Below are 114,364 nucleotides of genomic sequence, written 5' to 3'. Positions count from 1 at the left end.
TGGCGATGATGACCGACATCGGTCTGTACCTGGATTTCATCATGGCGCTGTTTCTGGCGTTTGGGCTGGCCTTCGAGATCCCGGTGGCGACCTTCATCGTGGTCTGGGCGGGGCTGACCGATGTGGCGGCCCTGCGCAAGAGTCGGCCTTACGTGATCGTCGGTTGCTTTGTGGTGGGGATGATCCTGACGCCGCCGGATGTGTTTTCCCAGACGATGCTGGCAGTACCGATGTGGGTTCTGTTCGAGGTGGGGTTGCTGGCGTGCGGGATGTTACGCCGGCCTGGGGAAGGCCGAGAGGTTGTTGATGAATGAGCCGACGTCTTCGCGGGACAAGCCCGCTCCCACATGGACAAAGGTGATACATCACCCAGCCCGAAAGTGCGCCGCACTCCCTGTAGGAGCGGGCTTGTCCCGCGAAGAGGCCAGTAAAGGCTAGAACTGAGCGAGCTGCCAGACCTCATAGGCTGGCGTCTCGTACGGGTGGCTCTGCTTGAGCGCAGCGACGACCTGAGCGATCAGGTCGTCGGCCACCACCAGCTCCACCTTCCATTCGTCCACCATCTCGACCTGGCCAGCCTGCCCGAGAAACGGCTGGCTGCCGCCCAACGGGCGAAACTGGCCCTGGCCGAGGGTCTGCCAGGCGCAGTGGTCATAGCCGCCGATACGTCCGCCGCCAGCGGCGAACACAGCGGCCTTGACCACGTCGACATGGCTCGCCGGGACGAAGAAGGCGAGCTTGTACATCGCTTAGTTCACCCAGACCCGCGCATTGCGGAACATGCGCATCCAGGCTGCATCTTCCTGCCACTCATCCGGACGCCACGAGTTCTGCACGGCACGGAACACACGCTCCGGGTGCGGCATCATGATGGTCACGCGGCCGTCGCGGCTGGTCAGGCCGGTGATCCCGCGCGGCGAACCGTTAGGGTTGGCCGGGTAGGTTTCGGTGACCTTGCCGTGGTTGTCGACAAAGCGCAGCGCGACGCAGCCGGACAGGTCGGCTTCAAGCAGTGCCTCCTGGCTGGCGAACTCGGCATGGCCTTCACCGTGGGCAATGGCGATCGGCATGTGCGAACCGGCCATGCCCTGGAGGAAGATCGAGTTGGACTTCTGCACCTCGACCATCGCCACACGCGCCTCGAACTGCTCCGAGCGGTTACGCACGAAGTGCGGCCAGTACTCGGTGCCCGGGATCAGCTCGTGCAGGTTGGACATCATCTGGCAACCGTTGCACACACCCAGGGTGAAGCTGTCGGTACGCTCGAAGAAGGCCTGGAAGGCATCGCGGGCACGGCTGTTGAACAGCGCCGACTTGGCCCAGCCCTCACCGGCACCGAGCACGTCACCGTAGGAGAAGCCACCGCAGGCAACCAGGCCCTTGAAGGCTTCCAGATCGACGCGACCGGCGAGGATATCGCTCATGTGCACGTCGATGGCGTTGAAGCCGGCACGGTCGAACGCTGCCGCCATCTCGACCTGGCCATTGACGCCCTGCTCACGCAGAACGGCCACTTGCGGGCGCACGCCCTTCTTGATGTACGGCGCAGCGATGTCCTGGTTGACGTCGAAACCGAGCTTGACGCTCAGGCCCGGGTTGTCTTCCTCGAGCAGGCCGTCGTATTCCTGGTCGGCGCAGTCGACGTTGTCGCGCAGGCGCTGGATCTGGTAGCTGGTTTCTGCCCACTGGCGCTGCAGCAGGCGACGGTCGCCCTTGAACAGCACCTGGCCCGCCAGCTTGATCAGCACTTCACCGTTGTTGATTGGCTGACCGATCACTGCAACGCAGTCTTCGCCCAAGCCAGCCGCGCTGAACTGTGCCAGCACATCAGGCGTAGCGTCCTGACGCACCTGGATCACCGCACCCAGCTCTTCGTTGAAGAGGATGGCCGCGACTTTCTCTGGCTTGCCGGTCAGGGTGTCCAGCTCCAGGTCCAGGCCGCAGTGGCCGGCGAAGGCCATTTCCAGTGCGGTGGTCAGCAGGCCACCGTCGGAACGGTCGTGGTAGGCCAGCAGGTGACCGTCGGCGTTGAGGCCCTGGATCACGGCGAAGAACGCCTTGAGGTCTTCAGCGTCGTCGACGTCCGGCGCTTGCGCACCGAGCTTGCCGTGGGTCTGGGCCAGGATCGAGGCGCCCATGCGGTTTTTACCGCGGCCCAGGTCGATCAGGATCAGGTCGGTTTCGCCCTTGTCCATGCGCAGTTGCGGGGTCAGGGTCTTGCGGATATCAACCACCGGGGCGAAGCCGCTGACGATCAGCGACATCGGCGAAGTGACGCTCTTCTCCGCGCCCTCTTCGCTCCACTTGGTCTTCATCGACATGGAGTCCTTGCCCACCGGAATGGTCAGGCCCAGCTCAGGGCACAGTTCCATGCCGACGGCCTTGACCGTGTCGTACAGGCGGGCGTCTTCACCCGGGTGGCCGGCAGCCGACATCCAGTTGGCCGACAGTTTGATGTCGGACAGCTTGCCGATGTGCGCGGCAGCCAGGTTGGTCAGGGTCTCGCCGATGGCCATGCGGCCGGACGCCGGAGCGTCGAGCAGGGCCAGCGGGGTACGCTCGCCCATGGCCATGGCTTCACCGCTGTAGACGTCGAAGCTGGTCGCGGTGACGGCGCAGTCGGCCACCGGAACCTGCCACGGGCCGACCATCTGGTCGCGGGCAACCAGGCCGGTGATGGTGCGGTCGCCGATGGTGATCAGGAAGCTCTTGCTGGCAACAGCCGGGTGACGCAGGACGCGCTCGACCGAGTCGCTCAGTTGCAGTTCGCTCGGATCGAAATCGTCGCCAAGCTCCGCTTCACGGGTCACCGAACGGTGCATGCGCGGCGGCTTGCCGAGCAGCACGTCGAGCGGCATGTCGACCGGGGTGTTGCTGAAGTGGCTGTCGGTCACGGTCAGGTGCGGCTCTTCAGTCGCTTCGCCGACTACTGCGAACGGGCAGCGCTCGCGCTCGCAAATGGCCTTGAAGCGCTCGAAGTCGGCGGCATCGACCGCCATCACGTAACGCTCCTGCGACTCGTTGCTCCAGATTTCGTGCGGGGCCATGCCCGGCTCGTCGTTGGGCACGTTGCGCAGCTCGAAGCGGCCACCGCGGCCACCGTCGTTGACCAGCTCAGGGAAGGCGTTGGAAATACCGCCAGCGCCGACGTCATGAATAAAGGCGATCGGGTTCTGGTCGCCCAGCTGCCAGCAGCGGTCGATAACCTCTTGGCAGCGGCGTTCCATTTCCGGGTTTTCGCGCTGTACCGAGGCAAAGTCGAGGTCTGCCGAGCTGGCACCGGTGGCCACCGACGAAGCGGCGCCGCCGCCCAGGCCGATCAGCATGGCCGGGCCGCCGAGCACGATCAGCTTGGCGCCAACGGTGATCTCGGCTTTTTGCACGTGGTCTTCACGGATGTTACCCAGGCCACCGGCGAGCATGATCGGCTTGTGGTAGCCGCGCACTTCTTCGCCGTGCGGGGTGTTGATCGACTGCTCGAAGGTACGGAAGTAGCCGGTCAGGGCCGGGCGACCGAATTCGTTGTTGAACGCCGCGCCGCCCAACGGGCCATCGACCATGATGTCGAGGGCGGTGACGATCCGCTCAGGCTTGCCGTAGGGCTTTTCCCAAGGCTGTTCGAAGCCCGGAATACGCAGGTTGGACACGGTGAAGCCGGTCAGGCCAGCCTTGGGCTTGGCGCCACGACCGGTCGCGCCTTCGTCACGGATCTCGCCACCGGAACCGGTGGAGGCACCGGAGAACGGCGAAATGGCGGTCGGGTGGTTGTGCGTCTCGACCTTCATCAGGATGTGCACCGGCTCCTGCACCGCACCGTACTGGCGGGTCTCAGGGTTCGGGAAGAAGCGCCCAGCGACACTCCCGACGATCACCGAGGCGTTGTCCTTGTAAGCGGACAAGACGCCTTCGCTGTGCATCTGGTAGGTGTTCTTGATCATGCCGAACAGGCTTTTTTCCTGCGACTGACCGTCGATGTCCCAACTGGCGTTGAAGATCTTGTGACGGCAGTGCTCGGAGTTGGCCTGGGCGAACATCATCAGTTCGATGTCGTTCGGGTTGCGCTTGAGGCCCTGGAAGGCCGCCACCAGGTAGTCGATCTCGTCTTCGGCCAGGGCCAGGCCGAGGTCGATGTTGGCTTGCGCCAGCGCCTCACGGCCGCCCGCGAGGACGTCCACCGAGGTCATCGGCTTGGGCTGGGCGTGGCTGAACAGATCGCCCGCCTCTTCCAGACGGGCCAGCACGCGCTGGGTCATGCGGTCGTGCAGCTCGGCGGCGATCAGTGCGGCATCGGCATCGCTGAAGCTGCCGGCGACGTAGTAGGCGATACCACGTTCCAGGCGGTGGATGGTCTGCAGGCCGCAGTTGTGAGCAATGTCGCTGGCCTTGCTCGCCCAGGGCGAAATGGTGCCCAGACGCGGAACCACCAGGAACAGGCGGCCGTTTGGCTCCTGCACCGGTACGCTTGGTCCGTACTTGAGCAGACGAGCCAGCACCTGCTGCTGGTCAGCGGTCAGCTCACCGTCGACTTCGGCGAAGTGGGCGAATTCGGCATACAAGCCGGTAACAGCGGGGACTTTCTGGCTCAGTTGCTCAAGGAGCTTACCGTGGCGAAAGGCAGAAAGGGCAGGAGCGCCGCGCAGGATCAACATCGTCGGGACAGCCTCAGGAAGGGGTGTGCTTAGAGGCCGTGCATTCTAGCGTAATTTAAGCGGTTCCGGCACCCGCCCGACACCAATGCTGCCGGGCGGCGGAACCGGACTCCAAGGTCAAAAAAACAGTGGCAAGCGGCAAGGTGCAAGCGGCAAGAAAAAAGCGAATAGCGCACACCCCGCTTTTACTTGTAGCGTGCCGCTTGCAGCTCACAACTGAGGTTTGCTAGCAGACCTGCCTTTCATTGTCGAGATATGGCAGGCGCGGCCCTTTGCGTATACTGCAACCTATGTTCGCCCACACTGCTTTACGCCAGCGTTGCGCCAAGTGGCTCTTCGCAACCGGACTCTTCCTGATGCTCGGTGCCTGTGTTGAAAAACCCAGCACCCTCGAACGCGTCAAGGAGGACGGCGTGCTGCGCGTTGTTACCCGCAACAGCCCGGCCACCTATTTCCAGGATCGCAACGGCGATACCGGCTTCGAGTACGAGCTGGTCAAGCGTTTCGCCGATGATCTGGGGGTGAAGCTGGAGATCGAAACCGCCGACAACATCGACGAAATGTTCAATCAACTGGGCAAACCGTCCGGCCCGGTCCTGGCTGCGGCCGGCCTGGTCAGCAGCGAAAAGCGCACCACCCAGGCGAAATTCTCCCATCCTTACCTGGAAGTCACGCCGCAAGTCATCTACCGCAACGGCCGCTCACGGCCGACTCAGGCCAAGGGCTTGCTCGGCAAAAAGATCATGGTGCTCAAGGGCAGCAGCCACGCTGAACAGCTGGCGGCGCTGAAAAAGCAGTTTCCTACACTGGAATACGAAGAGTCTGACGCGGTCGAGGTGGTCGACCTGCTGCGCATGGTCGACGAGGGCCAGATCGACCTGACCCTGGTCGATTCCAACGAGCTGGCCATGAACCAGGTCTACTTCCCCAACGTGCGCGTGGCCTTCGACCTCGGCGAATCCCGTGACCAACGTTGGGCGGTGGCCGCTGGCGAAGACAACAGCCTGCTCAACGAGGTCAACGAATTCCTCGACAAGGCGCAGAAGAACGGCACCCTGCAGCGCCTCAAGGACCGTTACTACGGGCATGTCGACGTACTCGGCTATGTCGGCGCCTATACCTTTGCCCAGCACCTGCAGCAGCGCCTGCCCAAATACGAAAAGCATTTCAAGAACTCGGCCAAGGTCGAGGAAGTCGACTGGCGCCTGCTCGCGGCGATTGGCTACCAGGAGTCGCTGTGGCAGCCTGAAGTCACCTCCAAGACCGGCGTGCGCGGCCTGATGATGCTGACCCAGCGCACCGCCCAGGCCATGGGCGTGTCCAACCGGCTGGACGCCAAGCAGAGCATTACCGGCGGCGCCAAGTACTTCATGCTGGTCAAAGAGCAGCTCGACGACAGCATCAAGGAGCCAGACCGCACCTGGTTTGCCCTCGCCGCCTACAACGTCGGCAGTGGCCACCTGGAAGACGCCCGCACCCTCGCCAAGCGTGAGAAGCTCAACCCGAACAAATGGCTGGACGTGAAGAAGATGCTGCCGCGGCTGTCGCAGAAGCAGTGGTACAGCAAGACCAAGTACGGCTACGCCCGTGGCGGCGAGCCGGTGCATTTCGTGGCCAACATCCGGCGTTACTACGACATCCTGACCTGGGTGACCCAGCCGCAGCTCGAAGGCCAGGTCGCCGAGGGCAACCTGCACGTGCCTGGGGTCAACAAGGACAAGCCGGCGGAGCAGTCGCCGCCGATGTAGTGTCAGTGCGGGCCTCTTCGCGGGGCAAGCCCGCTCCTACAGGGCTCGAGGCGCCCACAAAACCTGTAGGAGCGGGCTTGCCCCGCGAAGAGGCCCGCACTGGCTCACCCCAAAACCTGCTACCCCTTCGCCCGCCGCGCCTTGAAGAAGTCACTGAGCATCTGCCCGCACTCCTCCGCCAGCACGCCACCCTCATACATCACCCGATGATTGAGAAAGCCCTGGGTAAAGAACTGCCCCTGGCTCTGCACGATCCCCGCCTTGGGCTCCAGCGCGCCATACACCACCCGCGCCACCCGTGAATGAACAATCAGGCCAGCACACATGCTGCACGGCTCCAGGGTCACGTACAGCGTGCTGCCCGGCAGACGGTAATTGCTCGCTGCCGTGGCCGCTGCGCGAATTGCGACCATTTCGGCATGTGCACTGGGGTCGCTGTCGACAATCGGTCGGTTGAAGCCACTGCCGATCACCTGCCCATGCTGCACCAGCACGGCGCCGACCGGCACTTCGCCCAGGGCCGCGCCTTCGCCGGCCAGCTGCAGGGCCAGACGCATGAATTCCTGATCACGGCTGCGATCGATGATTTGCGGGCGCATCAGACCACCGCAATCGCGGCCATCAGGCCGGTTTCCATGTGGTCGATGACATGGCAGTGGAACATCCAGGTGCCGGGATTATCCGCCACCAGCGCCACCTGGGCGCGTTCGTTCTTGCCCAGCAGGTAGGTATCGGTGAACCACGGCTCGACGATCTTGTGGCGATTGGAGCCGATGACCTTGAAACTCATGCCATGCAAGTGAATCGGGTGCTGGTACTGGGTCATATTTTTCAGTTCGAAGATGTAACTCTTGCCTTTCTGCAGCGTGGCGATCGGCCGGTCGGCGCAGGTCTTGTCGGTGATGTCCCAGGCCTTGCCATTGATCTGCCACAGGCTTGGTGGCCGGCCGCTGTCGGTGTCGACCGAGACCTTGCCCACCCACTCGAAATTGAAGTTGATCTTCTCGGCATTCTCCAGATCCGGCTCGGCAATCGGGTTGGCCGGCAGAGCCTTGGGCCAGTCGCCTGGCGCCTGTTGGGAAGCGACCGAACGCAAGGTGCCCAAGCGTACGAAGCCATCGCGCAGAGAGATTTCCTCACCCGCCTGGGGAATGCGGATAGCCAGGCAGATGCGCATGCCCGGCCCCAACCAATAGTCGTCGTCCAGTGGCCGCGGCGTGACCGGGTTGCCGTCTAGGGCATAGATCATCGCCTCGCAGTTACCACGCAGGTTGATCCGGTAGGTCCAGGTGTTGTCCAGATTGAGCAGACGCACCCGCACCACTTGGCCTGCCGGCAGCTCAGTGACCGACTCGGTCTGGCCATTGATGGTGATCAGCCGCCCGGCGGTGCCGTTGCGCGCGGCCTCGCGGGGGATGCTGAACGGCAGCCAGGCGCCCTGCTCGTCGACGTGCCAGTTTTTCAGGCTCAGCGCGCGCTCGTGCTGGAAACCGGTAGGCTCGCGCTCTTCAACGATCAGCGGGCCGACCAGACCGCGACCGAGCTCTTCGGAGCTGCTCACATGCGGGTGGTACCAGTAGCTGCCGGCATCCGGCACGCGGAACTTGTAGTCGAAGAATTCGCCCGGCTTGACCGGCAGCTGCGACACGTACGGCACACCGTCCATTTCCAGCGGCAGGCGGATACCGTGCCAGTGGATGGTGGTTTCAACCGGCAGGTGGTTGATGAAGCGCACCCGTAGCCAGGTGCCTTGGCGCACGCGCAATTCGGTGCCCGGCGCCGATGGACCGAAGGCCCAGGCTTCGGTCTTGAACCCCGGCACCAGCTCGACTTCCAGCGGTGCGGCGATCAGTTCGTAGTCATGCCCGGCATTCTCGTCCTCGACCTTGCCCAGCCAATAGCGCGCTGCGCCTCCAGCGCCCAGGCCAACCACGACCAAGCCAGTCAGGCCTTTGAGCATTTGTCGACGGGTAAAGGACATCGGTGCGGGTACCTCATTCAAGCGCGATCAGTCTGCCAGCAGGGGCTGGCGAGGAAGGGCGAATACGATACACCTGCAAGTGAGAAAGATTAAGTGAAGTGTTGGGACGGGTGTGAAGTGCGAGCCTTGGAAATGCTGATGGTGGTGGGATTGCCACGTGTTTCAGGCTTGAAATTGCCGGGGCTGCACACCTTCAAGCTGCCAGGACACCACCCGCAGATACAACAAGGGCGCCTCTCGGCGCCCTTGCGGTTCAGCTTATTCCCACTCGATGGTGGCAGGCGGCTTGCTCGACACGTCGTAGGTCACCCGCGAGATCCCTTCGATCTCGTTGATGATGCGGCCGCTGACAGTCTCCAGCAGCTCGTACGGCAGGTGTGCCCAGCGCGCGGTCATGAAGTCCACGGTCTCGACGGCACGCAGGGCAACGACCCAGGCGTAGCGACGGCCGTCGCCCACGACACCCACCGATTTCACCGGCTGGAACACCACGAAGGCCTGGCTGGTCTTGTGGTACCAGTCAGCCTTGCGCAGCTCTTCGATGAAGATGTGGTCGGCGCGACGCAGGATGTCGGCGTATTCCTTCTTCACTTCACCCAGGATACGCACACCCAGGCCCGGGCCCGGGAACGGGTGGCGGTAGACCATGTCGTACGGCAGGCCGAGTTCGAGGCCGATCTTGCGCACTTCGTCCTTGAACAGCTCACGCAGCGGCTCGACCAGCTTGAGGTTCATTTCCTCTGGCAGGCCACCGACGTTGTGATGCGACTTGATCACGTGGGCCTTGCCGCTCTTGGCGCCAGCCGACTCGATCACGTCCGGGTAGATGGTGCCCTGGGCGAGGAACTGGATGTTGTCCAGTTTGCTGGCTTCGGCATCGAATACGTCGATGAAAGTGCGGCCGATGATCTTGCGCTTCTTCTCCGGGTCGGCTTCGCCTTCCAGGTTACCCAGGAACTGGGCTTCAGCGTTGGCGCGGATCACCTTGACGCCCATGTTCTCGGCGAACATGGCCATCACCTGCTCGCCTTCGTGCAGGCGCAGCAGGCCGTTGTCGACGAACACGCAGGTCAGCTGGTCGCCAATGGCGCGGTGCAGCAGCGCAGCAACGACCGAAGAGTCGACACCGCCAGACAAGCCCAGCAGGACGTTGGCAGTACCAACTTGCTCACGTACCTGGGCGATGGCGTCTTCGACGATCTTCGAAGGGGTCCACAGCGCATCGCAGCCGCAGATATCGAGGATGAAGCGCGACAGGATGCGACCGCCCTGCTTGGTGTGGGTCACCTCAGGGTGGAACTGCACGCCATAGTAGCCACGCTTGTCGTCGAACATGCCGGCGATCGGGCAGCTTGGGGTGCTGGCCAGGACATGGAAGTCGGCTGGCATCTTGGTGACCTTGTCACCGTGGCTCATCCAGACGTCGAGGCCGAATACGCCGTCGTCGTCGATGTGGTCTTCGATGCCGTCGAGCAGGCGGCTCTTGCCGACTACGTCAACACGGGCATAACCGAATTCGCGCAGCTCGGAGCCTTCAACCTTGCCGCCCATCTGCTCGGCCATGGTCTGCATGCCGTAGCAGATGCCCAGCACCGGTACGTTCAGGTCGAATACGGCCTGCGGTGCGCGCGGGCTGTTGGCTTCGTGGACCGACTCGGGGCCGCCAGCGAGGATGATGCCGCGCGGGTTGAATTCGCGGATCGCTTCATCGTCCATGTCGAACGGGTGCAGTTCGCAGTAGACACCGATCTCGCGCACGCGGCGGGCGATCAGCTGGGTGTACTGGGAACCGAAATCGAGGATCAGGATGCGGTGAGCGTGAATGTCGAGGGCCATGACTCAATCTCGTCAGTGGAAATCGGAAACGACACGGGGCTGTCGTAACAGCCCCGCTTGCTAGTGATGCTGGAAGCCTCAACCTACGCGGTAGTTTGGCGCTTCCTTGGTGATCTGCACGTCATGCACGTGGGACTCGGCCATGCCGGCACCAGTGATGCGTACGAACTCCGGCTTGGTGCGCATCTCTTCGATGGTCGCGCTGCCGGTGTAGCCCATGGACGAACGCAGGCCGCCCATCAGCTGGTGGATGATCGCTGCCAGCGCGCCCTTGTACGGCACACGGCCTTCGATACCTTCCGGGACGAGCTTCTCGGCACCGGCCGAGGAATCCTGGAAGTAACGGTCCGAAGAACCTTGCGCCTGCGCCATGGCACCCAGCGAACCCATGCCGCGGTAAGCCTTGTACGAGCGACCCTGGAACAGCTCGACTTCGCCCGGGGCCTCTTCGGTACCGGCGAACATCGAACCCATCATGACGCACGAAGCGCCAGCGACGATGGCCTTGGACAGGTCACCCGAGAAACGGATACCGCCGTCGGCGATCAGCGGTACGCCGGTGCCTTCGAGGGCAGCGGCGACGTTGGCGATGGCGCTGATCTGTGGCACGCCGACACCGGCGACGATACGCGTGGTGCAGATCGAGCCAGGGCCGATACCGACCTTGACGGCGTCAGCGCCGGCGTCTGCCAGGGCCTTGGCCGCAGCACCGGTGGCAATGTTGCCGCCGATCACCTGCACTTGCGGGTAGGTTTCCTTGACCCAGCGCACGCGATCGATCACGCCTTTGGAGTGGCCATGAGCAGTGTCGACCACCACCACGTCAACGCCAGCGGCAACCAGCGCGGCTACGCGCTCGCCGGTGTCCTTGCCGGTACCGACGGCAGCGCCGACGCGCAGACGGCCTTGGTCGTCCTTGCTCGCCAGCGGGTAGGCCTTGGCTTTTTCGATGTCCTTGACGGTCATCATGCCCTTGAGGCTGAAGTTGCCATCGACGATCAGGACTTTTTCGAGGCGGTGCTTGTGCAGCAGCTCGCGCACTTCGTTCTTGTCGGCGCCTTCGCGCACGGTGACCAGACGCTCTTTAGGCGTCATCACGTCGCGCACCAAGGCATCCAGGCGGGTTTCGAAACGCACGTCACGCGAGGTGACGATACCGACCAGGTCGCCGTTCGCCAGCACTGGCACACCAGAGATGTTGTTCAGGCGGGTCAGGTCGAACAGGTCGCGCACGGTGGCGTCGGCTTCGATGGTGATCGGGTCCTTGACCACGCCAGCCTCGAACTTCTTGACCTTGCGAACTTCGCCGGCCTGCTGCTCGATGGTCATGTTCTTGTGGATGATGCCGATGCCGCCTTCCTGGGCCATTGCGATGGCCAGGCGTGCTTCGGTCACGGTATCCATGGCGGCGGAAACCAGCGGAATGTTCAGCTCGATGCCACGGGTCAAACGGGTCTTGAGACTGACTTCATTAGGCAGTACCTCAGAGTAACCAGGTACAAGGAGAATATCGTCGAAGGTCAGGGCTTCTTGGCTGATACGCAGCATCGCGGGGGCTCCCGGGCGGGAAAAATGGAAGCGCGCCATTATACTCATGCACGGCGCGCCGCTCAATGCAAAATAAGGGCCTTCGGTCAGGCCTATGGCAGTTTTACCTGCACAACCGTCACTTTCTGGTCGAGCCAGTCGGCAAAGGCGGCGAGAAAGGCCGGGGTAAAACCGGCCTCGCCCCAGTTGTTGAAGATGAACCCCAGGTTGGAAAAGGCACATGGCTGCAAAAACAGAAAGCCATTGATGTCGTCTTCGAAGGCGCACAGCGGGCAGGTGAAGTTGTCGCTGACCCCGGGCATCCACTCCTCCAGGCTCTCGAACAGCGGTTCGCCGACCTCGCGGCGGCACTCCGGACAGCCGGCTTCTTCGAGAAAACCTTCGGTGGGGGTATAGATGCAGCGCTTGAGCATCACTTCGAGGCCGTTGACCGGCTGGTCGAACGGCAGCTTTTCCGGGTGCAGGGCAATCTTGCGCGCCCCCGCAGCCAAGGCATAGCCCATACGGTTGCCGGTGCGACCACAGGTAGTCAGTTGCTCCTCGACGATCTTTTCCCGCACCAGCCAGCGCAGGATCGCCCGGGCACGGGCCTCATGCACCGGGACAGTGGACAGTTTGGGGACGATGATGCTCTGGGTGTTCATGAACAAGGCAGGCCTGGGGGCTTTGGTAATCTGCCAATTCTACCGCCTGCTCAGCCGCTCAGGTAGCGACCAATCAGCGCCAGCCCGCTGGCCAGTACCAGCCAGGTCACCAACCGCACGAAGGTTTCGCGCGACAGTTTCAAGGTCAGCCGCCGGCCTACCCAGAGGCCGATGAACATCACTGGCAACAGGCAAGCCGCCAGCAGTAACAAGCCGGTGTCGGCGTAGACACCGGCAATCAGGAACAGCGACAGGCGCACCACGGTACTGCAACTGATCAGCGCACTCTGGGTGGCCCGGACTTGTTCCTTGGCCTCCAGTCGCGCGTTCAGATAGATCGCGTAAAGAAAGCCGCCACTGCCAAACAACGCGCCAAAAAGCCCGCCTACCGTACCCATCGGGATGGCCCAGGCGCCGTGCAGCCGCGCGGGGCGAACCTTTACCGCCAGGCTGTAGAGCGCATAGCCAGTAACGAACAGGCCCATCAGCAACAGCAACAGATCCGACTTGAGCTGGAGCAGGAAGATCACCCCCAGCGTGCAACCCACCGCCATGAACGGCAGCAGGCGCAGCAACTCGTCACGCGCTACGGCCTTGCGCGCCGGCAGCCAATTGCCGAAGGCGGCGACGAAATCCAGCAACACCAGCAGCGGGATGATCTTCGCCAGCGGCATGAAGTGGATCAGCACCGGCCCGGCCACCAGCGCGGTGCCGAAGCCGGCGATGCCAAAGACGATATACGCCACGCCGACGCCGAGCAGGATGGGCAGCCAATCGAGCGTGGAAAACGACAGTTCAGCAAACATGCGCTGGATTCCAGAAGGGATCGGGGAAGGTTAGCCGACCGGCGGGGCCGCTTTGCAGCACTTTCACGACACAATGCCGCGCCCACAAGCACAACGCCAGTTTTGAGGCCTGCGCGCCCCCTGTGGGAGCGGCCTTGTGTCGCGAAATGAGGGCGTAGCCCTCACCCGGTGACTCACAACCACACACAATCCCGATGTGTGATGCCGGTGAGGGCTTCGCCCTCATTTCGCGACACAAGGCCGCTCCCACAGAGACCGCACCTGCTTGAGTTCGGTGCAAGGCACGGTGCATCCCTTCGCCGTGTCCTTTATGATGCCCAGCATGATCAAAGACCCTTTCGAACGACTCGGCCTCGACCGCGAGGTCCTCACCGTCAGCCAACTGAACGGCCGCGCCCGCGTGCTGCTCGAGGACGTGTTCCGTAATGTCTGGGTGGAGGGCGAGATCTCCAACCTGGCCCGTCCAGCCTCCGGGCACATCTACTTCACTCTCAAGGACAGCGGCGCCCAGGTGCGCTGTGCGCTGTTTCGGCAGAACGCCACACGCGTGCGCCAGGCCCTGCGCGACGGCCTTGCGGTGCGGGTGCGCGGCAAGGTCTCGTTGTTCGAGGGCCGCGGTGATTACCAACTGATCCTCGATACCGTCGAACCGGCCGGTGACGGCGCGCTGCGCCTGGCGTTCGAGGCGCTGAAGGAAAAGCTCGGCGCCGAGGGCCTGTTCAGTACCGAACGCAAGCAAGCGCTGCCCGCCCACCCGCAACGCATCGGCATCATTACCTCGCCCACCGGCGCGGTGATCCGCGACATCATCAGCGTGTTTCGCCGTCGCGCGCCGCAGGTCGAGCTGAACCTGATCCCCACCGCAGTCCAGGGTCGCGAAGCGATCAACCAGATCGTGCGTGCCCTGCGCCTGGCCGACAGCCGCGGTTACGACGCGCTGATCCTGGCCCGCGGCGGCGGCTCGCTGGAAGACCTCTGGTGCTTCAACGAAGAGGCCGTGGCCCGCGCCGTGGCCGCCTGCGTAACACCGATCGTCAGTGCCGTAGGCCATGAGACCGACGTGTCGATCAGCGATTTTGTTGCCGACGTGCGTGCGCCCACGCCGTCCGCCGCTGCCGAACTGCTGGCGCCGGACAGCAGCGGCCTGCAGTTGCGCCTTGAAGGCCTGCAGCGCCGGCTGTTGCTGCGCATGCAGAACCGCCTGAGCCATGACCGCCTGCGCGTCGAAGGCCTGGCCCGGCGCCTGCGCCATCCGGGCGAGCGGTTGCGCCAGCAAGCGCAGCGCCTGGACGACCTGGACATGCGCCTGCGCCGCGCCTTCATGCTCAACCTGAAGCAACGCCACCAAGGCCTGGAGCGACTCGACACACGGCTGGCGGCGCAGCACCCAGGGCGCACCCTGAAGCTGCTCGGGCAGCGCCTGGACAGCCTCGCCGAGCGTTTGCCACGGGCCATGCGCGAGGTGCTCAAAGACCGCCGCCAACGCTTCCAGGCCCAGTTGCAGACCTTGCAAGTGGTCAGCCCGCTGGCGACCCTGGCGCGCGGCTACAGCATCCTCCTCGATGACCGTGGCCAGGCCATCCGCAGCGCCGCCCAGACCCGCAACGGCCAACGCCTGACCGCTCGCCTCAACGAAGGCGAGCTGCAGGTGCGGGTCGAGGACAACCACCAGACTCCGGTCACCCTTTCGCTACTGGACTGACACATGCCGCGACTGCTCGCCCCTCTGCTTGCCCTCTCCCTGGTGCTGCTGGCCTCCGGCGCTCAGGCCAGCTACATCACCCGCACCCTCAACAAACCGGTACCGGGCGGCGTTGCCGTGGTCGACCTGGGGCCCGGCGCCACTGCGCCGGATGCCCGCTTCGACGGCAAGCCGGTGCTGGTGGTCAAGGAGCAGGATGCCTGGCTGGCCATCGTCGGCATCCCGCTGACGCAGAAACCGGGCACTGCGACGCTGACTCAAGGCGCTCGCAACCTGCCCTTCACAGTCACCAGCAAGAAGTACCCTGAGCAGCACATCACCCTAAAGAACAAGCGTCAGGTCAATCCGAACCCGGCTGACCTCAAGCGCATCGACCGCGAGCTTGCCGAGCAGATCAAGGCCTACCGCAGTTTCAGCCCCAACCTGCCGAGCAACCTGATCCTCGACAAACCAGTCAGTGGCCCGCTGTCGAGCAAGTTCGGCGTGCGGCGCTTCTTCAACGGTGAAGAGCGCAACCCCCACGCCGGGCTCGACTTTGCGGTACCAGCCGGCACCCCGATCAAGACCCCGGCCAACGGCAAGGTGATCCTCATCGGCGATTACTTCTTCAATGGCCAAACCGTATTCGTCGACCATGGCCAAGGGTTTATCAGCATGTTCTGCCATATGTCGAAGATCGACGTGAAACCCGGACAGCAACTGCGCCGAGGGGAAGTGGTGGGCCGGGTAGGCTCGACTGGCCGAGCGACCGGGCCGCACATGCACTGGAACGTCAGCCTGAACGATGCACGCGTAGACCCGGCGATCTTTATCGGCGCGTTCCAGCCCTGACCCCCGCCACGCTTTTTCGCGGCCCCCCCCTCCCACAGTGTCCAGCAGCGCCCTGCCTTTCGCGTCCGCCACAGGGGCAAACAGCGCCGCGGCCCCTGTAGGAGCGGGCTTGTCCCGCGAAGAGGCCAAACCTGCAGACCCCATGAGCCGACAGTTGCGCCATCCAAAACCACCACGCAACCCAAACAAACCCCCAATAAAAATATCGCGATAAAATCTCGCAAAACTGTTTTTTTTAAGCATTTATCTCAATTTTTTGAGAGCACTTGCCATCCCTCACCGCTCTGGTTAGGGTTGAACCCATGAAAACCTCCACCACCCTCATTCTGCTCCGTCAACACCGCAGCCTCTGCCTGGTCAGTGCACGACTACCAGGGTGAATCGCGTCGCCTCGCCTTTTCATCTCGTTATCGTTCGGCAGGCCCGATCTCGGCCGCACATCAAAGGACTACTTCCATGACCATGCTCAAAGACCCTTCGAAGAAATACCGCGCCTTCCCGACCATCGACCTGCCGGACCGCACCTGGCCGTCCAAGGCCATCACCGAAGCGCCGATCTGGTGCAGCTCGGACCTGCGTGATGGCAACCAGTCGCTGATCGAGCCGATGGACGCGGAGAAGAAGCTGCGGTTCTGGAAGACCCTGGTCCAGGTAGGCGTGAAGGAAATCGAAGCGTCGTTCCCGTCTGCCTCGCAGACCGATTTCGACTTCGTGCGTACCCTGATCGAAGACGGCCACATCCCGGACGACACCACCATCCAGGTGCTGACCCAGGCCCGCGAAGACCTGATCGCACGTACCTTCGAGTCGCTGCGCGGGGCCAAGAAGGCCATCGTTCACTTGTACAACGCCACCAGCCCGTCGTTCCGCCGCATCGTCTTCAACCAGGACAAGCAAGGCGTGAAGGACATCGCGGTGAACGCGGCCAAGCTGTTCGTCAAGTATGCCGCCCTGCAGCCAGAGACCCACTGGACCTTCCAGTACTCGCCAGAGACGTTCAGCGCCACTGAGCTGGAGTTTGCCAAGGAAGTCTGCGACGCCGTGATCGAGGTATGGAACCCGACGCCTGAGCACAAGATCATCCTCAACCTGCCAGCCACCGTTGAAGTGTCGACGCCGAACGTCTATGCCGACCAGATCGAATGGTTCTGCCGTAACGTCAACCGCCGCGACAGCGTGCTGATCAGCCTGCACACCCACAACGACCGTGGCACCGGCATCGCCGCCACCGAGCTGGGCCTGATGGCCGGTGCCGACCGCGCCGAAGGCTGCCTGTTCGGCAATGGCGAGCGGACCGGTAACGTCGACCTGGTGACCTTGGCGCTGAACCTCTACACCCAAGGTATCGACCCGAAACTGGACTTCTCCGACATCGACGGCGTGCGCAAGGTGGTCGAAGAGTGCAACCAGTTGCCGGTGCACCCGCGTCATCCGTATGTGGGCGACCTGGTCCACACCGCGTTCTCCGGCTCGCACCAGGACGCGATCCGCAAAGGCTTCGCCAAGGTCCAGGACACCGAGCTGTGGGAAGTGCCGTACTTGCCGATCGACCCGGCCGACATTGGCCGCAGCTACGAGGCGGTCATTCGCGTCAACAGCCAGTCGGGCAAGGGCGGCATCACCTACCTGCTCGAGCAGGAATACGGCATCAGCCTGCCGCGCCGCATGCAGATCGAGTTCAGCCAGGTGGTTCAGGGCGAGACCGACCGTCTCGGCCTGGAAATGACCGCCCAGCAGATCCATGGTCTGCTGCACAAAGAGTATCTGCAGGCCAACAGCCCGTATGCATTGGTCAGCCATCGCCTGCAGGAAGAGAACGGCAACAGCGCGGTGGAAGTGGAAGTCGCGGGTGAAGGCGAGACTACCCTGCACTGGCGTGGCAAGGGCAATGGCGCCCTGGAGGCCTTGGTTGCCGGCCTGCCGATTGCCGTTGAGATCATGGATTACAACGAGCACGCGATTGGTGCCGGTACCAATGCCAAGGCCGCGGCGTACATCGAGCTGCGTGTGGCTGGCGGGCGTCCGGTGCATGGTGTGGGCATCGATGAGAACATCACCACGGCGAGTTTCAAGGCGCTGTTCAGCGCACTGAATCGGTCGCTGAGCCAGCAGGAGGCGAAGGCGGCCTGATCGGCTGAACCTTTGTACAAAAAAGCCCGCATCGATTGATGCGGGCTTTTTTGTGGTTCTTTACGGATTTTTGGGGGGTAGGAATTGTGGGCTTATCCATTTGATGTGGTGGATTTTCTGGCCCCTTCCGCCCTTACGGCCATCCCTTTCAAGGTCTTTGCGTTAACTTCGGATTTCATCATGTAGGCCAGCAATGCCGGGGGCGCTGCGCACCCGGCTCACTCAAGCCAGACTAAATTTCAAAGACCTTGAAAGGGATGGCCATAAGAACGGAAAGGGCCAGAAAACCCACCACATCAAATGGATAACCCCCCACCCCCCATGCCCTACCCCATCATCCCCAGCAATCCCTGAAAAAAAAAGGGGCGCCGACCAAGCGCCCCATAAGCCGTAAAGCACACAACAAATTCAGATCAATCCAGCAGCGCCATCGCCTCCGCACTGCACTCGGTAATCCGCCCCCAATCACCGTTCTTGATCCAGCTACTATCAAGCATCCAGGTCCCCCCCACGCACATCACATTGGCCAGCGCCATGTAGTTACGCACGTTAGCCGGATTCACCCCGCCAGTCGGGCAGAAGCGAATATCCCCAAATGGCCCGCCAAAAGCCTTGATCGCCGCCACGCCACCACTGATCTCCGCCGGAAACAACTTGAACCGACGATAACCAAGCGCATAGCCCATCATGATTTCCGAAGGCGTGCTGATCCCCGGCAACAACGGAATATCGCTGTCGACACCCGCCTCGAGAATGTCCGGAGTAATCCCCGGGGTAACCACAAACTGCGCACCCGCCGCCTGCACTGCAGCAAACATGCCGCGATCAAGCACGGTGCCGGCACCGATGCACAACTCCGGACGCTGCTCACGCAGGACCTGGATAGCCTTCAGGCCATGCTCGGAGCGCAGGGTCACTTCCAACGTGCGGATACCGCCAGCGGCCAGGGCATCGGCCAGCGGCAAGATATCTTGCTCGCGGGCGATGGTGATCACCGGCAGGATGCGCGCCTGGCCACAGATCGCATCGATCCGGGCGGTTTTTTCGGCCATCGAGAGCAACGGCTGTGGGCGTTCTAGGGTGGTCATGACAGTGGATCCTTGGCTCATGGGCACCAGTAGATGTCCAGGGGGTCGTGAAGAAAGGCGCGAATCGGCATTTCGGTTGGGTCGTCGCCCTCCAGCGCGGCGCGCAGGGTAGCGAGTTTGCCCGTGCCTTGCACGGACAGGGCAATGAAGGCGGCGCTGGCAAGCAATGCGCGGGTCATCGACAAGCGTTGGTGCGGCACGCTGGGCGCCAGCATCGGCAGCACGCGGCGCTCAGAGACCTTGGCCAGACCCTGACGCAGCAGCGGACTGGCCGGGAACAGCGAGGCGGTATGGCCATCGTCACCCATGCCCAGCACCAGCACGTCGATCGGCGGCAGCTCGGCCAGGGCCTGATCAGCCAGTTCGGCAGCAGCGTCGAGGTTGGCGGCGTTCTGATAGATACCGACAAAGCGCGCCTTGGCCGCAGCCCCCTTGAGCAGATGACGGCCAAGCAGCCCGGCATTGCTGTCGGCATGCTCGACCGGCACCCAGCGTTCGTCGGCCAGGCTCACCGTCACCTTGGACCAGTCCAGTGGTTCGGCCGCAAGCTGTTCGAGGAACGGCACCGGGCTACGTCCACCGGACAGCACCACACAGGCCTGGCCCTTGGCCGCAATGGCCTGGCGCAGACGCTCGGCGACGTCGCGCGCAAGCGTTGTTGCCAGAGCATTGGAATCGGCCAGCCGATGGGTTTTCACAACGTCTGGCAGTTGCAGTTCAGATATCGCCATACCAAGACCTCCCGTCTCGTGTAATCAGTGCAATCGAGCTCATCGGCCCCCACGACCCAGCCGCGTACGGCTTGGGCGCTTCACCGGTGTTCTTCCAGCCGGCGATCAGCTGGTCGCACCATTTCCATGCATATTCGATCTCGTCCTTGCGCACGAACAGGTTCTGGTTGCCGCGCATCACTTCGAGCAGCAAGCGCTCGTAGGCATCCGGGATCCGCGCACTGCGCCAGGTATCGGAAAAATTCAGCTGCAGCGGGCCGCTGCGCAACTGCATGCCCTTGTCCAGGCCCTGCTCCTTGGTCATCACCCGCAACGAAATACCTTCGTCCGGTTGCAAGCGGATGATCAGCTTGTTACCGATCTGCAAACGCTGTTCCGGGGCAAAGATGTAGTGCGGGGTTTCCTTGAAGTGGATGACGATCTGCGACAGCTTGCCTGGCATGCGCTTGCCGGTACGCAGGTAGAACGGCACGCCCGACCAGCGCCAGTTGCGAATGTCGGCGCGCAGGGCGACAAAGGTCTCGGTATCGCTCTGCGCGTTGGCGTTGTCTTCTTCCAGGTAACCCGGCACCGGCTTGCCATCGCTGTAGCCAGCGATGTACTGACCACGCACCACAGCGGTGCTCAAGGCCTCGCCGGTAATCGGCGCCAGGGCCTTGAGCACCTTGACCTTCTCATCGCGAATACTGTCGGCAGAGAGGTCGCTGGGCGGGTCCATGGCAATCAGGCAGAGCAGCTGCAGCAGGTGATTCTGGATCATGTCGCGCAGCTGGCCGGCTTTGTCGAAATAGCCCCAACGGCCTTCGATGCCGACTTTTTCGGCGACGGTGATCTCCACATGGGAGATGGAATTCTGGTTCCACTGGGTTTCGAACAGGCTGTTGGCAAAGCGCAGGGCAATCAGGTTTTGCACGGTCTCCTTGCCCAGGTAATGGTCAATCCGATAGACCCGGCTTTCCGGGAAGAACCGCGCCACCGCGTCATTGACCCGCCGCGATGACTCAAGATCGTGACCAATAGGCTTTTCCAGCACCACACGGGTGCGCTCGACCAGGCCGGCCTTGTCGAGGTTTTCGCAGATTGCGCCGTAGACCGCCGCTGGCGTGGCGAAATAGGCGATCAGCGGCAGCCCGGGCGCAGCCTGTTCGGCCAGGGCCAGATAGCCCTCGGGCTGAAGGAAGTCCAGGTGCAGGTAGCTCAGCCGCGCCAGGAAACGCCCCAGTACAGCGCTTTCGAGGTCTGCATCCGGCACATAACGGCGCAACTGCGCCTCGATGTTGGCCAGGTGCTGCTCGCTGTCGCCGGCCTCGCGGGCCAGCGCCAGCAGGCGTGAATCGGCATGCAGCAGCCCGGCACGGTCGAGCTGGTAGAGCGCGGGGAACAACTTGCGCAGTGCCAGGTCGCCAAGGGCGCCAAACAGGGCAAAGGTGCAAGGTTCAACACTGATCGCAGCCATGATGTTGGTTCTTTCCTAAAGTTGGCCTAGGAATATCGCGTTCTAACGCGCTTTTCAAGTATCAATGTAGTAAAAACAACAACATTACCGACAAGTGTGACAGACAAGTGGTAGATCCACCCTGCCGACAGTACGATAGACAACCCTGCAAAAAGCCTGCTGCAACCCCAGCCGGCTGTCTTCTCGACCCAAGGACATACCATGGACCGCGTGCGCAACCTCCTGGAACAGATCCAGGGACGCCTCGACGAGCTGAACAAGGCCGAACGCAAAGTCGCCGAAGTCATCCTGCTCAACCCGCAACAAGCCACTCGCTTCAGCATCGCCGCCCTCGCCCAGGCGGCCAAGGTCAGTGAGCCGACGGTCAACCGCTTCTGCCGCTCGTTCGGTGTCAGCGGTTATCCCGAGCTCAAGCTGCAACTGGCGCAGAGCCTGGCCAGCGGCGCCGCCTATGTCAGCCGCGCGGTCGAAGCCGATGACGATCCAGCGGCCTACACCCAGAAGATCTTCGGCAGCGCCATCGCCTCGCTCGACAGTGCCTGCCAGCAGCTCGATCCGCAACAGATCAGCCGCGCCGTGGACATGATGATCCAGGCCCGGCAGATCCACTTCTTTGGCCTCGGCGCCTCGGCGCCGGTGGCGCTCGATGCCCAGCACAAATTCTTTCGCTTCAACCTGGCGGTGTCGGCCCACGCTGATGTGCTGATGCAGCGCATGCTCGCCTCGGTCGCCCACACCGGTGACCTGTTCGTAATCATTTCCTACACCGGGCGCACCCGTGAACTGGTCGAAGTCGCGCGCCTGGCCAGAGAAAACGGTGCCTCGGTGCTCGGCCTGACCGCCGCCGGCTCACCGCTGGCCAATGCCTGCAGCCTGAGCCTGCACATCCCGCTGCCCGAAGACACCGACATCTACATGCCGATGACCTCACGGATCATCCAGCTGACCGTGCTCGACGTGCTCGCTACCGGCATGACCCTGCGCCGCGGCGTGGACTTCCAGCCGCACCTGCGCAAGATCAAGGAGAGCCTCAACGCCAGCCGTTACCCGATCGAAGACGACGACCTCAATTGAGCCGGTGCGCCTGCAAGCTCAGGTGCGCGCGCTGCCCTGGCGCCAGGCTCAGGCCCTCGCCGCTGCCGCTGGCGGCTTCGACACAGACAAAGCCCTGACTTTCCCGCCCGCTGACGCCCATCAGCGGCCGATTGCCCGGATGCCAGACCACGGTGTCGTCACTGTCGCCGGTATCGATGCACAATTCGCGCTGCCAGGCCGGGTCGTGCAACTGCACCCGCGGGGTGCCGGGGTAGACCTTCTGGCAACTGCCCTTGAGCTTCAACGCACCATTTTCGCGACAGGCCTGGCGACTGAGACGGTCATAGCCATCGATGTCCTCCAACCCAGACAGCGCTATCTCCGACACGTCACTGATGCGCCAGTAGGCCAGCAGGGCATGGCTCAACTGGCAGGGCTCGCTGTCCTGGTGCTCGGTGCTCAGGCTCAGCTCCATGCGGCTGCCAAGCCGGGCATGCAGGTCGACCTGCCAGTCGCACAGGTCCAGCTGCCATTTCAGGCTGACGCCCTGTTCATCTTCGCAACTGTCGACCAGTTTCCAGTCCAGCAGCCGCGCCCAACCATGCGCTGGCCACAGGTCTTCACTGGGGTGGCGACCATACCAGGGCCAGCATACCGGCACGCCGCCGCGGATCGCACCGACCTGCGGCCACTGCTCGGCACACCACAGCCAAGGTCGTTCGCCCGCTGGCTGAAAGTGCAACAACTGGGCGCCTTGACGGCTGAATACCGCTTGGCAAAGGGGATGATCGATGATCAGCACATCGCGCTGCTGGTAACGCTCCCACTCGAACGTCGGCCTGGGCCGTTGCGCGCAAAAGAAGCGATGTAGCGGATGTTCAGGCATGGTTCCAAAGCTCTTGTTGTTTGAGATAGCGCTGTCTCGACCTGAACCTGACAACCACTGCGGACAGTGGTTGTCAGGAAGCCGGGAATGGATGGCGTAAATTTACAACAATTCGTCTCAGAATGACGACTGAATCTTCAGGCCTGCGACCAGCGCGTTATCCACCTCATCGACCCCACCCGGGCTTTTGATGTACTGCAGGTTGGGTCGCACGGTCAGCCAGTTGGTGACATGGAAGCCGTAATACAGCTCGGCGTTGTACTCGGTGCGCTGCAGTGGGACGAAGCCCGGGTTGTCGTAGTCGTTGATCCCGCTCATCGCGTTGAGCTGCTCGGCGCGCTTCTTCACATCGTCGTTGACGTGGATGCGGGCGATGCCGAAGCCGATGTCATCCTTGGGCCGGGCGTCGAACGCGCCTTTGTAGACCAGGCCGACCTGCTGGTAGTTGTCGACCACGTTGGTGGCCTTGTCGTGCACGGTAAAGTTGGCAAACAGGCTCAGGCCGCGGCTGGCATCGCTGCTGTGCGCGGTGACCTGCTGCTGCGCCACCACCCACCAGCCGTGCTTGCTCGAGTGCGACTTGAAGCCGGCACCGCTGATGCCCTGCGGGTTGCCGTTGACGTCGTCGTAGACGTCTTCGGCGTCGGCCGTGCTGTAGTAGTAACCCAGCCGGTACTCGCCCGGCAGGCCGTTGACCTTGGGTGACCAGACCATTTCCACCGGCAGGATCGCGCCCTTGGTGCCGCTACCGCTGAGTTTGAAGCCGTTGCCGGTCTCCAGGTTGGAGGGGTTCTGCTCGAACGCACCGGCCTGAACGAAGAACTCCGGGGTGATGTTGTACTTGACCCGCAGCGCCCATTGGCTGACCGGCCAGTTGTACCAGATGCCGCCCACCCAGTTACCGACCTGGGAGCCGCAGAACGCCAGGTTCTGGAAGTCGCAGGGGAAGCTGTTGAATTCCTCACCCGGCCCGAAGCGCCCGAATTTCACGTCGAGGGCGCCATCGAAGTACTTCTGCTTGATCCACATCTGGGTCAGCCGCCAGGTCTGGCCACGGCCCCAGACTTCCTGCACCGAGCTGAACTGCCCGGCGCGCGGATCGCTGATGCGGTCGTTGGACAGGTTGCGACCGCTGCGCTCGGTGATCGCCAGCTTGAACTCAGTATCGTGCCAGCCGAGGATCTTCTCCAGGTCCAGCGCCATGCCGAGCGCGAACTGGTCGCTGTAGCGTGCGGTCTTGTCGTCGTTGTAGCCGCCATTGAGATTGCCGGCGACCTCACCGACGTAGTCGAGGGTGAAGTCGTAGCCCTTGTCGAGCAGCTCGGTGCGCGTCCCGCCCCAGTCGCCGGTCATCCATTTCGACTCGCTGGAAAACGCCTCGGCGGCTTGCGCACCGCTGCTGCCGACCATCGCCAGCAACGCCAGCGAACCCCATGTTTTGATGCGATTGCGATGTTCCATCCCTTTGCGTCCTCTTTTCTTGTTATTGATCCAGACGTTTCAACGGCCCTTGAAGCGAGTCACGTTGTCCTTGAGCGGCCTGGCAACACTGGACAGGTCCAGGCGCTCGCCGCTGTGTGCATCAAACAGCAACACCCGCGCCGGATCGAACTGCAGGTTGAGGCTGTCACCGACCTGGCAGGCCACGTCCGGCGCCAGCCGGCAGCAGACCTTGGTCTGGTTGAGGGTGACGAACACCAGCAGGTCAGGCCCGGTGGGCTCGGTGACCTGGACCTCGGCGCGGATCGTCGGCAGGCCGTTGCCCTGCGCTGCGCCCAGGCTGATCTGTTCCGGACGGATGCCGAGGATCACCTCGCGGCCCTCCAGCGCTTCGCGGGTAGCCCCCAACGGCAGCTCACAATGCGCCTGGCCACTGTCGAGCAGTGCCAGCAAGCGCCCGTCCTGGCGGGTCAGGCGTACCGGAATGAAGTTCATCGGTGGCGAGCCAATGAAGCTGGCGACAAACTGGTTGGCCGGATCGTTGTAGATCTGCTGCGGCGTGCCGAACTGCTGGATGATGCCGTCCTTCATCACCGCCACCTTGTCACCCAGGGTCATCGCCTCGATCTGGTCGTGAGTGACATACACCGTGGTGGTCTTCAGGCGTTGATGCATCAATTTGATTTCGGTGCGCATCTCGACCCGCAGCTTGGCATCAAGGTTGGACAGTGGTTCGTCGAACAGATAGATCTTCGGCCGTCGCGCCAGTGCTCGACCCATCGCCACCCGCTGCTGCTGGCCACCGGAAAGCCGGCCCGGCTTGCGCGTGAGCAGGTGTTCGATCTGCAGCAGCTTAGCTACCCGTGCCACTTCTTCGTCAATCGCCGCCTGGGGCATCTTGCGGATCTTCAGGCCGAAGGCAATGTTGTCGCGCACGTTCATGGTCGGGTACAACGCGTACGACTGGAACACCATGGCGATGTCGCGATCCTTTGGGCTCATGCCGCTGACGTCCTGACCGTCGATCAGGATCGCCCCACCACTGATGCTCTCAAGGCCGGCGATGCAGTTCATCAAGGTCGACTTGCCACAGCCCGACGGGCCGACCAGGATCAGGAACTCACCGTCGTCGATTGCCAGCTGAATATCCTTGAGCGTGTCCGGCAGGCCCGCGCCGTAGGTCTTGTTTACATTGCGAAGTTCGAGTGTTGCCATGACTTACCCCTTGACTGCGCCAGCGGTCAGCCCGCGCACGAAATACTTGCCCGCCACTACGTAGACCAGCAGGGTTGGCAGACCGGCGATCATTGCCGCGGCCATGTCGACGTTGTATTCCTTGGCCCCGGTGCTGGTGTTGACCAGGTTGTTCAGGGCCACCGTGATCGGCTGCGAATCGCCGCTGGAGAACACCACGCCGAACAGAAAGTCGTTCCAGATCTGGGTGAACTGCCAGATCAGGCAGACCATGATGATCGGCGTCGACATCGGCAGGATGATTCGCCCGAAGATGGTGAAGAAACCCGCGCCGTCGAGCCTCGCCGCCTTTACCAGCGCATCGGGAATGGTCACGTAGTAGTTGCGAAAGAACAGCGTGGTGAAGGCCAGGCCGTACACCACATGGATCAGCACCAGGCCACTGGTGGTACTCGCCAGGCCGAGCTTGCCCAAGGTGAACGAGGCCGGCAGCAGCACGGTCTGGAACGGCAGGAAGCAGCCGAACAGCAGCAAGCCGAAGAACAGCTGCGACCCGCGAAAGCGCCACATCGACAGCACGTAGCCGTTGAGCGCGCCGATCGTGGTCGAGATCAGCACCGCGGGCACGGTGATCATGATCGAGTTCCAGAAGTAGCCACTCACGGTCGCCCAGGCCTTGGCCCAGCCGATCCCGGTGACCACCGTCGGCCAGCTCAGCAGGTTGCCGGCACCGATATCTTCCGGGGTCTTGAAGCTGGTCAGCAGCATTACCACCAGCGGCACCAGGTAGAGCAGCACGGCGAGCGCCAGCACGCTGTGGATGGCGATTCGGCCGAGGCCGATCGCGGGTTTGTCGAGGCGGTCAGTCATGGCGCTTGGTCCTCAGCTCGGAGTACAGGTAAGGCACGAGGATCGCCAGGATCGCCCCGAGCATGAGGATCGCACTGGCCGAGCCCATGCCCATCTGGCCGCGACTGAAGGTGAACGAGTACATGAACATCGCCGGCAGGTCGGAGGCGTAGCCCGGGCCGCCAGCGGTCATCGCCGCGACCAGGTCGAAGCTCTTGATGGCGATGTGCGAGAGGATCATCAGCGCACTGAAGAACACTGGGCGCAGGCTCGGCAGAACCACCTGCCAATAGATCCGCGGCAGGCTCGCGCCATCGATCTGAGCGGCGCGAATGATCGATTGATCGACCCCGCGCAGGCCGGCCAGAAACATCGCCATGATGAACCCCGAGGCCTGCCACACCGCGGCGATCACCAGGCAGTAGACGACCCGGTCGGGGTCGATCAGCCAGTCCAGCCTGAAGCCCTCCCAGCCCCAGTCACGCAGCAGCTTGTCGAGGCCCATGCCGGGGTTGAGCAGCCACTTCCAGGCGGTGCCGGTGACGATCATCGACAGCGCCATCGGGTACAGGTAGACGGTGCGGATGAAGCCTTCGCGGCGAATGCGCTGGTCGAGCAGCACCGCCAGCAGCACGCCGATGACCAGGCTGATGCCGATGAACAGGCCGCCGAACAACAGCAGGTTCTTGCTCGCCACCCACCAGCGGTCGTTGTCGAACAGCCGCTGGTACTGGGCCAGGCCGGCCCACTTGTAGGTGGGCAGGAAGGTCGAGGTGGTGAACGAGAGGACGAAGGTCCACAGGATGTAACCGTAGAACCCCACCAGGATGATGAACATGCTCGGCGCCAGGACCAGTTTCGGTAACCAGCGCTGCAAGGCGTCCAGGGGTGAGGCCCGCAGTTGGGCGGTCAAGGTATTCATGTGTGCGATACCTACAGTAATGAATGTCGCGCACTGGCGCCTTCAGGAGCGGGCTTGCCCGGCGAACAAGGGCGCAGCCCTTGCCATCCACAGAGGATGTCTGGGCGGGTCTCTTCGCGGGACAAGCCCGCTCCTACAGGGTCAGTGTGTGGTCGCGGGAGCGGCTTACTGAGCGGCCTTGATCGCCGCACCCAGCTTCTTCGCCGCATCGGCAGGATCCGCCTTGGGGTCGTTGATGTAGTTGGTCACCACATCGAAGAACGCCCCCTGCACGGCCAGATTGGTCGCCATGTTGTGCGCCATGCTCGGCTGCAGGCCGCCGCTCTGCGCATCGGCCAGGAAGTCCTTGGCCGAGGTCTGCGCGCAGGCATCGAAGCCCTGCCCGGCCATGTCGGCAAGCATGTCCTTGCGCACCGGGATCGAGCCCTTGTTGCTGCTGAACAGCTTCTGGAAATCTTTGCCCATGACTACCTTGGCGATGTCCTGCTGGCCTGCCGAGGTACCGGCATCCTTCTGCTTGAACACCACCAGGGAGTCGATGTTGTAGGTAAAGGCCTTGTCGGTCCCGGGGAATGGCACGCACTGGTAATCCTGGCCGGCGACTTTCTTGGCCAAGGTCCATTCGCTCTTCGCCCAGTCACCCATGACCTGCATGCCGGCCTTGCCGTTGATGACCTTGGCCGCTTCGAGGTTCCAGTCCTGACCCTTGCCATCGACGTCCATGTAGGTCGCAATCCTTTTCAGCTCGGTCAGCGCCTTGACCATCTGCGCGCCGGTCAGCGCCTGGTTGTCGAGGTCGACCATGGCTTTCTTGTAGCCCTCGGCGCCCATCACCGACAGCACCACCGCTTCGAAGACCGTGCTGTCCTGCCATGGCTGACCACCGTGGGCAAGCGCGATGAAACCGGCGGCTTTGAGTTTGTCAGCGGCCGCATAGAACTCTTCCAGCGTGGTCGGCGCCTTGTCGATGCCGGCCTTCTTGAACACTTCGGGGTTGATCCACAACCAGTTGACCCGATGGATGTTGACCGGCACGGCGACGTAATCGCCGTCGAACTTGACCGTGTCTGCGACTTTCTTCTCCAGCAGGTCATCCCAGTTCTCGGCTTTGGCGACATCCTTGAGCACGTCGCTGTCGAGCAGCCCGGTCGATGCCCATTCCTGGATATCCGGACCTTTGATCTGGGCGATGCCTGGCGGGTTGCCAGCGACTGCCCGGCTCTTCAGCACGGTCATCGCTGTTGCGCCACCGCCGCCTGCTACGGCGCCGTCTTTCCAGGTGAAGCCGTCTTTCTCGACCTGGGCCCGGAGCACATCGACAGCGGCTTTTTCACCGCCTGAGGTCCACCAGTGCACCACCTCCACAGTTCCTTTGGAGTCGGCGGCAAGGGCGCTCAGGGGCAAGAGCGAGGCAAGAGAGATGGCGGCGGTGAGGCGCAGAGTGGAATTCATCGAAGTACCTTTCTTGTTGTTATGCAGTGCAAGACTCTCGCTTGCGTTGCAGAGGAGTGTACTGACGCTGTGGGCAACGTCAGGTAACGAAGCGCTGTGCGAATGTCATCACTTGGTGACATTCGCCCGCGCCAGCCCGCTCGCCAGGCTTCGCGCCAGCGGCAAGTCGGGCAGGAGCAGCGCCTGGTAGGCGTGATAGAGGTCAGGCTTGCCCGACCAGATGGTCGTGCTGGGGTGGTTGCCTGGGTCGAGTTCGTGGTGCCAGCTGCCATCGTTACGATCGACCAGGTGCGTCTCGATGAATGCCCAGAAGCAGCGATACCACTGCTGGTACTGCGCTTCGCCAGTGCGCTGGAGCAAGGCTGCGGCTGCGGCGCTGGCCTCGGCGTGCGGCCAGTGCAGGCGCTGGCGGATCAGCGGGCGGTTGTCCCAGTCGAGGGTGTAGACAATGCCCGGAGCACCGTCGGCGTGCCAGGCGTGCGTGCAGGCACTGGCAAACAGGCCGCGGGCGGCAGGCAGGAGCCAATCGGGGCTGGCCAGACCTGCCAGCTCGCGGGCAGCCTCCAGATGCAACACCAGCCGAGCCCACTCGAAACTGTGCCCGGGGGTACTGCCATAGGGGCGAAAGCCGTCGGCCGGGTGATTGATGTTGTAGTCGAGGACGGGTTGCCAGTGCCGGTCGAAGTGTTCGATGACGACGAAGCCGTTGCGCCGGGCATGGCCATGAATGATCCGCTCGACGATACGCAGTGCGCGCTCAAGCCAGACACTATCGCCGGTGACATCGGCCAGGGCGAGAAACGCCTCGGTGGCGTGCATGTTGCTGTTGGCGCCGCGATAAGCCTCCTGATGCTGCCAGCCCTGGTCGAAGGCTTCGCGCACGGCGCCCTCCTCCTCGTCCCAGAAATGCCGTTCGATGATCTGCGTGGCGGCTTGCAACAGTCCGCCTGCGGCCGCGCAACCAGCGACGACCGCCGAGCTGGCGGCAAGCGCGACGAAGGCATGCAGGTAGGCTGCCTTGCCAGGGTCGCCGTGGCCATCGTGATAGGCATACCAGCCGTCGTGGCGGGCATCACGCAAGGGGTCGAGCAAGGCGGCGACGCCGTGCTCGACCAGCTCCAGGCAGCCAGGGCTGCCCTGGAGGTGGGCCATGGCGAAGCAATGGGTCATGCGTGCGGTGTTCAGCGTGTCGGCGCTGGCTGCAGCGGGCAAGCGCCCTTGGCCGTCGAGGCTACCGAAGCCTGCCGGCAGGCGTGAGGCCTTGGCGAATGTCAGCAGACGCTTGGCTTCAGCCTTGCGCCAGGCGGTCTGCCCGGAGGAGTCATCGTTGCGCATCGACCTGCGGCGTCCTTGTCGAGAACAGGCCGGGTGCCTGTCGCTGAAGCGAATTCTAGCCAGATGCCGGTGACCGCCATGTCACGAAGGCCTGTGCAAATGTCACCGAATGGTTACAGGCTGGCGTGTGTGCAGCGCTCACTCGGCCGTACGCGGCAGGCACAAGGTCACCCGCAACCCGCCCTCGCGCAGGTTCAACAGGCTCACCTCGCCGCCATGGCTATGGGCAATGTTGCGGGCGATCCCCAACCCCAAGCCATACCCCTGTTGCTGCCCGGCCAGGCGAAAATGCGGCTCGAACACCTGTTCCATGCGCTGCTGCGGCACCCCAGGCCCCTGGTCGTCGACCTGCAGCACGAACCCTGCGCCATCATCGATGATGCGCAGGTGAGCGCGCTGGCCATACTTGATGGCGTTGTCGACCAGGTTGCCGATGCACCGCCGCAGGGCCAAGGCCTTGCCTGGGTATGGTGCCAGCGCGCGACCTTCAAGGGTGATTCGGCCGTCACCCAGGTACGGCTCGGCGACAATCTCCAGCAACTGATTGAGGTCGACCGGCTCGATGTTCTCGTGGATATCTGTATCTTTCACGCACTGCAGCGCGCCTTTGACCAGCAGTTCAAGCTCGTCCAGGTCGCGGCTGAACTTGGCTTGCAAGTGCTCGTCATCAAGCAGCTCGACGCGCAGGCGCAGGCGGGTGATCGGCGTGCGCAAGTCATGCGAAATGGCGCTGAACAGCTGGCTGCGCTCGGTCAGGTAGCGGCTGATACGCTCGCGCATGCTATTGAAGGCACGCCCCACCTCCACCACTTCGCTGCCGCCGCCCTCGGTCACCGGCGCCACGTCGGCCCCCAGCGACATCTCGCGCGCCGCCCGCGCCAGACGCTTCAACGGCCGGCTCTGCCAGTGCACCAGCAAGCCGATGAACAGCAGCAACAGCGCCGTGGTCAGGGCAATGAAACCGATCTGCTGGCGCGGCAGCCGCTCGGTTTCGAGGCTGGTGTACGGCTCCGGCAGCAACGAGGCGATGTACAGCCACTCGCCCTCGGCCAGGCGGATCTGCGTCACCAGCACAGGCGGGTTGAGTGGTTCGAGGGTCAGCGAGTAGTGCGCCCAGGAGCGCGGCAACTCATCCAGTTTCAGGCCGCTGTTGAAAATGCGCAGTTCGTCCGGGCTGACGAACTCGACCGAAATCTCCAGCTGTTGACCCAGGCTCTGGTGCAGTACCTCCTCGAAAACGTCGATCACCGTCCGCTTGCGCGGGGTGATCGGCAACGTTGACATGTCCAGCGGCTTTTCGTTGAGCGAGACGAAGAAACGCGTGCCGCCCATGCTGCGCAACTGGTCGAGGACCATGGGTCGATAGCCTACCGGCAACGAGCGAAAGTAGCTGACGCTGGCACTCATCGAATGGGCCAGGCTGCGCGCGCTGGCCTGCAGGCCTTGAAGCTGGCTGGCGCGTAACTGAGCGACCCAGATCAGGCTCGACAGGCCTTGGGCGAGCAGTACCACCAGCAGGGTCAGCAGCAGCATGCGCCCGAGCAGCGAGCGCGGCAGCAGGCGCCAGCGGCGCTCAGTTGCCGGGGCAGACATGCGCCGCCAACAGGTAGCCACTGCCGCGTACAGTGCGAATCAGTCGCGGCGGTTTTTCAGTGTCACGCAGGCGTGAGCGCAGACGACTGACCGCCATGTCGACGATACGATCGAGCGGCATCGGCTCGCGGCCGCGCGTGGCGTTGCCAATGGTGTCACGGTCGAGAATCTGCTGCGGATAGTCGAGAAACAGCTTGAGCAAGGCGAAGTCGGCGCCGGAGAGAATCACCTCTTCGCCGTCGCGGTGGAACAGGCGATGGCTGATGGTATCCAGGCGCCAGTCGTCGAAGGCCAACACAGCGCTGGCCGGAGCCGCCTGGCCGAACTCGGCGCGGCGCAGCAGGGCCTTGATGCGTGCCTGCAGCTCGCGTGGGCTGAACGGCTTGCCCAGGTAGTCGTCGGCGCCCAACTCCAGGCCGATGACCCGGTCGGCCTCGTCGGAGCTTGCGGTCAGCATGATGATCGGCACCCGCGAAAGGCGCGGATGCTGGCGTACCCAGCGGCACAAGCTGAAGCCGTCCTCATCGGGCAGCATCACATCGAGGATCACCAGATCGCACGGCATGCTGTCCAGCGCCTGGCGAAAGCCCTGGCCGTCAGCCTCGGCGCGAACCTGAAAGCCCGCCCGGCTCAGGTAGATTTGCAGCAGTTCGCGGATGTCCTGGTCATCGTCGACCATCAGGATCGATCTGGCGGCAGTACTCACAAAAGTCCCTTCCCATGGTCGACGCGGGTCTGTCTGCCCGCTGTTATTTTTATTGGGTAACCGGTGCTGCTATCGCGGGGCAAGCACTCCCGCGCAATCAGTGCTCCAGCGTCTGCTGCAGCGCCACCCCGGCCCCCAGCAAGCCGGAAAACTCAGCCGTCACCAACCACACCGGGACCCCATCGAAGTACCCGCTCATGCAGCCCTTGTCGGCAAAGCTTGCGGCAAAACCACTGCGCAGGAACAACTCCGCAAACCGCGGGATCACACCGCCAACGATATACACCCCACCCCGCGCGCCGAGAGTAAGCACATTGTTGCCCGCCACCCGCCCAAAGAACCGACAGAACTGTTCGACCACCGCCAGTGCGCGCGGCTCGCCGCCTAGGGCGGCATCGGTAATTTCAGCCGGCGAGGTGTGCCGCTGGGTATCGCCATCCAGCGCGCACATGGCCTGATACAGCCGCACCAACCCGCCGCCACTGAGCACCGTCTCGGCACTCACATGACCGATCTGCCGGTGCATCTGTTGATGGATGGCCGCTTCGCGAGCGTTGCCCACCGGCAGGTCGACATGCCCGCCCTCGCCCGGCAACGCCAGCCAGCGTTGCTCGCCCAGGCGCAACAGACTGCCCACGCCAAGCCCGGTACCCGGGCCAATCACCAGGGCCGGACGCACCGGGTCAGCCTCGCCCGCGCACACCTGGTGAAACTCGCCATCGCGCAGACGGGTCATGCCCAGGGCCATCGCCGAGAAGTCGTTGATCATTTGCAGGTGTTCGACCTGCAAGGTCCGGCAGAAGGCCTTGCGGCTCAAGCGCCAGTGGTTGTTGGTAAAGCGAAACTCGTCGCCATCGACCGGCCCGGCAACCGCCAGGCATACCGCCGCCAAGCCACCACGGGCGATACCCTGCTCCCGCAGGTAGGCTTCGATCGCCTGTTCAGGGCTGGTGTAGTCCGCGGTGGCAAACACCTGGACAGCGTGTAGCTGGTTGTCGCGCCACAGGGCAAAACGTGCGTTGGTACCGCCAATGTCGCCAACCAGCAGGTCTTTCACGTGAGATTCTCCAGGCCAGAAGTAAAGGCGCTGGCGCCCTGCTCGGCCGAGCTGAACGCCACCCGCATGAAGCCGAACAGCTCGCGCCCGCAGCCCAGGTCGTTGCCCAGCGGCGCGGCGGGCAGGTCACGGCTGGCCAGTTCCTCGGCCGAGACCATCACCTGCAGCGTACCTTCGACACCATCGACCCGCACGATATCACCATCACGCACGCGTGCCAGCGGGCCACCGTCATAAGCCTCGGGACAGACGTGGATCGCCGCCGGAATCTTGCCCGATGCACCGGACATGCGTCCGTCGGTGACCAGCGCGACCTTGTAGCCGCGATCCTGCAGCACGCCGAGAAACGGCGTCAGCTTGTGCAGCTCTGGCATGCCATTGCAGCGCGGGCCCTGGAAGCGCACCACGGCCACGAAGTCGCGCTCCAGTTCGCCCGCCTTGAACGCATCGGCCAGCGACTGCTGATCATGGAATACCCGCGCCGGGGCTTCGACCACCTGGTGCTCCGGGGCCACCGCAGACACCTTCATCACTCCTCGGCCAAGATTGCCTTCCATGACGCGCAAGCCGCCTTCGGCCGAGAACGGCCGCGCGACCGGACGCAGGATGCTTTCGTCCAGGCTCTGCGCAGGCCCTTCGCGCCAGACCAGACGACCGTCCTCAAGAAACGGCTCCTGGGTGTAGCGGCGCAAGCCAGGGCCGGCGACCGTGTTGACGTCCTCGTGCAGCAGCCCGGCATCGAGCAGCTCGCGGATCAGGAACGACATGCCGCCTGCCGCCTGGAAGTGGTTGATGTCGGCCTTGCCGTTGGGGTAGACGTGGGACAGGGTCGGTACCACCTCGGACAGGTCGGCCATGTCTTGCCAGGTCAGCTTGATCCCTGCCGCCTGGGCGATGGCCGGCATGTGCAGGGTGTGGTTGGTCGAGCCGCCGGTGGCGTGCAGGGCAACGATCGAGTTGACCAGCGCCTTCTCGTCGACGATCTCGCCCAGCGGCATGAAGCTGCCACTGGCCTTGGTCATCCGCGTCACCTGCTGCGCCGCCTCGGCGGTGAGCGCATCACGCAACGGGGTGTACGGATTGACGAACGATGCGCCCGGCAGGTGCAGCCCCATCACTTCCATGACCAGCTGGTTGGTGTTGGCCGTGCCATAGAAGGTGCAGGTGCCGGGGCTGTGGTAGGAGTTCATCTCCGATTCGAGCAGCTCTTCACGGGTGGCCTTGCCCTCGGCATAGCGCTGGCGCACATCGGCTTTCTGCTTGTTGGAGATGCCCGAGAGCATCGGCCCGCCCGGGACGAACAGGGTCGGCAGGTGGCCGAAGCGCAACGCACCCATCATCAGGCCGGGGACGATCTTGTCGCAGATGCCGAGCATCAGCGCCGCATCGAACATGTTGTGCGACAGGGCAATGGCAGTCGACATCGCGATCACTTCGCGGCTGGCGATGGCCAGCTCCATGCCGGGTTCGCCCTGGGTCACGCCATCGCACATGGCCGGCACGCCCCCGGCAAACTGGCCGACCGAGCCAATGTCGCGCAGGGCCTGCTTGATCTGTTCGGGGAAGTGCTGGTACGGCTGGTGGGCCGAGAGCATGTCGTTGTAGGCCGAGACGATCGCCACGTTGGCCGCATTCATCATGCGCAGCGTGCCTTTGTCCTCGGCGCCGCAGCCAGCCACGCCATGGGCGAAGTTGGCACACTGCAGGGCCGCACGCATCGGCCCGTCGCTGGCCGCGCCACGTATCAGTTGCAGGTAGCGCTCACGGGTGGGACGGCTGCGTTCGGTCAGCCGTTGGGTGACCTCAAGGATGCGCGGGTGCATGTACTGGACTCCAGGCTGACGATAAGGGTGGTCTGAAGCGCAATTTCCCCTCCAAACGATTGCGACCTAGGCTCAAGGTAATGGTGCCTGGTGCATCGCGGAAGCAGCTCGCCCGACCACTCGTTGTATGTTTAAACAAAATACTGCCATCAAAAGGGCTTGTTTTCTATCCCATAACGAATAATCTTGTTATTCCAATAACAAAACCGTTTCAGCGAAGGCAGGTTTCTCGGTCACACACCTTGTGCCACAGCCTTCCAACGACTGCCAGAGGTATTGCCCATGACCCTTCGCATCGCCATCAATGGATTCGGCCGCATCGGACGCAACGTCCTGCGCGCACTGTATACCCAAGGCTACCGCCAGGACCTGCAGGTCGTCGCCATCAACGACCTGGGCGACAGCGCAATGAACGCCCACCTGCTCAAGTACGACAGCGTGCACGGCATCTTTGATGCAGAGGTAGCCGCCGATCACGAAAGCCTCACGGTCAATGGCGACCGGATTGCCGTCAGCGCCATTCGCAACCCGGCCGAACTGCCCTGGAAGGCCGAAGCGATCGACGTGGTGTTCGAATGCACCGGGCTGTTCACCGACCGCGCCAAGGCCGCCGCCCACCTGAGCGCAGGCGCAGGCAAGGTGATCATCTCGGCACCGGGCAAGGGCGTCGATGCGACAGTGGTGTACGGGGTCAACCATGACGTACTGCGGGCGTCGCACCAGATCATCTCCAGTGCCTCCTGCACCACCAACTGCCTGGCGCCTATCGCCCAGGTGCTGCACCGTGAATTCGGTATCGAACAGGGTCTGATGACCACCATTCATGCCTACACCAACGATCAGGTGCTGACCGACGTCTACCACAGCGACCCGTACCGCGCGCGCTCGGCGACCCAGTCGATGATCCCCAGCAAGACGGGCGCCGCCGAGGCGGTCGGCCTGGTGCTGCCGGAGCTCGCCGGCAAGCTCACCGGCATGGCGGTACGGGTCCCGGTGATCAACGTGTCGCTGGTCGACCTGACGGTGAACCTCAAGCGTGATGCCAGCGCCGACGAGGTCAACCAACTGTTCCTCGAAGCCAGCCGGCACTCGCGCGTGCTCGGTTACAACGCCCTGCCGTTGGTTTCATGCGACTTCAACCACAACCCGCTGTCGTCGATCTTCGACGCCAACCATACCCGCGCCAACGGCCGCATGCTCAAGGTGCTGGCCTGGTACGACAACGAGTGGGGGTTCTCCAACCGCATGCTGGATAACTGCCTGGCACTGTGTAGCGCACGCTGATCCAATTGCGCCTACCCTGTGGGATCGCCTTTCCCACAGGGGCCGCGCTGTGCGTTGATTTGCCGCCTGGAGATATCTCCTTACCAATTCTTTACCGCAGCAACACTTGACCAACCGCATAGATGATAAGCATTATCATTCACCCCGCACCGGTCAGGTTCTCTCGTGAGTCAGTCTCGCTTCAATACCGTCTTTCTTGCCCAGCGTCTCAGCCTGCTACGCACGCTGCAGGGCATGGTAGGCAATCCCAGCACGGCCGAAGACCTGCTGCAGGAAACCTACCTGCGCGTCACCCGCGCCTTGGGCGATCGGCCGATCGAGCACCTTGAGCCTTTTGTCTTCCAGACCGCACGCAACCTCGCGCTTGATCACCTGCGCGCGCGCCGGGTACAGGCCCGCACGCTGGTCGACGATATACCCGAAGAGATCCTGCACAATGTCGCCGCGCCCACCAGCAGCAGCGAGGACGCTGCCCATGCCGAGCAATTGCTCAAGCACTTGAGCGTCAGCCTCGGCCAGTTGAGTGCGCGCCAGCAGCGGATTTTCATCCTCAGCCGGTTGCACGGTGCCAGCTACCTGGAAATCGCCGAGCAATTGCAGGTCTCGGCGAGTACTGTGCAGAAGGAACTGAAACTGATCATGGCTATCTGCATGGGCGTGGCTGATCGCCTCAAGTGAGCCGACCGCTCGCCACTCGACCAAGGTAAACCCTTGCCTTGGCTCGTCGCAGCCTTGATTATTTGCAAAAAACGCTCATCGCAAGGATCCCCCGTGACTGACAGCCCCGTCCCCCGCCCATCACCCGCCGGGCCCGATGCCCGTGCTCGTGCCATGGACGAGGCACTGGACTGGCTGGTACGCCTGCAATGCGCCAGCGAGGACGATACCCGCGCCTTCGAGGCGTGGCTGAGCGCCGCTGCGCAGAACGCCGAGGCCTATGTCGAGGCCGAGGCCCTGTGGAATGGCACGCCCCTGCGCCAGGCCGCGCTACAGATTCACCAGACTCGGCGCAAAACCGTCGCGGCGCGCCTGCGCTCACACTGGAAGCCGCTGGCCACTGCCGCCGTGCTGCTGGTCGGGCTGTTCACCGTAGGCAACCTGCCCGTGCGCCTGCAGGCCGATCACCTGACCGTGGTAGGCGAACGCCAGCGCCTGCAACTGGGCGACGGTGCGAAAGTCCTGCTCAACACCAATTCAGCCTTCGCCAGCGACCAGCGCGACGGGCGCCAGGTGGCTCGGCTGCTGCAAGGTGAAGCGTACTTTCAGGTGAGCGGCACTGATCGGCTGCCGCTGGAAGTGCAAGCCGGCCCGCTGCGGGCGCAGGTGCGCGATACCGATTTTGCCGTGCGTTATCTGGACGGCGAAGCGCAGGTCCGCGTGCAGCGTGGCGATGTCGACCTGCAGGCTACCAGCGATCAGCGCATCCGCCTCAGCGCCGGCGACAGCATCAGCGTCGGCCCAAAGGGTTTCGGCGAGCGTCTGCGGCCCGACATGCACAAGGACCTGGCCTGGATCGACGGCCGCCTGGTGTTCGAGAACTGCCCGCTGAGCCAGGTCCTGGCTGAAGTACGCCGTTACTACCCCGGCTGGATCATCAGCCGCAACGCGCAGCTCGAGCAGGTTGCGGTAACCGGCAATTACCGCGTCGATCAACCGCTGGAGACCCTGCGCGCCCTGGCCCACATCACTTCGGCGAAACTGCACGAATACCCGGCGGTAGTCATTCTCAACTGACCGCGAATTTATTTTTACGCGATAGCGCCAGCCCAGTCGTCTCGTTATAGCCAATGCAACTGATTCTTGTTTTTAAGCAGGAACAGATCGCACCTATAACAGTCCGCGCGTCTGGGAGCGCTTTCGATGTCCACAGGTCAAACTCGCCCGTCTCCATCTTCCCGCCGTATGGGGCAATTGTCCCTGCTCAGCTTGGCGCTGCTCGCCAGCGGTGCCTGCAGCCTGCCAGCGCTGGCCGTAGAGCCGGCCCAGGCCAGCAGCCCGCGCATGGGTGACTATCGCTTCGCGATTGCCCAGCAGCCGCTGGTCTCGGCGATCAATGCTTTCAGTGAGGTGACAGGCTGGCAGGTCGGTTTCAACGCTGATGTTGCCAATGCGGTGTCGTCGCCCGGCGTGCAGGGTTCGCTGACGCCCGAGGCCGCGCTCAAGCGCTTGCTGCAGGGCACTGGCGTGGGCTACCGCAAGATCGGTAACGGCAATGTGGTGCTCGAGCGCCAGTCGGCCAGCAACGTGATCGCCCTGCAACAACTGACCGTCAGCGCCACGCGCAACGCCCAGGACGTCAGCCAGGTGCCGAGTACTGTCAGCGTGATGAGCCGCGAGCAGCTGGATCGGCAGAACGTCAATGACATCAAGGATCTGGTCCGCTACGAGCCGGGCGTTTCAGTGTCTGGCACCGGTCAGCGCAGTGGCCTCAACGGTTACAACATCCGCGGTATCGACGGTGACCGGATTCTCACCCAAGTCGACGGTGTATCAATCCCCGACAGCTTCTTCTACGGCCCCTACGCGCAGACCCAACGTAACTACGTCGATCCGGAAATCGTCAAGAGCGTCGAGATTCTGCGCGGCCCCGCTTCGGTCCTGTATGGCAGCAATGCGATTGGTGGCGCGGTCAGTTACTTCACCCTCGATCCAGAAGACATCATCAAGCCTGGCAAGGACGTCGGCGCGCGCCTGAAGACCGGCTACAGCTCGGCCGACGAGAGCTGGCTGACCTCGGCCACGGTTGCCGGACGCCAGGGTGAGTTCGACGGCCTGCTGCACCTGAGCCAACGCAACGGCCACGAAAAGGAATCCTACGGCGAAGACGGCGGCACCGGGCTGGACCGCACTGCAGCCAACCCTGAAGACGTACGCACAACCAATATTCTCGCCAAGGCCGGCTGGAACTACGCCGACGACGCGCGCCTGGGCTTCACCTACGAGCGTTACAAGGACGATCGTGATCAGAACATCCTCAGCGCCGTGGGCGGGCCTTTCATCCCCGGCATGGGCGCCTCGGGCATGTACCGCACACGAACCGGCAACGACACCGTCACCCGCGAGCGCTTCGGCATCAACCATGAGTTCGGCCTCGATAGCCTGGTGGCCGACCATGTCAAATGGAGCCTGAACTACCAGATCGCCAAGACCGATCAGAACACCGAAGAGCTCTACGTACCGATCGTCCGTCAGGTCCTGCGTACACGCAACACCACCTACAAGGACCGTCAGTGGGTGTTCGACGCGCAGGCTGACAAAGCCTTCAGCATCGGCGCAACCGAGCATCTGCTGACCTATGGCACTACCCTCAAGCACGAGAAGGTGACCGGCTCACGCAGCGGGGACGCGACCTGTGTAGCGGTCGGTTCCGGTTGTCCGTCGATCGGCGCCAGCTATGCCCCGAACGCCCAGGCGCTGGTCAGCGACTTCCCCGACCCGACCGTCAATACCTACAGCCTGTTTGCCCAGGATGAGATCCGCTGGAACCAGTGGACCTTCATGCCAGGTGTACGCTACGACTACACCCAGCTCAAACCGCACATGACCGATGCCTACCTGCGCGGCTTGCAGGGTTCGTCGACCACGCCTGCAGGCGACGTCGACGACGCGCAGAAAAAATGGCACCGCGTTTCGCCCAAATTCGGCGTGACCTATGCCTTCAACGACAACTACACCTGGTATGGCCAGTACGCCGAAGGCTTCCGTACGCCAAGCGCCAAATCGTTGTATGGCCGCTTTGAAAACCCCGGCCTGGGTTACGTGGTGCAACCGAACCCCGGACTCGAACCTGAAAAAAGCAAGAGTTATGAAACCGGGCTGCGCGGCAACTTCGATGCGGGCAACTTCGATGTGGCGGTGTTCTACAACAAGTACCGCGACTTCATCAACGAAGAGGCCGTACAGTCCGCCGACCTCAGCAACAGCTTCCAGGCCAGCAACATCAAGCATGCCACCATCAAGGGCACCGAGATCAAGGGCCGCCTGAACCTGGACCACTTCGGTGCACCTGAAGGCCTGTACTCGATCGGCTCGGTCGCCTATCTGTACGGCCGTAATGACGATGACGGCCAGCCGCTCAACAGCATTAACCCGCTGACCGGCGTGTTTGGCCTGGGTTACGAACAGGCTGACTACGGCACCCTGCTCAGTTGGACATTGGTGAAGCGCAAGAACCGCGTGGATGACACCCGATTCTTCGCGCCAGACGGCTCCAGCTCGCGCTTCCGTACCCCAGGTTACGGCGTGCTCGACCTGACCGGCTTCTACAAGATCACCGATGACCTGACCGTCAATGGCGGCCTGTACAACCTGACTGACAAGAAGTACTGGCAGTGGGATGACGTGCGCAAATACGCAAGCGTCGGCGCCAACGGCCAGAGCGAGGCAGCAGTCACCCAGCCGGCCAACCTCGACCGCCTGACTGCGCCAGGGCGTAACTTCGCTATCAACCTGATCTGGGATATCTGACCGGGCGCGGTGTTTCAGCACCGGCCTCTTCGCGGGGCAAGCCCGCTCCTACAGGTTCAGCACCAACCCTGTAGGAGCGGGCTTGTCCCGCGAAGAGGCCGCCACTGACACCGCTCAGGTGAGGTTTTTTTACTGTCGCGCGTCTTCTTGTTCGTCTTGTCTCTAGACACCTAATTTGCCAAGGACCACACCCATGACCGCCGCCACCGCCGAGCGCGCCAGCCTGCGCTCGCAACGCCTGAACCAGATCACCCACGCGCCCCACAGCGAACTGGACGCGCTGGTCAAAGCCCACGCCCCGTTCGACAGCCGCGAAAGCTTCGCCCGTTTCGTCGTCGCTCAGTACCTGTTCCAGTCAGAACTGCAGGCGCTCTACAACGACCCGCAACTGATCGCCATCGTCCCTGACCTGGCCCAGCGCTGCCGCGCCGAGCAAGCCCGCCTGGACCTTGCCGACCTCAACACCGCAGTCCCCGGACCTGTTGCCGGCGCGCTGCAAGCGCCGAGCCTGGGCGAGGCCATGGGCTGGATCTTCGTCTCCGAAGGCTCCAAACTGGGCGCCGCGTTCCTGATCAAGCGCGCTGTGGCCCTGGAGCTGTCGGACAGTTTCGGCGCCCGTCATCTCGGCGAGCCGGCCGGTGGCCGCGCCGAAGGCTGGAAGCAGTTCACCCGAATCCTCGATGGCCTGGAGCTGTCGGCCGAGGAAGAAGCCGCCGCCGAGCGCGGTGCCGTGGCCGCCTTCGAGCGCTTCACCACGTTGCTCAAGCATGCCTACGCTGCAGACGCCGCGCTAGCCTGATACGCTTTACCCAGCCACAGCACTTGTGGCCGGCCGTCCTTGCAGTGAGACCATGACCCGACTTGCCCGCTCGAAACTGTCCCGCCTGCTGTATGGCATCCTGGCCTATGTGAGCCTGGGCATCGGCCTGGTCGCCATCGTCATCCCTGGCCTGCCGACCACCGAGTTCATCCTCCTCGCTGCCTGGGCCGCGACCCGCAGCTCGCCGCGCCTCAGTGCTTGGCTGGAAAACCACCGGCTGTTCGGGCCGATCCTGTACAACTGGCGCAACGGCAAGGTCATCCAGCGCCGGGCCAAGGTCAGTGCCACCCTCAGCATGCTGTTCTGCGCAGGCCTGATGCTGATCTTTCTCGACCACCACTGGCCGGTGTTCCTGGCGATCGGCGGCATGAGCCTGGGCAACCTGTGGATCTGGTCGCGCCCAGAGCGGGCGACAGACACCACCGTATCAAGCGATACACACACCCATCAGCTCAAAGGCTCAGCACCCCTGAATACAACCCATACGCCGCCAATCCCGCGCCCACCAGCACCGCCGCAAAGATCAGCTTCTCCCAACGGGTAAACACCGCCTGCCCCTGCTCATGCTTGGCCCGGGCAAACAGAATCACCCCCGGCGCATACAGCAAAGCCGACAGCAGCAGGTACTTGAGCCCGCCGGCATACAGCAGCCAGACTGCGTAAATCAGCGCCAGGCCCGCCACCAGCAAATCCTTGCGCCGCACCCGTGGCTGGCCGTCATAGCCCTCCCCGCGCACCGCCAACAGCACCGCATAAGCCGCTGACCACAGATACGGCACCAGAATCATCGACGAGGCCAGGTAGATCAGGCTGGTATACGTCCCCGCCGACACCAGGGTGATCAACAAGAACCCTTGAATCATGCAGTTGGTCAGCCACAGCGCATTGGCTGGCACCTGGTTGGCATTCTCCCGCGTCAGAAAACGCGGCATGGTCCTGTCCTTGGCCGTGGCATAAAGGATCTCGGCACACAGCAGTGCCCAAGACAGCAATGCGCCAAGCAGCGACACCGCCAAGCCGATGCTGATCAGCAAGGCGCCCCACGGCCCAACGATGTGCTCGAGCACCGAGGCCAGCGATGGGTTCGGCAATCCGGCCAGTTCTGGCTGGGTCATCACCCCCAGCGACAGCACGTTGACCAGCACCAACAATGCCAGCACGCCCAGAAAACCGATCACTGTGGCCTTGCCGACGTCCGAACGCCGCTGCGCGCGCCCGGAATAGACGCTCGCCCCTTCGATACCGATAAACACGAACACCGTCACCAGCATCATGTTGCGCACCTGCTCCATGACGCTACCGAACTGCGGGTTGCCCAGCCCCCAGATATCGCGGGTGAAGATGTCGGCGCGAAAGGCAAACGCGGCAATGACGATGAACATCAGCAGCGGTAGCACCTTGGCCACCGTGGTCACCTGGTTGATGAAGGCGGCTTCCTTGATCCCGCGCAGCACCAAAAAGTGCACCGCCCACAGCAGCAACGAGGCGCAGCCGATGGCCACCGGTGTGTTGCCTTCGCCAAACACCGGGAAGTAAAAGCCAAGGGTGCTGAACAGCAGCACGAAGTAGCCGACATTGCCCAGCCAGGCGCTGATCCAGTAACCCCAGGCCGAAGAAAAGCCCATGTAGTCGCCGAAACCGGCCTTGGCGTAGGCGTACACCCCCGAATCCAATTCCGGCTTGCGATTGGCCAGGGTCTGGAACACGAACGCCAGGGCCAGCATGCCCACGGCGGTGATCCCCCAGCCAATCAGTACCGCGCCGACATCGGCGCGTGCGGCCATGTTCTGCGGCAGGGAGAAAATCCCGCCACCAATCATCGAGCCGACCACCAGCGCGATCAATGCGCCAAGGCGCAACTTCTGTCCCGGTTCGCTCATGCGCCCCCCAATGGTTTCATGTCATCCATCTGAAACACTTAAAAGGCTATATAAAGAGCCCACTTATATAAGACTAAGTGCTTAAACCTATAGCAGTCATCGCGCATTTGTCTATCGCCAGCACTTGGCAATTTTTTCAGATTTTCAGAGAACTATAGCCCCGTCTGATAATGCTACGAATTCTCAGGAAAAATTTGCGAAACCGGTAAAAGAGACTAGCTTGAGAATTCGCAGGCTTGAACAGAGCGTTTGCTCTAGAAGTACATGGAGGTGCCAGCGCATAAGGCCTGCAGCATAGCTGTCGGCACTCTCCAGGAGACACCGTGAAGGATTTTTCGTACTTCACGGCATCATGAACTGATCTAGGTCAGGGCATGACACCGGCGTCAGTTTTAACCTGATGTCAACTTTCTCCTGGCTCGGAGTTGTTAAATGTCTGATTCTCCCGAGAAACTAAAACTGGGTGCACTGGTTGCACTTGTCGTCGGCTCGATGATCGGTGGCGGGATATTTTCCTTGCCGCAAAACATGGCCGCCAGCGCGGGGGTCGGAGCCGTATTGATCGGCTGGGCGATCACCGCAGTGGGCATGCTGACCCTGGCCTTCGTGTTCCAGACCCTGGCCAACCGCAAACCAAACCTCGATGGCGGGGTGTATGCCTACGCCAAGGCCGGTTTCGGCGACTACATGGGCTTTTCCTCGGCCTGGGGTTACTGGATCAGCGCCTGGCTGGGCAACGTCGGTTACTTCGTCCTGCTGTTCAGCACCTTGGGCTACTTCTTCCCGATCTTTGGCGAGGGCAACACCCCGGCGGCCGTGATAGGCGCGTCGATCCTGCTCTGGGCCGTGCACTTTCTGGTGCTGCGCGGGATCAAGGAAGCGGCGTTCATCAACCTGGTCACCACCGTGGCCAAGGTCGTGCCGCTGGTGCTGTTCGCGCTGGTCTGCCTGTTCGCCTTCAAGCTCGATGTGTTCACCGCCGACATCTGGGGCCTGGGCTCGCCCGATCTGGGCAGTGTGATGAACCAGGTGCGCAACATGATGCTGGTCACCGTCTGGGTATTCATCGGCATCGAGGGCGCGAGCATCTTCTCCTCAAGAGCAGAAAAACGCTCCGACGTCGGCAAGGCGACGGTCATCGGTTTCATCACCGTGCTGCTGTTCCTGGTCCTGGTCAACGTGCTGTCGATGGGGGTCATGACTCAACCGGAACTGGCCAAGCTGCAGAATCCGTCGATGGCCGCGGTGCTCAAATATGTGGTCGGCGACTGGGGTGCCGTGCTGATCAGCATCGGCTTGATCATCTCGCTGCTCGGTGCCCTGCTGTCGTGGGTGCTGCTCTGCGCGGAGATCATGTTTGCCGCCGCCAAGGACCACACCATGCCGGAGTTCCTGCGCAAGGAGAACGCCAACCAAGTACCGGCCAACGCGCTCTGGCTGACCAACGCCATGGTGCAGATCTTCCTGGTCATCACGCTGTTCTCGGCCAGTACCTACCTGTCGCTGATCTACCTCGCCACCTCGATGATCCTGGTGCCCTACCTGTGGTCTGCGGCCTACGGCTTCCTCATGGCACTGCGTGGCGAAACCTACGAGCAAGCCCCGGGTGAACGCAGCAAAGACCTGATCATCGGCGCTATTGCCCTGCTCTACGCGATCTGGCTGCTGTACGCCGGCGGCATGAAGTACCTGTTGCTCTCGGCCCTGCTATACGCCCCTGGCGCGATCCTGTTCGCCAAAGCCAAGCGTGAATTGGGCCAACCGATCTTTACCAATGTGGAGAAGCTGATCTTCGCCGCCGTGGTTGCAGGCGCGCTGTTTGCCGCCTACGGCCTGTACGACGGTTTCCTGACTCTCTGACCACTGATTTGCACCATGGAGGTTTCAACCATGTCCACCGATAAAGTTAAGTACGGCGTCCATTCCGAAGCCGGCAAACTGCGCAAAGTGATGGTGTGTTCTCCAGGTCTGGCGCACCAGCGCCTGACGCCGAGCAACTGCGACGAGCTGCTGTTCGATGACGTGATCTGGGTCAACCAGGCCAAGCGTGACCATTTCGATTTCGTCACCAAGATGCGCGAGCGCGGCATTGAAGTGCTGGAGATGCACAACCTGCTCACCGAAACCATCCAGAATCCTGAAGCCCTGAAGTGGATTCTCGACCGCAAGATCACCCCAGACACCGTCGGCCTGGGCCTGACCAACGAAGTGCGCAGCTGGCTCGAAGGCCTCGAACCGCGCAAGCTGGCCGAGTTCCTCATCGGCGGCGTGGCCGGTGAAGACCTGCCCGACAGCGAAGGCGCCAGCGTGATCAAGATGTACCGCGATTACCTCGGCCACTCGAGCTTCCTCCTCGACCCACTGCCCAACACCCAGTTCACCCGTGACACCACCTGCTGGATCTATGGCGGGGTCACCCTCAACCCGATGTACTGGCCAGCGCGCCGCCAGGAAACCCTGTTGACCAGCGCGATCTACAAGTTCCACCCCGAGTTCACCAACGCCGAGTTTGAAATCTGGTACGGCGACCCGGACAAGGACCACGGCAAGGCCACCCTGGAAGGCGGCGACGTCATGCCGATCGGCAATGGCGTGGTGTTGATCGGCATGGGCGAGCGCACCTCGCGCCAGGCCATCGGCCAGCTGGCGCAGTCGTTGTTCGCCAAGGGCGCGGTGGAGAAAGTCGTGGTTGCCGGCCTGCCCAAGTCGCGCGCGGCAATGCACCTGGACACCGTGTTCAGCTTCTGCGACCGCGACCTGGTGACGATCTTCCCGGAAGTGGTCAAGGAGATCGTGCCGTTCGTCATCCGCCAGGACAGCAGCAAACCCTATGGGCTCGACGTGCGCCGCGAGAACAAGTCGTTCCTGGACGTGGTTGCCGAGTCGCTCAACCTCAAGCAACTGCGTGTGGTTGAAACCGGTGGCAACAGCTTCGCCGCCGAACGCGAGCAGTGGGACGACGGCAACAACGTGGTCGCCGTGGAGCCCGGCGTGGTCATCGGCTACGACCGCAACACCTATACCAACACCTTGCTGCGCAAGGCCGGCGTCGAGGTCATCACCATCAGTGCCGGCGAGCTCGGCCGCGGCCGTGGCGGCGGCCACTGCATGACCTGCCCGATCGTACGCGACCCTATCGATTACTAGACGACCTGCACCCCGGTCACGCCCACACGGCGCTGGCCGGGTACCTCACCGAATCCAAGGAGAACTGTCATGGCGTTCAACATCCATAACCGCAACCTGCTCAGCCTGGAACACCACACCACGCGTGAGTTGCGCTACCTCCTCGACCTGTCGCGCGACCTCAAGCGCGCCAAGTACACCGGCACCGAGCAGCAACACCTGAAGGGCAACAACATCGCCCTGATCTTCGAAAAGACCTCGACTCGCACCCGCTGCGCGTTCGAAGTGGCCGCCTACGACCAAGGCGCCAACGTCACCTACATCGACCCCAACTCGTCGCAGATCGGCCACAAGGAGAGCATGAAGGACACCGCGCGTGTCCTCGGCCGGATGTACGACGCCATCGAATACCGCGGTTTCAAGCAGGAGATCGTCGAAGAGCTGGCCAAGTTCGCCGGGGTGCCGGTGTTCAACGGCCTCACCGATGAGTATCACCCGACCCAGATGATCGCCGACGTGCTGACCATGCGTGAGAACAGCGACAAGCCGATCCACGACATCAGCTACGCCTACCTGGGTGATGCCCGCAACAACATGGGCAACTCGCTGCTGCTGATCGGCGCCAAGCTCGGCATGGACGTGCGCATCGCCGCGCCAAAGGCGCTGTGGCCACTCGACGACCTGGTTGCGCGGTGCCACAAGTACGCCGAAGAAAGCGGCGCACGGATCACCCTCACTGAAGATCCGAAAGCAGCGGTCAAGGGCGTCGACTTCGTGCATACCGACGTCTGGGTATCGATGGGCGAGCCGGTCGAGGCCTGGGGCGAGCGTATCCAGCAACTGCTGCCCTATCAGGTCAACGCCGAGCTGATGAAAGCCACCGGCAACCCACGGGCCAAGTTCATGCACTGCCTGCCGGCCTTCCACAACTCCGATACCAAGGTTGGCAAACAGATCGCCGAACAGTATCCGCACCTGAAAAACGGCATTGAAGTGACTGACGACGTGTTCGAGTCGCCGGCCTGCATCGCCTTCGAGCAGGCGGAAAACCGCATGCACACGATCAAGGCGATTCTGGTCTCGACTCTGGCTGACCTGTAACAGCCCGACGCCGCCTCCAGCAGCCCTCGGCCCCTGGAGGCGTGCTCTCCTTCGTTTTGCCAAAGGACACTTCACCATGCGTATCGTTGTTGCATTGGGCGGCAACGCCCTGTTGCGCCGCGGCGAACCGTTGACCGCTGACAACCAGCGGGCCAACATCCGCATCGCCACCGAACAGATCGCCAAGATCCACCCCGGCAATCAATTGGTCATCGCCCACGGCAATGGCCCTCAGGTCGGCCTGCTGTCCCTTCAGGGCCAGTCCTACAAGCCAGACGAAGCGTATCCGCTGGATGTGCTCGGTGCCGAAACCGAAGGCATGATCGGCTACATCATCGAACAGGAACTGGGCAACCTGCTCGCCTTCGAAGTGCCGTTCGCCACCCTCCTCACCCAGGTTGAAGTCGACCCCAACGACCCTGCGTTCAAGGATCCGACCAAGTTCATTGGCCCGGTTTACGCCAAGGACGAAGCCGAGCGCCTGGCCAAGGAAAAGGGCTGGGTGGTCAAGGCCGATGGCGACAAATACCGCCGCGTGGTGGCCAGCCCGAAACCCAAGCGCATCTTCGAGATCCGCCCGATCAAGTGGCTGCTGGAAAAAAGCAGCATTGTCATCTGCGCCGGCGGTGGCGGTATCCCGACCATGTATGACGAGCAGCGCAAGCTCAAGGGCATTGAAGCGGTGATCGACAAGGACCTCTGTTCGGCGTTGCTCGCCGAGCAGCTTGAGGCCGATCTGCTGGTGATCGCCACCGACGTCGACGCGGCGTACATCGACTTCAACAAGCCCAGCCAGAAGGCCATCGCCCAGGCCCACCCCGACGAACTGGAGCGGCTTGGCTTTGCCGCAGGCTCGATGGGGCCGAAGGTCCAGGCAGCCTGCGACTTTGCCCGCAACACCGGCAAGGTCGCCGTGATCGGCTCGCTGGCAGACATCGAAGAGATCGTCAAAGGCACGGCCGGGACGCGGGTTTCAACCGCCAAGCCCGGTATCAGCTACCGTTGAATGCAGTTGGCGGGCCTGTGGCCCGCCTTTTTCAACCTTGCGGAGGATTGCACCATGGCCAAATTCGAACCGGGGCATGTCCATATCGAGCGCACTGCGCTGAACAACAACGACCACAGCTACGATCTGAATATTCAGTACGAAGCCGCGCAGGACCCCCAGGAAGGCCGGGGTATCCAGTTCCATTTGCATGGCAGCATCGAGGGCAAGACAGTCGACGAGAAGTTCTTTTTGCCCAAGGACCAGGTGCTGCCAAGTTTTCTCAGCCTGGCCACGCGCAAAGCCCAGAGCTACATGCCCGCTGGCAAGAAATTCGAGAGCCTGGGCTCTTCGCACAAGATCTACGACCTGATGTTCGAGGACATACGCCAGCAGCTGGACGTGAAATCCGGCGACCCGATCAAGCCCGAGCATCTCGGCTGAAGCAGTCTTGCTCCTACAGGATCGCAGTGGGCGAACGGATCGTAGCTGGATGTGATACCGGTGAGGGCTGCGCCCTCATTTCGCGACACAAGGCCGCTCCCACAGTGATCGCGCTAACTTTAAGGTTGTGTGCCAAACAGAATCCCCCCGCAGAGTCCGCGCATGCCCCAAGACTGGTGCTGTGTCTGTAGAAGCGGCCTTGCCGGGGAGCCGGACCGGTCGGAAAGGATCGCGTAGCGGTCCCCGCGCTATTGGGCATGCCCGAATTCTCAAGGCATACTGACGCCCTCCCCGGTCACTGCCCTACAGCCCCTCATGCGCATCCACGTCAGCTTCATCGACCGCGTCGGCATCACCCAGGAAGTCCTGGCCCTGCTCGGTGCCCGCCACCTCAACCTGGATGCGGTGGAGATGGTCCCGCCCAACGTCTACATCGACGCCCCCACGCTCAGCCCGGCAGTACTTGAAGAACTGCATGACGCGCTGTTCGAGGTCCACGGCGTACAGTCGGTCGAAGTCGTCGACATCCTCCCCGGCCAACGCCGCCACCTGCAACTCGATGCCCTGTTGGCGGCCATGAGTGACCCGGTACTGGCGGTCGACAGCGCTGGCAAGGTGCTGTTGGCCAATCCCGCGCTGATTGCCCTGTGCGGGCGAGAATCGGCCGGGCGCTCGGTCGGCGAACTGTTCAAGGACCCTGACCTGCTGCAGGCGCTGCTGGACAACAACTTCCACCTGCCGATGCGTGAGATGCAGCTCAACGGCCAAAGCCTGCTCCTGGATGCCACCCCGATCACCAACGCTGGCGGCTTGCTCACCCTGTACCCACCAACCCGCATGGGCGAGCGCCTGTCGGCCCTGCACCACGACCACGCCGAGGGGTTCGACGCGCTGCTCGGTGATTCTCCGGCCATCCGCACCCTAAAGGCCCGCGCCCTGCGCGTGGCGGTGCTCGACGCGCCGCTGCTGGTGCATGGCGAGACGGGCACCGGCAAGGAGCTGGTGGCCCGCGCCAGTCATGCCCTGAGCAGCCGTCACGCCGCACCATTTCTGGCGCTCAACTGCGCCGCACTGCCCGAGAGCCTGGCCGAGAGCGAACTGTTCGGCTACGCCCCCGGCGCCTTTACCGGCGCACAACGGGGTGGCAAGCCCGGGCTGATGGAGCTGGCCAACCAGGGCACGGTGTTTCTCGACGAGATCGGCGAGATGTCGCCGTACCTGCAGGCCAAGCTGCTGCGCTTTCTCAGCGACGGCAGCTTTCGCCGGGTTGGCGGTGATCGCGAGGTCAAAGTCGACGTGCGCATCATCAGCGCGACCCACCGCGACCTGGAGCGGATGGTCGCCGAAGGGACCTTCCGCGAAGACCTGTTCTACCGCCTCAACGTGCTCAACCTGCAGGTACCGCCGCTGCGTGAGCGTGGCCAGGACATCCTCCTGCTGGCGCATTACTTCATGCAGCAGGCCTGCACCCAGATCCAGCGCCCGCCCTGCCGCCTGACGCCAGGCACCCATGCCGCGCTGCTGGCCAATCCCTGGCCGGGTAATGTGCGGCAATTGCAGAACGTGATCTTCCGCGCCGCGGCGATCTGCGACAGCAATCTGGTCGACATCGACGACCTGGACATTGCAGGTACATCAGTGGCGCGCGGTCAAGAAGGTGAGGTGGCGAGCCTGGAGCAGGCAGTAGGCGACTTCGAGCGCGAGTTGCTGCAGCGCTTGTATGCCAGTTATCCCTCGACCCGGCAACTGGCGGGGCGCTTGCAAACTTCCCACACCGCGATTGCCCAGCGGCTGCGTAAATACGGAATTCCAAACAAGGCCTGACAGGGTTACTGCGAATTTTCTCAGCACTCTTGGGCACTGGGCCTTCATGCTCAGGAAAATCCCGTGTAGTTATCAGATTTTTCTTGGGGGCTACCCCCGGACGCATTCAAGTACTGCCGCGTAGAATGGCGAGCCGGGCACTTGCACTCGGCCCCTGAACAGGGCCCCGTCCGCCTTCTAGAAAATGAAGAGTAGCCTTAATGCTTGAACTTGATTTTTACGGGACACTTGTCGCCGCATCCCTGGTATTACTGTTGGGCCGTGGTCTTGTTATGCGCATCAGTTTTCTGCGAACTTACAATATCCCGGAACCGGTCGCAGGCGGCCTGCTCGTGGCGCTACTCCTGCTGGCGTTGCGCGCGCTGGAGATTCAGGTCAAATTTGATACTTCCCTGCAAACGCCATTAATGCTGGCGTTCTTTGCCACCATCGGCTTGAGTGCCGATATCAGTAGTTTGAAAAAAGGCGGACGCGTTGTTGGGGTCTTTTTATTGGCGGTGACTGGGCTTCTGGTGGTGCAAAACGCCATGGGCATCGGCCTGGCGAAAGCGTTGGGACTCGACCCGTTGCTGGGACTGCTGTCCGGTTCGATCTCCTTGTCGGGCGGCCACGGTACGGGCGCCGCCTGGGGCGCGACCTTCAGCGAACAGTATGGCGTAGCGTCGGCCACTGAACTGGCACTGGCTGCGGCAACCTTTGGTCTGGTGCTGGGCGGCCTGATCGGCGGCCCGGTCGCTCGCCTGTTGATCAATCGGGTGCAAACACCTGGCCTCAAGCAGGAAACATCACGTTTGCCCAAGGGCTTTGAACAGCCGAACGAAGAGCGTTTGATCACCCCATTTTCAATGATCGAGACCTTCGCCTTGATCTCGACCAGTTTGATGGCCGGTACGCTCTTGAGTGGTGTGTTGCAAGGCACTGCGTTGGCCTTGCCGACATTCGTCTGTGTGTTGTTTGTCGGTGTGCTATTACGCAACGGGCTGTCTGCGTTAGGCCTGTATCAAGTCTTTGAACGGGAAGTTTCGGTATTGGGCAATGTCAGCCTGTCGCTGTTTTTGGCGATCGCATTGATGTCGCTCAAATTGTGGGATCTGGCAGCACTGGCCCTGCCCTTCTTTATCTTGCTGGCCGCGCAAACATTGGTCATGGCCCTGTTTGCGATTTTCGTGACATTCCGAATCATGGGTTCCAATTACGACGCAGCAGTCTTGGCAGCAGGCCACTGCGGTTTTGGACTGGGTGCAACGCCCACTGCGATTGCCAATATGCAAGCCGTCACCCAACGCTTTGGGCCCTCGCAGATTGCGTTCCTGGTGGTGCCGATGGTGGGCGCGTTCTTTATCGACATCATTAACGTGATTGTGATCAAGTTGTACTTGGCGCTGCCATTCTTTGTCGCCCTTTGACAGCTGACAACGATCACGTAGCACGCTGCGCTCGCCAGAGTGTATTTAAATCAATACGCTGTACTGAATTCGATACATATCCCCATCGGTAAGCAATACCAAGGGTTTGATCCTCAAACCCTTTTGCCCACGCTCGCTACTGTATCGGTTTCATTCCACAGGCCTGAGCAAAGCTCATATTAAAATATTTAAGCCATTGATTTATAACAGCTTTTAATCAATGGCCGCATTTTTGCTTAGAGAAGCCCAACCCAAGAGTGCGGCCCACCGCGCCCACGCCCTGCTTCCCTGAGGAATTCCCATGAGCGAGTTGCGTTTCACTGAAGATCACGAATGGCTGCGTACTGAAGCCGATGGCAGCGTCACCGTAGGCATCACCGCCTTCGCCCAGAACGCCCTGGGTGATGTGGTCTACGTGCAACTGCCGGAGCTGCAGCGCTACGAGCAAGCTGCCGAAGCTTCCACCGTCGAATCGGTCAAAGCTGCCAGCGGCGTATACATGCCTCTGAGTGGTGAAGTGGTGGCAGTCAACGAGCAACTGGCTGACAACCCCGAGCTGGTCAATGAAGACCCGCTGGGCGAAGGCTGGTTCTTCCGCTTCGTCCCCGCCGACGCCAACGCCGTGGCCGCCCTGCTCGACCAGGACGCCTATGACCGCCTGATCAAAGCCAACGCCGACGCCTGAGGAGCAACCGACCATGACTATCAACCTCGGCACCGCCAACGAATTCATCGCCCGCCACATCGGCCCGCGCACCGCTGACGAGCAGGCCATGCTCGCCACCCTCGGCTTCGACAGCCTTGAGGCCATGAGCGCCGCCGTCATCCCCGACAGCATCAAGGGCACCAGCGTGCTGGGCAACAGCGACGGCCAGAGTGAAGCCGATGCCCTTGCCGCCCTGAAGGCCATCGCCGGCAACAACCAGCTGTTCAAGAGCCTGATCGGCCAGGGCTACTACAACACCCACACCCCGGCACCGATTCTGCGCAACCTGCTGGAAAACCCCGCCTGGTACACCGCTTATACCCCGTACCAGCCCGAGATTTCCCAGGGTCGCCTGGAAGCGCTGCTGAACTTCCAGACCTTGATCAGCGACCTTACCGGCCTGCCAATCGCCAACGCCTCCCTGCTTGACGAAGCCACCGCCGCCGCAGAAGCCATGACGTTCTGCAAACGCCTGTCGAAAAACAAAACCAGCCACGCCTTCTTCGCCTCGGTCCACTGCCACCCGCAGACCCTCGACGTCTTGCGCACCCGTGCCGAACCGCTGGGCATCGACGTAGTGGTCGGTGATGAGCGTGAACTGAGCGACGTCAGCGCCTTCTTCGGCGCACTGCTGCAATACCCGGCGAGTAACGGCGACGTGTTCGACTACCGCGAGTTGGTAGAGCGCCTGCACGCGGCCAATGCCCTGGTCGCGGTCGCCGCCGACCTGCTGGCGCTGACCCTGCTGACCCCGCCTGGCGAGTTCGAGGCCGACGTGGCCATCGGCAGCGCCCAGCGCTTTGGGGTGCCGCTGGGCTTTGGTGGCCCGCATGCGGCCTACTTCGCCACCCGCGATGCGTTCAAGCGCGACATGCCCGGGCGCCTGGTCGGGGTCTCGATCGACCGCTTCGGCAAGACTGCCCTGCGCCTGGCCATGCAAACCCGCGAGCAGCACATTCGCCGCGAGAAGGCCACCAGCAACATCTGCACCGCGCAGGTGCTGCTGGCCAACATCGCCAGCATGTTCGCCGTCTATCATGGCCCGGCAGGCCTCAAGCGCATCGCCGAGCGTACCCACGCACTGACCGCGATCCTCGCCGCCGGCCTCACCCAGCTGGGCACCGAGGTGGTCACCGAAGGCTTCTTCGACACCCTCACCCTGGCCAGCGGCGAAGCCACTGCGGCCCTGCACGACAAGGCCAGTGCCCAGCGCATCAACCTGCGCCAGATCGACGCCGGCCACGTTGGCCTGTCGCTCGACGAAACCTGCGGCCAGGCCGATGTCGAAGCGCTCTGGCAGGTATTTGCCGGCGACCAGCCGCTGCCCGACTTCGCCACCCTCGCCGCCGCCAGCGCCTCGCGCCTGCCAGCCGCACTGGTGCGCCAGTCGGCAATCCTCGAGCACCCGGTGTTCAACCGCTACCACAGCGAAACCGAACTGATGCGCTACCTGCGCCGCCTGGCTGACAAGGACCTGGCGCTGGATCGCAGCATGATCCCGCTGGGCTCTTGCACCATGAAGCTCAACGCTGCCAGCGAAATGATCCCGGTCACCTGGGCCGAATTCGGCAACTTGCACCCCTTCGCACCTGCCGCGCAGAGCCAGGGCTACCTGCAGATGACCCGCGAGCTGGAAGCCATGCTCTGCGCCGCCACTGGCTATGACGCCGTGTCGCTGCAGCCCAACGCCGGCTCCCAAGGCGAGTACGCCGGCCTGTTGGCGATCCGTGCCTATCACCGCAGCCGCGGCGAGGCGCACCGCAATATCTGCCTGATCCCGTCCTCGGCGCACGGCACCAACCCGGCCACCGCACACATGGCCGGCATGCGCGTGGTAGTCACTGCCTGCGACGCCCGTGGCAACGTCGACATCGACGACCTGCGCGCCAAGGCCATCGAACACCGCGAGCAGCTCGCGGCAATCATGATCACCTACCCGTCGACCCACGGCGTGTTCGAGGAAGCGATCGGCGAGATCTGCGCGATCATTCACGACAACGGCGGCCAGGTGTACATCGACGGCGCCAACATGAATGCCATGGTCGGCCTGTGCGCCCCCGGCAAGTTCGGCGGCGACGTCTCCCACCTGAACCTGCACAAGACCTTCTGCATCCCTCACGGCGGTGGCGGGCCCGGCGTCGGCCCGATCGGCGTCAAGTCGCACCTGGCGCCATTCCTGCCGGGCCATGCCACGCTGGAGAACACCGGCGGTGCTGTCTGCGCGGCACCGTTCGGCAGCGCCAGCATCCTGCCGATCACCTGGATGTACATTCGAATGATGGGTGGCGCTGGCCTGACCCGCGCTTCGCAGATGGCCATCCTCAACGCCAACTACATCGCCCGGCGCCTGGAAGAGCACTATCCTGTGTTGTACACCGGCGGCAATGGGCTGGTGGCACACGAGTGCATCCTCGACCTGCGCCCGCTCAAGGACAGCAGCGGCATCAGCGTCGACGACGTGGCCAAGCGCCTGATCGACTTCGGTTTCCATGCCCCGACCATGTCCTTCCCGGTGGCCGGCACGCTGATGATCGAGCCGACTGAGAGTGAGGCCAAGGAAGAACTGGACCGTTTCTGTGAAGCGATGATCAAGATCCGTGAAGAGATTCGCGCGGTCGAGAACGGCAGCCTCGACAAGGATGACAACCCGCTGAAAAACGCCCCGCACACTGCGGCGGAACTGGTCGGCGAGTGGACCCACGGCTACAGCCGCGAGCAGGCGGTATACCCGTTGGCGAGCCTGGTCGAAGCCAAGTACTGGCCACCGGTCGGCCGGGTCGACAACGTCTTCGGCGACCGCAACCTGGTCTGCGCCTGCCCGTCGATCGAGAGCTATCAGGACGTCTGAGGCGCCTGTCAGAGGGGCTGCTGTGCAGCCTTTTCGCGGCACAAGGCCGCTCCCACAAGGGGCGGCGGCACTCACCATCCCTGTGGGAGCGGCCTTGTGTCGCGAGAGGGCCGCGTAGCGGTCCCAGGGCCCTGTCAAACGACGTCAAGCCAACTGGAGGAAGCACCATGTCACTGAGCGTCTTCGACCTGTTCAAGATCGGCATCGGCCCCTCCAGCTCGCACACAGTCGGCCCGATGCGCGCCGCCGCCCGCTTCGCCGAGGGGCTGCGCCGGGACAACCTGCTGGCGCAGACGGCCAGCGTCAGGGCTGAGCTGTACGGCTCGCTGGGCGCCACCGGCAAAGGTCACGACAGTGACAAGGCGGTGCTGCTCGGCCTGGAAGGCGAGCACCCGGACACCGTCGACACCGAGGCCATCCCTGCCCGCCTGCGGGCCATCCGCGACAGCGGCCATTTGCGCCTGCTCGGCGAGCACGACGTCGCGTTCATCGAGAAGCAACACCTGGCGATGATCCGCAAGCCCCTCGCCTACCACCCCAACGGCATGATCTTTCGCGCCTTCGACGCCGCCGGGTTACAGATCCGCAGCCGCGAGTACTACTCGGTGGGCGGTGGTTTCGTAGTCGACGAAGAGGCTGCCGGCCACGACCGTATCGTCGAAGACAGCACACCACTGACGTACCCGTTCACCACCGGCAAGGCGCTACTCGCCCATTGCACTGCACAGCAACTGTCGTTCAGCCAGGTGATGCTGGCCAACGAAGCTGCCTGGCGCCCGGAAAGCGAGACCCGCGCCGGGCTGCTGCGTATCTGGCAGGTGATGCAGGACTGCGTCGAGGCGGGCTGTCGTCACGAAGGCATCCTGCCTGGCGGGCTGAAGGTCAAACGCCGGGCACCGGCGCTTTACCGCCAGCTCAGTCAGCACCCGGAGGCGAGCCTGCGCGATGCCCTGTCGGTGCTCGACTGGGTCAACCTGTATGCGCTGGCAGTCAACGAAGAAAACGCCAATGGCGGGCGCGTGGTAACCGCGCCCACCAATGGAGCGGCGGGCATCGTCCCGGCGGTGCTGCATTACTACATGCGCTTCGTTCCAGGGGCCAGCGACGACGGCGTGGTGCGGTTTCTCCTCACCGCCGCGGCCATCGGCATTCTGTACAAGGAAAACGCATCGATCTCGGGTGCCGAAGTCGGTTGCCAGGGCGAAGTGGGCGTGGCCTGTTCGATGGCGGCTGGGGCGCTGTGTGAAGTCATGGGCGGCACCCCGCAACAAGTCGAGAACGCCGCCGAGATCGGCATGGAACACAACCTGGGCCTGACCTGCGACCCGATCGGCGGCCTGGTCCAGGTGCCCTGCATCGAGCGCAACGCCATGGGCTCGGTAAAGGCCATCAATGCCGTGCGCATGGCCTTGCGCGGCGACGGCCAACACTTCGTCTCGCTCGACAAGGTCATCCGCACCATGCGCCAGACCGGCGCTGACATGAAAAGCAAATACAAGGAGACCGCCCGCGGCGGTCTGGCCGTCAACATCATCGAATGTTGAGCCCAACAATAACCAAGGAGTCATCGATGTCCGAAACACTGCTCAAGACCCCCTTGCACGCCCTGCACCTGGAGCTCGGCGCGCGCATGGTGCCGTTCGCCGGCTTCGACATGCCGGTGCAATACCCACTGGGCGTACTCAAAGAGCACTTGCACACACGTGAGCAGGCCGGCCTGTTCGATGTTTCGCATATGGGCCAGATCCTCCTGACCGGCAGTGATGCGGCCCGGGCTCTGGAGTCGCTGGTACCGGTCGACATCATCGACCTGCCGGTAGGCATGCAGCGCTATGCGATGTTCACCAACGAGAACGGCGGAATCCTTGACGACCTGATGGTCGCCAACCTGGGTAACGACCAGCTGTTCCTGGTGGTCAATGCCGCCTGCAAGGAGCAAGACCTCGCCCACCTGCGCCAGCACATCGGCCAGCGCTGCGAGATCCAGCCGCTGTTTGCCGAGCGCGCCCTGCTCGCCCTGCAAGGCCCGGCGGCGGTCAAGGTACTGCAGCGGCTGGCGCCAGAAGTGGCGAACATGACCTTCATGCAGTTCCGGCCGGTCAAGCTGCTGGAGCAGGACTGCTACATCAGTCGCTCGGGCTACACCGGCGAAGACGGTTACGAGATCTCGGTGCCTGCCGCGGGTGCCGAAGCCCTCGCCCGGCGCTTGCTGGCCGAGCCTGAAGTGCAGGCGATCGGCCTCGGCGCGCGCGATTCGCTGCGCCTGGAAGCCGGCCTGTGCCTTTATGGCCATGACATGGACAGCAGCACCACGCCGATCGAGGCAAGCTTGCTCTGGGCCATTTCCAAAGTACGGCGCGCCGACGGACCGCGCGCCGGTGGATTCCCTGGCGCCGAGGCTGTGTTCGCGCAACAGCAGCAGGGCGTTGCGCGCAAGCGTGTCGGCTTGTTGCCACAGGAACGCACGCCAGTACGTGAGGGCGCAGACATTGTCGATGAAGCCGGTACGGTAATTGGCAAAGTGTGCAGCGGTGGCTTTGGTCCGACACTCGGCGCACCGCTGGCGATGGGCTATGTCGATAATGAACACAGCGCACTTGATACAGCGCTGTATGCACTGGTCAGAGGCAAGCGAGTAGCCTTGAAAGTCAGCAAAATGCCTTTTGTTCCGCAACGTTACTATCGCGGCTGAAGGCCGCGCGAGGCAGGCGTCGGTTATTCGTTTTCGAACCTGCCTAATAACTTTTGAACATGGCGCCAGCCCAGGCGCCATGCAGCCTGAGGCAATGTGTTCGGTAATCGGAAAAGGGGCGAAATCTGGCCATTTGCAAGGGCTTGTTTTTCTCGCTGGACTTGTCGTACATTCAGCTCACTGTGTTTGCATGGGTCGCTTTAGTTGGTGACCTGGGCAAGTAGCCGCTATTGCTACAACCCGCTCGACGTCTCTGACTTTCCTGCAACCCAGCCCAGTACTCTTTCGCTTACAGGAAGCGATAGAAACTGTCATCACTATCCAAGATTCATAGGAAGCAAGACCATGGCTGAGCGTCAGAGCGGTACCGTCAAGTGGTTCAATGACGAGAAAGGTTACGGCTTCATCACCCCAGAGAGCGGTGCTGATCTGTTCGTTCACTTCCGTGCCATCCAGGGCAACGGCTTCAAGAGCCTGAAAGAGGGCCAGAAGGTCACTTTCGTCGCGGTCCAAGGCCAGAAAGGCCTGCAGGCTGACGAAGTCCAGGCTGAAGGCTGATTTCTCGTAAAAAGCCCCTGCATTGATTTGCAGGGGCTTTTTTATGCCCGCGATTCCATAGAATGCGCCTTTGCCATCTGGAGCTGCCATGCATGTCCAAGCATTCCCTCATACCTCAGGGTGATTTCCCACCGGTAGGCCTGGGCCGTCGCATGGCGGCGATGTTCTATGACTTTTTGCTGTGCACCGCCCTGCTGATCGTGACGGCAGGCGGGTACAAGCTGGTGCAAGGGGCGATTATCGGCGAGCAGCGCATGCGTGAGCTGACTGATGCTGGCGCGCTGGATGGCGACCCGCTGTTGTCGACGATCCTGCTGTTCGCCCTGTTCGGGTTCTTTGCCAAGTTCTGGACCCATGGTGGTCAAACCTTGGGCATGCAGGTCTGGGGGGTACGGGTGCAGAACGCCGATGGCAGCGCCATCAGTTTGTGGCAAGCGCTGCTGCGCTTTGTCGTGGCGATTGCGTCTTGGCTGTGCCTGGGGCTGGGTTTTATCTGGTCACTGATCGACAAGCGCAAGCGCAGCTGGCATGACATCTATTCCGAAACTCAGCTGGTGCGGGTGCCCAAGCAGAAAAAATGAATCAGTGGCCCTAGTAGGATTTTCACGGGTTGTTGGGGGGATGGTCTGTTGGGTTGGGTTGGCTTGGGTTGGCTTGGGTTGGCTTGGCTTGGCTTGGCTTGGCTTAGGAATTGTGGGCTTATCCATTTGATGTGGCGACTTTTCTGGCCCCTTCCGCCCTTACGGCGGGTCACTTTTTTTCTTGGAAAAAAGTAACCAAAAACCGCCTGCTCCTGCATCCGGCCCTTCGCTGCGCTACGGGTCCCCTCGCTCCGGTCTTGCTCCGGGAGGACCGCGCTGTACGGCCCATCCTGGGCCTCAGCGCTTTCCGGCCATCCATGGCCTCCACCTCCCTGCGCCAGACCTCCACTCGGCCTCCTGACGTCGCGAAGTTACGGGTGGCGCCTGGGCTGGCGTTGTCTTCGATAGTGGCAGGTGTGGTGGATATTCGGGCCTCTTCGCGGGACAAGCCCGCTCCTACAGGATCTGCGCAGATTTCGAATTCGCGCAGTACCTGTAGGAGCGGGCTTGTCCCGCGAAGAGGCCGGTACTGCCAATGCAAATCGCAGGGCGCAGCCCTGCCCAGCCACCCCACAAATCCGCTGGTAAATAAACAAAGCGAGAGCGCAGCGATTCGCCAGCCATTGCCCTAGCTGTAGATCTTGATCTACCAGCGACTCCACTCGGCCTCCTGAAGTCGCGAAGTTGCGGTGGCGTCTGGGCTGGCGTTGTTTTTGATAGTGGCAGGTGGAGTGGATATTCGGGCCTCTTCGCGGGGCAAGCCCGCTCCTACAGGATTTGCGCCGAATTCAAAATTTGCTCAATCCCTGTAGCGGGCTTGTCCCGCGAAGAGGCCGGTACTGCCAATGCAAATCGCAGGGCGCAGCCCTGCCGGCCACACCACAATTCCGCTGGTAAACAAACAAAGCGAGAGCACAGCGATTCGCCAGCCATTGCCCTAGCTGTTGATCTTGATCTACCAGCGACTCCACTCAGCCTCCTGAAGTCGCGAAGTTGCGGTGGCGTCTGGGCTGGCGTTGTTTTTGATAGGGGCAGGTGGGGTGGATATTCGGGCCTCTTCGCGGGGCAAGCCCGCTCCTACAGGTATTGCGCCAATTTTGAATTCGGCGCTGTACCTGTAGCGGGCTTGTCCCGCGAAGAGGCCGGTACTGCCAATGCAAATCGCAGGGCGCAGCCCTGCCCAGCCACCCCACAAATCCGCTGGTAAATAAACAAAGCGAGAGCGCAGCGATTCGCCAGCCATTGCCCTAGCTGTTGATCTTGATCTACCAGCGACTCCACTCGGACTCCTGAAGTCGCGAAGTTGCGGTGGCGTCTGGGCTGGCGTTGTTTTTGATAGTGGCAGGTGGGGTGGATATTCGGGCCTCTTCGCGGGGCAAGCCCGCTCCTACAGGTATTGCGCCGAGTTCAAAATTTGCGCAATCCCTGTAGGAGCGGGCTTGCCCCGCGAAGAGGCCGGGACTGCCAATGCAAATCGCAGGGCGCAGCCCTGCCAGCCACCCCACAAATCCGCTGGTAAATAAACAAAGCGAGAGCGCAGCGATTCGCCAGCCGTTGCCCTGGCTTTTGATCTTGATCTTGCTCTTGATCTACCAGCGACTTCAGGAGGCCGAGTGGAGGTCTTGCGCAGGGAGGTGGAGGCCATGGATGGCCGGAAAGCGCTGAGGCCCAGGATGGGCCGTACAGCGCGGTCCTCCCGGAGCAAGACCGGAGCGAGGGAACCCGCAGCGAAGCGGAGGGCCGGATGCAGGAGCAAGCGGTTTTTGGTTACTTTTTTCCAAGAAAAAAAGTGACCCACCGTAAGGGCGGAAGGGGCCAGAAACGCCACCACATCAAATGGATAAGCCCCCCCAACGCACAAGTGAGCCCTAGCCCATCAACCCGCCCGACGCAACAACCACACCCCAGCCAGGGCACAAACCCCCGCCGGTATCACCACCGCCAACAGCGGCGGGAAGCCGAAGACCTGGCTCGAAGGCCCCAGCAGGTCCTGGGCAATGCGGAACACGAAGCCCACCAGCACACCGGTGAACACCCGCTGGCCCAACGTCACCGAACGCAGCGGACCAAAGATGAACGAAATCGCCATCAGCACCAATGCCGCAGTCACCGCCGGCTGCAACACCTTGGTCCAGAACGCCAGCCAGTACCGCGCATTGTTCAGACCCTGATCCTTCAGGTAGTGGATGTAATCCCACAATCCGGTAATCGACAGCGACTCCGGCGCCAGCACGACCGTGTTGAGCAACTGCGGCGTCACCGACACATCCCAACGCTCTTCCGGAGCCTTGACCACTTCGGTGTGATCGCCACGGAAATAGGTCGTGCTGACATCGCTGAGCAGCCAATGATCGTCGTTGTACTTGGCCCTGCGGGCAAAGCTGGAAGTGACGATCTTGCGTTCTTCATCGAAGCGGTAGCGGGTCACGCCCAGCAGCAAGCCATTGGGCTGCACCGAGTTGATGTGCACGAACTCCTCACCCTGGCGGTGCCACATGCCGCGCTTGGAGCTCTGCGCCTCACCGCCGCCCTGGGCCAGGGAGCGTTCGGCCTGGCCCTTGTTCTCGGTCACAGGCGCCACGTACTCACCGATCAGCACGCCGGCCAGCATCAGTACCAGCATCGGTTTCATCACCGCCCAGACGATGCGCCCAATGGACACACCCGCCGCGCGCATGATGGTCAGCTCGCTGCTGCTGGCCAGGCTGCCAAGGCCGATCAGGCAGCCGATCAGTGCCGCCATCGGCAACATCTCGTAGAGCCGGCGTGGCGCGGTGAGCATGACGAAGTAACCGGCGTCGAGCACGGTGTAGGTATCGCTCAGGTCGCCCATCTCATCGATGAAGGCGAACAACGAGGCCAGGCCGAGAATGATCCCGAGCACAGCCAGAATGGCCATCAGCACGCTCATGCCGATATAGCGATCAAGCTTAGCCATGGGTCACCCCCGCACGCTGCGCAGCACGTTTGAGGCGCATCGGCTCCCAGTACATCAGGCCCAGGCCGATCAACAGGAACAGTCCATGCACCCACCACACGCCCAGCGCAATCGGCAGCTTGCCCTTCTCGAGGGCGCCGCGTACGGAAATCAGCATTGTCAGGTAAGCCATGTAGAGGAGGATCGCCGGCAGCAGCTTGAGGAAGCGGCCCTGGCGCGGGTTGACCCTGGACAGCGGCACCGCCATCAAGGTGACGATGAACACCAGCAGCGGCAACGACAGGCGCCACTGCAGCTCGGCGCGCTCACGCAGGCCTTCATGCCCGAACAGTTGCGAAGTCGGGATGGCCTCGCGCTCGGTGACTTCTTCGCTGACTTCAGGCTTGGGCAGCAGTACACCGTAAGTGTCGTACTTGATCGCCCGGTAATCGGCCTGGCCAGGGTTGCCGTCGTAGCGGTAGCCGTTTTCCAGAATCAGGTAGCGGTTGCCGTCGGCCTGCACTTCCTGATGGCCCTTCTCGGCCACCAGCACCGAAGGCGCGCGGTCCTTGGTCTTGTCCTGGTTGAAGCGCTTCTCGGAGATGAACACCCCATCGAGCTTGACCCGATCATCCGACAACCGCTCGGTGTAGGTAACCCGCGAGCCGTCACGCAGCATCTGGAAACGCCCAGGCACCAGGGTGTCGAACTCGGTCAGGGCGTCCTGCTGGTTGATGATCTGCTGCACCTGCGAAACGCCCTGTGGCGCCAGGCTCAGGCTGAGCCAGGCGACCAGCAGGGCGACCAGCGCCGCCGGTGCCATGGTCATGGCGAGCAAACGCTGCTGGCTCATGCCCGTGGCGGAAAGCACGGTCATCTCGCTTTCAAGGTAGAGCCGGCCATAAGCCAGCAGAATCCCCAGGAACAGCCCCAGCGGCAGGATCAGTTGCAGGAATCCCGGCAGCCGGAAGCCCATGATCAGGAACAGCACGCCGGGGTCGAGTACCCCCTGCGCGGCCTGTGCCAGGTATTTGATGAAACGCCCGCTCATGATGATCACCAGCAGCACAGCGCTGACGGCGCTCAAGGTCAGCAGGACCTCGCGGGACAGATAACGAAAGACGATCAAACCAGACACTCCTGGGTTGTCAGGGGCGGACAGCCAAATAATGGCTTCAGACAGCCAAGACCAATGCCGGTTCGCCAACGGCGAACCTCCATGTAAAGTGCGCGCATTATCCTGTGATTGCCCTCGGCTGTCACTTGGCCGCGCACGACAGCGTACATCGGGGTTGTCATCAAGCTGGCGGCAGGCTCAAACTGGCAGCTTTTCCGCTGGCACGCGACGACGCGGCCATGCCCTTGTTGCGCGCACACGATTGGCGCCATCTGACAGATCATTCGGGGACCCTGACATGGAACTGGTTGTAAAAAGCGTAGCCGCTGCATCCTTGAAAACCGCCACGCTGGTCGTGGCCGTCGGCGAAGGGCGCACGCTCGGCGCCGTCGCCAAGGCTGTCGACCAAGCGACCGAGGGTGCGATCTCGGCCGTGCTCAAGCGTGGCGACCTGGCCGGCAAGCCTGGCCAGACCCTGCTCCTGCAAAACCTGCCGGGCCTCAAGGCCGAGCGCGTGCTGCTGGTCGGCAGCGGCAAGGACGCCCTCGGTGACCGCACCTGGCGCAAGCTGGCAATCAGCGTTGCCGGCGTGCTGAAAAACCTTGGCGGCAGCGACGCGGTACTGGCGCTGGACGACATCGCCGTGACCGGCCGTGATGGCCACTACGGCAAGTATCGCCTGCTGGCCGAAACCCTGCTCGACGGCGAATACGTGTTCGATCGTTTCAAGAGCCAGAAAGCCGAGCCGCGCGCGCTGAAAAAGATCACCCTGCTCGCCGACAAGGCCGGCCTGGCCGAGGTCGAGCGCGCTGTCCAGCACGCCACTGCGATCGCCACCGGCATGGCCTTTACCCGCGACCTGGGCAACCTGCCGCCAAACATCTGCCACCCGATCTACCTGGCCGAACAGGCCAAAGAGCTGGGCAAGGCGCACAAAGGCCTCAAGGTCGAAGTGTTTGACGAGAAGAAGATCAAAGAACTGGGCATGGGCTCGTTCTACGCGGTAGGCCAGGGCAGCGAGCAGCCGCCACGGCTGATCGTCATGCAGTACCAGGGCGCCAAGAAGAGCGAAAAACCCTTCGTGCTGGTCGGCAAGGGCATCACCTTCGACACCGGCGGCATCAGCCTCAAGCCTGGCGCCGGCATGGACGAGATGAAGTACGACATGTGCGGCGCCGCCAGCGTATTCGGCACCCTGCGCGCCGTGCTCGAGCTGAAGCTGCCGATCAACCTGGTGTGCATCCTGGCCTGCGCCGAGAACATGCCAAGTGGCAACGCTGCCCGTCCGGGCGATATCGTCACCACCATGAGCGGGCAGACCGTCGAGATCCTCAACACCGACGCCGAAGGCCGCCTGGTGCTGTGCGATGCGCTGACCTACGCCGAACGCTTCAAGCCTCAAGCGGTGATCGACATCGCCACCCTGACCGGCGCCTGCATCGTTGCCCTCGGCAGCCACACCGCCGGCCTGCTGGGTAACAACGACGAGCTGATCGGCCAGTTGCTCGACGCCGGCAAGCGCGCCGACGACCGCGCCTGGCAGCTGCCGCTGTTCGATGAGTACCAGGAGCAACTGGACAGCCCGTTCGCCGACATCGCCAACATCGGCGGGCCGAAGGCCGGCACCATCACCGCCGCGTGTTTCCTGTCGCGCTTCGCCAAGGCCTACAACTGGGCGCACCTGGACATCGCCGGCACCGCCTGGATCAGCGGCGGCAAGGACAAGGGCGCCACGGGCCGCCCGGTACCGATGCTGACCCAGTACCTGCTCGACCGCGCCAACGCGTGATCCCTCTAGGCGAGCGGCCTTTGCGGTCGCTCGCCAATGGACTGAACCATGAGCCAAGTAGATTTCTATGTCCTGCCCACCGACGCCTTGTCGGCGCGGCTGGATTTCGCCTGCAAGCTGTGCGAAAAGGCCTGGCGCCTCGGCCACCGGGTGTACCTGCATTGCCAGGATGCGACCCAGCGTGGCGAACTCGACCAGCGCCTGTGGCAGTTCAAGGGCGAAGCATTCGTGCCCCACGACCTCGCCGAAGCGCATGCCGACGCCACGGTGGTGCTGGGCCTGGGCAACGATCCTGGCACGCATGACGATCTGTTGATCAACCTCAGCGCAGCGGTGCCGGAGTTTGTCGGCCGCTTCCAGCGAGTCGCTGAAATAGTCGTTGAGGAACCAACGATTCGCGAGGCTGCCCGAGAACGGTTCCGTTTCTACCGGGAACAGGGCTATGCTCTGCAGAATCACCGCCTACAGCGACTTTGACGACGATGGACAAGCACTCTCCCCGGCCCGACTCTGCTCATCTGCTCGACGACCTCGAGTCGATCCGCGAGCTGTTGGGCGATGCTGACCTGCAACCGCCGCTGCTGACCGATACGGTCGAGCAGATTCCCCTGCTACTCGATGAGCCTGCCGGCAACGCCCCGCCAGTGCTGACAGAACTGCAACCCGCCGAGGACGAGGACGACCCGCAGGCCCGCCGCCAGGACACCCTGCTGCGCCTGGATGCCGAGTTGCGCGCGGCCGCGCAGTTGATCATGCAGGATGTGATCAACGACTTTACCCCGCATATCGAAACCGAGATCAAACGCCGCCTGGATGCGCGCATAGAGCGATTGCTCAAGCGGCCCGAGTAACCATCGGTCTCAGTTATCTCAGTGATGGCCTCTATCGAGCTCGCCAATCTGGCTGCGATCCCCCTCGCAGCTTATCGCTTGAAGCTTGCGGCTCCGTTATACTTCTCGGCTTTCCCGAATTAATGCCTAAGGGTCCCGCCGCGCATGGATAAGACCTACCAGCCGCACGCCATCGAAACTTCCTGGTACAACACCTGGGAGTCCGAGAACTATTTCGCCCCACAAGGTGCAGGCGAGTCCTACACCATCATGATCCCGCCGCCGAACGTCACCGGCAGCCTGCACATGGGCCATGGTTTCAACAACGCGATCATGGACGCGCTGATCCGCTTCCGCCGCATGCAGGGTCGCGACACCCTGTGGCAGCCGGGCACCGACCACGCCGGTATCGCGACCCAGATGCTGGTCGAGCGCCAGCTCGAGGCCAAGGGCCAGAACCGTCATGACCTGGGCCGCGAGCAGTTCCTCGACAAGGTCTGGGAGTGGAAGGAACAGTCCGGTGGCAACATCAGCCGGCAGATCCGCCGCCTGGGTTCGTCGGTCGACTGGAGCCGCGAGCGCTTCACCATGGACGACGGCCTCTCCGACGCGGTCAAGGAAGCCTTTGTCCGCCTGCACGAAGACGGCCTGATCTACCGCGGCAAACGCCTGGTCAACTGGGACACCAAGCTGCACACCGCCATCTCTGACCTTGAAGTGGAAAACCACGACGAGAAAGGTCACCTGTGGAACCTGCGCTACCCGCTGGCCGACGGCGCCAAGACCGCCGATGGCAAAGATTATCTGGTAGTGGCCACCACTCGTCCGGAAACCCTGCTGGGTGACGCCGCCGTTGCCGTCAACCCGACCGACGAGCGCTACCAGGCGCTGATCGGCACCTTCGTCAAACTGCCGCTGGTCGGCCGCCTGATCCCGATCATCGCTGACGACTACTGCGACCCAGAGTTCGGCACCGGCTGCGTGAAGATCACCCCGGCCCACGACTTCAACGACTATGAAGTCGGCAAGCGCCACAACCTGCCGCTGCTGAACATCTTCGACAAGAATGCGCTGGTGCTGGCCAATGCCCAGGCGTTCAACCTCGACGGCAGCCTCAACGAGCAGATCGACACCAGCCTTCCCGCCCAGTACGCCGGTCTCGACCGCTTCGTCGCGCGCAAGCAGATCGTTGCCGACCTCGACGCCCAAGGCCTGCTGGTCAGCATCGACGACCACGCCCTGAAAGTGCCGAAAGGCGACCGCTCCGGCACCATCATCGAGCCGTGGCTGACCGACCAGTGGTACGTCTCCACCAAGCCGCTGGCCGAGCCTGCGATCGCTGCCGTTGAAGATGGCCGTATCCAGTTCGTGCCCAAGCAATACGAAAACATGTACTTCTCCTGGATGCGTGACATCCAGGACTGGTGCATCAGCCGTCAGCTGTGGTGGGGCCACCGTATTCCGGCGTGGTACGACGAGGCCGGTCAGGTCTATGTCGGCCGCAACGAGCAGGAAGTGCGCACCAAGCACAACCTGGGCAGCGATGTGGTCCTGCGCCAGGACGACGACGTGCTCGACACCTGGTTCAGTTCGGGGCTGTGGACCTTCTCCACCCTGGGCTGGCCGGAGCAGACCGAGTTCCTCAAGAAATTCCACTCCACCGACGTGCTGGTCACCGGTTTCGACATCATTTTCTTCTGGGTCGCCCGGATGATCATGCTGACCATGCACCTGGTGAAGAACGAGGACGGCACCCCACAGGTACCGTTCAAGACGGTCTACGTGCATGGCCTGGTCCGCGATGGCCAGGGCCAGAAGATGTCCAAGTCCAAGGGCAACGTGCTTGACCCACTGGACATCGTCGACGGCATCACCCTCGACGCCCTGCTGGAAAAACGCACCAGCGGCATGATGCAGCCAAAACTTGCCGAGAAGATCGCCAAGCAGACCAAGGCCGAGTTCCCCGAAGGCATCGCCAGCTACGGTACCGACGCCCTGCGCTTCACCTTCTGCTCGCTGGCCTCGACCGGGCGCGACATCAAGTTCGACATGGGCCGCGTCGAAGGCTACCGCAACTTCTGCAACAAGATCTGGAACGCCGCCCGCTACGTGCTCGACAAAGGCGAAGACTGCGGCCAGAACGGCGAAGCCTACGAGCTGTCGCTGGCCGACCGCTGGATCATCTCGCAGCTGCAGCGCACCGAAGCCGAAGTGACTCGCCAGCTCGAGCAGTTCCGCTTCGACCTGGCCAGCCAGGCACTCTACGAGTTCATCTGGAACCAGTACTGCGATTGGTACCTGGAGCTGTCCAAGCCGGTCCTGTGGGACGAGAACGCCCCGGTCGAACGCGCCCGCGGCACCCGTCGCACCCTGGTCCGGGTATTGGAAGTGGCGCTGCGCCTGGCGCACCCGTTCATGCCATTCATCACCGAAGAAATCTGGCAGCGCATCGCGCCGCTGGCTGGCATCGACGGCAAGACCATCATGCTGCAACCGTGGCCAGTGGCTAACGAGAGCCGTATCGACAGCGCTGCCGAAGGCGATATCGAGTGGCTGCAGAACTTGATGAACGGCCTGCGCAACATTCGCGCCGAGATGAACATCGGCCCGGGCAAGCCGCTGCCATTGTTCCTCAAGAACGCCAGTGCCGACGACCAGCGTCGCCTGCAGGAAAACGAAGCCCTGCTGAAGAAGCTGGCCAAGGTCGAGTCGTTCACCGTACTAGGCGAACAGGACGAAGCGCCACTGTCGGCCACCGCACTGGTGGGTGATCTGCAGGTGCTGGTGCCGATGGCCGGCCTGATCGACAAGGACGCTGAACTGGCGCGCCTGAACAAGGAGATCCAGCGTCTGCAGGGTGAAGTTCAGCGCGTCGGTGGCAAGCTGTCGAATGCTGCCTTCGTCGACAAGGCACCGCCTGCGGTGATCGACAAGGAACGCGCCAAGCTGGCTGAAGCCGAGCAGGCGCTGGCCAACTTCACCGAGCAGCATGCGCGGATCGCCGCACTGTAATCTGACACTGCTGACCTGACCGGCGAGGGCCTTGCCCTCGTTTCGCGACACAAGGCCGCTCCCACGGGGAACGCGTCGTTCGCCAGAGGCTCTGGTAGACACGCCTTTCCTGTAGGGGCGGCCTTGCTTCGCGATAGGGCTGCACAGCGGCCCCCGCCAGCAGCGACGCTCTACCGGAGTCTGCCATGACCCAGAAACCCACCCTGCACCCGAGAAACCGCCACCAGGGCCGCTACGACTTCCCCGCGCTGATCAAGGCCCACCCTGACCTGGCCCGCTTCACCATCACCAACCCCCACGGCAACCCCAGCATCGACTTCGCTAACCCCGAAGCCGTGCGGGTGTTCAACCGCGCCTTGCTCAAGGCCCAGTACGGCATCCAGCACTGGGATATCCCGGCTGACTACCTCTGCCCACCGATTCCCGGCCGCGCCGACTACATACACGTACTCGCCGACCTGCTCGCCGAAGACAACGCTGGGGAAATCCCCCGTGGCCCACAGGTGCGCGCACTGGACATCGGTGTAGGCGCCAACTGCATCTACCCGCTGCTCGGCCACAGCGACTATCGCTGGCGCTTCCTCGGCTCGGACATCGACCCGCAGGCCCTGGCCGCGGCCAAGGCCATCGTCCAGGCAAACAGCCTGAACAAGGCCATCAGCCTGCGTCAGCAGGCCAACAGCAAGCACATCCTCAACGGCCTGCTCGAGGCGGATGAGCGCTTCGACATCACCCTGAGCAACCCGCCCTTCCACAGCTCGCGCGACGAGGCCACCCGTGGCAGCCAGCGCAAGTGGAAGAACCTCGGTAAACAGGACCCCAAGCGCAAGCTGCCGGTGCTCAACTTCGGCGGTCAGAACAACGAGCTGTGGTGCGAAGGCGGCGAGATCCGCTTCGTCACCCAGCTGATCGCCGAAAGCCTCGCCTGCGCCCAACAGGTGCTGTGGTTCACCAGTCTGGTGTCCAAGGCGAGCAACTTGCCAGGGATCGAAGCCGCGCTGAAAAAGACCGGCGCCAAGGCCGTGCGCATCATCGAGATGGGCCAGGGCCAGAAACAAAGCCGCCTGGTCGCCTGGAGCTTCCATGACGACGCCGCCCGCCAAGCCTGGCACGCCCAGCGCCAAGGCAAAACGCAGGCGTAAAAAAACCGCGCCTGGGCAAGCCGGGCGCGGCTTTCACTGCAGTGTCGACAATTACTTGTTGACGGCGTCGGTCAGGACCTTGGCAGGTACGAACTTGACGACTTTCTTGGCAGCGATTTCGATGGCAGCGCCAGTCGAAGGGTTACGGCCGGTACGGGCAGGACGCTCGGAGACTTTCAGCTTGCCGATGCCTGGCAGAGTGATCTCAGCGCCGTTTTCCAGTTGATCGGCAACGATCTGGCCCAGTTGCTCCAGTGCATTGCGAGCGGTGGTTTTCGGCGCGTCGATTGCTTCGGCGATGTCGGCAATCAGTTGGTCTTTGGTCAGTGCCATGGTGGTGTTCCTTCCCTAAAAATTCAGAGGTTATGCAGCGTGCTACGTCGTTATCGGGCCAGCCCGAAACAATCCGGCGGGCCGCGCCAATCGCGTATGTAGATACGCAAATCGGTGTTTGGTTCGACACGACGCAAGCGAACTGCCAGCAATGCGCCATTCAAGGGGCGCAAGACGGCGCAAAGCTACCACAGGAACGGATAAATATCCGCTGCCAACGATGACTTTATGCAGGTTTTTCGGGGGTTTGGCCTGAAAACATCGAAAATTGAACAAAAAATCAACAACAGGCATTTACGCCAACTTCTGGCCACTGCATCACCCGATCTCTGGGTTAAACTTAGCGACTTTGCACAGCACCCTGTGGCCAACTGCCACGTGTGCCTCAACACCGCCGAGATTTCCCATGCCAATCCGTCACTGCATCGTTCACCTGATCGACAAGAAGCCCGATGGCAGCCCCGCCGTGCTCCATGCACGAGACCACGAGCTGGGCGCTTCGGACGCCATCGAAAACCTCCTGGCCGACCTCAACGACAGCTACAACGCCAAGCAAGGCAAAGCCTGGGGGTTCTTCCATGGAGAATCCGGCGCGTACCCGTTCAGCGGCTGGCTCAAACAGTACCTGGGCGACGAAAAAGACTTCACCGCCTTCAGCCGGATCGCCGTCGAGCACCTGCAGAAGCTGATGGAAGAGTCCAACCTGTCCACTGGTGGCCATGTGCTGTTTGCCCATTACCAACAAGGCATGACCGAGTACCTGGCCATCGCCCTGCTGCACCATAGTGATGGCGTGGCGGTGAACGCCGAACTCGACGTCACCCCGTCACGCCACCTCGACCTCGGTCAACTGCACCTGGCGGCGCGGATCAACCTGTCGGAATGGAAGAACAACCAGGCCTCCAAACAGTACATCTCGTTCATCAAGGGCAAGAACGGCAAGAAAGTCTCGGAGTACTTCCGCGACTTCATCGGCTGCCAGGAGGGTGTCGACGGCCCCGGCGAGACACGCACCCTGCTCAAGGCCTTCAGCGACTTCGTCGAGAGCGAAGACCTGCCAGAAGAGTCTGCCCGCGAGAAAACCCAGACCCTGGTCGACTACGCCACCAGCCAGACCAAGCTGGGCGAGCCTGTGGGGCTGGAGGAGTTGTCCAGCCTGATCGACGAGGAACGCCCCAAGGCCTTCTACGACCACATCCGCAACAAGGACTACGGCCTGTCGCCGGAGATACCTGCGGATAAGCGCACGCTCAATCAGTTCCGCCGCTTCACCGGGCGCGCCGAAGGCTTGTCGATCAGCTTCGAAGCGCACCTGCTCGGGTCGAAGGTCGAATACGACGAAGAGGCGGGCACGCTGATCATCAAAGGGCTGCCAACGCAGCTGATCGATCAGTTGAAGCGTCGCACGGACTGATTTCGGCGACGCTTGCACTACCTTGATAGGAGGCCACCAGTGCCTCCTTGGCCGACTTGCGCAGCTTCTTTACCAAGCGCTCCTGGCGCAGTGCTTCGGCCTTGTCCGGCCACTGCTCGACATAGACCAGCGCCTGTGCCGGACTGGTCTTGAAATAGCGCGCGCCCTGCCCTTTCTGGTGCTTGAGAAAACGCCGCTGCGGGTCATCGCTGATGCCGCAATACAGCGATCCATTGGCAGCGCGCACCAGGTACACGTACCACGGCTTGCAAGGCAGGTTGAGGGGAGTCTCGCTCACGGTTTCATTCATGCATCAGGAAGACGCGCCAGCTTAACCGCTCAGCGCGCCTGCTGGAACGTCCGCAAGCCCTTGAACGCTTGCTGGCGGACCTTGTTCTGCAGCATCGGTGTCCATCCCAGCAGTACGCCCGGCAGGCCCAGCGCCTGACGTGACCAGCGCCACAGGTCGAAATGATCGTGGTGCTCACGGATCAGTCCGTCACGAATCACGAAACGCGCTTGAATGTCATTGATCACGATGCGGCCGGTCTGGCTGAACAGGTAGGTCGCCACCCAGTGCGCGCTCGCGCTGTCGGCAGTGGCGCGGACCTGGTCGAAAGTCAGGCTGAAATCCTTGGCACGCGTGGTGAGCATGCGCCACATGTCACCCGCGTCCTGTCCACGCAGGGTGCCGAAGACGGGGTCGCTGAAGACGATGTCCGGGCTGTAGCAGGCGACCATCGCCTCGGCGTCCAGGCGCTGGAAGGCTTGGTAGAAGCGCGTGATCAGGGCTTGGTTGGCATCGCTCATGGCTGGGGTCCGTCCGGGTATCGAGAGCGGAACGATAATCTGCGCCGGGGCAAGATGCCATGCCCATTTGCGTCATGAATGCACCTTGCACCCCACATGACTGACATAAAACCTGCAAGCGCGAGTTTGCCCCGCGACAGGCCGTCAGAGACAACCGCTAAACCCGCTCGCTGCTGACCTGCACATGCAATGCCCGCCCCGCCTTAAGGCCAAACACGATAGCGCCCACGCCCAGCACGGCAAAGATCCAGCCCACCGCCGTCCAGCCACCGGTAAGGTCATGCACCAAGCCCACGGCAAACGGCCCCATCGAGGCCAGGGTGTAGCCAACCCCTTGGGCCATGCTCGACAGGTTTGCCGCCACATGGGCATCTTTGGAGCGCAGTACAATCAGGGTAAGCGCCAGGGCAAAGGTCCCGCCCTGCCCCAGTCCGAGCAGCACTGCCCAGCCCCACAAACCGGACATCGGCGCATACAGGCAGCCGAACAGCCCGGCCAAGGTCACCAGCATGACGATGACGATCGCCAGCCGCTGGTCCTTGCCACGGGTGGCCAGCCAAGGGGCGCTGAGCGAGCTGATCAACTGCACGATCACCGAACCCGAGAGCACCAGCCCGGCATCGGTCGGGCTCAGGCCACGGCCGATCAGAATCGACGGCAACCAGCCAAACACGATGTACGCCAACGACGATTGCAGGCCCATATACAGGGTCACCTGCCACGCCAGTGGATCACGCCACAGCCCGCGCACCTTGTAGGCCACCTTGTGCGCCCCGTGGCCCTGGCGCGCCTGCGGCAGCCAGATCAGCATGGCCAGCAACGCCGGGATCATCCAGAAGCCCAGGCCCAATGCCCAGCTACCGCCAAGCTGCTCGCTCAACGGCACGGTCGACCCCGCCGCCATCGCCGCGCCCAGGCACAACGCCATGGTGTAGACCCCGGTCAAAGTGCCGGCCTGGCGGGGGAAGTCACGCTTGACGATACCCGGCAGCAACACCCCGATGATGCCGATACTGGCGCCTGCCATCAGGCTGCCCAGAAACACCCCGGTCGCGCCAAAGGCACTGCGCACGACAATGCCCAGGGCCAGGGTCAGGAGAATCCCGAGGATCACCCGCTCGCTGCCAAAGCGCCGCGCCAGCACCGGCGCCAGCGGGGCGAACAGACCCAGGCACAGCACTGGCAGGGTGGTCAGCAGACCGGCCTGGGCAGCGCTCAGCCCGAGCCCCTCGGATACCTGGCCGAGCACTGGCGACATGCTCGACAGCGCCGGGCGCAGGTTCAGTGCCACCAAGACCAGGCCGAGCAACAGCAGCCAGGGCCGCGGTACCGCAGGAGGCTGCTGTTGCACCTGTTCGTCATCGGCTTCGGCGTCGATCAGCAGCTCGTCGAGTTGCGCTTCATGCGCAGTTTGCTTGGGTGTGCGTAATTCGTTCATGACCTTCTCGTTGTCAGGATTCGATGAGCGTCCGGCTCAGACACTTGGCCCGCTCCGGATCACGTTGCTCGATGGCTTCGAGGATCTGCCCGTGCAGGTCGAACACCGACTGGCAGCGCGGGACCTTGCTCATGTTGTGCTCGAGGGCGGCGGCCACCACGCCGGAAAAATAGCGGTACAACTCGCTCAGTGCCGGGTTGTGCGCGGCATCCACCAGGCGTTGGTGAAACACCAGGTCGCAGCTGACATAGGCATCGAGGTTGGCGTGAAAATGCGCAGCGCTGCCTTTGAGTGCCTCGCGCAGGCCGTGCAGGTCGGCCTCTGTGCGGCGCAGGGCTGCCAGGCCGATGGCCTCGGCTTCGAGGATGTGCCGGGTTTCGCGGGCCTGCTCGGGCGAGCAGCGGGACATCGCCAGTACTGCATGCAGCGGATCGACGCGGGTGCGCAGGTAACTGCCGTCACCCTGGCGGACTTCGACCAGGCCGCTGAAGGCCAATACGCGCATGGCTTCACGCACGGTGTTGCGGCTGATGCCGAGTTCGGTGGCCAGTTCTGGCTCGGTGGGCAGGCGTTGGCCGACTGCCCAGACGCCTTCGAGAATGCGTTGGCGGAGTTGGTCTACTGCGAGTTCTACCAGAGAACGCCGGACAAGTTCGGTTGCCATGTGGGGTTAATCACCCAATCATCCTATGAATTTATCGAGCTTACTTGAAATGGCCTGAAACAGAAAGACTCTGGGGGTGGGCTGGCACGAGCTTGAGTCGCACAAAATGAAGGTTTTTCGCGGATTGGGGGGGGCGATGGGGCTGGGGCTTGTGGGTTGGGGGCTTATCCATTTGATGTGGTGGCGCCACTGGCCCCTTCCGCCCTTACGGCGGGTCACTTTTTGGCAAACGCCCGGTGTGCCGGCCCAGCCAAAAAATAACCAAAAAGGTCTTGGCTCCGTCATCCGGCCCCTACGCTGCGCTTCGGGGTTCCCTCGCTCCGGTCTTGCTCCGGGAGGACCGCGCTGTACGGCCCATCCTGGGCCTCAGCGCTTTCCGGCCATCCATGGCCTCCACCTCCCTGCGCAAGACCTGCGCTCGGCCTCCTGAAGTCGCTGGTAGATCAAGAGCCAGATCAAGATCAACCGCCAGGGCAACGGCGGGCGAATCGCTGCGCTCTCGCTTTTGTTTATTTACCAGCGGATTTGTGGGGTGGCTGGCAGGGCTGCGCCCTGCGATTTGCATTGGCAGTACCGGCCTCTTCGCGGGACAAGCCCGCTCCTACAGGTATTGCACAGATTTTGAATTCGGCGCAGTACCGGCCTTTTCGCGGGGCATGTCGGATCGCCGCACCGCCGCCCCTACAGGGATTGCGCAAATTTTGAATTCGGCGCAAATCCTGTAGGAGCGGGCTTGTCCCGCGAAGAGGCCCGAATATCCACCACACCTGCCACTATCGAAGACAACGCCAGCCCAGGCGCCACCCGTAACTTCGCGACGTCAGGAGGCCGAGTGGAGGTCTTGCGCAGGGAGGTGGAGGCCATGGATGGCCGGAAAGCGCTGAGGCCCAGGATGGGCCGTACAGCGCGGTCCTCCCGGAGCAAGACCGGAGCGAGGGGACCCGCAGCGCAGCGAAGGGCCGGATGCAGGAGCAGGCGGTTTTTGGTTACTTTTTTCCAAGAAAAAAAGTGACCCCCACAATGCCTAAGCCAGCCAAGCCAAGCCAAGCCAAGCCAAGCCAACAGATCATGCCCCCCAACAATCCGCGAAGAACCAAAAAAAACGCCCGACCCGATATTCCAGGTCGGGCGCTAGGTGACTCACCGCAAGCCGTCAGCCTAACGCATCAATCAGCGCCTGATTCATCTCCGGCGTCCCCACGGTAATCCGCAAGAACTGAGCAATCCGCGTCTGCTTGAAGTGCCGCACAATCACCCCCTGCTCACGCAGACGGGCCGCCAATTGCGCCGCATCCTGCTGCGGATGACGGGCAAAGATGAAGTTGGCCGCCGAAGGCAGCACTTCAAACCCCTTGCCCTGCAGTTGCTCGACCAGTGCCTCGCGGCTGTCGATCACCTTGCGGCACGTTGCAGCAAAATACTCACGATCCTCGAACGCTACCGCCGCTCCAACAATCGCCATGCGATCCAGCGGATACGAGTTGAAGCTGTTCTTGATCCGCTCCAGCGCGTCGATCAGGTCGGGATGTCCCACCGCCAGGCCAACCCGCAAACCCGCCAGGGAGCGCGACTTGGACAAGGTCTGGGTAACCAGCAGATTGTCATAGCGATCAACCAGGCTGATAGCCGTCTCGCCACCGAAGTCGATGTACGCCTCGTCCACGACCACCACCGAGTCACGGTTGGCCCGCAGCAACTGCTCGACCACGTCCAGCGGCATCAGGCAGCCAGTCGGCGCATTCGGGTTGGGGAAAATGATCCCGGCATTGGGCTTGGCATAGTCTGCAATGCGAATCTGGAACTGTTCATCCAGCGCCACCTGCTCGAAGGGGATGCCGTACAGGCCGCAATACACCGGGTAGAAGCTGTAGCTGACGTCCGGGAACAGCAGCGGCGCGTCGTGCTGGAACAGGCCATGGAAAATGTGCGCCAGCACTTCGTCCGAGCCATTGCCAACGAACACCTGCTGCGCGGTTACGCCGTAGTACTCGGCCACGGCCTGCTTGAGCCGGTCACCGTTAGGGTCAGGGTACAGGCGCAGGTCATCGTTCAGCTCACCGCGCATGGCCTCCAGGGCCTTGGGCGAGGGGCCGTAGGGGTTCTCGTTGGTGTTGAGCTTGACCAGCTTGGTCAGCTTCGGCTGCTCACCCGGCACGTAAGGCACCAGGTCCTTGACGAAGGGACTCCAGAATCGACTCATGTTCAGTTCCCCTTGGTTTCGGTGAGGATGCGGTATTCGGCGCTGCGCGCGTGGGCGGTCAACGACTCGCCGCGGGCCAGCACCGAGGCAGTGTGGCCCAGCTCGGACGCGCCCTGCTCGGAGCAGAAGATGATCGACGAACGCTTCTGGAAGTCATACACCCCCAGCGGCGAAGAGAAGCGCGCAGTGCCCGAAGTCGGCAACACGTGGTTGGGACCGGCACAGTAGTCGCCCAGCGCTTCACTGGTGTGGCGACCCATGAAGATCGCGCCAGCGTGGCGAATCTGTGGCAGCCAGGCCTGCGGGTCGGCCACCGACAGCTCAAGGTGCTCAGGCGCGATACGGTTGGCGACTTCGATCGCCTGCTGCATGTCACGCACCTGGATCAGCGCGCCACGGCCATTGATCGACTTCTCGATGATCTCGGCACGCTCCATGGTCGGCATCAGCTTGTCGATGCTGGCGGCGACGCGGTCGAGGAACTCGGCATCCGGGCTGACCAGAATGGCCTGGGCGTCCTCGTCGTGCTCGGCCTGGGAGAACAGGTCCATGGCGATCCAGTCCGGATCGGTCTGGCCGTCACACACCACGAGAATCTCCGAAGGCCCGGCGATCATGTCGATCCCGACCTGGCCGAACACATGACGCTTGGCGGTGGCCACATAGATATTGCCCGGGCCGACGATCTTGTCTACCTGCGGCACGCTCTCGGTGCCGTATGCCAGGGCGGCAACTGCCTGCGCACCCCCGACGGTGAACACCCGGTCGACACCAGCGATGCACGCTGCGGCCAAGACCAGCTCGTTGAGCTCGCCGCGCGGGGTTGGCACCACCATGACCACCTCGCCTACCCCGGCGACCTTGGCCGGGATGGCGTTCATCAGCACCGAAGAGGGGTACGACGCCTTGCCGCCCGGGACATACAAGCCGGCACGGTCGAGTGGAGTGACTTTCTGGCCGAGCACCGTACCGTCGGCTTCGGTGTACTGCCAGGAGTCCTGCTTCTGCCGCTCGTGGTAGATGCGCACACGTTCGGCAGCCTTTTCCAGCGCTTCACGTTGGGCCGGGGTGATCCGGGTCAGGGCCAGCTCCAGGCGCTCACGGCCGAGGATCAGGTCATTGATCGACGTGGCCTGGACACCGTCGAAGCGCTGGGTGAACTCCACCAGCGCGGCGTCACCGCGCTCGCGCACGGCCTTGATGATGTCGAGCACGCGCTGGTTGACCGCGTCATCGGACACACTCTCCCAGCTCAGCAGATGATCCAGATGTCGGGCGAAATCCGGATCAGCGGCGTTGAGACGGGCAATTGCAGTGGACACGGTCATGGCGAGGGCCTCGAATAATAGCGAATGCTCAGGCGCCCAAGGCTACCAGTCGATCCGCGCGGGCACCTGAGAAAAATGGCTATGACGCGGATAGACGGGCGCGACAGCGGAGGTCGCGCGCAGAAGTCAGCCGCGGTGTCGCGATTCGACCGCTTGGCGCAGGGTGTCGATCAGGCTCTGGATGCGGGCGTGCTGCATTTTCATGGAGGCCTTGTTGACCACCAGGCGCGAGCTGACCATGGCGATCAGCTCTTGCGGCTCCAGGCCGTTGGCGCGCAGGGTATTACCGGTGTCGACCACGTCGATGATCTTGTCGGCAAGGTTGATCAGCGGTGCCAGTTCCATCGAGCCGTACAGCTTGATGATATCGACCTGGCGGCCCTGCTCGGCGTAGTAGCGCTTGGCTACGTTGACGAACTTGGTGGCGACGCGCAGACGGCCCTTGGGCTCTGGCGCACCGACCACACCGGCGGTCATCAGCTTGCAGCAGGCAATCTGCAGGTCCAGGGGCTCGTACAGGCCCTGGCCACCGTACTCCATGAGCACGTCCTTGCCAGCCACCCCGAGGTCGGCGGCACCATGCTCGACATAGGTCGGCACGTCGGTGGCGCGCACGATCAGCAGGCGCACGTCGTCCTGGGTCGTGGGGATGATCAGCTTGCGGCTCTTGTCCGGATTCTCGGTCGGCACAATACCGGCTTCAGCCAGCAATGGCAGGGTATCGTCGAGGATTCGGCCTTTGGATAGCGCGATGGTCAACATGGGAAACGTCGGTCCTTAAGCGGCTATAGCCGGCCGGGTTACAGACCCGACCGCTCGAAATTCAGTAGGCGCATCCTTGCGCCTGTCACAGATTAACCCGGTACGCGGCGGATCTTGGCGCCGAGCATCTGCAGTTTTTCTTCGATGCACTCGTAACCACGGTCGATGTGGTAGATGCGATCGATCAGGGTGTCGCCCTCGGCGACCAGCGCCGACAGCACCAGGCTGGCCGAAGCACGCAGGTCGGTGGCCATCACCGGAGCACCTTTGAGCGACTTGACGCCAGTGACGATGGCAGTATTGCCTTCGACCTGGATCTGCGCGCCCATGCGGTGCATCTCGTAGACGTGCATGAAGCGGTTTTCGAAGATCGTCTCGATCACTGCACCGGTGCCTTCGGCAATGGCGTTGAGCGAGATGAACTGCGCCTGCATGTCGGTCGGGAACGCCGGGTACGGCGCGGTCCGCAGGTTGACGGCCTTGGGCCGCTTGCCATGCATGTTCAGCTCGATCCAGTCTTCGCCGGTAGTGACATCGGCGCCGGCTTCCTTGAGCTTCTCAAGTACCGCTTCGAGGATGGTCGGATCAGTGTCCTTGACCTTGACGCGACCGCCGGTGACGGCAGCAGCGACCAGGTAGGTACCGGTTTCGATGCGGTCCGGCATGACCCGGTAGGTGGCCGAGTGCAGACGCTCGACGCCATCGATGGTGATGGTGTCGGTGCCAGCGCCCTGGACCTTGGCGCCCATGGCGATCAGGAAGTTGGCCAGGTCGACCACTTCAGGTTCGCGCGCGGCGTTTTGCAGTACGCTGCGGCCTTTGGCCAAGGCAGCGGCCATCATGATGTTCTCGGTACCGGTAACGCTGACGGTGTCGAAGAAGAAGTGCGCACCGCGCAGGCCGCCTTCAGGCGCCTTGGCCTTGATGTAGCCGCCTTCGACTTCGATCTTCGCACCCATGGCCTCGAGGCCACGGATGTGCAGGTCGACCGGGCGCGACCCGATCGCGCAACCGCCAGGCAGGGCCACTTCGGCCTCACCGAAACGCGCGACCATTGGCCCCAGGACCAGGATCGAGGCGCGCATGGTCTTGACCAACTCGTACGGCGCGACCAGGGTCTTGATCGTGCGTGGGTCGATTTCCACCGACAGCTTCTCGTCGATCACAGGCTCGATGCCCATGCGCCCGAACAGCTCGATCATGGTGGTGATGTCGTGCAGGTGCGGCAGGTTGCCGACCGTGACCGGGCCATCGGCCAGCAAGGTCGCTGCAAGGATCGGCAGGGCGGCGTTCTTCGCCCCGGAAATGCGGATCTCGCCATCAAGACGAGGGCCGCCAGTAATAATCAGTTTGTCCATAGGAATCTCGCCGCCAAGTAGGCTCAGGTGCGCTCAGCCCAGGCTGCGCTGCTGAAAAATTTCATGGTTACCGCGTGGATGCTGCCATTGGCAATCCATGGATTAAGGTGAGCATAGATCGCCTGTTGACGCTTTACCGGGCCCAGCCCAGCCAGCTCGTCGCTGATCACGTTCAACTGGAAGTTGCAGCCTTCGCCTTCAACTTCGACCCGGGTACCCGGCAATTTTTCTTCAAGGAAGCTCTTAACTTCTACAGCCTGCATGCTCAACCTCAATCGGCGCCCTGTGCGCGCGGGTCGGCCATCATACAAAAAAGCCCCTCGCCTGCGAAGCCCATGAACGGACGCGCTGACCGAGGGGCCTTTCACCTGTGCGGGCATTCAGCCCGCGAGTACTTCTTCCAGGTCATAGACCTCGGCGATTTCGCGCATGTCTTCAGGCATGCCGCGCAGTTCCCAGGACTTGCCTGCGGCCTGCGCGTCACGCATGAACGCCAGCAGCAACGACAAGCCGACACTGCTCGACTTGACCACTGCCGAGCAGTCCAGCACCAGCCGCTGCTCGCCGCTGGCACCGATCAGCGCCTTGCCTTCCTTGCGCAGGGCCGGGCCGCTGCGAAAGTCCAGCACGCCGGCCAGGCGCAATACGCCCGGCTCGGCCATGCTCACGCCGGCCTCACTCATTTGACGGTTTTCTCCGACGAGGTGTCGGCGGTCTGCTTGGCCTTGGCCACTTCGCCTGCCCAGCCGTCGATGGTCTGGTCCAGGTTGTTGCCGTTGCGCGACATGGCGTCGGCGAACTGGTCGCGGAACAGCTTGCCGATGTTGATGCCGTTGACGATGACGTTACGCACCTTCCACTCGCCATTGAGCTTGACCATGGTGTACTGCACCGGATAAACCGCGCCGTTGTTGCCAGTGACCTTCATGTTGACGCTGGTGCGGTCATCGGTCTCGGCCTTGGCCGGATCGACGGTAATGCCCTGGTTGTTGTACTCGAGCAAGGCATTGCCATAGAACTGCATCAGGCTGCGCTTGAAGTTCTCTTGAAAGCGCTGCATCTGTGCCGGCGTGGCCTTGCGCGAGTACTTGACGGTCATGATGCTCTTGGAAATGCCATCGGCATCGACCACCGGTCCAAGATTACTGTTGAGGGCATCGTAGAAGGCTTGCGGATCCGCCTTGTACTGATCCTTGTTGGTTTTGAGGTCGCTGAGCAGCCGCGTGGTGGTGGTCTGGATCACCTCATGGGCAGATTGCCCCGGGGCAGCCAGGGCCAGCAGGGGGAAGGCTGCCAGCAGGACCAGCAGGCCGCGTCGCAGGATCGAGATCATGGAAACTCCTTAGTTAGCTGGGTCGGCTTGTTTCGGTTCTTTGCCAACGGTATTGAGCAGGAACTTGCCAATCAGATCTTCCAGCACCAATGAAGACTGGGTGTCGTGAATGATGCTTTCATCCTTCAGCACCTGATCCTCGCCACCCACGCTGATGCCGATGTATTTCTCGCCGAGCAACCCGGCGGTCAGGATCGAAGCAGTGGAATCGACCGGCAGGTTGTCGACCTTCTTGTCCAGTTGCAAGGTCACCCGACCGGTGTAGGAATCGCGGTCAAGATCGATGGCCGTGACCTTGCCGATGGTCACACCGGCCATGGTCACTTTAGCTCTGACCGTCAAACCGGCGATATTGTCGAAGTACGCATAAACTTTATATGTATCGCTGCTCGGGCTGGCAGACAGCCCGCTGACACGCAGGGCCAGCAGGAGCAACGCCAGGATCCCGGCCAGGAGGAACAGGCCGACACCGATTTCCAGGGTGCGGTTTTGCATCAGAAATCTCCAAACATCAAGGCGGTCAGAATAAAGTCCAGACCCAGGACTGCCAACGAGGCATAGACCACGGTCTTGGTAGTGGCACGGCTGATCCCCTCTGAGGTGGGTTCGCAGTCATACCCCTGGAATACGGCGATCCAGGTCACGACGAAGGCAAACACCAGGCTCTTGGCCAGGCCGTTGAGCACGTCGTCGGTAAAGGAAACACTGTTCTGCATGTTGGCCCAGAACGAGCCTTCGTAGACGCCCAGCCAGTCGACCGCCACCCACGAACCACCCCAGATGCCGACCACGCTGAACAGCAGCGCCAGCAACGGCAGCGAAATGAAACCGGCCCACAGGCGCGGCGCAACGATGTACTTGAGCGGATCGACGCCGATCATTTCAAGGCTCGACAGCTGCTCGGTGGACTTCATGTTGCCGATCTCGGCGGTCAGCGCGGAACCCGCACGGCCAGCGAACAGCAAGGCAGTGACCACCGGGCCGAGTTCGCGCAGCAGGGTCAGGGCGACCATCTGCCCCACTGCCTGCTCCGAACCGTACTTGGTGAGAATGCTGTAGCCCTGCAGCGCCAGCACCATGCCGATGAACACGCCCGAGACGACGATGATCGCCAGCGACAACACACCGACCGAATACAGCTGTTTGACCAGCAACTGGAAGCCACCGCCAATGCCGCCACGACCGACCAGTGCATGGAACAGGAACAGGCACGAGCGGCCGAGCACTGCCACCACGTCGATGGCCGAGCGGCCGAGCAAGCGAACACGTTCGAGCAAGGATCTTCTGCGCATCAACGCGTCCCCAACAGATCGGCGCGGTAGTCAGGCGCAGGAAAATGGAATGGCACCGGGCCGTCCGGGTCACCCTTCATGAATTGACGGATCCGCGGGTTGTCCGAGCCCATCAGTTCGTCCGGGGTACCCTGGCCCAGCACCTGGCCGTCGCCGACCACATAGATATAGTCGGCAATGCTGGCCGTTTCGGCGAGGTCGTGGGAGACCACGATGCTGGTAATTCCCAGCGCATCGTTGAGCAGGCGAATAAGCCGCACCAGGACTCCCATGGCAATCGGGTCCTGGCCGACGAACGGCTCGTCGTACATCAGGATCTGCGGGTCGAGAGCAATTGCCCGTGCCAGCGCCACCCGCCGCTTCATGCCGCCGGACAGCTCGTCAGGCATGAGGTCGATGGCGCCACGCAGGCCGACCGCCTGCAGCTTCATCAGGACGATGTCGCGAATCATCTCTTCCGACAACTGGGTATGCACGCGCAGCGGGAAGGCGACATTCTCGAACACGTCGAGGTCGGTAAACAACGCACCGCTCTGGAACAACACCCCCATCTGCTTGCGCGCATCGAACAGATCGCCGCGCGACAAGGTCGGCAGATTTTGACCGGCCACCCAGACTTCGCCGCTGGACGGCCGCAACTGGGCGCCCATAAGGCGCAGCAAGGTCGTCTTGCCGCACCCCGATGGTCCCATGATGCCGGTGACCTTGCCGCGCGGGATGCGGATATCGACATCGCTGAAAATGCTGCGCGAACCGCGCTTGAAGGTGACGCCCTTCAACTCGACCGCGTAGGCGCTATCCACACTCATCTAGACTCCTTGCAATACAGCCTCGTCTCAATGGACGCCTGCCCTCATCGTGAAGGCACACACGCCCCCCGCGGGCCGAATAGCGGCGAACTATAGCACCGCAGCCATGCTCGCCCCAAGGCCATAGCCCGAGTCATTCAGGCCAGCGACAGGCTTGTGTGAACCGGGTGTGGCAATCGAAGGATGAGCCTTTGCCGCATTGCAGCTATAATCGGCGCCTTTCATCAGGCATTGCTTTTCGACATGAGCCAATCCAGCGAGCTGATCCTGTCCGCCCAACGCACCTTGCGCCTGGAAGTCGAGGCCGTCGAGGGCCTGTTGCCGCGAATCGACGACAACTTCGTCAAGGCCTGCCAACTGATCCTGGCCAGCAAGGGCCGGGTGGTGGTGCTGGGCATGGGCAAGTCCGGGCACATCGGCAACAAGATTGCGGCAACGCTCGCCAGCACCGGCACGCCGGCGTTTTTCGTGCATCCGGCCGAAGCCAGTCATGGCGACATGGGCATGATCACCCGTGACGATGTGATCCTGGCCCTGTCGAACTCTGGCAGCACCGCCGAGATCATGACCCTGTTGCCGCTGATCAAGCGCCTGGGCATTCAGCTGATCAGCCTGACCGGCAATCCGGACGCGCCCCTGGCGCAGGCGGCCGAGGTCAACCTCGACGCCCGCGTCGCCCAGGAAGCCTGCCCGCTGAACCTGGCGCCGACCTCCTCCACCACTGCCGCCCTGGTGTTGGGTGACGCGCTGGCGATCGCCCTGCTCGAGGCGCGCGGCTTCTCTGCCGAGGACTTCGCCTTCTCGCATCCCGGCGGCGCCCTTGGCCGTCGGCTGTTGCTGAAGGTCGAGAATGTCATGCACACGGGCACCGACCTGCCGCAGGTGCAACGCGGCACGCTGCTCAAGGACGCACTACTGGAAATGTCTCGCAAAGGTCTGGGCATGACCGTGGTGCTCGAAGCCGACGGCACGCTGGCCGGGGTCTTCACCGACGGCGACCTGCGTCGCAGCCTTGACCGTAATATCGATGTTCACACGACCCTGATCGACCAGGTGATGACCGTGCACGGCAAGACCGCGCGGGCCGAAATGCTCGCAGCCGAAGCGCTGAAGATCATGGAAGACCACAAGATTGGTGCACTGGTCGTGGTTGATGACAATGACCGCCCGACCGGCGCGCTGAACATGCACGACCTGCTCCGCGCCGGGGTGATGTAATGAAGAGTGACAAGATGACCCAAGACTTTATGCAACGCGGCAAGGCCATCAAGCTGGCGGTATTCGATGTCGATGGCGTGCTCACCGACGGCCGTCTTTATTTCCTCGAGGATGGCAGCGAATTCAAGACCTTCAACACCCTCGACGGCCAAGGCATCAAGATGCTCATGGCCTCGGGCGTGACCACCGCGATCATCAGCGGGCGCAAGACACCGGTGGTCGAGCGCCGTGCGAAAAACCTCGGCATCCCTCACCTGTATCAGGGCCGTGAGGATAAACTGGTGGTGCTGGACGGCCTTCTCGCCGAACTCGGCCTAAGCTATGAGCAAGTCGCCTATCTGGGCGACGACTTGCCAGACCTGCCGGTGATCCGCCGTGTAGGCCTGGGCATGGCGGTCGCCAACGCCGCGCCGTTCGTACGCCAGCACGCACATGGCGTGACCCAGGCACGCGGTGGCGAAGGTGCCGCACGCGAATTCTGTGAACTGATCATGCAGGCCCAGGGCACCCTGGACGCTGCCAACGCCAATTACCTGTAAGGCCGCACATGTTCAGCAAGAAAGCCAAAAACATCGCACTGTCCAGTGTGATCGCCGCCGTGCTGGTGGCGGTCGGCTACTGGAACATCAGCCCCGAGAGCTTCCTCGACAAGCCGGTAGCCCAGACCGACGAGAACGCCATCGACTACTACGCGATCAACGCCCACAGCGTGCAGTTCCTGCCCGATGGCAAGATGCAGTATGAAATGACCGCGGACAAGGTCGAGCATCTCAAGGCCACCGAGGTGACCCTGGTGACCACTCCCGACCTGCAGATGTACCGTGGCACCGAGTTCCCCTGGCATGTGCAGAGCGTGCGCGCCGAGGTCAACCCGGATGGCAGCGAAGTCGAACTGATCGACAAGGTGCGGGTCGCACGTACTGACGAGAAACAGCGTGAAACCATCATTACCACGACCCGCATGACTGTGTTCCCGCAGAAGCAATATGCGCAGACCGAGCAAGCCGTTAGAATCGACGGCTTCGGTGGCACGACTACGGGTACCGGAATGAAAGCGTATTTGAAAGACGGCAGGATGGACCTGCTGTCCAACGTAAGAGGACAGTATGAGGCTCGTTAAAACACTCCCCTTTTTGCTCAGCCTGAGCGCAGCACTGGGAAGCGCGAGCGCCTTGGCCCTGCCGACCGATCGTGACCAGCCAATTCGTATCCAGGCCGACGACGCTCACCTGGATGACAAGCAAGGCGTGGCGACCTACAAGGGCGATGTGATCATCACCCAGGGCTCGATGAAGATCACCGGCAACACCGTGACCATGACCCGCGCCACCAATGGCGACATCGACGTGGTGACCTCGGTGGGCAACCTGGCCTACTTCGAGCAACAGCAAAGCGCCGACAAAGCCGACAAGATGAAGGGTTGGGCGGTAACCATTCAGTACCAGGCGCAGAAGGACACCATCATCCTCACCGACCGCGCCAAGGTCGAGAACGAAGGCAACACCACCGAAGGCGAGAAAATCGTCTACAACACCAAGTCGCAGGTGGCCACCGCCGGCACCTCCAGTGGCGCCGCCTCCACCAAGCGCCCGCGCATCGACATGGTGATCCAGCCGAAGAAGAAGGCCGAGTAAATGGCAACCCTCAAAGCCCAGCATCTGGCCAAGAGCTACAAGAGTCGGCAGGTGGTTCGCGACGTCAGCCTGTCCATCGACAGCGGCCAGATCGTCGGCCTGCTTGGCCCTAACGGCGCCGGCAAGACGACCTGCTTCTACATGATTGTCGGTCTGGTCCAGGCCGATCAGGGCCGCGTACTGATCGACAACCAGGATGTCAGCCACCAGCCGATGCACGGACGTGCACGCGCCGGCATCGGCTATCTGCCGCAGGAAGCCTCGATCTTCCGCAAACTGTCGGTAGCCGACAACATCATGGCGATCCTCGAGACCCGCAAGGAACTCGATCGCGAAGGCCGTCGCAAGGAGCTGGAAAGCCTGCTGCAGGAATTCCACATCAGCCACATCCGCGACAACCTGGGCATGAGCCTCTCCGGTGGCGAACGCCGCCGTGTCGAGATCGCCCGCGCCCTGGCCACCGCACCGAAGTTCATCCTGCTGGACGAACCGTTTGCCGGTGTCGACCCGATTTCCGTGGGCGACATCAAGCAGATCATCCACCACCTCAAGGCCAAGGGTATCGGTGTGTTGATCACCGACCACAACGTCCGCGAGACCCTGGATATCTGTGAAACCGCCTACATCGTCAACGACGGTCAATTGATCGCTGAAGGCGATGCCCAGACCATCCTGGCCAATGAATTGGTCAAGGAAGTCTACCTGGGTCACGAGTTCCGACTCTGACTCAGGCTTTGCCAGAGCACTGGCAAATCGGCCTCATTGAGGCTTAAGTGTTACAGTGCTCTAGGCAAACGCTACAAATTAAGGCATATAACTTGCTTGAAATTGGCGCTCCGGCGCCCTTCGTGTAGTGGATGGCGCATGCGCGCCGGCGACCAAGGTACTAAGCCCAAGCCATGAAAGCATCGCTCGTCCTAAAAATGGGCCAGCAACTGACGATGACCCCGCAGTTGCAACAGGCCATTCGTCTGCTTCAGCTCTCTACCTTGGACCTCCAGCAGGAAATCCAGGAAGCGCTGGAATCCAATCCGATGCTCGAACGCCAGGAAGACGGCGAAGACTTCGACAACAGCGACCCGATGGCGGATAACACCGACAGCAAGCCGGCCGCCGAAGCCAACGATAACAACTTCCAGGACACCTCCTTCCAGGAGGGCACCGCCTCTTCCTCCGAGAATCATGAGGAAGGCGAATGGAACGAGCGCATCCCCAACGAACTCCCGGTTGATACCGCCTGGGAAGACATCTACCAGACCAGCGCCAGCAGCCTGCCGAGCAACGATGACGACGAGTGGGACTTCACCACCCGCACTTCTGTCGGCGAAAGCCTGCAGAGCCATCTGCTGTGGCAGCTGAACCTGGCACCGATGTCCGACACCGACCGCCTGATCGCCGTGACCTTGGTCGATAGCATCAACCAGCAGGGCTACCTGGAGGATACCCTCGAGGAAATCTGTGCCGGGTTCGACCCCGAGCTGGACATCGAGCTGGATGAAGTCGAAGCCGTCCTGCACCGGATCCAGCAGTTCGAGCCCGCCGGCGTCGGCGCGCGCAACCTCGGCGAATGCCTGCTCCTGCAACTGCGCCAACTGCCTGCCAGTACGCCGTGGATGGCCGAAGCGCAGCGCCTGGTCACCGACTACATCGACCTGCTCGGCAGCCGCGACTACAGCCAGTTGATGCGCCGCATGAAGCTCAAGGAAGACGAGCTGCGCCAGATCATTGAACTGGTGCAAAGCCTCAACCCGCGGCCAGGTTCGCAGATCGAGTCAAGCGAGCCCGAGTACGTCGTACCTGACGTCATCGTGCGCAAGGACAGCGACCGCTGGCTGGTCGAGTTGAACCAGGAGGCCATCCCCCGCTTGCGGGTCAATCCGCAATATGCCGGGTTTGTCCGGCGCGCCGATACCAGCGCCGACAACACCTTCATGCGCAACCAGTTGCAGGAAGCGCGCTGGTTCATCAAGAGCCTGCAAAGCCGCAACGAGACCTTGATGAAGGTTGCCACGCAAATCGTCGAGCACCAGCGTGGTTTCCTCGACCATGGCGACGAAGCGATGAAGCCGTTGGTCCTGCATGACATCGCCGAGGCGGTGGGCATGCACGAGTCGACCATTTCGCGGGTCACCACCCAGAAGTACATGCATACCCCGCGCGGTATCTATGAACTGAAATACTTTTTCTCAAGCCACGTCAGCACCTCGGAGGGCGGTGAATGCTCGTCCACGGCGATCCGCGCGATCATCAAGAAACTGGTTGCAGCGGAAAATCAGAAAAAGCCATTGAGTGACAGCAAGATCGCTGGTTTACTGGAGGCACAAGGCATCCAGGTAGCCCGTCGCACCGTCGCCAAATACCGCGAGTCGCTCGGCATCGCACCGTCGAGTGAACGCAAGCGATTGATGTAGCCCCTGGGATGCGCCACAGCGTTTGTGGGGCAGGTGCAACACCTGCCTCTTTATGCACGGGCAACAAAAGGAGAAGCTGTATGCAAGTCAACATCAGTGGACACCATGTAGAAGTCACCGACCCTCTGCGCACCTATGTGCTCGAAAAGCTTGATAGGGTCGCAGGACACTTCGACAAGATCACCAACGTGCAGGTCATCCTGAAAGTCGAGAAGCTGCAACAGAAGGTCGAAGCGACCGTGCAGATTCCTGGCGGCGAAGTGGTTGCCAATGCCGAAGACCAAGACATGTATGCAGCGATCGACGCCCTGGCTGACAAGCTCGACCGCCAACTGAAAAAACACAAGGAAAAACAGCAAAGCCTGCTGCAAGGTGCAGCCGCCCGCTGATCCCCCTCATCCATGATCCGACTTGAAACCATCCTGACCCCCGGCCGTTCCCTGGTGAACGTGTCGGGCGTCAGCAGTAAAAAACGCGCTTTGGAAACCATTGCCGCAGCGGTCCACCGCGAAGTCCCCGAGCTCGATGAGCAAGACCTCTTCGAGAAGTTGATCGCCCGCGAAAAACTGGGCTCGACCGGGTTTGGCAATGGCATCGCCATTCCTCATTGCCGCCTCAAGGGCTGCGAGAATCCGGTAAGCGCCCTCCTCCACCTGGCTGCACCCATTGATTTCGACGCCATCGACGGCGCGCCCGTGGACCTGCTGTTTGTCCTGCTGGTGCCCGAAGCCGCCACCGATGCCCACCTCGAACTTCTACGCCAGATCGCGAGCATGCTCGATCGCAAGGAAGTCCGAGAGCGCCTGCGCGCTGCCAACAGCAGCGAGGCGTTGTACCAAGTCGTCCTGGACGAGCAAAGCGGGAGCTGAATATGCGCCTGATCATCGTCAGCGGCCGTTCCGGCTCCGGCAAGAGCACCGCCCTTGCCGTACTGGAAGACAACGGCTACTACTGCATCGACAACCTCCCCGCAGGGTTGCTGCCGCAGCTGGCGGAGAATGCGCTGATCAACACCGAGCTGATGCAGCCCAAGGTTGCCGTGTCGATTGATGCGCGCAACCTGCCCAGCCACCTCTCGCGCTTTCCCGAGCTGCTGGAAGACGCGCGCAGCAAGCATATCCAGTGCGACGTGCTGTATCTGGATGCCGATGAAGACACGCTGCTCAAGCGTTTTTCCGAGACCCGCCGGCGCCACCCACTGACCAACGCCAATCGCTCGCTTGCTGAAGCGATCCGTGTCGAGAGCGAGTTGCTGGGGCCGATCGCCGACTTGGCCGACCTGAAGATCGACACCACCAATCTCAACCTCTACCAGCTGCGCGACTCGATCAAGTTGCGCCTGCTCAACCAACCCGAGCCTGGTACCGCGTTTCTCGTTGAATCGTTTGGTTTCAAGCGCGGCATGCCGGTTGATGCCGACCTGGTATTCGACGTGCGCTGCCTGCCCAACCCGTACTGGAAGCCCGAGCTACGCGAGCATTCCGGCCTCGAGCAGCCTGTGAAGGACTACCTGGCCGCCCAGCCGGACGTCGAAGAGATGTACCAAGACATTTCAAGCTACCTGCTTAAATGGCTCCCCCGTTTCGCCGCCAGCAACCGCGCCTATGTCACTATCGCCATCGGCTGCACCGGCGGCCATCACCGCTCGGTCTACCTGACCGAACGCCTTGGCCAGTCGTTGCAGCAATCCCTGAAAAACGTCCAGGTCCGCCACCGCGACCTCTAGCCCACAGGATCCACCCCACGATGCCCGCCCGCGAAATCACCATCATCAACAAGCTGGGCCTGCATGCCCGGGCGGCGGCAAAATTCGTCGGTGTTGCCGGACGCTTTCCCTGCCAGGTAAAAGTCGGCCGTGCGCCGGACAAGCTGGTGGATGGCAAGAGCATCATGGCTGTGATGATGCTCGCCGCCGGCAAGGGCACCCAAGTGCACCTGCACACCGAAGGCGAGCAGGATAACGATGCGCTGGATGCCTTGGAGGCGCTGATCAACAACTACTTCGACGAAGGCGAGTAACCCTCGCAGACTCCACTCGAGCGCGCTTGATACCTCACGCAGCAACATCCCTTACCAATTGTCTGGATGAAACTCGACTCGATTGCCTTTATACCTATGTAGGTATAGATTGAGCGGGTATTTTCATGGAAGCATCAAAGCGGGTAAAACCTGTTTACTGGGTTGGCAGCAGCAGAAAAGATCTTCAAGCCCTCCCCCCAGACATTCAGGACACATTCGGTTTCGCCCTCCACCTTGCTCAGGAAGGTAGCAAGCATCTACAGGCAAAAGCCTTGAAAGGGTTCGCAGGCGGTGGCGTCCTTGAAGTAATAGAAGACCATGACGGTAATACCTACCGAGGGGTCTACACAGTGCGCTTCAGCGCAGGGATATACGTCCTGCACTGCTTCCAGAAGAAATCCAAGGCGGGTATCAAGACGCCCGGCCACGACATAGCGCTGGTCCGAACACGCTTGAATTTTGCAAAAGCACATTCAGAGGAAAACAAGCATGAGTGAGATCGAAGAAGGCAGTGGCAATGTCTACGCCGACCTCAACTATCCTGACGCAGGCGAAATGCAGGTCAAGGCGCATCTGGCTAGCAAGATCTGCAGCATCATCAAGGCCAGACACCTGACCCAAACCCAAGCTGCAGCCATCCTCGGCCTGCCACAACCGAAGGTTTCAGAAATGATTCGGGGCAGATTTCGCGGAATCAGCGAAACGAAGATGATTGACTGCCTGGCACGCTTGGGCCGCGACGTTCAAATCGTGGTAAAAGCTGCACCCCGCTCACGCCCTCAAGGACGTATTGAAGTGATCTTCGCCTGAAACTTCATTTATTCACAATGACGAAGGCGGAGCCCTCCACCTTCGCTTTGCTCACGACATCGCCGTATCCATCACCATCATCAGGCAGAAGCCGAGACACAGGCCCAGGCTTGCCAGACGATGATGGCCATTGCTGCGCGACTCAGGGATGATCTCCTGGGTTACCACCAACAGCATCGCCCCCGCCGCACAGGCCAGGCCCAACGGCAACAGCAGCTCCGCGACGTTGACCAGCCAGGCGCAGATCACCGCAGCCAATGGCTCGACCAGGCCCGAGGCGGCACCGATCAGAAACGCCTTGAAGCGAGGCATGCCAGCGCCTGCCAGCACCAGCGCAATTACCAGTCCCTCGGGCACATCCTGCAAGGCAATGCCCATCGCCAGGCTGTCGGCATCCGCCATTCCACCGCCTGCCGACACGCCAATGGCCATGCCTTCGGGGATGTTATGGGCAATGATGGCAATCACGAACAGCCAGATCCGTGCAGCGATCACCGGCTGGTTCCCGTTACCCACCAAAGCCTCTGGCGAAGCGCCGGACACCTTGAGATCCACCAGAAACAGGCACAGGGCGCCGAACAACAGGCCAAAACTGATGATGCCACCGGCGCCCCAAGGGCTGAAGCCGATGGCCTGGGCCGCGTCCAGACCCGGAATGACCAGGGAGAACGCCGTTGCCGCGAGCATCACGCCGGCGCCAAAGCCGAGCAAAGTGTCAGCCAGAGCGACCGGCATGTTACGGATCACCAACACCGGTACCGCGCCCAACGCCGTCCCCAACGCACACAATGCACCGCCCTCGAGGGCGCGCAGCATGCGTGGTTCCAGGTCCAGCCAGTCGATAGCGCGCGTTACCAGCAACGCAGTACCCACCAGCAACAGCAAAGTCCCGAGCGCCAGTCGGAACAGGCGCACACTACCGACAGACATCACCTCAGCGCGCATACCGGGTCGGCTCACTTGAGGGCTTGATGATATCGACGTTCGACTTCGGCCCAGTCGACCACGTTGTAGAACGCGCCGATGTATTCAGGACGACGGTTCTGGTACTTCAGGTAATAGGCGTGCTCCCACACGTCCAGGCCCAGAATTGGCGTATTGCCGTGCATCAGCGGGCTGTCCTGGTTGCCGCTGCTTTCCACTACCAGGGTCTTCTCGGGCGTCACGCTCAACCAGGCCCAGCCACTGCCAAAGCGGCTCAGTGCAGCCTTGGTGAAGGCATCCTTGAAGGCTTCGAACCCACCCAGCTCGGCGTCGATGGCCTTGGCCACGTCACCTTGTGGCAGGCCACCGCCCTTGGGCGACATGACCGTCCAGAACAAGCTGTGGTTGGCGTGGCCGCCGCCTTGGTTGATCACTGCGCCCTGCAGCTTTTCTGGCAATTGCTTGACCGCAGCCACCAGTTTTTCTACCGACCAGTCGACCCACTCGGTGCCTTCGATGGCAGCGTTGAGGTTGTTGATGTAGGTCTGGTGGTGCTTGCTGTGGTGAATCTCCATGGTCTGAGTATCGATATGCGGCTCAAGCGCATCGTAGGCGTAAGGCAATGCAGGCAAGGTATGAGGCATGTCAGTGGACTCCGTAGGCGTGTGGGCGAGGAGTGGCGTCCGGCTGGGCCGCCAGCTCGCTCGTCTCGGGTGCGTTGCGATTGAGCAAACGCTCGGTACGCGGGTACTGGCCGTACTCAGCGATGAAACTCAACAGTTCGGTATAGGTGCGCGCACTGTGGCGCAGCGCCGCTTCACGCAAGGCTTGCGGCAAGCGCGGTTCCTGGCTGGTCTGAAGCAGGCGCTGATGCGCGGAGCACAGGTAGTCGGCGCTTTCGTGGGGCTGGTTCAGGCGCAGGTGCAGGTCGGCCAGGTTGTGGTGGGCGATGACGAAGGCGGCGACCGCCTCGTCGACGTCATGCCAGCGCTCGAGCAGCACCTGGGCCAAGGCCAAGGCTTGCAGGTAGTGTTCCCGGGCATCGACCAGCTCGCCCTGTTCGAACAGGCGATTGGCGTTATCCGTGGTGCGTTTCCAGTGCTGCATGACGTGCCTCCTGGGCGGCTCTGATCAGATGCCGCCGGCGGTAAGTTTTTCCGGATCGAGCAGCGCCTCGAGCTGATCACGCGACAGGTCGGTGTGCTCCAGCGCCACATCGATGATCGGCCGGCCTTGCTTGTAGGCGGTCTTGGCGATCTCGGCGGCTTTCAGGTAACCGATGATCGGGTTCAGCGCAGTGACCAGGATCGGGTTGCGCGACAGCGCTTCCTTGAGCTTGGCGTCATTGACCTTGAAGCTGGCGATGGCTTTGTCGGCCAGCAGGCGGCTGACATTGGCCATCAGCTCGATGCTTTCCAGCAGGTTGCGCGCGATGACCGGCAGCATCACGTTCAGTTCGAAGTTGCCCGACTGGCCGGCGATGGCGATGGTGGCGTCATTGCCGATCACCTGAGCGGCGACCATGGCAGTGGCTTCCGGGATCACCGGGTTGACCTTGCCCGGCATGATCGAAGAACCCGGCTGCAGCGCTTCGAGTTCGATCTCACCGAGGCCGGCGAGCGGGCCGGAGTTCATCCAGCGCAGGTCGTTGGCGATCTTGGTCAGGGCCACGGCAGTAGTCTTGAGCTGGCCCGACAGTGCTACGGCAGTGTCCTGCGAGCCGATCAGGGCAAACAGGTTTTCACCCGGGGTGAACTCGACCTTGGTCAGGCCGCTGAGCTGGCGCGCGAAACCGGCGGCGAACTGCGGGTGGGCGTTGATCCCGGTGCCGACGGCGGTACCGCCCTGGGCCAGCGCCTGCAGGCTCGGCAGGGTCGCCTCGATGTGTGCCCGGGCAGCGTTGATCTGCGCCGACCAGCCACCAAGAACCTGGCTCATGCGCACCGGCATGGCGTCCATCAGGTGAGTGCGGCCGGTCTTGACGTACTGGTGTACCTCAACAGCCTTGGCGTCGATCACCGCGATCAGGTGCGCCAGGGCTGGCAGCAGTTGCTCGTGTACGGCCAAGGCGGCGCTGACATGGATGGTGGTCGGGATGATGTCGTTGCTGCTTTGGCCACAGTTGACGTGGTCATTGGCATTGACCGCTTCGCCCAGCACGCGGCTGGCCAAGGTGGCGATCACTTCGTTGGCGTTCATGTTCGAGCTGGTGCCCGAGCCGGTCTGGTAGACATCCACCGGAAAATGCTGGATGAAATCCTCGGCCAGCAACTGCTCCACAGCCTTGACGATAGCCTGGCCCTGGTCGGCAGTGATCTGTTCCAGCTCGACGTTGGCCTTGGCTGCCGCAGCCTTGGCCAGCAGCAGCGCGCGGATGAACTGGGCCGGCATGCGCTGGCCGCTGATCGGGAAGTTGTCGACCGCGCGTTGGGTCTGAGCGCCGTACAGGGCCTGGGCCGGCACCTGCAGTTCACCCATGCTGTCACGCTCGATACGGGTATTACTCATTATCAATTCCTTGCATCAGTTCATCGGGAGAAATAGAAGGCAGCAGCACGCAATTGGCGAGCTGCAGGGCATAGGGCTGCCAGCGCTGGTTCTGTTCGCGGCGATCGAGGTTGCGCAGGTCGAGCAACGGCCGCCAGGCCTGGTCGAGGCACTGGGCGCGCCAATGCCAAGGCAGCATGCGGTCGCCGGCGGTATCCAGCAGCAAGCGGAATGAGGTCAGGGCCACCGTCCATGGCGAGGTCTCGGTGCAGCACACCAGGTAGCGACCTTCCGCCAGGTAGTGCTCGATAAGGCGCGGCTCATCAGGGTCGAGGGCGCAGCGAATGCGCCGGCTGAGCCAGCGCCAGTTTTCCAGGTAGGGCAATTCGTGAAGGACGGATTTCATGAACATCATCGCTGGTGTCTGGATAATGATATTCATTATTAAGTGATAAATAGAATCACTTCAAGTGGAAAACGACAAACAAAAAACCCGGCACGTGGGCCGGGTTCTGTGGGCATCTGTTGAATCAACTACCAGCGACGGTCATCCGCTCGATCAGCACAGAGCCGGTGTGGATGTTGCTGCGCGTCTCGATATCGCTACCAATCGCCACAATCTGCTGGAACATATCCTTCATATTGCCGGCGATAGTTACTTCCTGAACAGGGAACTGGATCACTCCGTTTTCGACCCAGAAGCCCGCGGCACCGCGCGAGTAATCGCCAGTCACCATGTTCAAGCCATGCCCCATCAATTCTGTCACCAGCAAGCCGCGGCCCATCCGCCGGATCAGCGCCGCCTGGTCCTCGACACCATGGGTGACGAACAGGTTGTGCACGCCGCCGGAGTTGGCCGTGCTTGGCAGGCCCAACTTGCGGCCGGAATAGGTGCCCAGCAGGTAGGACACCAGCTGACCATTGTCGACGAACGGCTTGGCGTAGGTCGCCAAGCCGTCCCCGTCGAACGACGCACTGCCTAGCGCCCGCGGCAGGTGTGGGCGTTCATCCAGGGTCAACCAGCTAGGAAACAGCTGCTGGCCGATGGCGCCATCAAGAAACGATGACTTACGGTACAGATTGCCGCCGGAGATCGCCCCCAGGAAACTGCCGAACAGGCCGCCCGCCAGCTCTGCCGAGAACAGCACCGGGACCTCACAGGTTGGTACCGGCCGCGCGCCCAGGCGACTGGCCGCACGCTGCGCGGCGTGCACGCCAATGCTGCGCGGGTCGGCGAGCAGCTCGCCCTGGCGATTGACGTCGTACCAGTAGTCACGCTGCATCTGCCCTTCGCCCTCGGCGATCATCACACAGCTCAGGCTGTGCCGGGTCGATGCATAGCCACCGATGAAGCCATGGCTATTGCCATAGACGCGGCAGCCCTGATGGGTATTGAGGCTAGTGCCGTCGGCGTTCTTGATTCGCGGGTCGGCCTCGAACGCTGCTTCTTCACACGTCAGGGCCATTTCGATCGCCTGCTCGGGATCGATGTTCCAGTCGTGATAGAGGTCGAGTTCGGGAAGGTCGCGGGCCATCAGCGCCGCATCGGCCAGGCCGGCGCACTCGTCTTCGGAGGTATGCTTGGCGATCGCCAGGGCCGCGGCAACGGTCTCGCGAATGGCGTCGGCGCCGCTCGCCGAGGTGCTCGCCGAGCCCTTGCGCTGGCCAACATAGAGGGTGATACCGAAGCCTTGGTCGCGATTGAATTCAACCGTCTCGACCTCACGCTGGCGCACCGTGGTGGACAACCCCTGTTCCAGCGACACCGCCACCTCACAAGCGCTGGCGCCTTGGCGGCGCGCCTCGGCAACGATCGCTTCGACTTGCTCCTGCAATGCCGGCAGGTCCTTGGGGCCAATGCTCTGGACTGCACTCATGGTTTTCTCCACTCAAATTCTGCTTACGGCAAGGGTCATTCTACGACCGGGCCGGACAAGCGGCCCCCGACTGGTTATCATGGCGGCGTTTTCCAGCGGACTGCCACCATGGTTGATTCATACGACGACGCCTTCGACGGCGAAAAAAGCAAAACCCAGATCAAGCGCGAGCTTCTGGCCCTGGTCGAACTCGGCGAGCGCCTGACGACGCTCAAGGCCGATACACTGGCTCGCCTGCCCTTGACCGACCCCTTGCGCAAGGCGCTGGCCGATGCCAGCAAGCACACTGCGCACATTGCCCGCAAACGCCACATGTCGTTTGTCGGCAAGCTGATGCGCGACCAGGACATCGACGCCATCAACGCGGTGATCGAGCAGCTCGACAGCTCTACCCGCCAGTACAACGAGCGCTTCCACAGCCTCGAGCGCTGGCGCGACCGTCTGGTCGACGGCAACGACGAGGACCTCGAGCGGTTTGTCCAGGAATACCCTGAGACCGACCGTCAGCACCTGCGCTCGCTGATCCGCCATGCTCAGCACGAAAAGGCGCGGGACAAACCGCCCGCGGCCGCGCGCAAGGTCTTCAAGTACATTCGTGACCTTGACGAAACCCAGCGCGGCTTGCGCTGAGTTCTGCCAGACAGCCATCGGCCGCAGCCGCTCCCATCCGGGAGCAGCTGCGGCCGGTGATGCGTTGATGACTCAAGCGCCGGTCCCGCCCACGGTGATCGCATCCAGTTTCAGCGTCGGCTGACCAACACCCACTGGCACCGACTGGCCATCCTTGCCACATGTCCCCACGCCACTGTCCAGGGCCAGGTCATTACCCACCATCGATACCCGGCTCATCGCCTCAGGGCCGTTGCCGATCAACGTTGCGCCCTTGACCGGCGCGGTGATCTTGCCGTCCTCGATCAGGTAGGCCTCGCTGGTAGAGAAGACGAACTTGCCGCTGGTGATGTCGACTTGACCACCGCCCAGGTTGGCGCAGTAGATACCCTTCTTCACCGAGGCAATGATCTCTTGCGGATCGCTGTCACCGGCGCGCATGTAGGTATTGGTCATGCGCGGCATTGGCAGGTGCGCGTAGGATTCACGACGACCGTTACCGGTGACCGCCATGCCCATCAGGCGCGCGTTGAGCTTGTCCTGCATGTAGCCCTTGAGAATGCCGTTCTCGATCAGCGTGGTGCACTCGGTCGGCGTACCTTCGTCGTCGACGCTGAGCGAGCCACGGCGGCCTTCGAGGGTGCCATCATCGACGATGGTGCACAGGCTCGAGGCGACCTTCTCGCCAATCTTGCCACTGTAGGCGGAGCTGCCCTTGCGGTTGAAGTCGCCTTCCAGGCCGTGGCCCACCGCTTCGTGCAGGAGCACACCGGACCAGCCTGGGCCGAGCACTACCGGCAAGGTGCCGGCCGGGGCCGGCTTGGCGTCGAGATTGACCAGCGCCTGGCGCAGGGCTTCCCGGGCGTAGCCCATGACCCGCTCTTCAGTGAAGAAGCGGTAGTCGGTACGCCCGCCGCCGCCCTGCCCGCCACGTTCGCGACGGCCATCTTTTTCGACGATCACGCTGACGTTGAAGCGCACCAGGGGACGCACGTCGGCGGCCAGGCTGCCATCGGCGGCGGCTACCAGAATACGTTCCCAGACGCCGGCCATGCTCACGCTGACCTGCTGGATGCGCGAATCAAGTGCACGCGTGGCGACGTCGACACGCTTGAGCAACTCGACCTTCTCGGCCCGGCTGAGCACGTCCAACGGATTGTCCGGTGCATACAGCGCCGCCACGTCCTGGCTGCGAAACGCTTGCACCGCGCCGTTCTGCCCGGCGCGGGAAATCGAACGGGCCGCACGCGCTGCGGAAGTCAGGGCTTCGAGGTTGATCGCGTTGCTGTAGGCAAAGCCGGTTTTCTCACCGGACAGGGCACGTACGCCCACGCCCTGGTCAAGGTTGAAGCTGCCTTCCTTGACGATGCCGTCTTCCAGCGCCCAGGTTTCCGAGATCTGGCCCTGGAAGTAGAGGTCAGCGGCGTCGATGCCGGGACCTGCCAATTCGCCCAGCACAGCCTGCAGGCTGTCCAGGGTCAGTCCGCCCGGGGCCAGGAGCTGCTCACTGACGGTGGATAACATCTGGCTCATAGTCACTCCGAGGTGTGCGCAGGCCGCAAGGCGTCCTGCGAGAAAAAGCGCCGGTGCTCTATCACCGGCATCCGCGCCCGTATGGACGCTTGTTCATCGATATTGCGTTCAGCCAGCAGCACGGCTTCACCGCGTGCCTGCTCAGCGACGATCCGCCCCCAAGGGTCGACGATCGCCGCTTGGCCGTGGGTTTCCCGTGGTCCTGGGTGGATCCCGCCTTGTGCTGCAGCCAGCAGGTAGCACTGGGTCTCGATCGCTCGCGCGCGAATCAGCACTTCCCAATGCGCCGCGCCGGTTACCGCGGTAAAAGCCGCCGGTGCGCTGATCAGCTCGGCGCCCGCCGCGCGCAGGGCGCTGTACAACTCGGGAAAACGCAGGTCATAGCACACCGACAAGCCCAACCGGCCCACTGGGGTATCGGCAACCACCACGTGGCCGCCATGGGCATAATCATCGGACTCGCGGTAGCGACCACGGTTGTCCGCCACGTCGACATCAAACAGGTGCAGCTTGTCGTAACGGGCCGCTACCTGGCCATCCTCGTCGATCAGCAGCGAACAGGCATGCGCTTTGGCATCGGGCTGGTCGACCGGCGGCAAGGGCAGAGTACCGGCGACTATCCATAATCTGAGGTCGCGAGCGGTGCGTTTCAACCATGGCAGGATCGGCCCCTCGCCACGCACCTCCGCGCGACCGATGACGGCCGCGTCACGACGGCCCATGGCGGCGAAGTTTTCCGGGAGTACCGCCAGCCGTGCGCCGCCTGCGGCAGCTTGCTCAAGCAGCGCGCCAGCGCGCTGCAGGTTGGCCTGCACATCGTCCTGGCTGACCATCTGAATCACCGCTGACTTCATCACTGCTCCTAGCGAGATTTTTCGAAAGGTTTCACAAAGGTGATTTTAGGCTCTTTCCACGGCCCTTCGACTCGATAGTGCACGCTGGCGAAACGCGATACCCGGTCGCCAATCAGTCGATCGACCAGAAACAGCGCACCGCCAATGGCCGGGGCACCGACGATCAGCGCCGCCAACGGCAGGTTGTTGGTCACCGGCAAGGTCACTTGCAGGTTGGCAGCGACCCGGTCACGGACCATGTCCAGTGTGCCGTCCAGCTCGAAGTTGCTCGAAGGGCCGGTGATGGTGATCGGCTCGCGGGTCACGTACACCCCCTCACTGCCGACCAACAGGCCCTTGACTCGATCATAGGCCAAGCCTTTGTCGAACAGGTCGGAAAAGTCCAGGCGCAGGCGCCGGCCAATCGAGTTGAAATTGAGCAGGCCAAACACCCGCAAGGCCTGGGCACTGCCATCGACCTCGACGAACTGGCCAGTGCGCAGGGCCGCATCGAGGCTGCCGGAGAACCGTTTGACGCCCACCCAGGCCGGCGAGCCCGGCCAACGACCGTCGACATCCAGACGAAAATCGCGGCTGGTAACCGTCGGAGCAAAGCCAAACGCCTTGAGTACATCTGCCAGGTTGTTGCCGTCCAAGCGGCCTTTGTACCAACTGGAGGTCGTCCCTGGATCGCCTTCCCAGCCGCCACTGCCATCGATGTGCAGGCCTTTGAGTTCAAGGTCGATGTCGTCGAAGGAGACCCCACGCGAGGTCGGTCGCAGCTTGAGCGCCACACTGCCGAACAGGTCGTCACCGCGGTAGAGCTTGTCGATGGTCAGGTCGAGCGCGGGGACTTTGCGCGGATCAAACGTGGCCAGCGGGTCAGGCGCATCCTCGCTTTGCGCTTGCGCGGGGTCCGCCGGCGGCAGGCGCAAGGTCTGCAGTTTGACCAGCATGGCTTGTGCCTTGGCGTCGGGGATCCGCGCGTTGCCGATGACTTCCTTGCTGTCCAGGCGCAGGTCCCACGCACTGGCACCACGCGCCAGGCGTACCACGGCCTGGTTCAGGTCCATGCCGTAGGCCTTGAGCTGGCCAATGCTCAGGTCGACACCTTGCAGGTTCTGGCGTGCACTGCCACCTGGGTCTTCCCCGGCGAAGCGCTGCGCCTGTTGCTGCCAGGGTTCAAGGTCGAGCGTCTCCAGCCGGCCACGCACACGCAGGCCCTGCCCAGATGGCACCTGGGCTGTACCGCTACCCAGGAGCAATTCGCCACGACCTTGGTCCAGCTTGTCGGCGGGCGCGGCATAGGCGAAGCGGGCTAGATCGGTATAGGCAGCATCAAAACGCCGTTCGGCGCCCTTCAGGGACATGCTGAAGCGGCTATCGCGCACCTCTTCGGCCGCCTTGCCAAACGGCGCTGGCAGGTCGATGGCCAAGCCTTTGAGCGACGACTCGACGCTGAGCTGGTTATCCCGACTGCCGAAATCGAGTTGCAACTGGTAAGGCAGATCGCCGCTGGCAGGCAAGGTCTGCTTGAACTGCAACCAGTCGGTCAGGGCCGGCAGTGCCACCTGACCGGTGGCGTTGATGCGGGTCTGCATCTGCCCAGCCTGGCCTTGCGCAAGGATCTGCGCACTGACCGGCTTGCCAAATGCTTGCAAGGTGATGCCCTTGCCACTCAGGCCTTTGTCCAGATCAAAGCTGAAATCGCCCTTGAGCTTGCTCAGTTCCAAGGTCGGCGGCGCCACCTGCAAGCGCGCGCCAGCGGTGGCGAAATCCACCTGCACCTTGGGCTGCTCGCCCTTGGCCAGCGGCACATCCAGCTTTACTTTGCCCTTGAGTGGCCCCTCGCCTTCCCAGCCAGCAAAGATCTCGCCGGTACCGATCGGCGCCTGCTGGAGAATCTTCAGGCCATCGCCGAGGCCACCGTCAAAGTCGCCCTCAAGATACAGATGGCTGTGCTGGCCGGCGTCGACATGGGGAATGTCGACACTGACGTCGCTGACCTTGGTGTCGAGCAACAAGCCACGCTGGGCCTTGATGCGCACGCCGCTGTCTTCGATCAGGACGTCACCGGCGACCTGCTGCACCTGCGGCCAGCCGGGCTGGAAATCGAGCGCCGCATCGCGCACCTTGAAGAACAGGCTGATGCTGCGTGACTCGGGACTTGCGTCATGGTTCAGCGAACCCTGGTACTGGAAATAGCCCTCGTCGACAGTGCCTTTGACGATGGCAGAGCGTAGCCATTCGTCGAGCGCTGGACTGAGCACTTCCGGGAGGTACTTGGCGGTATAACGACCATCACCTTCCGTCAGGCCGACGCGCAAGTCCATGTAGCTCTCGCTGCCGGGCTCGAACAGCAGGCGGATGAGGAAGTCACCCGCAATCTTGCCCTCTTCGCCGAGCACTTTCAGGTACGGCGCGATGAGGGTGAAACCCTGCTTGTCGAGCCGCCAGGTGAGCAGTGCATTGGCCTGTTGGTAATGCCAGGGTTTGGCGAAGATCGGGTACAGGTGCAGCATGAACGCATCAGTATCAAGGCGCAGTTCGCCGTGCCCGAGGTCACCGGCGATGCTGCCGCTGACATTGCCGGCCCCCGGCGCGCCGTGATAGGCATCGAAGCCGACACGCTCAAGGTTGGCAGCGAACTGCAACCGCTGGTCGCCCTCGGCCTTGGGCCGAATGTCCAGGCTGACATTGCGCAAGGCGCCGGAGACCTTTAGCGCATCGACCACCGCCATGAGTTTCTCTGGCAGCGGCGCCAGTGCCTGGACCAGCGGAGTCAGTGGGGTCAGGTCGAGACGATCGGCCTGGACCTGCCAGGCTTCCTCGGCCGGCGTTTGCGAGCGCCGCTGCTGTACCTGCAAGTGGGTTTCCCAACGGGTCTTGCCGATGCTCGCAGCAAGCGAGTCGAGCACCACCGCGTAGCCGTTCTCGCCACGCCGGACCCAGGCCGACAACGCCAGGTTGTCCAGGCTGACCGCCTTGCGCTCTGCATAGGCACCGCGCAACTGCGGTGCATTGAGGCGCACAACCCCCTGCTGCAACTCACCCTTGCGCCAGTCGACCCACACCTCACCACCGGCACTCAGCGCTTCGGCCCGCCATTGCCCGAGCACGCGCGGCGGCAGCCAGCGCGCCCAATCACTCTGCGGCAGGCTCAGGTAAGCCTGCACCGCCCCCTCACGCCAGGCCTCGGCCGTGGCCTGGCTGCGTAGCCTGAGCGCCAGCGGCTGACCATCCGGCAAGGTCGCGCGCAGGTCAACGGCCTGACGCGAAGCACCTGCCTGCAAGCCGAGGCTGACGTAGGTAAGGGTGACTGGATCGCGCTGCCAGGGCTCAAGCGTGACCTGACTGTCGAAAACATCGATGCGGCCCAGCTGCTGCAAGCGTTGCAATAGCTGGGCTGGGTCTGTCGCGGTGTCTTGCGTGTGCGGCAGCCCTTCAAGCGTCCAGGCGCCGTGCTGGTCTTCGCGCACCATCAGTTGCAGGCCACCCAACTGAATACGCGCCAGACGTACCTCGCGCGCTTTGAGGCTCGCCCACAGGTCAGGGACCACCTTGACCTCGTCCAGGCGCAGGGCATCTGCGCCCTCGCCCAACTGCAGATCACGCACGCGCAACACCGGGGCCAAGCCGCTCCAGCGGCCTTCGAGTGCGCCCACATGCACCGGCAGGCCAAGCGCCTGCTCGGCCTTGCTCTCGACATCGGCGCGGTACTCGGCCACCAGTGGCACCAACTGCCTGCCCAGGCTTACATATAACGCCACCAGCACAGCCAGCAGCGCACACAGGCCCAAGCCCCAGCGGGTCAAGGCGCTGAGAACGCGGGTCAGACGTCCCATGGCCATTGCCCTCCAAGTCGTGCCTTAACTATGGCCCGAAGCGAGGTTTTCGCCACCCGGCGAAGAGTTTCAGAACGCGTCAGAGCAGCACCACATCGTATTGTTCCTGGGAGTACATGGACTCGACCTGGAAGCGAATGGTTCGACCGATGAAGGTTTCAAGTTCGGCGACATTGCCGGATTCCTCATCCAGCAGGCGGTCGACCACTTTCTGGTTGGCCAGCACGCGATAGCCCTCGGCCTGATAGGCGCGCGCCTCACGGAGGATCTCGCGGAAGATTTCGTAGCAGATGGTTTCCGGAGTTTTCAACTTGCCTCGGCCCTGGCAGCCGGCACAGGGCTCGCACAGCACCTGCTCGAGGCTCTCGCGGGTACGCTTGCGGGTCATCTGCACCAGACCGAGCTCGGTGATACCGATGATGTTGGTCTTGGCGTGATCGCGCTCGAGCTGTTTTTCCAAGGTACGCAGCACCTGGCGCTGGTGCTCTTCATCTTCCATGTCGATGAAATCGATGATGATGATCCCGCCGATATTGCGCAGGCGCAGTTGCCGGGCAATGGCGGTCGCCGCCTCGAGGTTGGTCTTGAAGATGGTCTCTTCGAGATTGCGGTGGCCCACGAACGCCCCGGTATTGACGTCGATGGTCGTCATAGCTTCCGCCGGGTCGACCACCAGGTAACCGCCGGACTTGAGCGGCACCTTGCGTTCAAGGGCACGCTGGATTTCGTCTTCGACGCCATACAGGTCGAAAATCGGCCGTTCACCGGGATAGTGCTCGAGGCGATCGGCGATCTCCGGCATCAGTTCGCCCACGAATTGCGTGGTTTTCTGAAAGGTTTCCCGCGAGTCGATGCGGATCTTCTCGATCTTGTGGTTGACCAGGTCACGCAGGGTACGCAGGGCCAGCCCGAGGTCTTCATAGATGACCATCGGCGCGCCGCAGGTCTGGATCTGGCTGGCGATCTGCTCCCACAGCCGGCGCAGGTAGCGGATATCCTGAAGAATATCCTCTTGGCGAGCGCCCTCGGCAGCAGTACGCAGGATAAAGCCACCGGCGTCCTTGATATTCTCTTGCTCGACGCAGTTGCTGACCACCTTCTTGAGGCGTTCGCGCTCGGCTTCATCCTCGATTTTCAGCGAAATCCCGACATGGCTGCTGCGCGGCATGTACACCAGGTAGCGCGAGGGGATCGACAGCTGCGTGGTCAAGCGCGCGCCCTTGGTGCCGATCGGGTCCTTGGTTACTTGAACCACCAGTGCCTGGCCTTCGTGCACCAGTGCGGTGATGTTTTCCACCGCCGATCCCTCGCGCTGGGAAATCTCCGAGGCGTGAATGAACGCTGCGCGCTCCAGGCCGATGTCGATGAAAGCCGCCTGCATGCCAGGCAACACCCGCACCACCTTGCCCTTGTAGATATTGCCGACGATGCCGCGGCGCAGGGTGCGCTCGACATGCACCTCCTGCAGCACACCGTTTTCCACCACTGCCACGCGCGATTCCATCGGGGTGATGTTGATCAGGATCTCTTCACTCATGGCAGGCTCTCATCAAAGGTCTGGGGTAATCATGGATCGCTGACCAGTCTCTGGCTAGCGCGGCGTTCAATCCTCTGGCTGGGCCGCTGGCTGCTGCCAGCAGGCAATGGCGAAACGCCCGAGCAATTCGGCCGTTTCACTCAGCGGCAGGCCGACCACAGCCGAGTAACTGCCAGCAAGCGCGGTAACGAAAACCGCCCCCAGGCCCTGGATCGCGTAGCCGCCGGCTTTGTCCAGCGGTTCGCCGCTGTCCCAGTAGCGCTCTGCTTCGTCACGACTGATGGCACGAAAGCGCACACTGCTCGTCACGCAAAGGCTCTGGCAGCGCTGACCGTCGTTCAAGGCCACGGCAGTCAGCACCTGGTGTTCGCGTCCGGAGAGCTCGGCGAGCATCGCCAGGGCATGTTCGCGGTTTTCCGGTTTGCCGAGGATCTGCCCATCGAGCACCACTGCGGTATCGGCGCCGAGCACCACGCCAGCACCCGACAGCTGCGCGCAACCGGCTGTCGCCTTGGCTCGGGCCAGGCGCTCGACATAGGCCGAGGCGCTTTCACCGGGCAGCGGGGTTTCATCGATGGGGGCACTGAGCGGGGTAAACGGCACGCCGATCTGGGTCAGCAGTTCACGACGGCGCGGCGAGCCTGAGGCAAGGTACAACGAGTTCATGTGGACATATCCCTGTCAGTCGCGGCGATGCCGGTCAGTTGATGTGCAGGCGTCGGCGCAAATCGCGCAGGGCAAAGCTGATCCACGGCCAGAGCAAGGCACTGATCACTGCCGACCAGACCAGGGCCAGTGTCGGCAGGCGATTACCGGTCAAAGCGCTCAACCACAGCTGAATCAACTGGGCGATGCCGAAGATCACCAGAATCACCAGGCTCTGCTGCCACAAGGGGAACATGCGCAGGCGCTGCTGCAAGGACAGCACCAGGAAGGTGATCAGGGTCAGGATCAAGGCGTTTTGCCCGAGCAAGGTGCCGTAGAGCACATCTTCAGCCAGACCCAGGACGAACGCGGTGGTCATGCCGACCTTGTTCGGTACCGCCAGCGCCCAGAACGAGACCAGCATGGCCAGCCACATCGGGCGAAACACTTCCATGAACTGCGGCATCGGCGAAACGCTGAGCAACAGGCCGATGACAAAGGTCAACCAGATCACCCAACCGTTCTTGCTGCGCGAACTGGCCATCATTGCCTCCGGGGTTGGCTTTGCGGTGCGGGCGCCGCAGCCGGGTTGACGGGCGCCGCGCCCTGGGCTGCCGGGGCAGGTGCAGGCGTCGCTGCAGGTGTCGGCGTGGCGGGTACGGTGCCGGCGGGCGCCGCAGGTGCAGCGGGCGCTGTCACAGGGACTGTTGCATCGCCACCAGCGGCTGCAGGCGCAAGGCTGATGCCCTTGCGGTCAGCTTCTTCCTGGGCAATCGCCGCTTCCGTGGCGCGCTGCTCCGGGGTACGCCGGTCACTGAACACCAGCAGCATGTAGCGACTGCGATTGAGTGAGGCCGTCGGGATCGCGCGGACGATCGCGAACGGCTGGCCGGAGTCATGGATCACTTCGTTGACTGTCGCCACCGGATAACCGGCCGGGAAGCGCTGGCCCATGCCGGAACTGACCAGCAGGTCGCCTTCCTTGATGTCGGCGGTATCGGCCACATGGCGCAGCTCGAGGCGCTCCGGGTTACCGGTACCGCTGGCGATGGCGCGCAGGCCGTTGCGGTTGACCTGCACCGGAATGCTGTGGGTGGTATCGGTCAGCAGCAAGACCCGCGAGGTGTAGGGCATCAACTCCACCACCTGGCCCATCAGGCCGCGAGCGTCGAGCACTGGCTGGCCGAGGAACACGCCATCGCGCTCACCCTTGTTGATCAGGATGCGGTGCGTGAAGGGGTTGGGGTCGACGCCGATCAGCTCGGCTACCTCGACCTTCTCGTTGACCAGGGCCGACGAATTGAGCAGCTCGCGCAGGCGCACGTTCTGCTCGGTCAGGGCGGCCAACTTCTGCAGGCGGCCCTGCAGCAGCAGGGTCTCGGTCTTGAGTTTTTCGTTCTCGGCGGCAAGCTCGGTACGGCTGCCAAACTGGCTGGCGACCCCCTGCCAGAGGCGTTGCGGCAGGTCAGTGAGCCAATACGACTCCATCAGCACCAGCCCCATCTGGCTGCGTACCGGCTTGAGCAAGGCAAAGCGCGAGTCGACCACCATCAGTGCAACCGACAGGACCACCAGCACCAGCAGACGAACGCCCAGCGAAGGGCCCTTGGAGAAAAGCGGTTTAATGGGCCGTTCCTCGTGGACGACGATTCAGGTGGTCATTGGCCATTGAACAATGCACCAGCCTGCTGCGGGTTGACGGAAACAGCGCCCAACGGACGCCAGCCCAGCGCATACAGGTAGCACTGCACGTGCTACCTGTAAACCGGGCGTTCACTGATGGAGCCTGGACAGCACCAGGGATCACTCGCTGGAGAGCAGGTCCATGGCGTGCTTGTCCATCATCTCCAGGGCGCGACCACCGCCACGGGCGACGCAGGTCAGCGGGTCTTCGGCGACGATCACCGGCAGGCCGGTTTCCTGGGCCAGCAGCTTGTCGAGGTCACGCAACAGGGCGCCACCACCGGTCAGTACCAGGCCACGCTCGGCGATGTCGGAGGCCAGCTCCGGCGGCGACTGCTCCAGCGCGCTCTTGACCGCCTGGACGATGGTCGCCAGGGATTCCTGCAGGGCCTCGAGCACTTCGTTGGAGTTGAGGGTAAAGGCACGTGGCACGCCCTCGGCCAGGTTACGGCCACGCACGTCGACTTCACGTACTTCACCACCTGGGTAGGCGGTGCCGATTTCCTGCTTGATGCGCTCGGCGGTGGATTCGCCGATCAGGCTGCCGTAGTTACGGCGCACGTAGGTCACGATGGCTTCGTCGAAGCGGTCGCCGCCAACACGGACGGACTCGGCATAGACCACGCCATTGAGGGAGATCAGGGCGATTTCAGTGGTACCACCACCGATATCGACGACCATCGAACCACGGGCTTCCTCGACCGGCAAGCCGGCACCGATGGCCGCAGCCATAGGTTCTTCGATCAGGAACACTTCCCGGGCACCGGCGCCAAGGGCCGATTCACGGATGGCACGGCGCTCGACCTGGGTCGATTTGCACGGCACGCAGATCAGCACACGCGGGCTGGGCTGCAGGAAGCTGTTTTCGTGAACCTTGTTGATGAAGTACTGCAACATTTTTTCACAAACGCTGAAGTCGGCAATCACGCCATCCTTCATCGGACGAATGGCAGCAATGTTGCCGGGCGTACGGCCCAGCATGCGTTTGGCTTCGGTACCGACGGCGACGACGCTTTTCTGGTTGCCGTGGGTACGGATGGCAACAACCGAGGGCTCATTCAGGACGATACCGCGCTCACGCACGTAAATAAGGGTGTTGGCAGTACCCAGGTCGATGGAAAGATCGCTGGAAAACATGCCACGCAGTTTCTTGAACATGGGAAAGTGACCCTGGGGAAAGCGTGGGTAAAAAAGTGCGGCAAACTCTAACAATGGCAGGGATTTTGGGCAAGGAGCCAATATGTTAAATTGGCAGTTTTTCCGAGCAAGCCTGCAGATGATCGCGGTGTATGACCGCCAAAATGCCGGCATGTTCCTCATCACGGAACCAATCCGTTTCGTTTCACTGGAGATCCCCAATGGCGCTGCAACGCTCCGACGTGGAAAAGATCGCCCATCTGGCCCGACTGGGCCTGAATGAAGGCGAACTGCCACGCATTACCGACGCCTTGAACAGTATTCTCGGGCTGGTCGACCAGATGCAAGCCGTCGACACCGACGGCATCGAGCCCCTGGCCCACCCTCTGGAGGCCAGCCAACGCCTGCGCCCCGACCAGGTTACTGAGCGCAATCAGCGCGACACCTACCAGGCCATCGCTCCGTCGACCGAAAACGGTCTGTACCTGGTTCCGAAAGTCATCGAGTAAGGGATAGCACCTGCCATGCATCAATTGACCCTGGCCGAGATCGCCCGCGGACTCGCCGACAAGACGTTTTCCTCCGAAGAGCTGACTGGCGCCCTGCTGGCGCGGATCAAGCAACTCGACCCGCAACTGAACAGCTTCATCAGCGTCACCGAAGAACTGGCCATCGGCCAGGCCCGTGCCGCCGACGCCCGCCGCGCTGCGGGCGAGGCTGGCGTGCTGCTGGGTGCGCCGATCGCCCACAAGGACCTGTTCTGCACCAATGGCGTACGCACCAGTTGCGGCTCGAAGATGCTCGACAACTTCAAGGCGCCCTATGACGCCACCGTGGTCGCCAAGCTGGCCGAAGCCGGCATGGTCACCCTGGGCAAGACCAACATGGACGAATTCGCCATGGGTTCGGCCAACGAGTCCAGCCACTACGGCGCGGTGAAGAACCCGTGGAACCTCGAGCACGTCCCGGGCGGCTCGTCGGGTGGTTCCGCCGCGGCCGTGGCCGCGCGCCTGCTGCCGGTCGCCACCGGCACCGACACCGGCGGCTCGATCCGCCAACCGGCGGCGCTGACCAACCTCACCGGCCTCAAGCCGACCTACGGCCGTGTCTCGCGCTGGGGCATGATCGCCTACGCCTCGAGCCTCGACCAGGGCGGGCCGATGGCGCGCACCGCCGAAGACTGCGCCCTGCTCCTGCAAGGCATGGCCGGCTTCGACGCCAAGGACTCGACCAGCATCGACGAGCCGGTCCCGGACTTCAGCGCCAACCTCAATGCACCGCTGCAAGGCCTGCGCATCGGCTTGCCGAAGGAATACTTCGGCGCCGGCCTCGATCCGCGCATCGCCGACCTGGTCCAGGCCAGCGTCAAGGAGCTGGAGCAGCTCGGCGCGGCGGTCAAGGAAATCAGCCTGCCGAACATGCAGCACGCCATTCCGGCGTACTACGTGATCGCCCCGGCCGAGGCCTCCTCGAACCTGTCGCGCTTCGACGGCGTGCGCTTCGGCCACCGCTGTGACAACCCCAAGGACCTCACCGACCTGTACAAGCGCTCGCGTGGCGAAGGCTTCGGCCCCGAAGTGCAACGGCGGATCATGGTTGGCGCCTACGCGCTGTCGGCCGGCTACTACGACGCCTACTACCTGAAAGCGCAAAAAATCCGACGCCTGATCAAGAACGATTTCATGACCGCCTTCGAGCAGGTCGATGTGATCCTTGGCCCAACCACGCCGAACCCGGCCTGGAAGCTTGGCGCCAAGAGCAGCGACCCGGTCGCCGCCTATCTGGAAGACGTCTACACGATCACTGCCAACCTGGCCGGCCTGCCCGGCCTGTCGATGCCAGCCGGCTTCGTCGAAGGCCTGCCGGTGGGCGTGCAACTGTTGGCGCCGTACTTCCAGGAAGGTCGCCTGCTCAACGTCGCGCACCGCTACCAGCAAGTCACCGACTGGCACACCCGCGCTCCTAACGGCTTCTGAGGAATTCACACATGCAATGGGAAGTTGTTATCGGGCTGGAGATTCACACCCAGCTCGCCACCCAGTCGAAGATTTTCTCCGGCAGCGCCACCACCTTTGGCTCCGAGCCGAACACCCAGGCCAGCCTGATCGACCTGGGCATGCCCGGCGTACTGCCGGTGCTCAACCAGGAAGCGGTGCGCATGGCCTGCATGTTCGGCCTGGCGATCGACGCCGAGATCGGCGAGCGCAACGTGTTCGCGCGCAAGAACTACTTCTACCCCGATCTGCCCAAGGGCTATCAGATCAGCCAGATGGACCTGCCGATCGTCGGCAAGGGCCACCTGGACATCGCCCTTGAAGACGGCACCATCAAGCGCGTCGGCATCACCCGCGCGCACCTTGAAGAAGACGCCGGCAAGAGCCTGCACGAAGACTTCAACGGCGCCACCGGTATCGACCTGAACCGCGCCGGTACGCCGCTGCTGGAGATCGTCTCCGAGCCAGACATGCGCAGCGCCAAGGAAGCCGTGGCCTACGTCAAGGCGATCCATGCACTGGTGCGTTACCTGGGCATCTGCGACGGCAACATGGCCGAAGGCTCGCTGCGTTGTGACTGCAACGTGTCGATCCGGCCAAAAGGCCAGGTCGAGTTCGGCACCCGCTGCGAGATCAAGAACGTCAACTCGTTCCGCTTCATCGAGCGTGCGATCAACAGCGAGATCCAGCGCCAGATCGACCTGATCGAAGACGGCGGCCGGGTAGTCCAGGAAACTCGCCTGTACGATCCGAACAAGGACGAGACGCGCTCCATGCGCAGCAAGGAAGAAGCTAACGACTACCGTTACTTCCCCGATCCGGACCTGCTGCCGGTGGTCATCGAGCGCAGCTTCCTCGAGACCATTCGCGCCAGCCTGCCGGAGCTGCCACCGCAGAAGGTCGAGCGCTTCCAGCGCCAGTACGGGCTGTCGGCCTACGACGCCAACGTGCTCGCCGCCAGCCGCGAACAGGCCGACTACTTCGAGGTCGTGGCGCGCATCGGTGGTGACGCCAAGCTGGCTGCCAACTGGGTCATGGTCGAGCTCGGCAGCCTGCTGAACAAGCTGGGTGTCGAGATCGACCAGGCGCCGGTCAGCGCCGAGCAACTGGGTGGCATGTTGCTGCGCATCAGCGACAACACCATCAGCGGCAAGATCGCCAAGACCGTGTTCGAAGCCATGGCTGCCGGTGAAGGCGATGCAGACAGCATCATCGAAAGCAAAGGCCTCAAGCAGGTCACCGATACCGGCGCGATCGACAAGATGCTGGACGAGATGCTTGCGGCCAACGCCGACCAGGTCGAACAGTACCGCGCCGCCGACGAGGCCAAGCGTGGCAAGATGTTCGGCTTCTTTGTCGGCCAGGCGATGAAAGCCTCCAAAGGCAAGGCCAACCCGGGGCAAGTGAACCAATTGCTCAAGGCCAAGCTCGAAGGGTGATGTTTTTTACCTGCTAGCGATCCGGCGAGGGCTTTGCCCTCGTTCGCGGGGCAAGCCCGCTCCTACAGGTTCTCTGCCTACCGCACGGTCGGCGCAGTACCTGTAGGAGCGGGTTTGCCCCGCGAAGGGCCGCGCAGCAGACCCATGGCCTGCGGAGCATCCGATTTGGTAAGGCGTACCTTCAGCGCCCTCGCGCTTTTCTCCCTGCTGGCCGGCTGTGCCAGCCACGATATCGACCCACGCGGCTACGACACCAGCGGCACCGCTTCGTACTATGGCTCGCGCCATCACGGCAAGCGCACCGCCAGCGGTGAACCGTTCAACCAACATGGCCTGACCGCCGCCCACCGCAGCCTGCCTTTCGGCAGCCGCGTCCTGGTAACCAACCTGGCCAACCAGCGCAGCGTCGTCGTGCGCATCAATGACCGTGGCCCGCACACGCGGGGGCGGCTGATCGACCTGTCACGTGCGGCAGCGGAAAAAATCGGCATGATCCGTAGCGGAACCGCGCGAGTGCGGGTACAAGGTCTGAGCGACTGATCCAAGCGGAGCACCGACCATTTTCGACCTTGCCACCCTCCCCACCTTCAGCCTCCTGCAACTGGGCCTGGGCCTCGTATTGCTGGTGATCGGCGCCGAACTGCTGGTGCGCGCAGCCCTGCGCCTGGCCAGCCGCCTGCACGTGCGGCCGCTGATCATCGGCCTGAGCCTGGTTGCCTTCGGCAGTACCGCGCCACAACTCACCGTCAGCCTGCAGGCCGCCTACCAAGGCGCGCCGGACGTCGCGGTGGGCAGCGTGATCGGCAGCAATATCTTCAATGTGCTGGTAATCCTCGGCCTCGCCGCCTTGATCATCCCCCTGCGCGTCTCGCGGCAACTGGTGCGCCTGGACATTCCGCTGATGGTCGCCGCCAGCGCACTGGTCTATCTGTTGGCCAGCAACGGCCAACTGGGTCGCCTCGAAGGCCTGTTGCTGCTGATCGGCCTGATCGGCTACCTGGTCATGCTTTGGCATCA

The 114,364-nt window shown here is 62.6% G+C and carries 102 protein-coding genes and 1 pseudogene (2 of these 103 running past the window's edge); 49 read left to right on the top strand and 54 right to left on the bottom strand.

Translation table 11 applies throughout. From position 1 onward, the window contains the following. Positions 1 to 314 carry the 3' portion of a twin-arginine translocase subunit TatC gene (tatC, locus tag J3B00_RS07795; protein WP_209866360.1) on the top strand. The gene continues 445 nt to the left of window position 1, outside the view, so the window shows 314 of its 759 coding nt (coding positions 446–759); its start codon lies off the left edge, out of view; it ends in the stop codon at positions 312 to 314. A gap of 120 nt (positions 315 to 434) precedes the next feature. On the opposite strand, the gene J3B00_RS07790 is transcribed toward tatC, so the two are convergent. Next, on the bottom strand, positions 435 to 746 hold the full coding sequence (locus J3B00_RS07790) for a YqfO family protein (RefSeq protein ID WP_209866356.1): 312 nt from the start codon (positions 744 to 746) through the stop codon (positions 435 to 437). Between the two features lie 3 nt (positions 747 to 749). Continuing rightward, complete coding sequence (purL, locus tag J3B00_RS07785; protein WP_209866353.1) at positions 750 to 4,649, bottom strand: phosphoribosylformylglycinamidine synthase; 3,900 nt, start codon at positions 4,647 to 4,649, stop codon at positions 750 to 752. 290 nt (positions 4,650 to 4,939) lie between these two features. Here purL and mltF point away from each other — a divergent pair, with 290 nt between their 5' ends. Further along, positions 4,940 to 6,397, top strand: a complete 1,458-nt coding sequence (gene mltF, locus J3B00_RS07780; RefSeq protein ID WP_209874678.1) for a membrane-bound lytic murein transglycosylase MltF — start codon at positions 4,940 to 4,942, stop codon at positions 6,395 to 6,397. 119 nt (positions 6,398 to 6,516) lie between these two features. Here mltF and tadA read toward each other — a convergent pair whose 3' ends face one another. The 6 genes from tadA to J3B00_RS07750 form a co-directional block, all read right to left on the bottom strand. Continuing rightward, entirely contained in the window at positions 6,517 to 6,996 is a 480-nt protein-coding gene (gene tadA, locus J3B00_RS07775) for a tRNA adenosine(34) deaminase TadA (protein ID WP_209866351.1), read from the bottom strand. Continuing rightward, positions 6,996 to 8,378 (bottom strand): multicopper oxidase family protein, encoded by a 1,383-nt coding sequence (locus J3B00_RS07770; protein WP_209866348.1) that lies wholly within the window; start codon positions 8,376 to 8,378, stop codon positions 6,996 to 6,998. The genes tadA and J3B00_RS07770 overlap by 1 nt, the downstream gene beginning before the upstream one ends. 258 nt (positions 8,379 to 8,636) lie before the next feature. After that, the gene (gene guaA / locus J3B00_RS07765) at positions 8,637 to 10,214 is read right to left on the bottom strand and encodes a glutamine-hydrolyzing GMP synthase (RefSeq protein ID WP_209866344.1); all 1,578 of its coding nucleotides are present in this window, start codon (positions 10,212 to 10,214) and stop codon (positions 8,637 to 8,639) included. A gap of 78 nt (positions 10,215 to 10,292) precedes the next feature. Next, positions 10,293 to 11,762, bottom strand: coding sequence for an IMP dehydrogenase (gene guaB, locus J3B00_RS07760; protein WP_209866341.1), 1,470 nt, complete (start codon positions 11,760 to 11,762; stop codon positions 10,293 to 10,295). 92 nt (positions 11,763 to 11,854) lie between these two features. Continuing rightward, on the bottom strand, positions 11,855 to 12,406 hold the full coding sequence (locus J3B00_RS07755) for a sugar ABC transporter ATPase (RefSeq protein ID WP_209866338.1): 552 nt from the start codon (positions 12,404 to 12,406) through the stop codon (positions 11,855 to 11,857). 50 nt (positions 12,407 to 12,456) lie between these two features. Next, a complete protein-coding gene (locus tag J3B00_RS07750; RefSeq protein ID WP_209866335.1) occupies positions 12,457 to 13,212 on the bottom strand; it encodes a sulfite exporter TauE/SafE family protein in 756 nt (251 codons plus the stop codon). 322 nt (positions 13,213 to 13,534) lie between these two features. Here J3B00_RS07750 and xseA point away from each other — a divergent pair, with 322 nt between their 5' ends. The 3 genes from xseA to leuA all read left to right on the top strand — a co-directional run bounded on the left by xseA (position 13,535) and on the right by leuA (position 17,875). After that, positions 13,535 to 14,914: an exodeoxyribonuclease VII large subunit gene (gene xseA / locus J3B00_RS07745; protein ID WP_209866332.1), complete on the top strand. Its 1,380-nt coding sequence runs from the start codon at positions 13,535 to 13,537 to the stop codon at positions 14,912 to 14,914. Between the two features lie 3 nt (positions 14,915 to 14,917). Next, positions 14,918 to 15,745 carry a M23 family metallopeptidase gene (locus J3B00_RS07740; RefSeq protein WP_209866329.1) on the top strand — a complete coding sequence of 276 codons (828 nt, stop codon included), beginning with the start codon at positions 14,918 to 14,920 and terminating at the stop codon, positions 15,743 to 15,745. A gap of 456 nt (positions 15,746 to 16,201) precedes the next feature. After that, a complete protein-coding gene (leuA, locus tag J3B00_RS07735) occupies positions 16,202 to 17,875 on the top strand; it encodes a 2-isopropylmalate synthase (RefSeq protein ID WP_209866326.1) in 1,674 nt (557 codons plus the stop codon). A gap of 413 nt (positions 17,876 to 18,288) precedes the next feature. Here leuA and J3B00_RS07730 read toward each other — a convergent pair whose 3' ends face one another. The 3 genes from J3B00_RS07730 to zwf are packed head-to-tail and all read right to left on the bottom strand — an operon-like array spanning position 18,289 to position 21,150. After that, on the bottom strand, positions 18,289 to 18,963 hold the full coding sequence (locus J3B00_RS07730; RefSeq protein WP_209866322.1) for a bifunctional 4-hydroxy-2-oxoglutarate aldolase/2-dehydro-3-deoxy-phosphogluconate aldolase: 675 nt from the start codon (positions 18,961 to 18,963) through the stop codon (positions 18,289 to 18,291). A 17-nt stretch (positions 18,964 to 18,980) separates the two neighbouring features. Further along, the gene (gene pgl, locus J3B00_RS07725; RefSeq protein ID WP_209866319.1) at positions 18,981 to 19,694 is read right to left on the bottom strand and encodes a 6-phosphogluconolactonase; all 714 of its coding nucleotides are present in this window, start codon (positions 19,692 to 19,694) and stop codon (positions 18,981 to 18,983) included. Beyond that, entirely contained in the window at positions 19,681 to 21,150 is a 1,470-nt protein-coding gene (gene zwf / locus J3B00_RS07720) for a glucose-6-phosphate dehydrogenase (RefSeq protein WP_209866316.1), read from the bottom strand. Before zwf ends, pgl begins: the two co-directional genes overlap by 14 nt. Before the next feature lie 210 nt (positions 21,151 to 21,360). On the opposite strand from zwf, the gene hexR reads away from it, so the two are divergent. After that, positions 21,361 to 22,224 (top strand): DNA-binding transcriptional regulator HexR, encoded by an 864-nt coding sequence (gene hexR, locus J3B00_RS07715; RefSeq protein ID WP_209874677.1) that lies wholly within the window; start codon positions 21,361 to 21,363, stop codon positions 22,222 to 22,224. On the opposite strand, the gene J3B00_RS07710 is transcribed toward hexR, so the two are convergent. The 11 genes from J3B00_RS07710 to edd all read right to left on the bottom strand — a co-directional run bounded on the left by J3B00_RS07710 (position 22,217) and on the right by edd (position 35,442). Continuing rightward, positions 22,217 to 23,071 (bottom strand): D-hexose-6-phosphate mutarotase, encoded by an 855-nt coding sequence (locus tag J3B00_RS07710; protein ID WP_209866313.1) that lies wholly within the window; start codon positions 23,069 to 23,071, stop codon positions 22,217 to 22,219. The two genes, hexR and J3B00_RS07710, sit on opposite strands and share 8 nt — an antisense overlap. A gap of 117 nt (positions 23,072 to 23,188) precedes the next feature. Next, positions 23,189 to 24,481 (bottom strand): carbohydrate porin, encoded by a 1,293-nt coding sequence (locus tag J3B00_RS07705; protein ID WP_245362734.1) that lies wholly within the window; start codon positions 24,479 to 24,481, stop codon positions 23,189 to 23,191. A 90-nt stretch (positions 24,482 to 24,571) separates the two neighbouring features. Continuing rightward, on the bottom strand, positions 24,572 to 25,726 hold the full coding sequence (locus J3B00_RS07700) for an ABC transporter ATP-binding protein (RefSeq protein WP_209866307.1): 1,155 nt from the start codon (positions 25,724 to 25,726) through the stop codon (positions 24,572 to 24,574). Positions 25,727 to 25,729: 3 nt separating this feature from the next. After that, the gene (locus J3B00_RS07695; protein WP_209866304.1) at positions 25,730 to 26,575 is read right to left on the bottom strand and encodes a carbohydrate ABC transporter permease; all 846 of its coding nucleotides are present in this window, start codon (positions 26,573 to 26,575) and stop codon (positions 25,730 to 25,732) included. Beyond that, a complete protein-coding gene (locus J3B00_RS07690; protein ID WP_209866301.1) occupies positions 26,568 to 27,476 on the bottom strand; it encodes a sugar ABC transporter permease in 909 nt (302 codons plus the stop codon). The genes J3B00_RS07695 and J3B00_RS07690 overlap by 8 nt, the downstream gene beginning before the upstream one ends. Before the next feature lie 165 nt (positions 27,477 to 27,641). Next, entirely contained in the window at positions 27,642 to 28,928 is a 1,287-nt protein-coding gene (locus J3B00_RS07685; protein WP_209866298.1) for an ABC transporter substrate-binding protein, read from the bottom strand. A 108-nt stretch (positions 28,929 to 29,036) separates the two neighbouring features. Continuing rightward, positions 29,037 to 30,263: an AGE family epimerase/isomerase gene (locus J3B00_RS07680; protein WP_209866295.1), complete on the bottom strand. Its 1,227-nt coding sequence runs from the start codon at positions 30,261 to 30,263 to the stop codon at positions 29,037 to 29,039. Positions 30,264 to 30,401: 138 nt separating this feature from the next. Continuing rightward, the gene (locus tag J3B00_RS07675; RefSeq protein ID WP_281074957.1) at positions 30,402 to 31,856 is read right to left on the bottom strand and encodes an ATP-binding protein; all 1,455 of its coding nucleotides are present in this window, start codon (positions 31,854 to 31,856) and stop codon (positions 30,402 to 30,404) included. Next, a complete protein-coding gene (locus J3B00_RS07670; RefSeq protein WP_209866293.1) occupies positions 31,837 to 32,562 on the bottom strand; it encodes a response regulator transcription factor in 726 nt (241 codons plus the stop codon). Before J3B00_RS07670 ends, J3B00_RS07675 begins: the two co-directional genes overlap by 20 nt. A 97-nt stretch (positions 32,563 to 32,659) precedes the next feature. Further along, positions 32,660 to 33,619 carry a glucokinase gene (locus J3B00_RS07665; protein WP_209866291.1) on the bottom strand — a complete coding sequence of 320 codons (960 nt, stop codon included), beginning with the start codon at positions 33,617 to 33,619 and terminating at the stop codon, positions 32,660 to 32,662. After that, positions 33,616 to 35,442, bottom strand: coding sequence for a phosphogluconate dehydratase (gene edd / locus J3B00_RS07660; protein ID WP_209866290.1), 1,827 nt, complete (start codon positions 35,440 to 35,442; stop codon positions 33,616 to 33,618). Before edd ends, J3B00_RS07665 begins: the two co-directional genes overlap by 4 nt. A gap of 282 nt (positions 35,443 to 35,724) precedes the next feature. Here edd and gap point away from each other — a divergent pair, with 282 nt between their 5' ends. The 6 genes and pseudogenes from gap to J3B00_RS07630 form a co-directional block, all read left to right on the top strand. After that, positions 35,725 to 36,726 carry a type I glyceraldehyde-3-phosphate dehydrogenase gene (gene gap / locus J3B00_RS07655; RefSeq protein WP_209866287.1) on the top strand — a complete coding sequence of 334 codons (1,002 nt, stop codon included), beginning with the start codon at positions 35,725 to 35,727 and terminating at the stop codon, positions 36,724 to 36,726. A gap of 165 nt (positions 36,727 to 36,891) precedes the next feature. Beyond that, a complete protein-coding gene (locus J3B00_RS07650) occupies positions 36,892 to 37,404 on the top strand; it encodes an RNA polymerase sigma factor (protein WP_209866284.1) in 513 nt (170 codons plus the stop codon). Between the two features lie 93 nt (positions 37,405 to 37,497). Continuing rightward, positions 37,498 to 38,460: a FecR domain-containing protein gene (locus J3B00_RS07645; protein ID WP_209866281.1), complete on the top strand. Its 963-nt coding sequence runs from the start codon at positions 37,498 to 37,500 to the stop codon at positions 38,458 to 38,460. Positions 38,461 to 38,586: 126 nt separating this feature from the next. Continuing rightward, on the top strand, positions 38,587 to 41,193 hold the full coding sequence (locus tag J3B00_RS07640) for a TonB-dependent receptor (RefSeq protein WP_209866277.1): 2,607 nt from the start codon (positions 38,587 to 38,589) through the stop codon (positions 41,191 to 41,193). A 193-nt stretch (positions 41,194 to 41,386) separates the two neighbouring features. After that, entirely contained in the window at positions 41,387 to 41,992 is a 606-nt protein-coding gene (locus J3B00_RS07635) for a biliverdin-producing heme oxygenase (RefSeq protein WP_209866274.1), read from the top strand. 52 nt (positions 41,993 to 42,044) lie between these two features. After that, a pseudogene (locus tag J3B00_RS07630) lies at positions 42,045 to 42,422 on the top strand (YbaN family protein); the annotation flags it as partial. Positions 42,423 to 42,465: 43 nt separating this feature from the next. On the opposite strand, the gene arcD (J3B00_RS07625) reads toward J3B00_RS07630, so the two are convergent. Next, complete coding sequence (gene arcD / locus J3B00_RS07625) at positions 42,466 to 43,893, bottom strand: arginine-ornithine antiporter (RefSeq protein ID WP_209866271.1); 1,428 nt, start codon at positions 43,891 to 43,893, stop codon at positions 42,466 to 42,468. Positions 43,894 to 44,325: 432 nt separating this feature from the next. Here arcD (J3B00_RS07625) and arcD (J3B00_RS07620) point away from each other — a divergent pair, with 432 nt between their 5' ends. The 13 genes from arcD (J3B00_RS07620) (at position 44,326) to J3B00_RS07560 (ending at position 60,164) form a co-directional block, all read left to right on the top strand. Continuing rightward, entirely contained in the window at positions 44,326 to 45,753 is a 1,428-nt protein-coding gene (gene arcD / locus J3B00_RS07620; RefSeq protein ID WP_209866268.1) for an arginine-ornithine antiporter, read from the top strand. A gap of 30 nt (positions 45,754 to 45,783) precedes the next feature. Then, positions 45,784 to 47,040 (top strand): arginine deiminase, encoded by a 1,257-nt coding sequence (gene arcA, locus J3B00_RS07615; protein ID WP_209866266.1) that lies wholly within the window; start codon positions 45,784 to 45,786, stop codon positions 47,038 to 47,040. Between the two features lie 69 nt (positions 47,041 to 47,109). Continuing rightward, positions 47,110 to 48,120: an ornithine carbamoyltransferase gene (locus J3B00_RS07610; protein WP_209866263.1), complete on the top strand. Its 1,011-nt coding sequence runs from the start codon at positions 47,110 to 47,112 to the stop codon at positions 48,118 to 48,120. A 76-nt stretch (positions 48,121 to 48,196) separates the two neighbouring features. Beyond that, positions 48,197 to 49,126 carry a carbamate kinase gene (arcC, locus tag J3B00_RS07605; protein WP_209866260.1) on the top strand — a complete coding sequence of 310 codons (930 nt, stop codon included), beginning with the start codon at positions 48,197 to 48,199 and terminating at the stop codon, positions 49,124 to 49,126. A 54-nt stretch (positions 49,127 to 49,180) separates the two neighbouring features. After that, entirely contained in the window at positions 49,181 to 49,549 is a 369-nt protein-coding gene (locus J3B00_RS07600; protein ID WP_209866257.1) for a DUF5064 family protein, read from the top strand. A 315-nt stretch (positions 49,550 to 49,864) separates the two neighbouring features. Continuing rightward, positions 49,865 to 51,373 (top strand): sigma-54-dependent transcriptional regulator, encoded by a 1,509-nt coding sequence (locus J3B00_RS07595; RefSeq protein WP_209866254.1) that lies wholly within the window; start codon positions 49,865 to 49,867, stop codon positions 51,371 to 51,373. A 200-nt stretch (positions 51,374 to 51,573) separates the two neighbouring features. Continuing rightward, entirely contained in the window at positions 51,574 to 52,779 is a 1,206-nt protein-coding gene (gene gltS / locus J3B00_RS07590; protein WP_209866251.1) for a sodium/glutamate symporter, read from the top strand. 301 nt (positions 52,780 to 53,080) lie between these two features. After that, positions 53,081 to 53,464: a glycine cleavage system protein GcvH gene (gene gcvH / locus J3B00_RS07585; protein WP_209866248.1), complete on the top strand. Its 384-nt coding sequence runs from the start codon at positions 53,081 to 53,083 to the stop codon at positions 53,462 to 53,464. Between the two features lie 13 nt (positions 53,465 to 53,477). After that, complete coding sequence (gcvP, locus tag J3B00_RS07580; protein WP_209866245.1) at positions 53,478 to 56,333, top strand: aminomethyl-transferring glycine dehydrogenase; 2,856 nt, start codon at positions 53,478 to 53,480, stop codon at positions 56,331 to 56,333. Between the two features lie 167 nt (positions 56,334 to 56,500). Further along, positions 56,501 to 57,877 carry an L-serine ammonia-lyase gene (locus tag J3B00_RS07575; protein ID WP_209866242.1) on the top strand — a complete coding sequence of 459 codons (1,377 nt, stop codon included), beginning with the start codon at positions 56,501 to 56,503 and terminating at the stop codon, positions 57,875 to 57,877. Between the two features lie 26 nt (positions 57,878 to 57,903). Next, on the top strand, positions 57,904 to 59,025 hold the full coding sequence (gcvT, locus tag J3B00_RS07570; RefSeq protein WP_209866240.1) for a glycine cleavage system aminomethyltransferase GcvT: 1,122 nt from the start codon (positions 57,904 to 57,906) through the stop codon (positions 59,023 to 59,025). Positions 59,026 to 59,370: 345 nt separating this feature from the next. Then, complete coding sequence (locus J3B00_RS07565) at positions 59,371 to 59,583, top strand: cold-shock protein (protein WP_209866237.1); 213 nt, start codon at positions 59,371 to 59,373, stop codon at positions 59,581 to 59,583. 92 nt (positions 59,584 to 59,675) lie between these two features. Beyond that, entirely contained in the window at positions 59,676 to 60,164 is a 489-nt protein-coding gene (locus J3B00_RS07560) for an RDD family protein (RefSeq protein WP_209866234.1), read from the top strand. Between the two features lie 1,876 nt (positions 60,165 to 62,040). Here the strand turns inward: J3B00_RS07560 and lptG are convergent. Then, a complete protein-coding gene (gene lptG / locus J3B00_RS07555; protein WP_209866229.1) occupies positions 62,041 to 63,102 on the bottom strand; it encodes an LPS export ABC transporter permease LptG in 1,062 nt (353 codons plus the stop codon). Continuing rightward, positions 63,095 to 64,210: an LPS export ABC transporter permease LptF gene (gene lptF, locus J3B00_RS07550; RefSeq protein WP_209866226.1), complete on the bottom strand. Its 1,116-nt coding sequence runs from the start codon at positions 64,208 to 64,210 to the stop codon at positions 63,095 to 63,097. The genes lptG and lptF overlap by 8 nt, the downstream gene beginning before the upstream one ends. Before the next feature lie 286 nt (positions 64,211 to 64,496). Here lptF and J3B00_RS07545 point away from each other — a divergent pair, with 286 nt between their 5' ends. The 5 genes from J3B00_RS07545 (at position 64,497) to rlmF (ending at position 70,971) form a co-directional block, all read left to right on the top strand. Beyond that, complete coding sequence (locus J3B00_RS07545) at positions 64,497 to 65,987, top strand: leucyl aminopeptidase (RefSeq protein WP_209866223.1); 1,491 nt, start codon at positions 64,497 to 64,499, stop codon at positions 65,985 to 65,987. A gap of 48 nt (positions 65,988 to 66,035) precedes the next feature. Further along, positions 66,036 to 66,464, top strand: a complete 429-nt coding sequence (locus J3B00_RS07540) for a DNA polymerase III subunit chi (RefSeq protein WP_209866220.1) — start codon at positions 66,036 to 66,038, stop codon at positions 66,462 to 66,464. 5 nt (positions 66,465 to 66,469) lie between these two features. Further along, positions 66,470 to 66,838 carry a DNA polymerase III subunit chi gene (locus J3B00_RS07535; protein WP_209866217.1) on the top strand — a complete coding sequence of 123 codons (369 nt, stop codon included), beginning with the start codon at positions 66,470 to 66,472 and terminating at the stop codon, positions 66,836 to 66,838. 144 nt (positions 66,839 to 66,982) lie between these two features. Beyond that, a complete protein-coding gene (locus J3B00_RS07530; RefSeq protein ID WP_209866214.1) occupies positions 66,983 to 69,829 on the top strand; it encodes a valine--tRNA ligase in 2,847 nt (948 codons plus the stop codon). Positions 69,830 to 70,014: 185 nt separating this feature from the next. Further along, complete coding sequence (rlmF, locus tag J3B00_RS07525) at positions 70,015 to 70,971, top strand: 23S rRNA (adenine(1618)-N(6))-methyltransferase RlmF (RefSeq protein ID WP_209866211.1); 957 nt, start codon at positions 70,015 to 70,017, stop codon at positions 70,969 to 70,971. A gap of 51 nt (positions 70,972 to 71,022) precedes the next feature. Here rlmF and J3B00_RS07520 read toward each other — a convergent pair whose 3' ends face one another. After that, positions 71,023 to 71,304 carry an HU family DNA-binding protein gene (locus J3B00_RS07520; RefSeq protein WP_029613585.1) on the bottom strand — a complete coding sequence of 94 codons (282 nt, stop codon included), beginning with the start codon at positions 71,302 to 71,304 and terminating at the stop codon, positions 71,023 to 71,025. A gap of 406 nt (positions 71,305 to 71,710) precedes the next feature. Here J3B00_RS07520 and yejK point away from each other — a divergent pair, with 406 nt between their 5' ends. Then, complete coding sequence (gene yejK / locus J3B00_RS07515; protein WP_209866208.1) at positions 71,711 to 72,718, top strand: nucleoid-associated protein YejK; 1,008 nt, start codon at positions 71,711 to 71,713, stop codon at positions 72,716 to 72,718. On the opposite strand, the gene J3B00_RS07510 is transcribed toward yejK, so the two are convergent. The 14 genes from J3B00_RS07510 to J3B00_RS07445 all read right to left on the bottom strand — a co-directional run bounded on the left by J3B00_RS07510 (position 72,666) and on the right by J3B00_RS07445 (position 84,712). Continuing rightward, positions 72,666 to 73,016 carry a GIY-YIG nuclease family protein gene (locus J3B00_RS07510; protein WP_348635932.1) on the bottom strand — a complete coding sequence of 117 codons (351 nt, stop codon included), beginning with the start codon at positions 73,014 to 73,016 and terminating at the stop codon, positions 72,666 to 72,668. The genes yejK and J3B00_RS07510 overlap by 53 nt on opposite strands. 41 nt (positions 73,017 to 73,057) lie before the next feature. After that, a complete protein-coding gene (locus J3B00_RS07505; RefSeq protein ID WP_209866202.1) occupies positions 73,058 to 73,528 on the bottom strand; it encodes a nuclear transport factor 2 family protein in 471 nt (156 codons plus the stop codon). A 157-nt stretch (positions 73,529 to 73,685) separates the two neighbouring features. Further along, the gene (locus J3B00_RS07500; RefSeq protein WP_209866200.1) at positions 73,686 to 74,966 is read right to left on the bottom strand and encodes a CynX/NimT family MFS transporter; all 1,281 of its coding nucleotides are present in this window, start codon (positions 74,964 to 74,966) and stop codon (positions 73,686 to 73,688) included. A 13-nt stretch (positions 74,967 to 74,979) separates the two neighbouring features. Then, positions 74,980 to 75,630: a FadR/GntR family transcriptional regulator gene (locus J3B00_RS07495; RefSeq protein ID WP_209866198.1), complete on the bottom strand. Its 651-nt coding sequence runs from the start codon at positions 75,628 to 75,630 to the stop codon at positions 74,980 to 74,982. Between the two features lie 1,153 nt (positions 75,631 to 76,783). Then, positions 76,784 to 77,830 (bottom strand): histidinol-phosphate transaminase, encoded by a 1,047-nt coding sequence (hisC, locus tag J3B00_RS07490; protein WP_209866196.1) that lies wholly within the window; start codon positions 77,828 to 77,830, stop codon positions 76,784 to 76,786. A 2-nt stretch (positions 77,831 to 77,832) separates the two neighbouring features. Next, complete coding sequence (hisD, locus tag J3B00_RS07485) at positions 77,833 to 79,158, bottom strand: histidinol dehydrogenase (protein ID WP_209866194.1); 1,326 nt, start codon at positions 79,156 to 79,158, stop codon at positions 77,833 to 77,835. A gap of 126 nt (positions 79,159 to 79,284) precedes the next feature. After that, on the bottom strand, positions 79,285 to 79,920 hold the full coding sequence (gene hisG / locus J3B00_RS07480) for an ATP phosphoribosyltransferase (RefSeq protein WP_101316884.1): 636 nt from the start codon (positions 79,918 to 79,920) through the stop codon (positions 79,285 to 79,287). 92 nt (positions 79,921 to 80,012) lie between these two features. Continuing rightward, positions 80,013 to 81,278, bottom strand: a complete 1,266-nt coding sequence (gene murA, locus J3B00_RS07475) for a UDP-N-acetylglucosamine 1-carboxyvinyltransferase (protein WP_119145509.1) — start codon at positions 81,276 to 81,278, stop codon at positions 80,013 to 80,015. A gap of 23 nt (positions 81,279 to 81,301) precedes the next feature. Beyond that, on the bottom strand, positions 81,302 to 81,541 hold the full coding sequence (locus J3B00_RS07470) for a BolA family protein (RefSeq protein WP_209866192.1): 240 nt from the start codon (positions 81,539 to 81,541) through the stop codon (positions 81,302 to 81,304). A gap of 117 nt (positions 81,542 to 81,658) precedes the next feature. Beyond that, positions 81,659 to 81,961 carry an STAS domain-containing protein gene (locus J3B00_RS07465; RefSeq protein WP_119145508.1) on the bottom strand — a complete coding sequence of 101 codons (303 nt, stop codon included), beginning with the start codon at positions 81,959 to 81,961 and terminating at the stop codon, positions 81,659 to 81,661. Then, positions 81,958 to 82,611, bottom strand: a complete 654-nt coding sequence (locus tag J3B00_RS07460; protein WP_209866190.1) for an ABC transporter substrate-binding protein — start codon at positions 82,609 to 82,611, stop codon at positions 81,958 to 81,960. The genes J3B00_RS07465 and J3B00_RS07460 overlap by 4 nt, the downstream gene beginning before the upstream one ends. A 9-nt stretch (positions 82,612 to 82,620) precedes the next feature. After that, positions 82,621 to 83,106 (bottom strand): outer membrane lipid asymmetry maintenance protein MlaD, encoded by a 486-nt coding sequence (mlaD, locus tag J3B00_RS07455; RefSeq protein WP_209866187.1) that lies wholly within the window; start codon positions 83,104 to 83,106, stop codon positions 82,621 to 82,623. Next, positions 83,106 to 83,903 carry a lipid asymmetry maintenance ABC transporter permease subunit MlaE gene (mlaE, locus tag J3B00_RS07450; protein WP_119145503.1) on the bottom strand — a complete coding sequence of 266 codons (798 nt, stop codon included), beginning with the start codon at positions 83,901 to 83,903 and terminating at the stop codon, positions 83,106 to 83,108. Before mlaE ends, mlaD begins: the two co-directional genes overlap by 1 nt. Beyond that, entirely contained in the window at positions 83,903 to 84,712 is an 810-nt protein-coding gene (locus tag J3B00_RS07445) for an ATP-binding cassette domain-containing protein (RefSeq protein ID WP_209866184.1), read from the bottom strand. Before J3B00_RS07445 ends, mlaE begins: the two co-directional genes overlap by 1 nt. Before the next feature lie 243 nt (positions 84,713 to 84,955). Here J3B00_RS07445 and J3B00_RS07440 point away from each other — a divergent pair, with 243 nt between their 5' ends. From J3B00_RS07440 to J3B00_RS07385, 12 genes are all read left to right on the top strand, one after another. Continuing rightward, the gene (locus tag J3B00_RS07440) at positions 84,956 to 85,930 is read left to right on the top strand and encodes a KpsF/GutQ family sugar-phosphate isomerase (protein ID WP_209866180.1); all 975 of its coding nucleotides are present in this window, start codon (positions 84,956 to 84,958) and stop codon (positions 85,928 to 85,930) included. 14 nt (positions 85,931 to 85,944) lie between these two features. Then, positions 85,945 to 86,469, top strand: coding sequence for an HAD family hydrolase (locus J3B00_RS07435; protein ID WP_209866177.1), 525 nt, complete (start codon positions 85,945 to 85,947; stop codon positions 86,467 to 86,469). Between the two features lie 8 nt (positions 86,470 to 86,477). Next, positions 86,478 to 87,050, top strand: coding sequence for an LPS export ABC transporter periplasmic protein LptC (gene lptC, locus J3B00_RS07430; RefSeq protein WP_209866174.1), 573 nt, complete (start codon positions 86,478 to 86,480; stop codon positions 87,048 to 87,050). Continuing rightward, the gene (gene lptA, locus J3B00_RS07425; protein ID WP_209866171.1) at positions 87,037 to 87,564 is read left to right on the top strand and encodes a lipopolysaccharide transport periplasmic protein LptA; all 528 of its coding nucleotides are present in this window, start codon (positions 87,037 to 87,039) and stop codon (positions 87,562 to 87,564) included. Before lptC ends, lptA begins: the two co-directional genes overlap by 14 nt. Then, positions 87,565 to 88,290 carry an LPS export ABC transporter ATP-binding protein gene (gene lptB / locus J3B00_RS07420; protein ID WP_209866168.1) on the top strand — a complete coding sequence of 242 codons (726 nt, stop codon included), beginning with the start codon at positions 87,565 to 87,567 and terminating at the stop codon, positions 88,288 to 88,290. It abuts the gene before it with no gap. 173 nt (positions 88,291 to 88,463) lie between these two features. Continuing rightward, entirely contained in the window at positions 88,464 to 89,975 is a 1,512-nt protein-coding gene (locus J3B00_RS07415; RefSeq protein WP_209866165.1) for an RNA polymerase factor sigma-54, read from the top strand. A gap of 80 nt (positions 89,976 to 90,055) precedes the next feature. Continuing rightward, complete coding sequence (raiA, locus tag J3B00_RS07410; RefSeq protein WP_119145487.1) at positions 90,056 to 90,364, top strand: ribosome-associated translation inhibitor RaiA; 309 nt, start codon at positions 90,056 to 90,058, stop codon at positions 90,362 to 90,364. A gap of 12 nt (positions 90,365 to 90,376) precedes the next feature. After that, a complete protein-coding gene (gene ptsN, locus J3B00_RS07405; RefSeq protein ID WP_209866162.1) occupies positions 90,377 to 90,844 on the top strand; it encodes a PTS IIA-like nitrogen regulatory protein PtsN in 468 nt (155 codons plus the stop codon). Positions 90,845 to 90,846: 2 nt separating this feature from the next. Continuing rightward, positions 90,847 to 91,701: an RNase adapter RapZ gene (gene rapZ, locus J3B00_RS07400; RefSeq protein ID WP_209866159.1), complete on the top strand. Its 855-nt coding sequence runs from the start codon at positions 90,847 to 90,849 to the stop codon at positions 91,699 to 91,701. A gap of 20 nt (positions 91,702 to 91,721) precedes the next feature. Then, positions 91,722 to 91,994 carry an HPr family phosphocarrier protein gene (locus J3B00_RS07395; protein ID WP_209866157.1) on the top strand — a complete coding sequence of 91 codons (273 nt, stop codon included), beginning with the start codon at positions 91,722 to 91,724 and terminating at the stop codon, positions 91,992 to 91,994. 125 nt (positions 91,995 to 92,119) lie between these two features. Beyond that, on the top strand, positions 92,120 to 92,491 hold the full coding sequence (locus J3B00_RS07390; protein ID WP_209866154.1) for a type II toxin-antitoxin system RelE/ParE family toxin: 372 nt from the start codon (positions 92,120 to 92,122) through the stop codon (positions 92,489 to 92,491). Beyond that, positions 92,484 to 92,804 (top strand): helix-turn-helix transcriptional regulator, encoded by a 321-nt coding sequence (locus tag J3B00_RS07385; protein WP_209866151.1) that lies wholly within the window; start codon positions 92,484 to 92,486, stop codon positions 92,802 to 92,804. The genes J3B00_RS07390 and J3B00_RS07385 overlap by 8 nt, the downstream gene beginning before the upstream one ends. A gap of 51 nt (positions 92,805 to 92,855) precedes the next feature. Here the strand turns inward: J3B00_RS07385 and J3B00_RS07380 are convergent, their stop codons facing one another. The 6 genes from J3B00_RS07380 to pmbA form a co-directional block, all read right to left on the bottom strand. Beyond that, entirely contained in the window at positions 92,856 to 93,749 is an 894-nt protein-coding gene (locus J3B00_RS07380) for a ZIP family metal transporter (protein ID WP_209874675.1), read from the bottom strand. A gap of 11 nt (positions 93,750 to 93,760) precedes the next feature. Next, positions 93,761 to 94,372 (bottom strand): superoxide dismutase, encoded by a 612-nt coding sequence (locus J3B00_RS07375; protein ID WP_209866148.1) that lies wholly within the window; start codon positions 94,370 to 94,372, stop codon positions 93,761 to 93,763. A 1-nt stretch (position 94,373) separates the two neighbouring features. Next, entirely contained in the window at positions 94,374 to 94,835 is a 462-nt protein-coding gene (locus J3B00_RS07370) for a hypothetical protein (RefSeq protein WP_209866145.1), read from the bottom strand. Between the two features lie 24 nt (positions 94,836 to 94,859). Further along, entirely contained in the window at positions 94,860 to 96,236 is a 1,377-nt protein-coding gene (locus tag J3B00_RS07365) for a class II fumarate hydratase (RefSeq protein WP_209866142.1), read from the bottom strand. Continuing rightward, on the bottom strand, positions 96,229 to 96,630 hold the full coding sequence (locus J3B00_RS07360; RefSeq protein WP_209874674.1) for a FagA protein: 402 nt from the start codon (positions 96,628 to 96,630) through the stop codon (positions 96,229 to 96,231). The genes J3B00_RS07365 and J3B00_RS07360 overlap by 8 nt, the downstream gene beginning before the upstream one ends. Positions 96,631 to 96,745: 115 nt before the next feature. Further along, positions 96,746 to 98,092: a metalloprotease PmbA gene (pmbA, locus tag J3B00_RS07355; protein WP_209866139.1), complete on the bottom strand. Its 1,347-nt coding sequence runs from the start codon at positions 98,090 to 98,092 to the stop codon at positions 96,746 to 96,748. 108 nt (positions 98,093 to 98,200) lie between these two features. On the opposite strand from pmbA, the gene yjgA reads away from it, so the two are divergent. Then, positions 98,201 to 98,722 (top strand): ribosome biogenesis factor YjgA, encoded by a 522-nt coding sequence (gene yjgA, locus J3B00_RS07350; protein WP_209866136.1) that lies wholly within the window; start codon positions 98,201 to 98,203, stop codon positions 98,720 to 98,722. A gap of 72 nt (positions 98,723 to 98,794) precedes the next feature. Here yjgA and tldD read toward each other — a convergent pair whose 3' ends face one another. From tldD to mreB, 8 genes are all read right to left on the bottom strand, one after another. Then, positions 98,795 to 100,234 carry a metalloprotease TldD gene (tldD, locus tag J3B00_RS07345; protein WP_209866132.1) on the bottom strand — a complete coding sequence of 480 codons (1,440 nt, stop codon included), beginning with the start codon at positions 100,232 to 100,234 and terminating at the stop codon, positions 98,795 to 98,797. 2 nt (positions 100,235 to 100,236) lie between these two features. Next, entirely contained in the window at positions 100,237 to 101,088 is an 852-nt protein-coding gene (locus J3B00_RS07340) for a carbon-nitrogen hydrolase family protein (protein WP_209866129.1), read from the bottom strand. An 8-nt stretch (positions 101,089 to 101,096) separates the two neighbouring features. Then, positions 101,097 to 104,918: a YhdP family protein gene (locus tag J3B00_RS07335; protein WP_209866125.1), complete on the bottom strand. Its 3,822-nt coding sequence runs from the start codon at positions 104,916 to 104,918 to the stop codon at positions 101,097 to 101,099. Positions 104,919 to 104,991: 73 nt separating this feature from the next. Further along, positions 104,992 to 106,449 (bottom strand): ribonuclease G, encoded by a 1,458-nt coding sequence (gene rng, locus J3B00_RS07330; protein ID WP_209866122.1) that lies wholly within the window; start codon positions 106,447 to 106,449, stop codon positions 104,992 to 104,994. A 66-nt stretch (positions 106,450 to 106,515) separates the two neighbouring features. Further along, positions 106,516 to 107,115, bottom strand: coding sequence for a Maf family protein (locus tag J3B00_RS07325; RefSeq protein ID WP_209866119.1), 600 nt, complete (start codon positions 107,113 to 107,115; stop codon positions 106,516 to 106,518). A gap of 34 nt (positions 107,116 to 107,149) precedes the next feature. After that, positions 107,150 to 107,638, bottom strand: a complete 489-nt coding sequence (mreD, locus tag J3B00_RS07320; RefSeq protein WP_119145455.1) for a rod shape-determining protein MreD — start codon at positions 107,636 to 107,638, stop codon at positions 107,150 to 107,152. Beyond that, positions 107,638 to 108,744, bottom strand: coding sequence for a rod shape-determining protein MreC (mreC, locus tag J3B00_RS07315; protein WP_209874671.1), 1,107 nt, complete (start codon positions 108,742 to 108,744; stop codon positions 107,638 to 107,640). Before mreC ends, mreD begins: the two co-directional genes overlap by 1 nt. 153 nt (positions 108,745 to 108,897) lie before the next feature. After that, positions 108,898 to 109,935, bottom strand: a complete 1,038-nt coding sequence (gene mreB, locus J3B00_RS07310) for a rod shape-determining protein MreB (protein WP_003255163.1) — start codon at positions 109,933 to 109,935, stop codon at positions 108,898 to 108,900. A 200-nt stretch (positions 109,936 to 110,135) separates the two neighbouring features. On the opposite strand from mreB, the gene gatC reads away from it, so the two are divergent. From gatC to J3B00_RS07285, 5 genes are all read left to right on the top strand, one after another. Further along, on the top strand, positions 110,136 to 110,423 hold the full coding sequence (gene gatC, locus J3B00_RS07305) for an Asp-tRNA(Asn)/Glu-tRNA(Gln) amidotransferase subunit GatC (RefSeq protein ID WP_119145451.1): 288 nt from the start codon (positions 110,136 to 110,138) through the stop codon (positions 110,421 to 110,423). Positions 110,424 to 110,438: 15 nt separating this feature from the next. Next, positions 110,439 to 111,890, top strand: a complete 1,452-nt coding sequence (gatA, locus tag J3B00_RS07300; RefSeq protein ID WP_209866115.1) for an Asp-tRNA(Asn)/Glu-tRNA(Gln) amidotransferase subunit GatA — start codon at positions 110,439 to 110,441, stop codon at positions 111,888 to 111,890. An 11-nt stretch (positions 111,891 to 111,901) separates the two neighbouring features. Then, on the top strand, positions 111,902 to 113,347 hold the full coding sequence (gatB, locus tag J3B00_RS07295; RefSeq protein ID WP_209866113.1) for an Asp-tRNA(Asn)/Glu-tRNA(Gln) amidotransferase subunit GatB: 1,446 nt from the start codon (positions 111,902 to 111,904) through the stop codon (positions 113,345 to 113,347). Between the two features lie 165 nt (positions 113,348 to 113,512). Continuing rightward, complete coding sequence (locus J3B00_RS07290; protein WP_209866110.1) at positions 113,513 to 113,887, top strand: septal ring lytic transglycosylase RlpA family protein; 375 nt, start codon at positions 113,513 to 113,515, stop codon at positions 113,885 to 113,887. A 61-nt stretch (positions 113,888 to 113,948) separates the two neighbouring features. Further along, positions 113,949 to 114,364 carry the start of a calcium/sodium antiporter gene (locus J3B00_RS07285; protein WP_209874668.1) on the top strand. 628 nt of this gene lie beyond the right edge of the window, so 416 of the gene's 1,044 nt are visible here — the first part of the coding sequence; its start codon is at positions 113,949 to 113,951; the stop codon falls past the right edge of the window.

Origin of the sequence: Pseudomonas sp. BP8 (genome assembly GCF_017875955.1) — a bacterium.
GTDB lineage: Bacteria > Pseudomonadota > Gammaproteobacteria > Pseudomonadales > Pseudomonadaceae > Aquipseudomonas.
Note: the sequence above shows the minus strand (reverse complement) of the source record. Positions and strands in the feature narration are given on the sequence as shown.

Excerpts from the sequence above, each read along its gene's own strand:
- J3B00_RS07790 (WP_209866356.1), bottom strand. The coding sequence starts at position 746 with ATGTACAAGCTCGCCTTCTTCGTCCCGGCGAGCCATGTCGACGTGGTC.
- purL (WP_209866353.1), bottom strand. The coding sequence starts at position 4,649 with ATGTTGATCCTGCGCGGCGCTCCTGCCCTTTCTGCCTTTCGCCACGGT.
- mltF (WP_209874678.1), top strand. The coding sequence starts at position 4,940 with ATGTTCGCCCACACTGCTTTACGCCAGCGTTGCGCCAAGTGGCTCTTC.
- tadA (WP_209866351.1), bottom strand. The coding sequence starts at position 6,996 with ATGCGCCCGCAAATCATCGATCGCAGCCGTGATCAGGAATTCATGCGT.
- J3B00_RS07770 (WP_209866348.1), bottom strand. The coding sequence starts at position 8,378 with ATGTCCTTTACCCGTCGACAAATGCTCAAAGGCCTGACTGGCTTGGTC.
- guaA (WP_209866344.1), bottom strand. The coding sequence starts at position 10,214 with ATGGCCCTCGACATTCACGCTCACCGCATCCTGATCCTCGATTTCGGT.
- guaB (WP_209866341.1), bottom strand. The coding sequence starts at position 11,762 with ATGCTGCGTATCAGCCAAGAAGCCCTGACCTTCGACGATATTCTCCTT.
- J3B00_RS07755 (WP_209866338.1), bottom strand. The coding sequence starts at position 12,406 with ATGAACACCCAGAGCATCATCGTCCCCAAACTGTCCACTGTCCCGGTG.
- J3B00_RS07750 (WP_209866335.1), bottom strand. The coding sequence starts at position 13,212 with ATGTTTGCTGAACTGTCGTTTTCCACGCTCGATTGGCTGCCCATCCTG.
- xseA (WP_209866332.1), top strand. The coding sequence starts at position 13,535 with ATGATCAAAGACCCTTTCGAACGACTCGGCCTCGACCGCGAGGTCCTC.
- J3B00_RS07740 (WP_209866329.1), top strand. The coding sequence starts at position 14,918 with ATGCCGCGACTGCTCGCCCCTCTGCTTGCCCTCTCCCTGGTGCTGCTG.
- leuA (WP_209866326.1), top strand. The coding sequence starts at position 16,202 with ATGACCATGCTCAAAGACCCTTCGAAGAAATACCGCGCCTTCCCGACC.
- J3B00_RS07730 (WP_209866322.1), bottom strand. The coding sequence starts at position 18,963 with ATGACCACCCTAGAACGCCCACAGCCGTTGCTCTCGATGGCCGAAAAA.
- pgl (WP_209866319.1), bottom strand. The coding sequence starts at position 19,694 with ATGGCGATATCTGAACTGCAACTGCCAGACGTTGTGAAAACCCATCGG.
- zwf (WP_209866316.1), bottom strand. The coding sequence starts at position 21,150 with ATGGCTGCGATCAGTGTTGAACCTTGCACCTTTGCCCTGTTTGGCGCC.
- J3B00_RS07710 (WP_209866313.1), bottom strand. The coding sequence starts at position 23,071 with ATGCCTGAACATCCGCTACATCGCTTCTTTTGCGCGCAACGGCCCAGG.
- J3B00_RS07705 (WP_245362734.1), bottom strand. The coding sequence starts at position 24,481 with ATGGTCGGCAGCAGCGGTGCGCAAGCCGCCGAGGCGTTTTCCAGCGAG.
- J3B00_RS07700 (WP_209866307.1), bottom strand. The coding sequence starts at position 25,726 with ATGGCAACACTCGAACTTCGCAATGTAAACAAGACCTACGGCGCGGGC.
- J3B00_RS07695 (WP_209866304.1), bottom strand. The coding sequence starts at position 26,575 with ATGACTGACCGCCTCGACAAACCCGCGATCGGCCTCGGCCGAATCGCC.
- J3B00_RS07690 (WP_209866301.1), bottom strand. The coding sequence starts at position 27,476 with ATGAATACCTTGACCGCCCAACTGCGGGCCTCACCCCTGGACGCCTTG.
- J3B00_RS07685 (WP_209866298.1), bottom strand. The coding sequence starts at position 28,928 with ATGAATTCCACTCTGCGCCTCACCGCCGCCATCTCTCTTGCCTCGCTC.
- J3B00_RS07680 (WP_209866295.1), bottom strand. The coding sequence starts at position 30,263 with ATGCGCAACGATGACTCCTCCGGGCAGACCGCCTGGCGCAAGGCTGAA.
- J3B00_RS07675 (WP_281074957.1), bottom strand. The coding sequence starts at position 31,856 with ATGTCTGCCCCGGCAACTGAGCGCCGCTGGCGCCTGCTGCCGCGCTCG.
- edd (WP_209866290.1), bottom strand. The coding sequence starts at position 35,442 with ATGCACCCGCGCATCCTTGAGGTCACCCAACGGCTGACCGAACGCAGC.
- gap (WP_209866287.1), top strand. The coding sequence starts at position 35,725 with ATGACCCTTCGCATCGCCATCAATGGATTCGGCCGCATCGGACGCAAC.
- J3B00_RS07640 (WP_209866277.1), top strand. The coding sequence starts at position 38,587 with ATGTCCACAGGTCAAACTCGCCCGTCTCCATCTTCCCGCCGTATGGGG.
- J3B00_RS07635 (WP_209866274.1), top strand. The coding sequence starts at position 41,387 with ATGACCGCCGCCACCGCCGAGCGCGCCAGCCTGCGCTCGCAACGCCTG.
- arcD (WP_209866271.1), bottom strand. The coding sequence starts at position 43,893 with ATGAGCGAACCGGGACAGAAGTTGCGCCTTGGCGCATTGATCGCGCTG.
- arcD (WP_209866268.1), top strand. The coding sequence starts at position 44,326 with ATGTCTGATTCTCCCGAGAAACTAAAACTGGGTGCACTGGTTGCACTT.
- arcA (WP_209866266.1), top strand. The coding sequence starts at position 45,784 with ATGTCCACCGATAAAGTTAAGTACGGCGTCCATTCCGAAGCCGGCAAA.
- J3B00_RS07610 (WP_209866263.1), top strand. The coding sequence starts at position 47,110 with ATGGCGTTCAACATCCATAACCGCAACCTGCTCAGCCTGGAACACCAC.
- arcC (WP_209866260.1), top strand. The coding sequence starts at position 48,197 with ATGCGTATCGTTGTTGCATTGGGCGGCAACGCCCTGTTGCGCCGCGGC.
- J3B00_RS07600 (WP_209866257.1), top strand. The coding sequence starts at position 49,181 with ATGGCCAAATTCGAACCGGGGCATGTCCATATCGAGCGCACTGCGCTG.
- J3B00_RS07595 (WP_209866254.1), top strand. The coding sequence starts at position 49,865 with ATGCGCATCCACGTCAGCTTCATCGACCGCGTCGGCATCACCCAGGAA.
- gltS (WP_209866251.1), top strand. The coding sequence starts at position 51,574 with ATGCTTGAACTTGATTTTTACGGGACACTTGTCGCCGCATCCCTGGTA.
- gcvH (WP_209866248.1), top strand. The coding sequence starts at position 53,081 with ATGAGCGAGTTGCGTTTCACTGAAGATCACGAATGGCTGCGTACTGAA.
- gcvP (WP_209866245.1), top strand. The coding sequence starts at position 53,478 with ATGACTATCAACCTCGGCACCGCCAACGAATTCATCGCCCGCCACATC.
- J3B00_RS07575 (WP_209866242.1), top strand. The coding sequence starts at position 56,501 with ATGTCACTGAGCGTCTTCGACCTGTTCAAGATCGGCATCGGCCCCTCC.
- gcvT (WP_209866240.1), top strand. The coding sequence starts at position 57,904 with ATGTCCGAAACACTGCTCAAGACCCCCTTGCACGCCCTGCACCTGGAG.
- J3B00_RS07565 (WP_209866237.1), top strand. The coding sequence starts at position 59,371 with ATGGCTGAGCGTCAGAGCGGTACCGTCAAGTGGTTCAATGACGAGAAA.
- J3B00_RS07560 (WP_209866234.1), top strand. The coding sequence starts at position 59,676 with ATGTCCAAGCATTCCCTCATACCTCAGGGTGATTTCCCACCGGTAGGC.
- lptG (WP_209866229.1), bottom strand. The coding sequence starts at position 63,102 with ATGGCTAAGCTTGATCGCTATATCGGCATGAGCGTGCTGATGGCCATT.
- J3B00_RS07545 (WP_209866223.1), top strand. The coding sequence starts at position 64,497 with ATGGAACTGGTTGTAAAAAGCGTAGCCGCTGCATCCTTGAAAACCGCC.
- J3B00_RS07540 (WP_209866220.1), top strand. The coding sequence starts at position 66,036 with ATGAGCCAAGTAGATTTCTATGTCCTGCCCACCGACGCCTTGTCGGCG.
- J3B00_RS07535 (WP_209866217.1), top strand. The coding sequence starts at position 66,470 with ATGGACAAGCACTCTCCCCGGCCCGACTCTGCTCATCTGCTCGACGAC.
- J3B00_RS07530 (WP_209866214.1), top strand. The coding sequence starts at position 66,983 with ATGGATAAGACCTACCAGCCGCACGCCATCGAAACTTCCTGGTACAAC.
- rlmF (WP_209866211.1), top strand. The coding sequence starts at position 70,015 with ATGACCCAGAAACCCACCCTGCACCCGAGAAACCGCCACCAGGGCCGC.
- J3B00_RS07520 (WP_029613585.1), bottom strand. The coding sequence starts at position 71,304 with ATGGCACTGACCAAAGACCAACTGATTGCCGACATCGCCGAAGCAATC.
- yejK (WP_209866208.1), top strand. The coding sequence starts at position 71,711 with ATGCCAATCCGTCACTGCATCGTTCACCTGATCGACAAGAAGCCCGAT.
- J3B00_RS07505 (WP_209866202.1), bottom strand. The coding sequence starts at position 73,528 with ATGAGCGATGCCAACCAAGCCCTGATCACGCGCTTCTACCAAGCCTTC.
- J3B00_RS07500 (WP_209866200.1), bottom strand. The coding sequence starts at position 74,966 with ATGAACGAATTACGCACACCCAAGCAAACTGCGCATGAAGCGCAACTC.
- J3B00_RS07495 (WP_209866198.1), bottom strand. The coding sequence starts at position 75,630 with ATGGCAACCGAACTTGTCCGGCGTTCTCTGGTAGAACTCGCAGTAGAC.
- hisC (WP_209866196.1), bottom strand. The coding sequence starts at position 77,830 with ATGAGTCGATTCTGGAGTCCCTTCGTCAAGGACCTGGTGCCTTACGTG.
- hisD (WP_209866194.1), bottom strand. The coding sequence starts at position 79,158 with ATGACCGTGTCCACTGCAATTGCCCGTCTCAACGCCGCTGATCCGGAT.
- hisG (WP_101316884.1), bottom strand. The coding sequence starts at position 79,920 with ATGTTGACCATCGCGCTATCCAAAGGCCGAATCCTCGACGATACCCTG.
- murA (WP_119145509.1), bottom strand. The coding sequence starts at position 81,278 with ATGGACAAACTGATTATTACTGGCGGCCCTCGTCTTGATGGCGAGATC.
- J3B00_RS07470 (WP_209866192.1), bottom strand. The coding sequence starts at position 81,541 with ATGCAGGCTGTAGAAGTTAAGAGCTTCCTTGAAGAAAAATTGCCGGGT.
- J3B00_RS07465 (WP_119145508.1), bottom strand. The coding sequence starts at position 81,961 with ATGAGTGAGGCCGGCGTGAGCATGGCCGAGCCGGGCGTATTGCGCCTG.
- J3B00_RS07460 (WP_209866190.1), bottom strand. The coding sequence starts at position 82,611 with ATGATCTCGATCCTGCGACGCGGCCTGCTGGTCCTGCTGGCAGCCTTC.
- mlaD (WP_209866187.1), bottom strand. The coding sequence starts at position 83,106 with ATGCAAAACCGCACCCTGGAAATCGGTGTCGGCCTGTTCCTCCTGGCC.
- mlaE (WP_119145503.1), bottom strand. The coding sequence starts at position 83,903 with ATGCGCAGAAGATCCTTGCTCGAACGTGTTCGCTTGCTCGGCCGCTCG.
- J3B00_RS07445 (WP_209866184.1), bottom strand. The coding sequence starts at position 84,712 with ATGAGTGTGGATAGCGCCTACGCGGTCGAGTTGAAGGGCGTCACCTTC.
- J3B00_RS07440 (WP_209866180.1), top strand. The coding sequence starts at position 84,956 with ATGAGCCAATCCAGCGAGCTGATCCTGTCCGCCCAACGCACCTTGCGC.
- J3B00_RS07435 (WP_209866177.1), top strand. The coding sequence starts at position 85,945 with ATGACCCAAGACTTTATGCAACGCGGCAAGGCCATCAAGCTGGCGGTA.
- lptC (WP_209866174.1), top strand. The coding sequence starts at position 86,478 with ATGTTCAGCAAGAAAGCCAAAAACATCGCACTGTCCAGTGTGATCGCC.
- lptA (WP_209866171.1), top strand. The coding sequence starts at position 87,037 with ATGAGGCTCGTTAAAACACTCCCCTTTTTGCTCAGCCTGAGCGCAGCA.
- lptB (WP_209866168.1), top strand. The coding sequence starts at position 87,565 with ATGGCAACCCTCAAAGCCCAGCATCTGGCCAAGAGCTACAAGAGTCGG.
- J3B00_RS07415 (WP_209866165.1), top strand. The coding sequence starts at position 88,464 with ATGAAAGCATCGCTCGTCCTAAAAATGGGCCAGCAACTGACGATGACC.
- raiA (WP_119145487.1), top strand. The coding sequence starts at position 90,056 with ATGCAAGTCAACATCAGTGGACACCATGTAGAAGTCACCGACCCTCTG.
- ptsN (WP_209866162.1), top strand. The coding sequence starts at position 90,377 with ATGATCCGACTTGAAACCATCCTGACCCCCGGCCGTTCCCTGGTGAAC.
- rapZ (WP_209866159.1), top strand. The coding sequence starts at position 90,847 with ATGCGCCTGATCATCGTCAGCGGCCGTTCCGGCTCCGGCAAGAGCACC.
- J3B00_RS07395 (WP_209866157.1), top strand. The coding sequence starts at position 91,722 with ATGCCCGCCCGCGAAATCACCATCATCAACAAGCTGGGCCTGCATGCC.
- J3B00_RS07390 (WP_209866154.1), top strand. The coding sequence starts at position 92,120 with ATGGAAGCATCAAAGCGGGTAAAACCTGTTTACTGGGTTGGCAGCAGC.
- J3B00_RS07385 (WP_209866151.1), top strand. The coding sequence starts at position 92,484 with ATGAGTGAGATCGAAGAAGGCAGTGGCAATGTCTACGCCGACCTCAAC.
- J3B00_RS07380 (WP_209874675.1), bottom strand. The coding sequence starts at position 93,749 with ATGCGCGCTGAGGTGATGTCTGTCGGTAGTGTGCGCCTGTTCCGACTG.
- J3B00_RS07375 (WP_209866148.1), bottom strand. The coding sequence starts at position 94,372 with ATGCCTCATACCTTGCCTGCATTGCCTTACGCCTACGATGCGCTTGAG.
- J3B00_RS07370 (WP_209866145.1), bottom strand. The coding sequence starts at position 94,835 with ATGCAGCACTGGAAACGCACCACGGATAACGCCAATCGCCTGTTCGAA.
- J3B00_RS07365 (WP_209866142.1), bottom strand. The coding sequence starts at position 96,236 with ATGAGTAATACCCGTATCGAGCGTGACAGCATGGGTGAACTGCAGGTG.
- J3B00_RS07360 (WP_209874674.1), bottom strand. The coding sequence starts at position 96,630 with ATGATGTTCATGAAATCCGTCCTTCACGAATTGCCCTACCTGGAAAAC.
- pmbA (WP_209866139.1), bottom strand. The coding sequence starts at position 98,092 with ATGAGTGCAGTCCAGAGCATTGGCCCCAAGGACCTGCCGGCATTGCAG.
- yjgA (WP_209866136.1), top strand. The coding sequence starts at position 98,201 with ATGGTTGATTCATACGACGACGCCTTCGACGGCGAAAAAAGCAAAACC.
- tldD (WP_209866132.1), bottom strand. The coding sequence starts at position 100,234 with ATGAGCCAGATGTTATCCACCGTCAGTGAGCAGCTCCTGGCCCCGGGC.
- J3B00_RS07340 (WP_209866129.1), bottom strand. The coding sequence starts at position 101,088 with ATGAAGTCAGCGGTGATTCAGATGGTCAGCCAGGACGATGTGCAGGCC.
- J3B00_RS07335 (WP_209866125.1), bottom strand. The coding sequence starts at position 104,918 with ATGGCCATGGGACGTCTGACCCGCGTTCTCAGCGCCTTGACCCGCTGG.
- rng (WP_209866122.1), bottom strand. The coding sequence starts at position 106,449 with ATGAGTGAAGAGATCCTGATCAACATCACCCCGATGGAATCGCGCGTG.
- J3B00_RS07325 (WP_209866119.1), bottom strand. The coding sequence starts at position 107,115 with ATGAACTCGTTGTACCTTGCCTCAGGCTCGCCGCGCCGTCGTGAACTG.
- mreD (WP_119145455.1), bottom strand. The coding sequence starts at position 107,638 with ATGGCCAGTTCGCGCAGCAAGAACGGTTGGGTGATCTGGTTGACCTTT.
- mreB (WP_003255163.1), bottom strand. The coding sequence starts at position 109,935 with ATGTTCAAGAAACTGCGTGGCATGTTTTCCAGCGATCTTTCCATCGAC.
- gatC (WP_119145451.1), top strand. The coding sequence starts at position 110,136 with ATGGCGCTGCAACGCTCCGACGTGGAAAAGATCGCCCATCTGGCCCGA.
- gatA (WP_209866115.1), top strand. The coding sequence starts at position 110,439 with ATGCATCAATTGACCCTGGCCGAGATCGCCCGCGGACTCGCCGACAAG.
- gatB (WP_209866113.1), top strand. The coding sequence starts at position 111,902 with ATGCAATGGGAAGTTGTTATCGGGCTGGAGATTCACACCCAGCTCGCC.